101 protein-coding genes, 2 tRNA genes, 2 rRNA genes, 1 other RNA gene and 1 riboswitch (2 of these 107 cut by a window edge) are annotated in these 114,935 nt (G+C 58.7%); of the genes, 50 read left to right on the top strand and 56 right to left on the bottom strand.

Translation table 11 applies throughout. From position 1 onward, the window contains the following. The 3 genes from phnN to QSV77_RS13390 form a co-directional block, all read left to right on the top strand. Positions 1 to 78, top strand: partial view of a phosphonate metabolism protein/1,5-bisphosphokinase (PRPP-forming) PhnN gene (gene phnN, locus QSV77_RS13400; protein WP_161991290.1) — the end only. The gene continues 516 nt to the left of window position 1, outside the view; only the last 78 of its 594 coding nucleotides appear in the window; its start codon lies off the left edge, out of view; the stop codon is at positions 76 to 78. Between the two features lie 93 nt (positions 79 to 171). Continuing rightward, a complete protein-coding gene (locus QSV77_RS13395; protein ID WP_302733773.1) occupies positions 172 to 1,212 on the top strand; it encodes an AraC family transcriptional regulator in 1,041 nt (346 codons plus the stop codon). A 467-nt stretch (positions 1,213 to 1,679) separates the two neighbouring features. Continuing rightward, complete coding sequence (locus QSV77_RS13390; protein ID WP_302733772.1) at positions 1,680 to 1,925, top strand: LuxR C-terminal-related transcriptional regulator; 246 nt, start codon at positions 1,680 to 1,682, stop codon at positions 1,923 to 1,925. Positions 1,926 to 2,147: 222 nt separating this feature from the next. Here QSV77_RS13390 and QSV77_RS13385 read toward each other — a convergent pair whose 3' ends face one another. The 8 genes from QSV77_RS13385 to QSV77_RS13350 form a co-directional block, all read right to left on the bottom strand. Continuing rightward, positions 2,148 to 3,137 (bottom strand): Ldh family oxidoreductase, encoded by a 990-nt coding sequence (locus QSV77_RS13385; RefSeq protein WP_142840788.1) that lies wholly within the window; start codon positions 3,135 to 3,137, stop codon positions 2,148 to 2,150. A gap of 129 nt (positions 3,138 to 3,266) precedes the next feature. Then, on the bottom strand, positions 3,267 to 4,193 hold the full coding sequence (locus QSV77_RS13380; protein ID WP_142840787.1) for a TonB family protein: 927 nt from the start codon (positions 4,191 to 4,193) through the stop codon (positions 3,267 to 3,269). Then, a complete protein-coding gene (gene exbD / locus QSV77_RS13375; RefSeq protein ID WP_302733771.1) occupies positions 4,190 to 4,675 on the bottom strand; it encodes a TonB system transport protein ExbD in 486 nt (161 codons plus the stop codon). The genes QSV77_RS13380 and exbD overlap by 4 nt, the downstream gene beginning before the upstream one ends. A gap of 6 nt (positions 4,676 to 4,681) precedes the next feature. Further along, entirely contained in the window at positions 4,682 to 5,890 is a 1,209-nt protein-coding gene (gene exbB / locus QSV77_RS13370; protein WP_142840786.1) for a tonB-system energizer ExbB, read from the bottom strand. A gap of 192 nt (positions 5,891 to 6,082) precedes the next feature. After that, the gene (gene hutC, locus QSV77_RS13365) at positions 6,083 to 6,820 is read right to left on the bottom strand and encodes a histidine utilization repressor (protein ID WP_302733770.1); all 738 of its coding nucleotides are present in this window, start codon (positions 6,818 to 6,820) and stop codon (positions 6,083 to 6,085) included. A gap of 35 nt (positions 6,821 to 6,855) precedes the next feature. After that, positions 6,856 to 7,641, bottom strand: a complete 786-nt coding sequence (locus QSV77_RS13360) for an ABC transporter ATP-binding protein (protein WP_142840784.1) — start codon at positions 7,639 to 7,641, stop codon at positions 6,856 to 6,858. Further along, a complete protein-coding gene (locus tag QSV77_RS13355; RefSeq protein WP_302733769.1) occupies positions 7,641 to 8,414 on the bottom strand; it encodes an ABC transporter permease in 774 nt (257 codons plus the stop codon). Before QSV77_RS13355 ends, QSV77_RS13360 begins: the two co-directional genes overlap by 1 nt. A 143-nt stretch (positions 8,415 to 8,557) precedes the next feature. Continuing rightward, positions 8,558 to 9,499: an ABC transporter substrate-binding protein gene (locus QSV77_RS13350; RefSeq protein ID WP_302733768.1), complete on the bottom strand. Its 942-nt coding sequence runs from the start codon at positions 9,497 to 9,499 to the stop codon at positions 8,558 to 8,560. Between the two features lie 201 nt (positions 9,500 to 9,700). Here QSV77_RS13350 and QSV77_RS13345 point away from each other — a divergent pair, with 201 nt between their 5' ends. Continuing rightward, on the top strand, positions 9,701 to 10,411 hold the full coding sequence (locus QSV77_RS13345; protein ID WP_142840781.1) for a YoaK family protein: 711 nt from the start codon (positions 9,701 to 9,703) through the stop codon (positions 10,409 to 10,411). 12 nt (positions 10,412 to 10,423) lie between these two features. On the opposite strand, the gene QSV77_RS13340 is transcribed toward QSV77_RS13345, so the two are convergent. Then, positions 10,424 to 10,942, bottom strand: coding sequence for a hypothetical protein (locus tag QSV77_RS13340; protein ID WP_142840780.1), 519 nt, complete (start codon positions 10,940 to 10,942; stop codon positions 10,424 to 10,426). A 77-nt stretch (positions 10,943 to 11,019) separates the two neighbouring features. Between QSV77_RS13340 and QSV77_RS13335 the strand changes: the two genes are divergently transcribed. Then, positions 11,020 to 11,658, top strand: a complete 639-nt coding sequence (locus tag QSV77_RS13335) for a trimeric intracellular cation channel family protein (RefSeq protein ID WP_142840779.1) — start codon at positions 11,020 to 11,022, stop codon at positions 11,656 to 11,658. 70 nt (positions 11,659 to 11,728) lie between these two features. Here the strand turns inward: QSV77_RS13335 and irrA are convergent, their stop codons facing one another. After that, a complete protein-coding gene (gene irrA / locus QSV77_RS13330) occupies positions 11,729 to 12,148 on the bottom strand; it encodes an iron response transcriptional regulator IrrA (RefSeq protein WP_046799156.1) in 420 nt (139 codons plus the stop codon). 317 nt (positions 12,149 to 12,465) lie between these two features. Here irrA and fabA point away from each other — a divergent pair, with 317 nt between their 5' ends. From fabA to QSV77_RS13305, 5 genes are all read left to right on the top strand, one after another. Then, the gene (gene fabA, locus QSV77_RS13325) at positions 12,466 to 12,981 is read left to right on the top strand and encodes a 3-hydroxyacyl-[acyl-carrier-protein] dehydratase FabA (protein WP_035219583.1); all 516 of its coding nucleotides are present in this window, start codon (positions 12,466 to 12,468) and stop codon (positions 12,979 to 12,981) included. Between the two features lie 75 nt (positions 12,982 to 13,056). After that, positions 13,057 to 14,280, top strand: coding sequence for a beta-ketoacyl-ACP synthase I (fabB, locus tag QSV77_RS13320; protein ID WP_046799155.1), 1,224 nt, complete (start codon positions 13,057 to 13,059; stop codon positions 14,278 to 14,280). A 6-nt stretch (positions 14,281 to 14,286) separates the two neighbouring features. Then, entirely contained in the window at positions 14,287 to 15,093 is an 807-nt protein-coding gene (gene fabI, locus QSV77_RS13315; protein ID WP_142840777.1) for an enoyl-ACP reductase FabI, read from the top strand. 185 nt (positions 15,094 to 15,278) lie between these two features. Continuing rightward, positions 15,279 to 15,875, top strand: coding sequence for a TadE/TadG family type IV pilus assembly protein (locus QSV77_RS13310; protein ID WP_271360503.1), 597 nt, complete (start codon positions 15,279 to 15,281; stop codon positions 15,873 to 15,875). Continuing rightward, positions 15,872 to 16,465 carry a TadE/TadG family type IV pilus assembly protein gene (locus QSV77_RS13305; RefSeq protein WP_302733766.1) on the top strand — a complete coding sequence of 198 codons (594 nt, stop codon included), beginning with the start codon at positions 15,872 to 15,874 and terminating at the stop codon, positions 16,463 to 16,465. Before QSV77_RS13310 ends, QSV77_RS13305 begins: the two co-directional genes overlap by 4 nt. 41 nt (positions 16,466 to 16,506) lie before the next feature. On the opposite strand, the gene QSV77_RS13300 is transcribed toward QSV77_RS13305, so the two are convergent. The 3 genes from QSV77_RS13300 to QSV77_RS13290 form a co-directional block, all read right to left on the bottom strand. Continuing rightward, positions 16,507 to 18,273: a sulfite reductase subunit alpha gene (locus tag QSV77_RS13300; protein WP_302733765.1), complete on the bottom strand. Its 1,767-nt coding sequence runs from the start codon at positions 18,271 to 18,273 to the stop codon at positions 16,507 to 16,509. Continuing rightward, positions 18,270 to 23,774: a glutamate synthase-related protein gene (locus tag QSV77_RS13295; RefSeq protein ID WP_368045855.1), complete on the bottom strand. Its 5,505-nt coding sequence runs from the start codon at positions 23,772 to 23,774 to the stop codon at positions 18,270 to 18,272. Before QSV77_RS13295 ends, QSV77_RS13300 begins: the two co-directional genes overlap by 4 nt. A gap of 407 nt (positions 23,775 to 24,181) precedes the next feature. After that, positions 24,182 to 25,510: an MFS transporter gene (locus QSV77_RS13290; protein ID WP_302733764.1), complete on the bottom strand. Its 1,329-nt coding sequence runs from the start codon at positions 25,508 to 25,510 to the stop codon at positions 24,182 to 24,184. A gap of 305 nt (positions 25,511 to 25,815) precedes the next feature. Between QSV77_RS13290 and cyoA the strand changes: the two genes are divergently transcribed. From cyoA to QSV77_RS13245, 9 genes are all read left to right on the top strand, one after another. Further along, a complete protein-coding gene (gene cyoA, locus QSV77_RS13285; RefSeq protein WP_142840771.1) occupies positions 25,816 to 26,889 on the top strand; it encodes a ubiquinol oxidase subunit II in 1,074 nt (357 codons plus the stop codon). A 73-nt stretch (positions 26,890 to 26,962) separates the two neighbouring features. After that, a complete protein-coding gene (gene cyoB / locus QSV77_RS13280) occupies positions 26,963 to 28,966 on the top strand; it encodes a cytochrome o ubiquinol oxidase subunit I (RefSeq protein ID WP_142840770.1) in 2,004 nt (667 codons plus the stop codon). Between the two features lie 5 nt (positions 28,967 to 28,971). Beyond that, entirely contained in the window at positions 28,972 to 29,598 is a 627-nt protein-coding gene (gene cyoC / locus QSV77_RS13275; RefSeq protein ID WP_142840769.1) for a cytochrome o ubiquinol oxidase subunit III, read from the top strand. After that, the gene (gene cyoD / locus QSV77_RS13270) at positions 29,598 to 29,990 is read left to right on the top strand and encodes a cytochrome o ubiquinol oxidase subunit IV (RefSeq protein WP_035219607.1); all 393 of its coding nucleotides are present in this window, start codon (positions 29,598 to 29,600) and stop codon (positions 29,988 to 29,990) included. Before cyoC ends, cyoD begins: the two co-directional genes overlap by 1 nt. 176 nt (positions 29,991 to 30,166) lie before the next feature. Continuing rightward, positions 30,167 to 30,928 (top strand): SURF1 family protein, encoded by a 762-nt coding sequence (locus QSV77_RS13265; RefSeq protein WP_302733763.1) that lies wholly within the window; start codon positions 30,167 to 30,169, stop codon positions 30,926 to 30,928. A 113-nt stretch (positions 30,929 to 31,041) separates the two neighbouring features. After that, complete coding sequence (locus tag QSV77_RS13260; protein WP_302733762.1) at positions 31,042 to 32,262, top strand: phosphopentomutase; 1,221 nt, start codon at positions 31,042 to 31,044, stop codon at positions 32,260 to 32,262. After that, on the top strand, positions 32,259 to 33,248 hold the full coding sequence (locus tag QSV77_RS13255) for an adenosine deaminase (protein WP_302733761.1): 990 nt from the start codon (positions 32,259 to 32,261) through the stop codon (positions 33,246 to 33,248). The genes QSV77_RS13260 and QSV77_RS13255 overlap by 4 nt, the downstream gene beginning before the upstream one ends. A gap of 85 nt (positions 33,249 to 33,333) precedes the next feature. Then, complete coding sequence (upp, locus tag QSV77_RS13250) at positions 33,334 to 33,963, top strand: uracil phosphoribosyltransferase (RefSeq protein ID WP_004439188.1); 630 nt, start codon at positions 33,334 to 33,336, stop codon at positions 33,961 to 33,963. Positions 33,964 to 34,097: 134 nt separating this feature from the next. Next, positions 34,098 to 34,619 carry a TIGR02281 family clan AA aspartic protease gene (locus QSV77_RS13245; RefSeq protein WP_302733759.1) on the top strand — a complete coding sequence of 174 codons (522 nt, stop codon included), beginning with the start codon at positions 34,098 to 34,100 and terminating at the stop codon, positions 34,617 to 34,619. On the opposite strand, the gene deoA is transcribed toward QSV77_RS13245, so the two are convergent. From deoA to QSV77_RS13195, 10 genes are all read right to left on the bottom strand, one after another. Further along, positions 34,612 to 35,928, bottom strand: a complete 1,317-nt coding sequence (deoA, locus tag QSV77_RS13240; protein WP_302733758.1) for a thymidine phosphorylase — start codon at positions 35,926 to 35,928, stop codon at positions 34,612 to 34,614. The two genes, QSV77_RS13245 and deoA, sit on opposite strands and share 8 nt — an antisense overlap. Beyond that, entirely contained in the window at positions 35,925 to 36,698 is a 774-nt protein-coding gene (gene deoC, locus QSV77_RS13235) for a deoxyribose-phosphate aldolase (protein WP_302733757.1), read from the bottom strand. Before deoC ends, deoA begins: the two co-directional genes overlap by 4 nt. A 2-nt stretch (positions 36,699 to 36,700) precedes the next feature. Continuing rightward, a complete protein-coding gene (locus QSV77_RS13230) occupies positions 36,701 to 37,501 on the bottom strand; it encodes a purine-nucleoside phosphorylase (RefSeq protein WP_269700488.1) in 801 nt (266 codons plus the stop codon). Beyond that, positions 37,501 to 37,905 carry a cytidine deaminase gene (locus tag QSV77_RS13225; RefSeq protein WP_142840761.1) on the bottom strand — a complete coding sequence of 135 codons (405 nt, stop codon included), beginning with the start codon at positions 37,903 to 37,905 and terminating at the stop codon, positions 37,501 to 37,503. Before QSV77_RS13225 ends, QSV77_RS13230 begins: the two co-directional genes overlap by 1 nt. Before the next feature lie 4 nt (positions 37,906 to 37,909). Further along, a complete protein-coding gene (locus QSV77_RS13220; RefSeq protein ID WP_046799138.1) occupies positions 37,910 to 38,881 on the bottom strand; it encodes an ABC transporter permease in 972 nt (323 codons plus the stop codon). Positions 38,882 to 38,887: 6 nt separating this feature from the next. Next, positions 38,888 to 39,991, bottom strand: a complete 1,104-nt coding sequence (locus tag QSV77_RS13215; RefSeq protein ID WP_149898221.1) for an ABC transporter permease — start codon at positions 39,989 to 39,991, stop codon at positions 38,888 to 38,890. Positions 39,992 to 39,998: 7 nt separating this feature from the next. Beyond that, positions 39,999 to 41,504 carry an ABC transporter ATP-binding protein gene (locus tag QSV77_RS13210; protein ID WP_302733945.1) on the bottom strand — a complete coding sequence of 502 codons (1,506 nt, stop codon included), beginning with the start codon at positions 41,502 to 41,504 and terminating at the stop codon, positions 39,999 to 40,001. A gap of 82 nt (positions 41,505 to 41,586) precedes the next feature. Beyond that, positions 41,587 to 42,579, bottom strand: coding sequence for a BMP family protein (locus QSV77_RS13205; protein WP_142840759.1), 993 nt, complete (start codon positions 42,577 to 42,579; stop codon positions 41,587 to 41,589). 214 nt (positions 42,580 to 42,793) lie between these two features. Continuing rightward, positions 42,794 to 43,444 carry a peptide-methionine (S)-S-oxide reductase MsrA gene (gene msrA, locus QSV77_RS13200; RefSeq protein ID WP_046799424.1) on the bottom strand — a complete coding sequence of 217 codons (651 nt, stop codon included), beginning with the start codon at positions 43,442 to 43,444 and terminating at the stop codon, positions 42,794 to 42,796. Between the two features lie 76 nt (positions 43,445 to 43,520). After that, positions 43,521 to 43,838 carry a hypothetical protein gene (locus tag QSV77_RS13195; RefSeq protein ID WP_142841240.1) on the bottom strand — a complete coding sequence of 106 codons (318 nt, stop codon included), beginning with the start codon at positions 43,836 to 43,838 and terminating at the stop codon, positions 43,521 to 43,523. Positions 43,839 to 44,058: 220 nt separating this feature from the next. Here QSV77_RS13195 and QSV77_RS13190 point away from each other — a divergent pair. From QSV77_RS13190 to dnaJ, 5 genes are all read left to right on the top strand, one after another. Continuing rightward, positions 44,059 to 44,148, top strand: a tRNA-Ser gene (locus QSV77_RS13190). A gap of 234 nt (positions 44,149 to 44,382) precedes the next feature. After that, positions 44,383 to 45,024 carry a DUF2239 family protein gene (locus tag QSV77_RS13185; RefSeq protein WP_302733753.1) on the top strand — a complete coding sequence of 214 codons (642 nt, stop codon included), beginning with the start codon at positions 44,383 to 44,385 and terminating at the stop codon, positions 45,022 to 45,024. A gap of 76 nt (positions 45,025 to 45,100) precedes the next feature. After that, positions 45,101 to 46,018: an alpha/beta fold hydrolase gene (locus tag QSV77_RS13180; protein ID WP_302733752.1), complete on the top strand. Its 918-nt coding sequence runs from the start codon at positions 45,101 to 45,103 to the stop codon at positions 46,016 to 46,018. 321 nt (positions 46,019 to 46,339) lie between these two features. Further along, on the top strand, positions 46,340 to 48,241 hold the full coding sequence (gene dnaK / locus QSV77_RS13175; protein ID WP_142840755.1) for a molecular chaperone DnaK: 1,902 nt from the start codon (positions 46,340 to 46,342) through the stop codon (positions 48,239 to 48,241). A gap of 90 nt (positions 48,242 to 48,331) precedes the next feature. Next, positions 48,332 to 49,465, top strand: a complete 1,134-nt coding sequence (gene dnaJ, locus QSV77_RS13170) for a molecular chaperone DnaJ (protein ID WP_035219642.1) — start codon at positions 48,332 to 48,334, stop codon at positions 49,463 to 49,465. Between the two features lie 70 nt (positions 49,466 to 49,535). On the opposite strand, the gene QSV77_RS13165 is transcribed toward dnaJ, so the two are convergent. From QSV77_RS13165 to polA, 10 genes are all read right to left on the bottom strand, one after another. After that, entirely contained in the window at positions 49,536 to 50,087 is a 552-nt protein-coding gene (locus tag QSV77_RS13165; RefSeq protein WP_302733751.1) for a DUF924 family protein, read from the bottom strand. Between the two features lie 13 nt (positions 50,088 to 50,100). After that, entirely contained in the window at positions 50,101 to 50,313 is a 213-nt protein-coding gene (locus QSV77_RS13160) for a SlyX family protein (RefSeq protein ID WP_013635242.1), read from the bottom strand. Positions 50,314 to 50,461: 148 nt separating this feature from the next. Continuing rightward, the gene (locus QSV77_RS13155; protein WP_142840753.1) at positions 50,462 to 51,967 is read right to left on the bottom strand and encodes a tripartite tricarboxylate transporter permease; all 1,506 of its coding nucleotides are present in this window, start codon (positions 51,965 to 51,967) and stop codon (positions 50,462 to 50,464) included. Between the two features lie 9 nt (positions 51,968 to 51,976). Next, the gene (locus QSV77_RS13150; protein WP_046799131.1) at positions 51,977 to 52,438 is read right to left on the bottom strand and encodes a tripartite tricarboxylate transporter TctB family protein; all 462 of its coding nucleotides are present in this window, start codon (positions 52,436 to 52,438) and stop codon (positions 51,977 to 51,979) included. Positions 52,439 to 52,538: 100 nt separating this feature from the next. Further along, positions 52,539 to 53,522, bottom strand: coding sequence for a tripartite tricarboxylate transporter substrate-binding protein (locus tag QSV77_RS13145; RefSeq protein WP_142840752.1), 984 nt, complete (start codon positions 53,520 to 53,522; stop codon positions 52,539 to 52,541). Between the two features lie 197 nt (positions 53,523 to 53,719). Then, entirely contained in the window at positions 53,720 to 55,066 is a 1,347-nt protein-coding gene (locus QSV77_RS13140) for a sigma-54 dependent transcriptional regulator (protein ID WP_142840751.1), read from the bottom strand. Next, positions 55,063 to 56,889, bottom strand: a complete 1,827-nt coding sequence (locus tag QSV77_RS13135) for a sensor histidine kinase (protein WP_302733749.1) — start codon at positions 56,887 to 56,889, stop codon at positions 55,063 to 55,065. Before QSV77_RS13135 ends, QSV77_RS13140 begins: the two co-directional genes overlap by 4 nt. A 160-nt stretch (positions 56,890 to 57,049) precedes the next feature. Beyond that, positions 57,050 to 57,235: a 50S ribosomal protein L32 gene (gene rpmF, locus QSV77_RS13130; RefSeq protein ID WP_003507205.1), complete on the bottom strand. Its 186-nt coding sequence runs from the start codon at positions 57,233 to 57,235 to the stop codon at positions 57,050 to 57,052. Between the two features lie 192 nt (positions 57,236 to 57,427). Next, entirely contained in the window at positions 57,428 to 58,147 is a 720-nt protein-coding gene (locus QSV77_RS13125) for a DUF1868 domain-containing protein (protein WP_302733747.1), read from the bottom strand. A 77-nt stretch (positions 58,148 to 58,224) separates the two neighbouring features. Then, positions 58,225 to 61,224, bottom strand: coding sequence for a DNA polymerase I (gene polA, locus QSV77_RS13120; RefSeq protein ID WP_302733746.1), 3,000 nt, complete (start codon positions 61,222 to 61,224; stop codon positions 58,225 to 58,227). A gap of 414 nt (positions 61,225 to 61,638) precedes the next feature. On the opposite strand from polA, the gene QSV77_RS13115 reads away from it, so the two are divergent. Together QSV77_RS13115 and QSV77_RS13110 are read left to right on the top strand one after the other, a co-directional pair. Further along, the gene (locus QSV77_RS13115; protein WP_046799126.1) at positions 61,639 to 62,073 is read left to right on the top strand and encodes a MarR family winged helix-turn-helix transcriptional regulator; all 435 of its coding nucleotides are present in this window, start codon (positions 61,639 to 61,641) and stop codon (positions 62,071 to 62,073) included. A 241-nt stretch (positions 62,074 to 62,314) separates the two neighbouring features. After that, a complete protein-coding gene (locus tag QSV77_RS13110) occupies positions 62,315 to 63,706 on the top strand; it encodes a dipeptidase (RefSeq protein ID WP_269700569.1) in 1,392 nt (463 codons plus the stop codon). Positions 63,707 to 64,115: 409 nt separating this feature from the next. Here QSV77_RS13110 and QSV77_RS13105 read toward each other — a convergent pair whose 3' ends face one another. Beyond that, positions 64,116 to 64,325, bottom strand: coding sequence for a cold-shock protein (locus QSV77_RS13105; RefSeq protein ID WP_046799124.1), 210 nt, complete (start codon positions 64,323 to 64,325; stop codon positions 64,116 to 64,118). 478 nt (positions 64,326 to 64,803) lie between these two features. On the opposite strand from QSV77_RS13105, the gene QSV77_RS13100 reads away from it, so the two are divergent. From QSV77_RS13100 to QSV77_RS13090, 3 genes are all read left to right on the top strand, one after another. Beyond that, positions 64,804 to 65,262 (top strand): YbaK/EbsC family protein, encoded by a 459-nt coding sequence (locus QSV77_RS13100; protein WP_302733745.1) that lies wholly within the window; start codon positions 64,804 to 64,806, stop codon positions 65,260 to 65,262. A gap of 145 nt (positions 65,263 to 65,407) precedes the next feature. Next, positions 65,408 to 67,711, top strand: a complete 2,304-nt coding sequence (locus tag QSV77_RS13095; protein ID WP_142840744.1) for a transglycosylase domain-containing protein — start codon at positions 65,408 to 65,410, stop codon at positions 67,709 to 67,711. A 289-nt stretch (positions 67,712 to 68,000) separates the two neighbouring features. Further along, entirely contained in the window at positions 68,001 to 68,729 is a 729-nt protein-coding gene (locus QSV77_RS13090) for a sugar transferase (protein WP_269700575.1), read from the top strand. Positions 68,730 to 68,807: 78 nt separating this feature from the next. On the opposite strand, the gene QSV77_RS13085 is transcribed toward QSV77_RS13090, so the two are convergent. Beyond that, positions 68,808 to 69,383, bottom strand: coding sequence for a cytochrome c family protein (locus tag QSV77_RS13085; RefSeq protein WP_142840742.1), 576 nt, complete (start codon positions 69,381 to 69,383; stop codon positions 68,808 to 68,810). 150 nt (positions 69,384 to 69,533) lie between these two features. On the opposite strand from QSV77_RS13085, the gene QSV77_RS13080 reads away from it, so the two are divergent. Together QSV77_RS13080 and QSV77_RS13075 are read left to right on the top strand one after the other, a co-directional pair. After that, positions 69,534 to 70,289, top strand: a complete 756-nt coding sequence (locus tag QSV77_RS13080) for a 3-deoxy-manno-octulosonate cytidylyltransferase (RefSeq protein ID WP_142840741.1) — start codon at positions 69,534 to 69,536, stop codon at positions 70,287 to 70,289. Between the two features lie 11 nt (positions 70,290 to 70,300). Beyond that, positions 70,301 to 71,176, top strand: coding sequence for a prephenate dehydratase (locus QSV77_RS13075; protein WP_302733744.1), 876 nt, complete (start codon positions 70,301 to 70,303; stop codon positions 71,174 to 71,176). A gap of 17 nt (positions 71,177 to 71,193) precedes the next feature. On the opposite strand, the gene nudC is transcribed toward QSV77_RS13075, so the two are convergent. Next, positions 71,194 to 72,153, bottom strand: coding sequence for an NAD(+) diphosphatase (gene nudC / locus QSV77_RS13070; RefSeq protein WP_269700659.1), 960 nt, complete (start codon positions 72,151 to 72,153; stop codon positions 71,194 to 71,196). Positions 72,154 to 72,155: 2 nt separating this feature from the next. After that, positions 72,156 to 72,584 (bottom strand): HIT domain-containing protein, encoded by a 429-nt coding sequence (locus QSV77_RS13065; protein ID WP_175414535.1) that lies wholly within the window; start codon positions 72,582 to 72,584, stop codon positions 72,156 to 72,158. A 65-nt stretch (positions 72,585 to 72,649) separates the two neighbouring features. On the opposite strand from QSV77_RS13065, the gene ffs reads away from it, so the two are divergent. From ffs to QSV77_RS13050, 3 genes are all read left to right on the top strand, one after another. Beyond that, positions 72,650 to 72,746, top strand: an RNA gene (gene ffs / locus QSV77_RS13060) — signal recognition particle sRNA small type. 80 nt (positions 72,747 to 72,826) lie between these two features. After that, positions 72,827 to 74,701, top strand: coding sequence for a DNA polymerase III subunit gamma/tau (locus QSV77_RS13055; RefSeq protein ID WP_302733743.1), 1,875 nt, complete (start codon positions 72,827 to 72,829; stop codon positions 74,699 to 74,701). Positions 74,702 to 74,728: 27 nt separating this feature from the next. Further along, entirely contained in the window at positions 74,729 to 75,052 is a 324-nt protein-coding gene (locus QSV77_RS13050; protein ID WP_269700585.1) for a YbaB/EbfC family nucleoid-associated protein, read from the top strand. Positions 75,053 to 75,107: 55 nt separating this feature from the next. On the opposite strand, the gene QSV77_RS13045 is transcribed toward QSV77_RS13050, so the two are convergent. Next, complete coding sequence (locus tag QSV77_RS13045; protein ID WP_302733742.1) at positions 75,108 to 75,755, bottom strand: MOSC domain-containing protein; 648 nt, start codon at positions 75,753 to 75,755, stop codon at positions 75,108 to 75,110. Between the two features lie 37 nt (positions 75,756 to 75,792). Here QSV77_RS13045 and recR point away from each other — a divergent pair, with 37 nt between their 5' ends. Further along, entirely contained in the window at positions 75,793 to 76,398 is a 606-nt protein-coding gene (gene recR / locus QSV77_RS13040) for a recombination mediator RecR (RefSeq protein WP_137085629.1), read from the top strand. Between the two features lie 162 nt (positions 76,399 to 76,560). Then, positions 76,561 to 77,760: a lytic murein transglycosylase gene (locus QSV77_RS13035; protein ID WP_302733943.1), complete on the top strand. Its 1,200-nt coding sequence runs from the start codon at positions 76,561 to 76,563 to the stop codon at positions 77,758 to 77,760. 185 nt (positions 77,761 to 77,945) lie between these two features. Here the strand turns inward: QSV77_RS13035 and QSV77_RS13030 are convergent, their stop codons facing one another. Further along, positions 77,946 to 79,574, bottom strand: coding sequence for an MFS transporter (locus tag QSV77_RS13030; protein WP_142840735.1), 1,629 nt, complete (start codon positions 79,572 to 79,574; stop codon positions 77,946 to 77,948). Positions 79,575 to 79,861: 287 nt separating this feature from the next. Between QSV77_RS13030 and rimP the strand changes: the two genes are divergently transcribed. The 9 genes from rimP to QSV77_RS12985 all read left to right on the top strand — a co-directional run bounded on the left by rimP (position 79,862) and on the right by QSV77_RS12985 (position 91,235). Continuing rightward, the gene (gene rimP, locus QSV77_RS13025) at positions 79,862 to 80,458 is read left to right on the top strand and encodes a ribosome maturation factor RimP (protein ID WP_142840734.1); all 597 of its coding nucleotides are present in this window, start codon (positions 79,862 to 79,864) and stop codon (positions 80,456 to 80,458) included. A 62-nt stretch (positions 80,459 to 80,520) separates the two neighbouring features. Beyond that, positions 80,521 to 82,137 (top strand): transcription termination factor NusA, encoded by a 1,617-nt coding sequence (gene nusA, locus QSV77_RS13020; protein WP_142840733.1) that lies wholly within the window; start codon positions 80,521 to 80,523, stop codon positions 82,135 to 82,137. Beyond that, positions 82,134 to 82,835 carry an RNA-binding protein gene (locus QSV77_RS13015; protein ID WP_269700593.1) on the top strand — a complete coding sequence of 234 codons (702 nt, stop codon included), beginning with the start codon at positions 82,134 to 82,136 and terminating at the stop codon, positions 82,833 to 82,835. Before nusA ends, QSV77_RS13015 begins: the two co-directional genes overlap by 4 nt. A gap of 101 nt (positions 82,836 to 82,936) precedes the next feature. Next, positions 82,937 to 85,696 (top strand): translation initiation factor IF-2, encoded by a 2,760-nt coding sequence (infB, locus tag QSV77_RS13010; protein WP_269700595.1) that lies wholly within the window; start codon positions 82,937 to 82,939, stop codon positions 85,694 to 85,696. Between the two features lie 75 nt (positions 85,697 to 85,771). Continuing rightward, positions 85,772 to 86,188: a 30S ribosome-binding factor RbfA gene (gene rbfA, locus QSV77_RS13005; RefSeq protein WP_006309910.1), complete on the top strand. Its 417-nt coding sequence runs from the start codon at positions 85,772 to 85,774 to the stop codon at positions 86,186 to 86,188. Between the two features lie 3 nt (positions 86,189 to 86,191). Further along, positions 86,192 to 87,139, top strand: coding sequence for a tRNA pseudouridine(55) synthase TruB (truB, locus tag QSV77_RS13000; RefSeq protein ID WP_302733741.1), 948 nt, complete (start codon positions 86,192 to 86,194; stop codon positions 87,137 to 87,139). 217 nt (positions 87,140 to 87,356) lie between these two features. Further along, positions 87,357 to 87,626, top strand: coding sequence for a 30S ribosomal protein S15 (rpsO, locus tag QSV77_RS12995; protein WP_006309908.1), 270 nt, complete (start codon positions 87,357 to 87,359; stop codon positions 87,624 to 87,626). A gap of 269 nt (positions 87,627 to 87,895) precedes the next feature. Beyond that, a complete protein-coding gene (gene pnp, locus QSV77_RS12990) occupies positions 87,896 to 90,043 on the top strand; it encodes a polyribonucleotide nucleotidyltransferase (protein WP_142840729.1) in 2,148 nt (715 codons plus the stop codon). Between the two features lie 175 nt (positions 90,044 to 90,218). Then, on the top strand, positions 90,219 to 91,235 hold the full coding sequence (locus QSV77_RS12985; protein ID WP_302733740.1) for a class I SAM-dependent methyltransferase: 1,017 nt from the start codon (positions 90,219 to 90,221) through the stop codon (positions 91,233 to 91,235). 17 nt (positions 91,236 to 91,252) lie between these two features. On the opposite strand, the gene QSV77_RS12980 is transcribed toward QSV77_RS12985, so the two are convergent. Beyond that, a complete protein-coding gene (locus QSV77_RS12980) occupies positions 91,253 to 92,197 on the bottom strand; it encodes an AEC family transporter (RefSeq protein WP_302733738.1) in 945 nt (314 codons plus the stop codon). 487 nt (positions 92,198 to 92,684) lie between these two features. On the opposite strand from QSV77_RS12980, the gene QSV77_RS12975 reads away from it, so the two are divergent. Then, a complete protein-coding gene (locus QSV77_RS12975) occupies positions 92,685 to 93,677 on the top strand; it encodes an adenosine kinase (RefSeq protein WP_142840726.1) in 993 nt (330 codons plus the stop codon). Here QSV77_RS12975 and QSV77_RS12970 read toward each other — a convergent pair. Next, positions 93,670 to 94,203 (bottom strand): SH3 domain-containing protein, encoded by a 534-nt coding sequence (locus QSV77_RS12970; protein WP_193559512.1) that lies wholly within the window; start codon positions 94,201 to 94,203, stop codon positions 93,670 to 93,672. The two genes, QSV77_RS12975 and QSV77_RS12970, sit on opposite strands and share 8 nt — an antisense overlap. 181 nt (positions 94,204 to 94,384) lie before the next feature. Here QSV77_RS12970 and QSV77_RS12965 point away from each other — a divergent pair, with 181 nt between their 5' ends. Next, positions 94,385 to 95,389: a D-glycerate dehydrogenase gene (locus QSV77_RS12965; protein ID WP_142840724.1), complete on the top strand. Its 1,005-nt coding sequence runs from the start codon at positions 94,385 to 94,387 to the stop codon at positions 95,387 to 95,389. 188 nt (positions 95,390 to 95,577) lie between these two features. After that, on the top strand, positions 95,578 to 96,126 hold the full coding sequence (locus QSV77_RS12960) for a hypothetical protein (protein WP_302733737.1): 549 nt from the start codon (positions 95,578 to 95,580) through the stop codon (positions 96,124 to 96,126). Positions 96,127 to 96,168: 42 nt separating this feature from the next. Here the strand turns inward: QSV77_RS12960 and QSV77_RS12955 are convergent, their stop codons facing one another. From QSV77_RS12955 to recF, 3 genes are read right to left on the bottom strand one after another with little or no spacing between them, the layout of a single operon-like run. After that, positions 96,169 to 96,645, bottom strand: a complete 477-nt coding sequence (locus tag QSV77_RS12955) for a GNAT family N-acetyltransferase (RefSeq protein ID WP_302733736.1) — start codon at positions 96,643 to 96,645, stop codon at positions 96,169 to 96,171. After that, positions 96,642 to 97,409 (bottom strand): molybdopterin-synthase adenylyltransferase MoeB, encoded by a 768-nt coding sequence (locus QSV77_RS12950; protein WP_302733735.1) that lies wholly within the window; start codon positions 97,407 to 97,409, stop codon positions 96,642 to 96,644. The genes QSV77_RS12955 and QSV77_RS12950 overlap by 4 nt, the downstream gene beginning before the upstream one ends. Before the next feature lie 22 nt (positions 97,410 to 97,431). After that, positions 97,432 to 98,556 (bottom strand): DNA replication/repair protein RecF, encoded by a 1,125-nt coding sequence (gene recF, locus QSV77_RS12945; protein WP_271360469.1) that lies wholly within the window; start codon positions 98,554 to 98,556, stop codon positions 97,432 to 97,434. Positions 98,557 to 98,708: 152 nt separating this feature from the next. Here recF and QSV77_RS12940 point away from each other — a divergent pair, with 152 nt between their 5' ends. Next, entirely contained in the window at positions 98,709 to 99,812 is a 1,104-nt protein-coding gene (locus QSV77_RS12940; protein ID WP_302733734.1) for an alpha/beta hydrolase, read from the top strand. A 29-nt stretch (positions 99,813 to 99,841) separates the two neighbouring features. On the opposite strand, the gene nrdF is transcribed toward QSV77_RS12940, so the two are convergent. The 8 genes from nrdF to QSV77_RS12900 form a co-directional block, all read right to left on the bottom strand. Further along, positions 99,842 to 100,816 (bottom strand): class 1b ribonucleoside-diphosphate reductase subunit beta, encoded by a 975-nt coding sequence (gene nrdF / locus QSV77_RS12935; RefSeq protein WP_142840718.1) that lies wholly within the window; start codon positions 100,814 to 100,816, stop codon positions 99,842 to 99,844. Between the two features lie 16 nt (positions 100,817 to 100,832). After that, positions 100,833 to 102,995 carry a class 1b ribonucleoside-diphosphate reductase subunit alpha gene (nrdE, locus tag QSV77_RS12930; RefSeq protein ID WP_309586154.1) on the bottom strand — a complete coding sequence of 721 codons (2,163 nt, stop codon included), beginning with the start codon at positions 102,993 to 102,995 and terminating at the stop codon, positions 100,833 to 100,835. Positions 102,996 to 103,006: 11 nt separating this feature from the next. Next, complete coding sequence (nrdI, locus tag QSV77_RS12925; protein ID WP_142840716.1) at positions 103,007 to 103,405, bottom strand: class Ib ribonucleoside-diphosphate reductase assembly flavoprotein NrdI; 399 nt, start codon at positions 103,403 to 103,405, stop codon at positions 103,007 to 103,009. Between the two features lie 12 nt (positions 103,406 to 103,417). Continuing rightward, complete coding sequence (nrdH, locus tag QSV77_RS12920; RefSeq protein ID WP_142840715.1) at positions 103,418 to 103,639, bottom strand: glutaredoxin-like protein NrdH; 222 nt, start codon at positions 103,637 to 103,639, stop codon at positions 103,418 to 103,420. 313 nt (positions 103,640 to 103,952) lie between these two features. Continuing rightward, a riboswitch (cobalamin riboswitch) is annotated at positions 103,953 to 104,177 on the bottom strand. Positions 104,178 to 104,310: 133 nt separating this feature from the next. Next, entirely contained in the window at positions 104,311 to 104,940 is a 630-nt protein-coding gene (locus QSV77_RS12915) for a nucleoside triphosphate hydrolase (protein ID WP_142840714.1), read from the bottom strand. Continuing rightward, entirely contained in the window at positions 104,937 to 105,719 is a 783-nt protein-coding gene (locus QSV77_RS12910; RefSeq protein WP_142840713.1) for an ATP-binding cassette domain-containing protein, read from the bottom strand. Before QSV77_RS12910 ends, QSV77_RS12915 begins: the two co-directional genes overlap by 4 nt. Then, positions 105,719 to 106,801 (bottom strand): ABC transporter permease, encoded by a 1,083-nt coding sequence (locus tag QSV77_RS12905; RefSeq protein ID WP_142840712.1) that lies wholly within the window; start codon positions 106,799 to 106,801, stop codon positions 105,719 to 105,721. The genes QSV77_RS12910 and QSV77_RS12905 overlap by 1 nt, the downstream gene beginning before the upstream one ends. A gap of 226 nt (positions 106,802 to 107,027) precedes the next feature. Further along, on the bottom strand, positions 107,028 to 108,050 hold the full coding sequence (locus tag QSV77_RS12900; RefSeq protein ID WP_142840711.1) for a sugar ABC transporter substrate-binding protein: 1,023 nt from the start codon (positions 108,048 to 108,050) through the stop codon (positions 107,028 to 107,030). Between the two features lie 265 nt (positions 108,051 to 108,315). Between QSV77_RS12900 and QSV77_RS12895 the strand changes: the two genes are divergently transcribed. Continuing rightward, entirely contained in the window at positions 108,316 to 109,548 is a 1,233-nt protein-coding gene (locus QSV77_RS12895) for an ROK family transcriptional regulator (RefSeq protein WP_142840710.1), read from the top strand. Positions 109,549 to 109,606: 58 nt separating this feature from the next. On the opposite strand, the gene recQ is transcribed toward QSV77_RS12895, so the two are convergent. The 4 genes from recQ to QSV77_RS12875 all read right to left on the bottom strand — a co-directional run. After that, positions 109,607 to 111,415 (bottom strand): DNA helicase RecQ, encoded by a 1,809-nt coding sequence (gene recQ / locus QSV77_RS12890; RefSeq protein WP_302733732.1) that lies wholly within the window; start codon positions 111,413 to 111,415, stop codon positions 109,607 to 109,609. A gap of 193 nt (positions 111,416 to 111,608) precedes the next feature. Next, positions 111,609 to 111,685: transfer RNA gene (locus QSV77_RS12885), tRNA-Met, on the bottom strand. Positions 111,686 to 111,908: 223 nt separating this feature from the next. Beyond that, positions 111,909 to 112,023: ribosomal RNA gene (gene rrf / locus QSV77_RS12880) — 5S ribosomal RNA — on the bottom strand. Positions 112,024 to 112,275: 252 nt separating this feature from the next. After that, a 23S ribosomal RNA gene (locus QSV77_RS12875) occupies positions 112,276 to 114,935 on the bottom strand (it continues 139 nt past the right edge of the window).

The raw sequence follows: 114,935 nt of genomic DNA, 5'->3' as shown, positions 1-114,935 counted from the left end.
GTGGATAATAGCGGCGCGATCGAAGATGCGGGCAAGACCATCATGCAGGTATTGGAACAAAGCGCCGGCCGCGACTGATCTTGATATCTGAGGCCCGGACCGCTCGACAAAAGGTCACGCAAAGCTTACCATCAGGCGACAAATTCCAAACATGGTACGCCAAGGCGAGGGATGCCCGAAAAGAGGGTCAGTGACGAGATAACTGTGGTGGCTGGTCTGGCCGCCGGCGTTAGCAATTATGCGCAGTCGCGGGGGATCGATATCGTCCCCATCTGCAAGGCTCTTAATATTGATCCCGCCACTTTCGACAGTCTGACGGAGCGCATAAGTCTCGACAGATTATGCCGATTGCTCGAAACCTGCGCCCTGATTTCCGGTGACGACGCCTTCGGGCTGCAATGCGCCTCCGCTTTTCCGGCCGGCGCATCCGGTGCATTTGGTTACGGTTTGATCAGCGCGCCGACGGTGCGGGCTTTCCTGCGGTTTCTTCAGGATCACGTTTATTACGCGACCAACAATAGCAATTTCACCATGGTCGCGGATACCACACATGTAACGCTTTCCTGGTCCTTCGCACCTGTCATTGCCAAGCGTGATCAATATGTGGATCTTTCCCTCACAGTGCTGATCCAGCGTCTTCGCGATATTCTGGGCGATCGGATCAATCAGGTCGAAATCGGTCTAGAGCGACAGAAACCGAATAATATTCAGCTATTTAAAGAAAGAATGACCAAACGGATCAGCTTCTCACAGGCGATCCACACGATACGTATTCCTGTGTCGCTCCTCGACGTGGCCAATCCGAACGCAGATGAGCGGCTGTTCGAACTGATGAACCTGCAATGCCGGATGTTGCGACCGGAAACATCGGCGGATGCAACACATTTCATCGATCAGGTAAAGCGGTATATGCAGATGCGGCTGTCGGATGCGGAGCTTTCGCTTGGCGAAATCGCCCCCTACTTCAATCTTTCCGAACGGAGTTTTCAGCGGCGGCTTGCCGAACTTGGCACCAATCTCAACGAGATAAAAGACGCCATACGCAAAAATGCCGGCTTCAAGCTTCTGGTGGAAAGCGACCTTTCGGTTTCCGACATAAGCTATCGCTTGGGCTATTCGACGCCCGGCGCGTTTTCGCGCTCCGTTTCCCGCTGGTTTGGGGCAACCCCGACGGATATTCGCAAGAAACACGCGCATCATTCCACCGGATAATACAGATTTTTCGCACCAATATTTCGAAATTGCACATTAAAATTCAGAATTATGTCGGCTTTTCCGGCTCCTGTGCCGAAACATAACAATAAAAGCGCAAAACTTGGCGCGAGATGTTATTCTATCGGCGCAGTATATCGCCTATTAGAGCGCCGCGTGGCCTTTAGGGTTTGACGGAAAACATTCCAAAGCTTTGAATCTGCACATTGTTCTGATCCAGAACCGAGCCCGGTTTTGCGAATGTCAGTGTGGCAGCACTCCCTGTGCCCCGGAACAACGTCGATGCGGGGCCAGCTGGCTGCGAAAGCAGCCATTATTGCATATTCCTGGTGCCAGATGAAACCTATTGGCGAAATTGACGTTTCCCTTCGCGTGCAGACAGAACGTTCGTGGGCGGGCCTCGGGGAATGAAATTATTACCTGACCGCACCGCCGGGAAGGTCAATCTCTTTTGAGGCAGAAAGAACATGTCTTTAAAAACGCCGCATGAACATCGCCAGACGCGCGAGATCGCCCTGTCGGACCGGGAACGGCACTATCTGGGACTGGTGGCACGGGGTAAACACCCCTCCCACATCGCCCTTGTGACCGGTGGGACCGAGGCAGAGGTGAAGGACGCGCTGGAAGCTGTGCGTAACCGGCTGGGTGCCACCAATCTGCTGAATGCCGTCAGCATTGCCCTGCTGCGTGGCCTGATCGAGCAGGATATCTGAGGCTTTTTCGCTCCAGCGGCTTATGTGGACGCGTTCCCTTCCCGTAAGCCCAAACCGGATGAGCGGCTTTCTGCGTCAAAATCCCCTCATTTTGATGGCGGGATGGCGGACCAAAAGCGGGCCGGAAATGATTTCCGGTCCATATCGACGCAAATGCAAAGCGGCCATAAACGGTTTACCCGGCGGATCATCAGGTCCGCCGGGTTTTCATTTTACAACTGTTTAAAGCGACTGGATTTCAGCAAGGATATCGCTTTCGACGACGATGCCGCTTTCCAGCGCCTGCCGGCGAACGCCCTGGCTACGGCGGCCGGGCAAACGCACATTCTCCTGCTTTTCTATCTCACCGGCGATGAGCGCCAGTCGTTCAGTAAAGACTGCACCACCCGAGGATACGGGATCGATGACGATAATCGTGTGGCCGAGTGACGGTGGCGCGCCCTTGTCATCCAGAAGGGAAGAGGCTTCGAACGCGAAATTTCCTCCGGTCAGCGCGGCGGCCATGATTTCCACCATCAGCGCCAGTGCGGCACCTTTCGCCTCGCCGGCGGGCACCATGGTTCCCTCGATGGCTTCTTCAGGATCGGTGGTTGGCCGGCCGTTTCTGTCGAGCGCCCAGTCCCCCGGAATAGTTTCGCCCTTCTGACGGGCCGCCATGATCTTTCCGCGTGCTACCTTGGAAAGCGCCAGATCGATCACCAGAGGATCAACGTCGCCAACCGGGGTCGCGAATGCGATTGGATTGGTGCCATAAAGGGGTTTGTTGCCACCCCACGGGGCCATGGATGCCGGCGCATTGGCGAACATCAGCGCAACAAGACCCATCTCGGCAAAACGTTCGACAGTTAATGCCATGACGCCGGCGTGATGGGAGCGATGGATGGCGGCAAGCGCAATGCCCTGCTGCCGGGCCATTTCAGGCAACTGCTCCAGCGCGCAATCAATCGCCGGATAGGCATAACCGTGGTTGGCGTCGATCGACAGCACACCCGGCTTCACGCGCGTCGCCACCGGCCGCGCCTTGCCATCGACTTTTCCCACCCGCGCCTGGCGGACATAAACGGGGATACGGCGAAAACCGTGACCGCTCTGGCCTGCCGCTTCGGATGCGACGAGCGCCTTCGCCACTGAGCGGGCGTTCTGCGGCAGAACGCCGTTGCGCTCAAAGATAGAGGAGACGAGATCCTCCGCCTCTGCGATTGAGAATTTCATTCCGGAATGCCTCTGCTTGGTAAAGTCGACAAAGACCTACACCATCGAAAACATTCGCGAAATCTTATTCACGCGCAAACGGATGTGCGCGTGAGGAATAGTGGACATGCCCGTTAATTTAAACGGGTTCTAGCGGATGCTGATCGGCAGCGTGATCGTCTTGCTTGCTTCCGGAGGCGGAGCAGGCACGGGTGACGCGCTCTGGATCCAGGCCGCAATCTGCTGGTCGATTGAGGAATCGCCGGTGGACTGGACCACGCTGACCCCACTGATCGCGCCTGCGTCATTGACCCTGAACCGCACCGTTGCCGTCATTGCATCACTGCGAAGCGAACGTGGCTTGCGCCGCTGGATATGGGAACGAACCTTCGATCCCCACTTTGCCGGTGAGGCAGACGACGATGAGAAGAAACCGGCATTGTTGCGCGATGCCGCTGTCCTGTCGGACTGCTGTGCCTCGGCCTTGGCCGTTTCGCGCAATTCCGATGCCTGCTGCGGTTTGGGGCGCTGGCGCTCGACCTTCTTCTTTTCTTCCGGTTCTTTCTTCTCGACCTTCTTTTCAACGGGCGGCGGTGGCGGCCGAATGACAGGCAAGGGAACCTCGATATTTTCGAGTTCCGCCATCATCTGTTCCTGCACGGGGTCGATCTGCTCTACCGGCTCAGGAATTTCCTGTGGCTCGACAATCTCCTCAACCGGCGGTTCCGGCGGCTGCACAGGCTCCGGCGGCGGCGTTTCCGCAACCGGTTCCGGTGGCGGCGGCTCTTCCGGTGGAGGTTCCTCCATCGGCTGGCTGTTGTCGCTCTTTACCTCTTCGGCGTCCTCGACATCCTGCGCCGGTGTCGTTTCTTCAGTGTTGACGGCTTCCGGTATCGCCGCCATCTCGATCATGATCGCGGCTGGCGGTGGCCCGCCGGCATCGAGTTCTTCCGGTTCCTGCATCAGATAATAGGCAAAACCGGCATGAACGCTCAGCATGAGCAGCGCCGCGGCGGACCACAGCGTCACTTCCCCCAGACGGGAATGTCGGGACTGCGGGTAGCCGTTTTCAGTCATGGCGCCGATCCCGGCGCCGTCGGCGCGGCGGGTTGGGCGGCATTGGCGGGCGGCGATGCCGCACCGACATTTTCCAGACCCACCAGGGCGATCTTCAGGTAACCGGCATCCCTGAGCAGGTTCATAATTTCCATGAAGTGACCGTAGTCAACGGCCTTGTCGGCGCGCAGGAAAATGCGCGTATCCTTTTTGCCGCCCGTCTGCCTGTCAATCGAGGCCGCCAGTGCTTCCCGGGCAACGACATCATTGCCGAGGTTAAGCGAGAGATCGTCCTTGACCGTCAGATAAAGCGGTTCTTCCGGACGCTCCGCCGGCTTGGCGGTGGATGCGGGGAGATCGACATTCACATCCACCGTGGCCAACGGCGCAGCCACCATGAAGATGATGAGCAGAACCAGCATCACGTCGATAAAGGGCGTGACGTTGATCTCGTGGTTTTCGGAGAGATCGTCTCCACTATTTTCGCGAATACCGCCAGCCATGACCGATCACCGTCCAACCAGCGACACTGCGGGCTTGCTGGTGCTGCCCGGCGGAATGCGGCGGAAATCGAGATCGCGGCTCACGAGACGCTCCACGCCGGCGGCGGCATCCGCCAGCAGATGACGGTAACCGGTGATGGAGCGGGCAAAGACGTTGTAGATCACCACCGCCGGAATAGCGGCAACGAGGCCGATCGCGGTGGCGAGCAGCGCCTCGGCAATACCCGGCGCCACGACGGCAAGGTTGGTGGTCTGCGATTCCGAAATGCTGATGAAGGAATTCATGATGCCCCAGACCGTGCCGAACAGGCCGACGAAGGGAGCGGTGGAACCGATAGTCGCGAGAGCACCGGTTCCGCGCGACATGCGGCGACCCGCATGGGTCTCAATACGCGACAGCGCCGAGGAGACACGCTCCTTGATGCCACCGCCGTCCGTGTGTTCGACCACCGCATCGGAAAGCTGCATTTCATGGGTTGCCATGCGCAGCATGAGTGCCGCCGGTCCGCCCTTGTTTTCGACGGCATCAGTCGCTTCAGTCAGGGTTTTCGCCCGGCGAATGACCTTGAGTGTTGCACCGGCACGCACCCGCGCACCCGCGAGCTCGATAGACTTCGCCACCCAGACCGTCCAGGTGACGAGCGACGCGAAAGCAAGGCCGATCATCACGCCCTTCACGACCCAGTCCGCAGCCATGAACATGCCCCATGGCGACAGGTTATGCGGGATATCAGCACGATGTTCGGCACTTGTGGGTTCGGCGCTAGTAGGCTGGGCGCTGGTGGGCTCGGGATTGGCGGGCTCTACCGGAGTAGAGACTTCGTTCGGCGCAAGTGTTCCGTTCGCCTGAGGCGGCTGCTCGGTCTGCGTCGGCTGCGGCGCAGCACCTTCAGATGTGGACTGAGCGGGTGCAGGCTGGTTCGATGGCGGCTGGGCGGGTGTGGCAGCCGGCTGTTCCGGTGTGGTTGCGGAAGGCGGGGTGACAGGCTGGAGCGCCGGAGCGCTTGGCGTTGCGGGCGTTTCCACCGGCGGCTGGGCAGGCTGAACCGTTTCCGCCTGAGGTGCAGGTTGGGCCTGGGGCTCGGATGCTGTCTGAGCCAAAACCGCGCCGGCACTCAGCCCGGCCAGCAGGGTAACTGCCGCAGCAAGGGAAACGTGCCGTGTTTTGTTTGCCCTGTTGAAGGATGCGGAAGAAGTGGAGGTCTCAGCTGACATAATTTTTATCCCGGATTCCGTCGATGAACTCATCCGCAGATTGGCCGGTTTCTGAAAGCCGGGGTCATGAACGGATGCCGTCGTGAAAGCTTGACGTTCCGATAATAAACCTGAGTTCTTTTGACAACTATTATATTATTAAAAGACGACGCGTAAACTCTTCTTTACAAAAAAGTGACTGTCCGAGTGGCTTCAGGTGTTTTGCGAAGGCGAAAATTGCGCCACGAGGGCGTGCCGGTCGCCGGGATAGGTCACACGAACGCTCGTGACATAGTCCGTCCCGTGCCAGGTGCGGCGATCTATGACCAGACAGGCCGCACCGGATGCGATGCCCAGCGCCGCCGCATTCTTGCGATCGGCGGAGACGGCGCTGATGCGATGTTCGGCTGCACTCCAGGGCACCATCTTCAACAGCCAGGTGCCCGGACCGGTCTGCGAAAAATCCGCAACTTCCGCTTCCGGGACGGCAGTGACATTTATAATGCGTTCTTCAAGGCAAAAGGGAACGCCGCCGGCAAAATGCGTGCAGGTGAGCTCCAGCACCCGCGCGTCGGCGGCAAGCGCCATTGCCTCACTGTCTTTTTCACCCGCGGGGCGCAGACGTCGCTTATCGAGACGGTATCCGTAAACGAGGCCGAGCGCCTGAACCTCCCGCTCGATATCATGGATTTCCAGCACGGCCGATTGCGCATGGGGCTGGCGAACGAAGGTGCCGAGCCGCCGGCGTCTTTCAATCAGGCCGCGCTGTACCAATTCGCCCAACGCCTTGTTCACCGTCATGCGCGAGCAGGCGTATTGCCGTGTCATCTCGTGTTCGAAAGGAATACGGTATCCCGGCGGCCATTCGCCCGACATGATATGGCGCTCGACATCGTTGCGGATGCGCTCGTGCAGTGATTTCTCCTGAAGATCGGCACCTGTACTCCTCATCCCGATGCTTCTCTCCTCCCGGTTCGCTGGATCAACTAGCCATGGGCAGCGGCGGCAATCGCCTCGCTGCGAATTTCCTCCGTCAGCTTCGCGCGCAGCTGCGAGAATTCCGGGCTGGCCTTAACGGTGTAGTGACGCGGATGCGGCAGGTCGACCGGCGTGATCGACTTGATGCGCCCCGGCCTTGCCGACATTGTCACCACACGCGACGCCATGAAGACTGCCTCCTCGATGTCATGGGTGACAAAAATGACGGTCTTCTGCTCCCGCTCCCAGATGCCGAGCAGCAATTCCTGCATCAGCCCGCGCGTCTGGTTGTCGAGAGCGCCGAAAGGCTCATCAAGCAGCAGGATTTTCGGGCCGTTCGCCAAAGCACGGGCAATGGCGGTCCTCTGCTGCATGCCGCCGGACAGTTGTTTCGGCCAATGGTTTTCAAAACCGCGCAGGCCGACCTTGTCGATATAGCTATCGACGATCTCCCATTTTTCCTTCTCGGCCACACCACGTTCGCGCAGACCGAAGGCGACGTTTTCCCGGATCGTCAGCCAGGGAAACAACGTGTAGGACTGGAATACCATACCGCGATCCGCACCCGGTCCGGTCACCGCCCGGCCGGACAGCAGGACCTCGCCGGTCGTCGGACGGTCAAGCCCGGCGATGATGCGCAGCAGGGTCGATTTTCCGCAGCCCGACGGGCCTAGGATGGTAACAAAATCATTGCGCGGTATTTCCAGATTGGTCGGCTGCAAGGCCAGCGTCGGCTGCCCGCCCTGCACGCCCGGAAAGGTGCGGCTGACGCCCTTGATAATAAGTTCACTCATCAGGCAAGCCTCCAGGCGAAAAGCTTCCGGTTCAGCGATTTGAATGCGAAATCGGAAATGAGGCCGATAACACCGATGACGATGATGCCGAAGATGATCTGCCCGGTTGCCATCAGCGCCTGACTGTTGATGATCATATAACCGATGCCCGAGGAAGCACCGATGAGTTCGGCGACGATGACATAGGTCCAGGCCCAGCCAAGGACGAGGCGGAGGATTTCGGCAATATCGGGCGCATTGGCGGGAATGAGAACACGGCGGACCACGCCTCTGTCTTTTGCGCCGAGGGTATAGGCGGCCTCCACAAGGTCCCGTCGCGTGCCGGCAACCGCCACGGCCACCATCAGGATGATCTGGAAAACCGCGCCGATGAAGATAACCAGCAGTTTCTGCATCTCACCAATGCCGGCCCAGAGAATGAGCAGCGGCACGAAGGCGGATGCCGGAAGGTAGCGGGCGAAGGAGACGAAGGGCTCCAGCAACGCTTCGATGGGCTTATATGCCCCCATAGCGATGCCGAGCGGCCCGGCGACCACGGATGCCAGCACGAAACCGCCCACCACGCGCCAGATGGTCATGCCGATATCGCCGGCAAAGCCCTGATCAGTCAGCAGATAGATGCCGTCCTTCAGCATGGTGATGGGGTCCGCCAGAAAGGTCGGGGATACAAAGCCCCCAAGCGTGGCAAGGCCCCAGGCGGAGAAAAACAGCACGAAGAACAGAATGCCGAGGGCAATTCTCGTGCTGTTCCTGATGGGTTGAAGTGGTTGCATTCTGTCGCCTGTCTGGGAGAACCGGCGCGGCAGCTGCGCCGCGCCCTCAAAACGCTTTCCACACCATTCCCGGCGTGGAAGACGCTTTTCTGCATGTCATTGGCGACAACATTCCGGCAAGGGAATGTAGCCGCCTGTGCGCGTTACTTGATGAAGGACGTATCTGCGAGCGTCGAAAGATCGGGCTTCGACTTGATCACGCCGATTTCGAGAAGCAGATCGGCCGACTTTTCGGAAAAGGTCTTGAATTCGCCCTCGAAGAACTTCTGGTTGGCGGCCTTGTCCTGCCATTCCAGGAACTTTGCAGAAGCTGCAAAGGCCTCTCCCGCCTGCTTCACATCCGCGCCCATCGTCGCATAGGACTTCTCAGGGTCCGTCTTGATGAGGTCGAGCGCCTGGAAATAGCTGTCCGCCAGAGCCTTCGCCGCCTGCGGATTGTCCTTCAGGAAATCCGGCGTGCAGCCGAACGTATCCATGACGGCCGGATAATCGAGCGTCGTGGCGAGGATTTTCCCCTTGTCGGGCGCGGCGCGCACGGTGGAGAGATAAGGCTCATAGGTCATGGCCGCATCATTCTGGCCGGCGACGAATGCCTGCGCGGCCGGTCCCGGCTCAAGGTTGACGACCTTGACATCCTTCAGGGTCATGCCGTTTTCCTTGAGGATCCAGGCAAGGAAGAAATAGGGGGAGGTGCCCGGCGCGGAAGCGGCAATCGTCTTGCCCTTGAGATCAGCGACGTTTAAGACGTCGCCGCGCACCGCGATACCATCAGCCCCATGGGATTTGTCCATCTGGAAAATCTGCGTGGACTTCACGCCATTGGCGTTCCAGGCGATCCAAGTTTCCACCGTGGTGGCAGCACACTGGATATCACCCGACGCAAGGGCCAGATGCCGGCTGGCCTGCGGTATCTTCTTGATATCGACCTTCAGGCCGTTCTTTTCAAAAATGCCCGCCTGCTTGGCAAGTGTCAGCGGCGCAAATCCGGTCCAGCCGGACATGCCGATGGTGACCGATGTTTCAGCATAGGCGGAAGCGGATGAGAAAAGCGATGCAATTGTGGCGAGAACCCACGTTTTTTTCATGATCTGAACCCCTTTTGATTTATTTTTGTGCGACGTTTTTTATCGCTTTATTTGAGGCATCGTAGGCAGGGTTTTTAGATTTGTCTAGACAAAGTAGAGGCGCTTGCGCGCTGCCGGAAAGATTGCAAATCGGTCGCCTACCGTCCTACACATAGAGTGACAGGGACCTGCACAGGTCCGCCGTTTTTCCATCGGGCTGCCATGACCAGACAGAGACGTCGCAACATCATCAAGGCAAGGCGCACCGGAACCGGCATTGCGCTGGTTGCCGCCATTTCCTTCATCGCCGGCATGACGGATGCGGTGGGTCTTTACGTTTCCGGAGATTTCGTCTCCTTCATGACCGGCAACACGACGCGCGCCGCAGTCTCCATGGAGTCAGGCATATACTCCCACGCTGCCAAACTGCTTTTCGCCATCGTTGCTTTCGTGGCGGGCAATGCCGGCGGCATCGTGGTGGCGCATAAATTCGACCGGCGCATCTTCGCAGTTCTTATGGCGGTGGGCGGGCTGGTGGCGATTGCAGCGCTGCTGCGCGACGAGGCCTCCGGTCTCCTGCAATTTTATCTCGTCGTTTTTGCGATGGGCATGGTCAATGCCGCCGTGGAGCATATTGAGGGGCTGCCGATCGGCCTCACCTATGTGACCGGCGCTCTTTCCCGTTTCGGCCGCGGCATCGGTCGCTTTCTTCTCGGCGAACGCAGCCTCGACTGGGGCATCCAGATCGTGCCATGGCTTGGCATGCTCACCGGCGCAATCTGCGGTGCGGTGTTGGGCGCGACGCTGCATTCGGATGCGCTGTGGGTGGTTGCGGCTTCGGTTTTCGCCATAGCCTTCGCAACCCTCGTCATTCCGCGCTCGCTCCGCCAGCGATACAATCAGCGGGTCAAAATCCGGCGAATTGCGCCGTAACGGCTGCCGCCGTCACTTTCGCGAAATGGTGACGAATTTCGTGCCGCGCACCCGCACCGTCATCAGGCAGGGCTCCTTGTCGGTGCGTTCGCAATAACGCGGATGCATTTTCAGCACGAAGACCATGTTGCCGAAACGCTTGATGAAATCGTAGCCGTAAATCCGGGCTGTGGCGATCATCAGATAACCACCCTCTTTTACCTGGACGTAGAAATTATAGGGGCATCCCTCATCATCACAGGCGCGGCCTTTTTCGCCGTCGCAATCCAGAACACCGTGATTAACGACGGCATCCATCAGGCCGTCATTATTGATATCCAGCCGTGTAACGAAATCGTCACCAAACGCCGCCACCTTGCACTCGTTGCGAAAATGGTCCTTTTCATAAATCTCGGGATCGTTCACCAGTTGCTGCTGTGCCGCCAGCGCCACCGGAAACATCAGAAGAACCAGTGTCTGAAGAGCGACAACGATAGCGATTCGCACGGCATTTTCCTTTGCATCCGTTTCGGTTATGGATGTTGCGATCATCCGGGCGGCCAGCCTAGAGTTTAGTGCTTGCGCGACACTGACGTGTTCGCGGCCCATGTTTCGGGGGGAACCTTTTCATGACACTGCTGGGTTTTCTCGACTATGCCGGTGTCGCCATCTTTGCTGCAACCGGTGCTCTGGCTGCCTCACGCAAGCAACTGGACCTGATCGGCTTCCTGTTTTTCGCAGCCGCGACAGGGATCGGCGGCGGCACGGTGCGTGACCTCGTGCTGGGCAGGGCGCCAGTCTTCTGGGTGGTAAACCCGACCTATATTCTTGTCTGCGTATCGGTCGCGGTTTTGCTCTTCTTTACAGCACATCTTTTCGAATCCCGTTACCGGGTGCTGTTATGGCTTGATGCCCTTGGCCTCTCCGCTTATTGCGTGATGGGAGCAGCCAAGGGCCTCGCCGCAAGCGGCTCTGCAACCGTTGCCATTGTCACCGGTGTTCTGACGGCCACATTCGGCGGCGTGCTGCGCGATATTCTCGCCGGGGAACCTTCCGTCCTCCTGCGACCGGAAATCTACATTACCTGCGCGCTTTTGGGCTCTTCCACCTTCATCATCGTCTATTTCCTCGGCGCGCCGCTTTATGCGGCATCAGCCGTCGGCGTATTGACGGCTTTCGGCGTCCGCTCTGGAGCTCTGATCTTCGGATGGACTTTTCCGCCCTACAAGGCCAAGCCCGGCAGGCGCCCCGAAGATATAATGAAGTGAGCGATAAAGTCGCCTGAAACAGAAATGGCGCCCGTGGGCGCCATTTTCATTTTCGGTCTCTGCCGAAACCTCAGCCGCGCTTGCGACGAAGGCGGATGACCACATCCACATGGGCGATTTCCATGCCTTCGGGCGCTTCCGGCAGGTTGCCGATGTGGAGATTATTGACGGGAATATCGAGAACCTCGTTCTCGCCCTCGACGAAGAAATGGTGGTGATCCGATACGTTGGTATCGAAATAGGTGCGGGCACCTTCGACAGCCAGAACGCGGATCAGGCCAGCTTCGGTAAACTGATGCAGCGTGTTATAAACCGTGGCGAGAGAAACAGGCACGCCAGCGGTGACCGCCTCATCGTGCAGTTCCTCGACCGTCAGGTGGCGATCACCCTTTGCGAAAAGAAGATCGCCCAAAGCCACACGCTGACGCGTGGGGCGCAGCCCCGAGCGCCGCAGCCTCGTTCCGATATCCAAAGTGGCGTCAAATGCCATGCAATCCCATTCCAAGCACAGGGGTGAAATTCACCAATTGCATTAGCATATATCTTTTGCAGCGAATGCTTTCAATAGTTTCAGCGTCGCCGAGTGTCGCAAATGGCTGCAAACCGGCCATTCTTGCAAATTTCCTCTGGTTCCTTCCCGATGGTTCCTGTATGCGGACGGCACATTGAGGTAATGACTTCTGCAAAGAAGGTTCTGAAGACAAAGAATGGGGGCGAAACGGCCTTTGCCCTTGCAGCGCTTCATTTTGAACCTAACTTGCTCTAGTGAAGTCAATCAACACCAGTAACTGGGGAAGTGAAAGCGGTATGGCAACGAGGCAATCAAGTTACAATTACGAGGAGATCCTGTCCTGCGGTCGCGGCGAATTGTTCGGCCCGGGAAATGCCCAGCTCCCATTGCCCCCCATGCTGATGGTTCACCGCATCACCGAAATTTCCGAAACCGGCGGCGCGTTCGACAAGGGTTTCATCCGCGCCGAATACGATGTCAGCCCCGATGACTGGTATTTTCCCTGCCATTTCCAGGGCAACCCGATCATGCCGGGGTGCCTCGGCCTTGACGGCATGTGGCAGCTGACCGGTTTCTTCCTCGGCTGGCTGGGTGAAGAAGGCCGCGGCATGGCGCTTTCCACCGGCGAAGTCAAATTCAAGGGTATGGTTCGCCCGAACACCAAGCTCCTGCAATACGGTATCGATTTCAAGCGTGTGATGCGCGGCCGTCTGGTGCTTGGAACCGCCGACGGCTGGCTGAAGGCCGACGGAGAAACCATTTATCAGGCGACGGACCTTCGTGTAGGGCTGTCGAAAGAAAAGACCGCCTGAAGCAGACGGAATAAGTCTTGGCAAGGCCGGGCGGCGTCGGTCGTCCAGCCGAAATCTTAAGAAAAGGTCCCTTTCATGAGACGAGTTGTTGTCACCGGCCTCGGTATTGTTTCTTCCATCGGCGGTGATGCCGCTGAAGTCACCGCATCGTTGCGCGATGCCAAATCCGGCATTTCATTTTCGCCGGATTTTGCCGAACACGGTTTCAAGTGCCAGGTCTGGGGCAAGCCGTCTCTTGACCCGACCGATCTGGTCGACCGGCGCGCCATGCGCTTCCTGTCGCAGGGCGGCGCGTGGAACCATGTCGCCATGAAACAGGCGATCGCCGATTCCGGTCTCGAAGAGAGCGACATCAGCGGCAATGAACGCACCGGCATCATCATGGGTTCGGGCGGTCCGTCCACCCGCACCATTGTTGAAGCCGCCGATATTACGCTGAAGAACAACAGCCCGAAGCGCATCGGCCCCTTCGCCGTGCCAAAGGCCATGTCGTCCACCGCGTCCGCAACGCTCGCCACCTGGTTCAAGATCCACGGCGTCAACTATTCGATCTCGTCTGCCTGCTCCACCTCGGCGCATTGCATCGGCAACGCCGCCGAGATGATCCAGTGGGGCAAGCAGGATGTGATGTTTGCAGGCGGCCACGAAGACCTCGACTGGTCGATGTCCAACCTCTTCGATGCCATGGGCGCGATGTCGTCCAAATATAACGAAACGCCGTCTCTCGCTTCACGGGCCTATGACGTCAATCGCGACGGCTTCGTCATCGCTGGCGGCGCTGGCGTGCTGGTTCTCGAAGAACTGGAACATGCAAAGGCGCGCGGTGCCAAGATTTACGCCGAGATCGTCGGTTATGGCGCAACCTCCGATGGTTACGACATGGTGGCCCCGTCAGGCGAAGGCGCAATCCGCTGCATGCGGCAGGCGCTCGCCACCGTCAAGGGCGACATCGACTACATCAATACCCACGGCACCTCGACGCCGGTTGGCGACAGCAAGGAAATCGGTGCGATCCGCGAAGTCTTCGGCGACAGGATTCCGCATATCCAGTCGACAAAGTCCCTCACCGGCCATTCGCTGGGTGCAGCCGGCGTGCAGGAATCGATCTACGGTCTGCTGATGATGCAGGAACGCTTCATCGGCGAAAGCGCGCATATTTCCGAACTCGACCCGGAATTTGCGGGCGTTCCGATCGTTCGCAGCCGCATCGACAACGCCAAGATCGACACCATCCTTTCCAATTCCTTCGGCTTCGGCGGCACCAACGCCACGCTGGTCTTCCAGCGTCATAACGGATAATTGCCAATGAACGGCATCATGCAGGGTAAACGCGGCCTCATCATGGGCGTCGCGAACAATCACTCCATCGCCTGGGGTATTTCAAAGGCACTTGCGGCGCAGGGTGCGGAACTGGCCTTCACCTATCAGGGTGAAGCGCTTGGCAAACGCGTAAAACCGCTTGCCGCAGAACTCGGTTCTGACTTCATCGTGCCGTGCGATGTCGAGGATATTGCCTCTGTCGACGCACTTTTTGCGGCGATCCGCGAAAAATGGGGCTCGCTGGATTTTGTCGTGCACGCCATCGGGTTTTCCGACAAGAATGAGCTGAAGGGTCTTTACGCGAACACGACCCGCGACAATTTCAGCCGCACCATGGTCATTTCCTGCTTCTCATTCACGGAAATTGCCAAGCGCGCCGCCGAACTGATGACGAATGGTGGTTCGATGCTGACGCTGACCTATAATGGTTCGCAACGCGTCATCCCGAACTACAACGTCATGGGCGTCGCCAAGGCGGCACTTGAAGCGTCCGTGCGTTATCTCGCTGCAGATTATGGACCGCGCGATATTCGCGTCAACGCCATCTCTGCTGGTCCGGTCCGCACGCTGGCGGGTGCCGGCATTTCTGACGCCCGTGCTATTTACGCATGGAACCAGAAGAACGCGCCGCTGAGGCGTACGGCGGATATCGAGGATATTGGCGGATCGGCGCTCTACCTGCTGTCCAACCTGTCGCGCGGTGTAACCGGCGAGTGCCACTATGTGGATTGCGGTTACAATATCACCTCGACCCCTACACTCGAGGTTCTGTCAAAAGCGGACGCGGAATAATAACCCGTTTCTTCCCTTCGACAAAGCCCGGCAATATGCCGGGCTTTTTGCATTTGGAGCCTGTGTCATTTTCGTGAATCGCTAAAGTAGAAGCCGTTGGGGTAACTGAATTTAAACACCAGCTGGTTATGGTCTGCAACAAATTCATCGGTTGCGCTTGCCGCATATTCTAGAGATCGACACATATGCGACTGGCCAGACTGACGCCATTGCTACGAAAATTCGGGGTTTCGCGTGATGGCACAGCGGCCATTGAATTCGCGATACTCGCCATTCCCTATTTCCTCGTTGTTTTTGCGATCATTGAGACCTTCATCGCCATGATGGCGGAGCAGGTTGTCGTGAATGCCACGGAAACCATGGCGCGGCGTCTGCGCACCGGACAAATCAGCAGTTCGATTTCGAAAGAGGATTTTCGCAAGAACTTCTGCAACGAAGTCTCGGTGATGATCACCTGCTCTGCGGATGAGATAAAAACCGAACAGAAACTCTATATCGACCTTCGTTCCTTTCCGGCCTTCAAGGATATTCCGACCACGGTACCCCTGAAGGCTTACGGCGAATATTACGATCTCGATACGGCGCAATTCGGCTTCAAGCCGGGCGGACCGGAAACAATCAACATGCTGCGCGTCTATTATCGCTGGCGTGTCATCGCCGATATCATCCGTCCATATCTTACAAAAATACGTCCAGCTGACGGGTCTATGCCCTCGCATTTCCTTATTGTCGCGACCGACGCTTTCGTGAACGAGAAATATACAACAAGCGGGGGCTCATGATCGCAGGGCTGATAGCCGCCGTCGCGAACGGCAGACTTCGTTTTACAACACTCGCCACACGCTTCGTAAAGGATCGCCGCGGCGTGGGCGCTGTGGAATTCGCAATTCTCTTCCCGATATTGCTCGCCCTTTATGTGACATCCTTCGAGCTCACCATCGGTTACAATACCTATAAGCGGGCAAGCAGCGCTTCAGCGACGATCAACGACCTGATCTCCAAAACGGGGTCCGTCGACAAGGCCTATCTCAAAAACATGCAGAATGTTGCGGCGGCCGTCTTCGCGCCTTACAGCACCACCGGTTTGAAGCTGAAGATCAGTGGCATAGCGATCGACAAGCAGAAACAGGCGAAAATAACCTGGTCCTGGGATGAGAAAGACCAGAGACCATATGCGGTGGGATCGGCCGTCACGGTTCCAACCCGCCTGCTCATCGAAAACAGCTTTCTCATTCACGTCGAACTTTCCATTCCGCATGAATTGCTGATGTTCATGCCCGACATCGCTTCATCGGGCGCAAGATCGATCACCATCGGCCGTGATTATTTCTTCAAACAGCGCGATGCGGAGGTCACCTGCACCAATTGCTGAGCCAGAAGGCGCAGCAAAGGTGACCCCCGTACGATCCGTTTCTAATAGACGTCGCGCAGATAACGCTTTTCGCGCTTCAGCCGGTTCACATACTCGCTTGCCGCTTCCGCAGAAATGCCGGCTTCGTCGGCGACGATCTGATGCAGGGCGTCGTCGACATCCTTGGCCATGCGGGTCGCATCACCGCAGACGTAGAAATATCCGCCCTCTTCAAGCCATTGATAAAGCGCCTTGCCGTTCTGGCGCATGCGGGTCTGGACATAGATCTTCTCCGCCTGATCCCGCGAAAAGGCAAGATCGAGACGGGTCAGCACGCCATCACGGCTCATGTCGCCAAGCTCGTTTTCGTAGATGAAATCCGACTGGCGGTGCTGGTCACCAAAGAATAACCAGTTCTTACCAGCAGCACCCCTCGCCTGCCGCTCCTGCAGAAAGGCCCGGAAAGGCGCGATGCCGGTGCCCGGTCCGACCATGATGACAGGCGCGCCGTTATCCTGCGGTACGCGGAATGCCTTGTTGGGCGACACGAAAATCCCGGCATTCTGTTCGGCCTCAACCCGATCCGCCAGATAGGTGGAGCATACGCCGCCGCGCTCGCGGCCATCGGCACGATAACGCACGCTGGCGATCGTCAGATGCACGCTGTTTTCCGCAACCAGCGGGCTGGAGGAGATGGAATAAGCGCGATGCTGCAGCGGCTTCAGGAAGGTCACGAATTCGGCAAGATCGAATACGGGCTTTCCGCCGAGATTGAGCAGATCGAGAATATCCTTGCTCCAGAGAAAGGCGGCCAGCTGCTCCCTGTCCCCATTGGCAAGGATATGGCTCAACTCGTCATGTCCTGCGCGCTTGCCAATTTCAGCCACCAGCTCACGCGAAGGCGTCGATATCTCGAACATGTTCAGAAGCGCATCACCGATCGGTCGGTCGAGGCCGGTGACCTCGCCATCCGCACTCGCTCCAAAGCATTCGAGCAGAGCGGCGACCAGTTTCGGGTCGTTGAGGGGGACGACACCAAGGGCGTCCCCGGCCTCATATTCAAGGCCGCTTGCCCCAAGATCAAATTCGTAATGGCGAATCTCCTTGGACGAGGCCGGGCCGGAAAGAAGGCGATTGACGCTCACCCGTGACGAATAAGGGTTCTTGCGACCCCAGCCCTGTTTTGCCCGCGCGGGCGGCTCGGCGACCACAGGTGTGATCGCGGCGGCATTGTCACCACCGATGGCGAGGGCAAGCGGCAGCGTCTCGCCGATCCAGGCGGCAGCCGCATCCTCGAAATCGATATCGCAGTCGATACGCGTCTTCATGCGCCTGCCGCCGAGCTGTTCGAAACGCGTATCGATAAGCTTGCCCGCCTGGCAGAAGCCGTCATAACCGGTATCGCCGAGTGCAAGAACGGCGAAACTCATCTCATCCAGTCGTGGCGCGCCATCGGCGGCAAGCGACTCCCAGAACAGCTGGGCATTGTCAGGCATCTCGCCTTCACCGTAGGTCGAGGTGACAACGATGACACGCTTCATGGAGCCGAGACTGTCCATGGAAACGTCGTCCAGCGCCGTCACAACCGGCTGCATGCCCTGCGTGCGGGCAGCGGCGGCGATATCCATCGCCAATGCCTCGGCGTTGCCGGTCTGGGTGCCGACAAGGATGTTCAGCAGGCTGGCCGTCGCCTTGGGGGCAGCAGAGGCCACCGATGTCTCGAGGCCGATGGCGGTGCGGGAGTGCAGCCCGGCCAGAAAACCGGCGAGCCAAGCGCGCTGGTCGCCATTAAACGGCGCATCCTGTGGAATGTAAGGTATCTTCATCATGCTGCCCTGTTCTGGCTGGATGCGGTGGCAAGGTCCGGGATGGCGCGAGCGGCGAAAAGCTCCTCGAAGCCCGGCAGGCGGCCGATCTTCTCGATGTTTTTCCGGTTCTGCTGAATGATCCAGCCATAGGTGCCGGGGCTGTCCACCGACCAGATGTTCCGGCGCGCCAGCGCCTGCTTGTAATCGTCTAGCCGCTTGGCCGCGATCATCACCGCAAGCTGTTCGTCGCTATGGTCGGAAAGTGCTTCGCGGGCATATTTCAGCAGGCGCTGCATCAGCGCATAATCTTCCGTGAGGATGAGATTACGCACGGCTTTTTCTATTGTCGGGTCGGAAGGGCCAGATGCCATCGGCAAACGTTGCAGGGCGATGGCCTGCGCCATGCTCAACACGGTGTAGTTATTGAGAAGCGCATACATGTCTTCCGTATCCGTCTCGCCATAACCCGGCACTGTTCCGTTCAAGACAGCCTTACGGTCGCGATAAGCGAGCTTGAACTTACGTAGTTGATGGGCGGCAAGTGCCGAGGCTAGTTCCTCCAGCAGCTCCTTGCGGGGCTTGGCTTTGAGGATCTCATCGCTGTCCTGATAAAGCAGCAGGGCGCGCGGCATGCCATAGACGAAATTATGCTGCTCACTCTCCCAGTTTTCCAGAAGCCACGCCGCCTTGGCCGAGCCGGTCTCTGCGACATGCAGACTCAGAAGCTGATGGACTGCCTGATTGTGGATTGCTGCCTGTTCATCCTCACCGGTGATCGAGCCGAGCAGGATGGAATCATGGCTGACCTTCTTCGGCAGATCGCCATAGGGATCATACTGATAGACGAAGCCGCCGCTCATGCCGTTGCCAAAACCCTTGCCGAAACTGCCAAGGTTGAGAACAGCACCATTGGTCATATATTCGCAGGCGAAATCGCCAACGCCTTCGACCACGGCGGTGGCGCCAGAATTACGCACCGCAAAACGGTCGCCCGCCTGTCCTTCCACGAAGGTGCGGCCGCCGGTGGCGCCGAACAGCGCGAAATTACCGACCAGCACATTGCCGCCCGCCTCTTGCGAACCGCCGCCGGGGGAGCGCACGACGATGGTGCCGCCGCAGGCGCTTTTGCCGACACCGTCATTGCAGGTGCCGGTATGCACCATGACCATGCCGTCATTGCAGAAAGCGCCGAAGGACTGACCAGCCGAACCTGACGTATCGATGCGCACCGAACCCGCTTCCAGAAAACGGCGGCCACGGCCATCCCGCTTGACGGCCGGAAGCGCGTCCAGCTGCTCATCGGAAAGTTCGTGGTTCAACATGCGTTCGATATCGACGGCGAGCTGGCCGCCGACGCTCTTGTTGCAATTGTTGAGGAAACGATTGCCGCCAAGCTCGATGTTCTCGCGCTTGCTGTCGACCAGCGCCGAACGCACGAGATCGATGAAGGCATCGTCGAGTGCGAAGTCCTTTTCCATATAGACCGGGCTGTTGATCTTCACCTCGTCGACCACGGCAAGCATTGCCCGGAGGTCAAGCTGGCCGACGCTTGCCGGATGATCGAGGAGGTGAAGAAGGTCGGAACGACCACGGGCTTCCCGCAGCGAGGCAACTCCAAGCCCTGCCAAAATCTCGCGCGTTTCATGGGCGATGTTCATGAGATACTGCGCCAGCGCCCGCGGATCGCCGTTGAAGGCTTCCTGATTGGTGGTGAGACCGGCCGGGCACTTGATGTTGCAGTTCTTCGCCATGACGCATTTCAGCATCATCAGCGCCGTGGTGCCGAATTCGAAGCTGTCGCCGCCGAGAAGGGCTGATTTCACCACGTCGCTCGCCGTCTGGTGTGCGCCGGAACAACGCAGCAGCACCTTGGCGCGCAGACCGGTGGCGCATAGCGCCTGATGCACCTCGGCAATGCCGATTTCCGCCGCACGGCCGGTATATTTGAGGCTGGTAACGGCCGCAGCACCAGTGCCGCCGGTATTGCCGGCAACGTTGATGACATCCGCACCCGCCTTGGCGACGCCGACCGCAATCGTGCCGATGCCTTCCGACGATACGAGCTTGACGATGACACGCACACGCGCCGCCTTGGCGTCGTGGATAAGCTGCGCCAGGTCCTCGATCGAATAGGTATCATGATGCGGTGGCGGCGAGACCAGCTCGACGCCCGGCGTGCCACCGCGCGCCGCCGCGATCTCAACCGTCACCTTGGGAGATGGCAGCTGCCCGCCCTCGCCCGGCTTTGCGCCCTGGCCGATCTTGATCTCGATCTCTTCCAGCATTGGATCGGCAAGATAACCGGCCCAGACACCGAAGCGGCCGGAGGCGAACTGCTTGATGCGCGAGGCACGGATGGTGCCGTAACGGGAGATATGCTCGCCGCCCTCGCCCGAATTGGACATGCCGCCAACCATGTTGGTGCCGTGGGCCACCGCCTCATGCGCAGCAGCAACCAGCGCGCCGTGGCTCATGGCACCCGATGCGAGGGTCTTGGTGATCTCGCTTGCCTTTTGCACGGTCTCAAGCGGAATACTCTCCGGTGCGGTGCGGATAAGCGACAGATAGGCGGAGGCCTCACCCTTTGCCTGAACCATGAGTGCGCCACCTTCCAGCCAATGGCCGGCGATGTCGTCGCCGAAGCGGTCGAGCAGCGACTGGCCGAGTGCGGCGAGGCGGGCAAGTTCATGACCCTGTGAGCCGATCAGCTGTAGCCGGAACGCGCCGTCTCCTACCTCTTCGCAGCGCAATCCGCGCACCATGAAGCTGTTATTGCCCTGCCGGGAAAACCGCCCCATTTCCCGGCGGAATTCTTCGGCCGAACCGGCAAAGGTCACATCGGCCGGCAGTTCCAGAACATCACGCAGGGCGGCCGGGCGGCGCGCTCTTTCTTCAGCCATCATGCGGGCAAAGGAGCGGTAACCGGGCGTCACCTCGAATGCGTCGATGGCCTCCGGGGTCAGCCGGTCGAAGCTGTTGTGATAATAGGCAGCGTCGCTGAGACCGAAGGCATCTTCCAGCCGGTTAAGCGGCAGGAGGCGCAGCGCCTCCTCGTTTTCGGTTCCCTTGTCGAAACCGATCTTCTCCTCTGTCATATCAACGAAGCCGCGAACCGCCGTGGTGCCATAAGAATGGCCGGCGCCTTCAGCGCGCTCCTTGAAGAGACCGAGGAGCGGAATGTCGTTTTCACCCTTCACCGACAATGCTTTTCGATGCCAGTCGGCCACCGCCTGCGCGATAACGGCGAAGGTGACGCCGCCGACGGGGGTCTTCACATTGGGGAAATAACGCTTCAGGACGGGATCGCTGGTATCGAGGAAATTCGGCTCGAAGAACTCACCGCCAATGTAGCTTTCCGCCGTGCATAGGCCGACTTTGCCCATGGTCTTCATCAGCGACTTTTCAGCCGCCTTGGCGAAGCGCTTGAACGCCTTGTCGGCCTCGGCACCGAATTTCTCTTCCGCACGGAACTGCACGCCGAGCGGATAGACCGCGGAAGCACCGAAACCGAGGCCGGCTGCGATATGATGGGAGGACGAAAACTGCCCGCTTTCGACGATCAGGGAAACGCGCAGCCGCAGACCTTCCTCGATCAGCCGCTGATTGATGGCGGAAACGACCATGATCATCGGCAAGGCCGCGCGGCCCGCCGAGACATGCCGGTCGGTGATGACGGCAATCCCGCCCTGCTCGGCTGCGAAAGCCGCAACCTCATCGCAAAGGCCGTCGATCGCCTGCCGGAGGGCCGCTTCATTGGCGTCAGCAGCATCGAAGACTGGCGTATAGAGCATTTCGAAACGACGAACGGGTGTCTCGGGCTGCTCGCGAATGCGCAGCATATCAAGGTGGGTAAGGATCGGGGAGCGAACGACGATCTGGCGGGCCTTGGCCGCACCGCTGTTCGGCTTTGCGCCCAACGCCACCCGTAGCGTCATACCATCGGCCTCACGAATGCTGTCGAGCGGCGGATTGGTGACCTGCGCGAAACGCTGCGAGAAATATTTGGCCACCCCGCCTTCCTGATCGGAAAGCGCATTGATGGCATTTCCATAACCCATGGCCGAGATTTTTTCCGCACCGGAGGCCAGCATCGGGTCCATCAGGAACTTGAAGCTTTCCTGATTGTGCGAATAGGCGACATAACGCTGATGCCGTTCCAGATCACCATTGTAGCGAAGCGGCGAACCCTGCTTGTCGGCCGGCACCTCTGGCAGATCACCAAGCATCACGCGCGCTTCAGATAGCAGCGACGAATAGTCCCGCTGGGAGGCCAGAAGCTCCAGCGCCTCGACGGTTGAAAAGGCACGACGCTCGGCGTGGTCGTAATAAAGCATGCCGCCCGCTTCAATGCGGCCACGGCGGATGACACTTTCCGCCGGGAAGGCGATCTGCCCCGCCTCAGACATGACACAGAGATAGTCCTCCGTCTCGACGGTGCGCAGCGGGCGCAGGCCAAGGCGGTCGAGGCGTGCACCAATGATCGTGCCGTCGCCGAAGATCAGCGCGGCCGGGCCGTCGTTCTTTTCCTCATAGAGCGAGAAATATTCCAGCATCGCCTTCACGCCGGGCGAGAGCGTGTCGTCGTTTTCCCAGGCCGGCGGCATCATCGAGACCACGGCGGTGACGAGGTCGAGACCATCCTCCATCACCCGCGCCTGCAATGTCTGGTCCAGACGGCAGCTATCCGACTGGCCCTTGGGCCTGACGATGCTGGCATTCTTCGCCAGCGCCACGGCCGCTTCCGATAGCCGGTTTTTCTTGTCGGTGTTGAGTTCGCCATTATGCGCCATCAGGCGGAAGGGCTGCGCCATGGAGGGGTGCGGATCGGTATTGGTGGAGAAGCGCGTGTGGAAATACATCGTATGCACTTCATGGCGCGGATCTGTCAGATCGCAGAAATAGGGCATGACCTCCTGGGAGTTCAGACGCCCCTTGAGCACCTGCGTGCGCGCGCTGAGCGACAGCGGGTAAAAACCGGCAAGCTCCGGCACGGTGTAAGCGAGCGCTTCGATGGCCAGCAGCGCCTTGTGGATGCGCCAGTCGAACTCAGCAAGCGTCGCGCATTCCGCTGGTGCCGAAAAGACCCATTGGCGGATCGGTAACTGGTAGGGGATTGCGGCGGGACGGATGGCCGCATCATTCACCGGCACATCGCGCACCAGCAGAACCGAAAAGCCCTGCTCTTTCAGAGCGCTGCCGATGATACCGACGGCCTCACCGTGGAAAGCCTGATTCTGCGGCAGGAAAAAATTGCCGACACCGAACCGGCCGGCCTTGAGGGAACCTTGTCCCGTCAACTCACGAAAAAAGGAGAGCGACAGGTCCAGGGACACGCCCGCGCCATCACCAACACCTTCCGCCGACATGCCGCCGCGATGCGGCACGGCACAGAGCGCCTCATGGCCGCGCTTCAGCACATCATGCGTCTGCACGCCATCCTTGCGGGTGATGAAACCGACGCCACAGCTGCTTTTTTCAAAAGCCGCATCATAAAGGCCGAATTTTTGCTCCGTCACACTCAAGGCACTCTCCTCTCGTTGCGCATTTCGCGCGGCATCACCCTCTTTTCCCGAAACCCGGCGCGTCAGCCGGCACTCTGCGGGCGGAGCCGCAGGCGACCTGGCTGCTCCTCTTTTTTCTGCTATCGGCGTTTAATGGCGCGAACGGTCGTTTTGCGGCCGGCAAACGGCGTGGCGGCAATGGCCGCTTTTTCGCAAATAATGATCGTCGTCGTTCGCATCGCGTTCCCTGGTGGCCGGTATTTCCGGCAATGAGACACACTGAATTATGTCAGTATTGCTTACATAATATTTCATGATGGACCGAGTCAAGATTAAAATCGGCCTCGCGCAATAAAAAAACAAAAACGCCGCGAAATCCGACAGGATTCCGCGGCGCGATGGCTGCAGCGATTGTTAAATTGCCCAGATCAGTCCGAGGGCATTTCCAGCGTTCGGCTGAACCAGAGGGCAACCAGCGTACAGAGGGCGCCTGACATCAGGTAAATTCCGACGGCAAACAGTCCAAATTTGGACGAAAATCCGAGTGCGACGAGCGGTGCGAAACCGGCGCCGATCAACCAGGAAATATCCGAGGTCAGCGACGCGCCGGTATAGCGATATTCACGGCTGAAACGGGATGCGAGCGCGCCGCCCGCCTGGCCGAAAGACAGACCAAGCAGCGAGAAGCCGATCAGAACGAAGAGATAGCGGCCAATATCGCCTGAAGCGAGAAGGACCGGTGCAACAAGGCTGAATAGACCAATGAGCACAGCCGCAATGGCCAGAAGCTTCCGCCTGCCGATCCTGTCGGCCAGAATGCCGGACACCACGATCATGCCGCCGGCGATGATGGCGCTGACGAATTGCACGAACAGGAAGTCCGAGACGCGCTGGGTGGTATTGAGGGAAACCCAGCTCAGCGGGAATACCGTGACGAGGTGAAACAGTGCGAAGCTTGCCAGCGGCACGAAGGCACCCGTGACGACGACCGGGAACTGTGAGCGCAGCATCTTGAACATCGGACGCGGTTCCAGCTCATGCTGCTCCAGCATGGCCTGGAATTCCGGCGTGACGATCATGCGCAGGCGGGCAAAGAGCGCGAGAACATTGAGCGCCAGCGCCACGAAGAAGGGGAAACGCCAGCCCCAGGCGAGGAATTCCGCATTGGAAAGCTGCGTGACGAAAACGATGAAAAAGGCGCTTGCGAGACCGAAGCCCATGGCCGCACCGATCTGCGGCATCATGGCGTACCAGCCGCGCTGTTTCTGCGGTGCATTCATGGCAAGCAGCGAGACGAGACCATCCCAGGCACCGCCGAGACCGAGACCCTGGCCGATGCGGAACACTGCCAGAAGACAGGGAGCAAGCATGCCGGCTTCCGCATAGGACGGAAGGAAACTGATCGCCATCGTGGAGCCACAGAGCGTGAACAGTGCCGCCATCAGCTTGACGGCACGACCGAACTTGCGGTCGATCTGGAGGAAGATCAGCGAGCCGATCGGCCTTGCGATAAAGGCCAGAGAGAATACCGCGAACGAATAAAGCGTAGCCGTCAGCGGATCGACGAAAGAAAAGAAGACGTGCGGAAAAACGAGAGCGGAGGCGATGGCGTAGATGAAAAAGTCGAAAAACTCCGTCATTCTGGCAAGAATGACCGCAATCGTGATGCGATCCGGATCGACCTTGACCGGATCTGTTCCATGACCATTGGCTTCCGGCGCCTGCCCAAATGATGGAGCAGCATTGCTATAACTCATAATATCCCTCCTGCGTCATGGTCGAACCATTCCCTGTAACGCTCGGGCTCCTCTTCCGTTGCGTTACGATGCGACGGATTGTCACACGCACCCTCCGTAACGTCAATTGAAGTTTGATAAGAAAGGCTTGCCCCGCAAGCTCGCTATGCGATAATGCAGCCGCTCCGCCTTCAAACGCAGCTCTGCCCGCACATGGTGCATCGCGAAGGTTTCGCTGCACCGCGACAATATACCTCATTCTAAAAATGATGTTCGGCAATTATTCGCGGCATAATCCAAACTGTACGAGTTCAGAGAACGTGCGCATGATCAAAAAAATCCCATCCGCCCTTCTGGCTATTCCGGTACTGCTGCTGCTCAGCGGCTGTAACCTCGTGGTCATGAATCCCTCGGGCGACGTCGCCATCCAGCAGCGCGATCTCATCATCACGTCCACGGTTCTGATGCTGCTGATCATCGTCCCGGTCATCGTGCTGACGCTGTTTTTCGCGTGGAAATATCGCGAGTCGGCAAAAGCCGAGGATTACGACCCCGAATGGCACCACTCCACGCGCCTTGAAATGGTGATCTGGTCGGCCCCCGTCGCGATCATCCTCATGCTCGGCACCGTAACCTGGATTTCCACCCACCGTCTCGACCCCTACCGTCCGCTGGAGCGCATCGACGAAAACCGCCAGGTCACCGCCGATATCAAGCCGATCACGGTGGAAGTGGTGGCCATGGACTGGAAATGGCTGTTCTTCTACCCAGAACTCGGTATCGGCAGCGTCAACGAATTCGCCGCTCCGGTCGATGTTCCGATCAACTTCAAGATCACCGGCACGACCGCGATGAACTCCTTCTTCGTTCCCGCACTCGCCGGCCAGATCTACGCCATGGGCGGCATGCAGACCAAGCTGCACGCCGTCATCAACAAGGAAGGCGTTTATGACGGCTTCTCGGCCAACTTCTCCGGCCCCGGCTTCTCCCACATGCGCTTCAAGTTCCATGGTCTGAGCCAGCAGGGCTTCGATGAGTGGGTTGCCAAGGCGAAAGAAGGCGGCAAGGGCTTCGGCCGACAGGAATATCTGGAATTCGCCAAGCCTTCGGAGCGCGAGCCGGTGCAATATTTTGCCTCGGTCGATCCGGAACTTTACAGCGCCATCCTCAACCGCTGTGTCGAACCCAACAAGCTATGCATGCGCGACATGATGCATATCGACGCCAAGGGCGGCGGCGGCAAGGAAGGCATCGACATCACCAAGGCGCTGAACTCCGTCGTCTGCACACCGCTTGCGCCTTACGGCGTCGCCAGCGGTCCCCAATCCACTCCGGCTGCGATCAAAGGTCAGACTTTCGAGCCTGCAGCGCTGCCGGAAACCAAACAAGTCGCTGGCTGACGATACGTCCCGGCATTCTTCGGCGCGGCCTGGCTGCGCCGACCTTACGTCTTAGAATCGCAAGAGGCTGAAAATGATCGTCAATTCCGATCAAACGTCGTTCCTGTTCGGGAAGCTGACATGGGAGTCCATCCCGCTTCACGAGCCCATTCTTGTCGCCACCTTCGCGGCCGTGGCGCTGGGCGGCATCGCCGTCGTTGGCGCCCTCACCTATTTCCGGCTGTGGGGTTATCTCTGGAACGAATGGTTCACGAGCATCGATCACAAGAAGATCGGTATCATGTACATCATTCTGGCGCTGGTCATGCTGTTGCGCGGCTTTGCCGACGCCATCATGATGCGTGTCCAGCAGGCGATCGCCTCCGGCGGCTCGGAAGGTTATCTTCCGCCACACCATTACGACCAGATTTTCACGGCCCATGGCGTCATCATGATCTTCTTCATGGCCATGCCGATGATCACCGGTCTGATGAACTTCGTCGTGCCGCTGCAGATCGGCGCCCGCGACGTTTCGTTCCCCTTCCTCAACAACTTCTCCTTCTGGATGACCACGGCCGGCGCCGTCATCACCATGATCTCGCTGTTCGTGGGTGAATATGCGCAGACCGGCTGGCTCGCCTATCCGCCGCTTTCCGGCATCGATGGCAGTCCGGGCGTCGGGGTGGATTATTATATCTGGGGTCTGCAGATCGCCGGTGTGGGAACGACACTCTCAGGCATCAACCTGATCGTGACGATCATCAAGATGCGCGCGCCTGGCATGACCATGATGCGCCTGCCGATCTTCGTCTGGACATCGCTGTGTTCGAACATCCTGATCGTGGCTTCGTTCCCGATCCTGACCGGCACGCTCGCGCTTCTCACCCTCGACCGTTACGTTGGCACAAATTTCTTCACCAACGATCTCGGCGGCAACCCGATGATGTACGTCAACCTCATCTGGATCTGGGGCCATCCCGAAGTTTATATTCTGGTGCTGCCGGCATTCGGCGTCTTCTCGGAAATCGTTGCGACGTTCTCCCGCAAGCGTCTCTTCGGTTATGCCTCGATGGTTTATGCAACGGGTGTCATCACCATCCTTGCCTACATCGTTTGGCTGCACCACTTCTTCACCATGGGTTCCGGCGCGAGCGTCAACGCTTTCTTCGGCATCACCACGATGATTATCTCGATCCCGACGGGCGCGAAAATCTTCAACTGGCTCTTCACCATGTACAAGGGCCGCATCAATTTCGACGTTCCGATGCTCTGGACGATCGGATTCATGATCACCTTCGTCATCGGCGGCATGACCGGCGTTCTTCTTGCCGTTCCGCCAGCGGATTTCGTGCTGCACAACTCGCTGTTCCTGATCGCCCACTTCCACAACACCATCATCGGTGGCGTGGTGTTCGGTGTGCTTGCAGGTATCGTCTACTGGTTCCCGAAGGCCTTCGGTTACCGTCTCGATCCGTTCTGGGGCAAGCTGTCCTTCTGGTTCTGGTTCATAGGCTTCTACTTCGCCTTCATGCCGCTCTATATTCTCGGCCTGATGGGGATTACCCGCCGTATCAGCCAGTTCGAGGACAATTCGCTGCAGATCTGGTTCCTGATCGCCGCCTTCGGCGCCTTCCTGATCGCACTCGGCATCGCCTCCTTCGTCATCCAGCTCATTGTCAGCTACCTGAAGCGCGATCAGCTGCGCGACGTGACGGGCGACCCCTATAATGGCCGCACGCTGGAATGGTCGACGTCGTCGCCACCGCCCGCCTACAACTTCGCCTTCACGCCCGTCATTCATGACGTGGATGCCTGGGCGGACATGAAGAAGCGTGGCTACGACCGTCCGCAGGAAGGGTTCATCCCGATCCATATGCCGAAAAATACCGGCGCGGGCGTCATCATCAGCGCCATCAGCGTCGTCCTCGGCTTCGCCCTGGTGTGGCATATCTGGTGGCTTGCGGCTCTTTCGATGCTCGCCATCATCGCAGTCTCGATTGCCCACACCTTCAACTACAACCGCGAATACTACATTCCGGCTTCGGACGTTTCGACCGTCGAGGCTGAGCGTACAAAGCTGCTTGCGGAACAGGCGTAACGAATATGGCTCATGCACCTGCACAAAGCGCCGCCGGCGCTGAACCACCGGTCTTCTACCTGAAGGAAGACCACCACCCGGAGAACGGCACGTCGCTGGGCTTCTGGCTTTATCTGATGAGCGACTGCCTCATCTTCGCGACGCTGTTTGCCACCTATGCCGTTGTCGGCCGCAACTACGCGGCCGGCCCTTCGGGTGCGGACCTTTTTGACCTGAAGCTGGTCGCCATCAATACCGGCTTCCTGCTCTTCTCCTCCATCACCTATGGCTTTGCCATGCTGGAAATGGAAAAGAAGAAGGTGAAAACGACGCTGATATGGCTCGGTGTAACCGGCCTCTTCGGTCTCGCCTTCCTTGCGGTCGAAATCTACGAGTTCCATCACCTGATCGCGGAAGGCGCCGGCCCACAGCGTTCGGCCTTCCTTTCGGCCTTCTTCGCGCTGGTCGGCACGCACGGTCTGCACGTCACCTTCGGCGTCATCTGGCTCGTCACGCTGATGGTCCAGGTCGGCAAACACGGCCTCATCCCGGCAAACAAGCGTCGCCTGATGTGCCTGTCGATGTTCTGGCACTTCCTTGACGTCATCTGGATCGGCGTCTTCTCCTTCGTTTATCTCATGGGAGTTCTTTGATGAGTTCCGAAGCACACGCACATCACGACGCGCATGGCGACGACCATCACCATGATGGCGCAAGCCATGGCACGTTCAAAAGCTACATGATCGGCTTTGTCCTGTCGGTCATTCTGACGGCGATCCCCTTCTGGCTGGTCATGGGCGACGTTCTGGAAAACAAGACGCTGCTGGTCATCGCGATCATGGGTCTCGGCGTCATCCAGATCTTCGTGCACATGATCTACTTCCTGCACATGGACACCAAGTCCGAGGGCGGCTGGACCTTCATGGCGCTGATCTTCACCGTTGTGGTGCTGCTGATCACGCTCTCGGGTTCGCTCTGGGTCATGTACAACATGAACAAGAACATGATGCCGCTGCACATCGAAGATGTGAAAAACCTGCCCTGAGCAGCCATAAATCAACGGCCTGCCGGACCTCCGGCAGGCCGCTCCGCGCCAACACATAACCCCATGAATCCTGGCGCGATTTATGGGGTTATTTGCTGGAGGAAGCGCATGCGGGAGCCAAGTGCCCGCCGCAGCAGACGATCCTGCTGCCAGAGGCGCTTCGCAAGGACCATGAGATGAGCGAAATCGCACCCCAAAACCGGCGTATCCGCCCTGCGGCAATCGTCGTCCTGTTTTTGACCATTATCCTGACGGGCTGCCTGCTGGCGCTTGGAACATGGCAGGTCCAGCGCCTGTTCTGGAAGCTGGATTTGATTGAGCGTGTCGAGGCCCGCGCCCATGCCGCGCCTGTCGATGCGCCTGCCGCAGGTGAATGGCCGGCCCTCACCGATCCCGCTGATTATGAATATCGCCGTGTGAAACTGTCCGGTACCCTGCTCAACGACAAGGAGGTTCAGGTCTACACGGTCACGGATCTCGGCCCCGGCTACTGGGTCATGACACCGCTGCGGCGGGACGATGGCTCAAGCGTGATCGTCAATCGCGGCTTCGTACTCTCCGACAAACGCGATCCGTCTACCCGCCGCGAAGGGGAAGTGGCCGGAAACGTCGAGATCGTCGGGCTGATGCGCGCGCCGGAAACCGGCGGACTTTTCCTTCGAACCAACGATCCGGCCAATGGCCGCTGGTATTCCCGCAACATTCCCCAGATCACGCAGGCATCCGGCCTCTCCAACGTGGCGCCGTTTTACGTCGATGCGGATGCGACGTCCAATCCGGGTGGCCTGCCGGTTGGCGGCAAAACCATGCTCACCTTCCCCAACAGCCACCTCTCCTATGCCGTCACCTGGTATATTCTCGCGGCCATGGTGGTTGCGGCCGGCTGGTACGTGCTGCGCAACCTCAACACACCGAAATCGAAACAGGATGCTGATTGAACCGCTGGTTTTACCGGATGGTTCATAAAAGCGCTTCCTTCTTCACGTTTTGCTGATCTATAACGACAGTTCGGCCTGACATTGCCCGTCGGCGCATTTTGTTTCGGTGAGTTATGGCAAGAGCATTTCTTCTCGTTCTGGATTCCTTCGGTGTCGGCGGTGCACCTGACGCAGAGCACTATGGTGATCTTGGCGCGAATACCCTCGGCCACATCGCCGAGTTTTGTGCCGCAGGTGCTGCCGACAGGCCGGGGCTTCGATCCGGCCCGCTGAAGCTGCCGAACATGTGCTCGCTTGGCCTTCTGGAGATCGCGCGCCAGGCAAGTGGCGATATTCCCGCCGGCATGGAGCCGCCGGAACGTATTTTCGGCCTGCATGGCTCAGCCAGCGAAGTTTCAAAAGGCAAGGATACGCCATCCGGCCACTGGGAAATCGCCGGAACGCCTGTCACCTTCGACTGGGGTTATTTCCCGACGGAGGGCGACGCCTTTTCCCCGGAGCTGGTGGAGGCCATCTGCAAAGAGGCGGATATTCCCGGCATTCTTGGCAATTGCCATGCGTCCGGCACTGACATCATCGCGCAATTCGGCGAAGAACATATCAGGAGCGGCAAACCGATCTGCTACACCTCTTCCGATTCCGTGTTCCAGATCGCCGCGCATGAAAGCCATTTCGGGCTGGCCAGGCTGATCGCGCTCTGCGAGACGGTGCGCAAACTGCTTGATCCCTTGAATATCGGCCGCGTTATCGCCCGTCCTTTCATCGGCGAGACGGTCGCCACCTTCGAACGTACCGGCAACCGCCGCGACTTTTCCGTGCCGCCGCCCGAACCGACGCTTCTCGACCGGCTGGTGGAGGCGGAGCGCAAAGTGCACGCCGTCGGCAAGATCGGCGATATCTATGCCCATCAGGGTATCTCACGCGTCATCAAGGCAAATGGCAACGCAGCCCTGATGGATGCGACACTGCAGGCCATCGACGAGGCCGAAAATGGCGATCTCGTCTTTACCAATTTCGTCGATTTCGACATGCTTTATGGCCACCGTCGTGACGTTGCCGGTTATGCGGCTGCGCTTGAGGCTTTCGATGCGCGCATCCCGGAAATTCATCGCAAGATGAAGCCGGGAGACATCGCCATTCTTACCGCCGACCATGGTTGCGACCCCACCTGGCGTGGCACCGACCATACACGCGAACGGGTGCCAATCATGGCATTCGGGCCGGGCATCCGCTCTCGTGATGTCGGAATTCGTTCAAGCTACGCCGATATCGGCGAAAGCATCGCCCATCATCTTGGTATCGAGGCCGGTTCACACGGCAGGAGCTTCATTTGACATCGCATTTGCTGAAAGCAGAAATCCACTGCCACATCGAAGGTGCGGCACCGCCTGCCCTCGTCGCAAAACAGGCAGAGAAATACGGCATAGACACCAGCGGTTTCCTGCGTGACGGCCAATATGTCTGGTCGGATTTTGCCGAGTTCATCCAGTGCTACGATGCGGTGGCGCAGGTGTTCAAGACGGATGAGGACTATGCGGTTCTGACCGAAACCTATCTGACCGAACTGGCGCAGGCCAACACGATCTATAGCGAGCTGATCATTTCGCCCGACCATGGCGACCGTATCGGACTTGGCGCTGACGCTTATCTCGCCGGTATCGCCGAAGGCATCCGGATCGCGAAGGAAAAAACCGGCATCGAGACCCGTATCCTCGTTACCGGCGAACGGCATTTCGGCCCGGAACGGGTGATCGCGGCGGCCGAATATGCGGCACGTGCCCGGCATCCGCTGGTGACCGGTTTCAACATGGCCGGCGAGGAACGCATGGGCCGGGTTGCCGATTATGCGCGCGCCTTCGATATTGCCCGCGATGCGGGTCTCGGACTGACCATCCACGCCGGCGAGGTCTGCGGACCGGAAAGCGTTGCCGATGCACTCGATCTCATCAAACCAGCACGCATCGGCCATGGCGTGCGCGCCATCGAAGATGCCGGTCTCGTCTCCCGGCTTGTCGAGACGGGAACGGTTCTGGAAGTCTGCCCCGGATCGAATATCGCACTCAAAGTTTATCCGGATTTTGCCAGCCATCCGCTGAAGGCGTTGCGCGATGCCGGGGTGCGGGTCTGCATCAATTCCGACGATCCGCCATTCTTCTTCACCTCGCTTGCCCGGGAATATGAGCTGGCCGCCGGCGCGTTCGGCTTCAGCGACACCGAGATCAACGGCATGACCCGTACCGCATTGGAATACGCCTTCGTGGACGAGGCGACGCGCGAGCAGCTGCTTGCGAGACTGGATCGCGTCCGAGACGACGGTTGACGGGGTAAAACCGCGAAGAAGGCTTGCGAAAAGCCCGCTTTCGGTGAATGACAGGGGCACAAGATCAAAAAGGAAGGCCAGTTTCATGGACGGCGTCACAGTCATTGAACATCCGCTGGTGCGGCACAAACTCACCATCATGCGCAAGAAGGAAACTTCCACGGCCGGCTTCCGTCGCCTGCTGAGGGAAATTTCGACGCTGCTTTGCTATGAAGTGACGCGCGACCTTGAAATGACGATGGAAACCATCGACACGCCGCTCGAAACCATTCAGGCTCCGGTTCTGGAAGGTAAGAAACTGGTTTTCGCCTCCATCCTGCGCGCCGGCAACGGCCTTCTGGAAGGCATGCTCGAACTGGTGCCGTCGGCGCGCGTTGCCCATGTCGGCGTGTATCGTGACCATGATACGCTGGAGGCCGTCGAATATTATTTCAAGGCTCCCGAAAGCCTCGATGCCCGTCTGGTCATCGTTGTCGACCCGATGCTGGCAACCGGCAACTCCTCCATCGCCGCTGTCGAAAAGCTGAAAGAACGGGGTGCAAAGAACATCCGCTTCCTGTGTCTGCTGGCAGCACCGGAAGGCATCAAGAATTTCCGCGAGGCGCATCCCGATGTGCCGATCTATACCGCCGCAATCGACAGACATCTGAACGAGAAGGGTTATATCGTCCCCGGCCTCGGTGACGCTGGCGACCGTATGTACGGCACCAAATAACGCCGTTTATCTTCGCTTAACCGTTTGAGCCATTCGCCGCCCGATACGCGGCGAATGGCTTTTTCTTTTAAGATTTCAGCATGTTTTGCGCTTATCCTGTCCAGAAATAACCTTGGGCTTTGAGGAGCAACCACTTGCTGGCGCGCATGATTTTTCTGCTTATCGGTCTTTCGGTCAGCGCCACACAAATTCCGGCGTTGGTGGAGAAATTCCAGCAACGCCCTGAAACAGACGTCGAAAAGCCGGCGGCCGCACCCGAGGTCGCCAAGCCGCAAACGGCTTCGCTAGGTGGCATCAATCTGAAAGCAGATGCCCGCGGCCATTTCAACGCCACCTTCCGCATCAATGGCAAATCCTTCGACGGGCTTGTTGATACCGGCGCTTCGATGGTCGCGATCAACGAGACGATTGCGCGCCGGCTTGGTTACGGCGTCAACAGTCTAGATTACAAATATGCGATCTCGACAGCCAATGGCCAGACGATGGCGGCCTATGTGAAGCTCGACCGGGTGGAGATTGGTCCGATCCGCGTTCAGAATGTCGATGCCATGGTGCTGAAGGACAATGCGCTGAGCAACATGCTGATCGGCATGAGCTTTTTGAAACAACTGTCATCCTTCAAAGTCTCGGGCGGTGAAATGCGGCTGGTCAGGTGATCCGCTCGAGGATGGGATCAACGATTTCAGGTGCGTTGTCGGCGATCGCGTAACAGGCCGTTATCCTTTTGACGGCACGTTCCGCCTCATCCGTCGAAGCCGCATGGACAATGGCAATCGGCTCGCCCTTTTCCACCTTTACGCCAAGCGGCAGGATATCCGAAATACCGACCGCCGGATCGATGATGTCCGACGGCGTTCTCCTGCCCCCACCAAGTTCGACGACGACCATACCAAGATCACGCGTTTCGCAGGATGTTAGCCAGCCACTTCGCTCAGCCTGCACTGGAAGAACGACCGGCGCGGACGGCAGATAACGGGTCGGGTCTTCAACGAAATCCGAAGGTCCGCCCAGTGCTGAAACCATCCGCGCAAAGATTTCCATGGCCCGACCGGAAGACAGAGCGGCCGCGGCCAGCGCCTCGCCTTCCTCCAGCGTGGCAGCTTTTTGAGCCTGCACCAGCATTTCCGCGGCGAAGGACAAGACCACCTTCTCCAGACGGGTTCCAGCCTTGCGACCAGCCAGAAAATCCAGGCAATTGACGATTTCGACGGCATTGCCGGCTGCATCACCAAGTGGCTGGTTCATGTCGGTTATAAGCGCCGTCGTCGGAAGACCCGCACCATTCGCCACATCGACCAGCGCACGGGCCAGATTGCGGGCATCCTCCACGCTCTGCATGAAAGCACCGTTGCCGACCTTCACGTCGAGAACCAGCGTCTCAAGCCCGGCTGCAAGCTTCTTCGACAGGATGGAGGCGGTGATCAGCGGTACGGAATCAACCGTCGCGGTCACATCCCTGATAGCGTAAAGGCGTTTGTCGGCTGGGGCGAGATCGCCTGTCTGGCCGATGATGGCGCAGCCGACCGCCTTCACCGTTTGGCGGAACAAAGCCTCGTCCGGCATGACATTGTAACCCGGGATGGCTTCCAGCTTGTCAAGCGTGCCGCCGGTGTGGCCAAGGCCCCTGCCGGAAATCATCGGCACGGCGAGACCGCAGGCGGCAACGATGGGAGCGAGCATCAGGGAAACGTTGTCACCGACGCCACCGGTCGAGTGCTTATCTGCCACCGGCCTGCCAATATCGCTCCATGAGAGGACATCGCCACTATCGCGCATGGCGAGCGTCAGCGCCACCATCTCGTCGCGGTTCATGCCACGAAAAAACACCGCCATGGCAAAGGCGGCCGCCTGCCCTTCCGATATGCCATCTTTCGACAGCGCGCCGATGAAAGCGGCAATCTCCTGCGGCTCAAGAGACAGGCCATCGCGTTTGCGGCGGATGATTTCCTGCGGGATCAAGCTCAATACCCGCTGGCGGCCTTGGCCGGTTCGCCGCCGGCCAGCACGTTCAGCACATCGTCGAGAACGCCCGAAGCACCGAAGCGGAAAGTGGACGGCATGGCCCAGTTGGGTGCCATGATGGTTTCCGCCAGCCGCAGGTAAAGCGTCGCATCCTCCACCGTGCCGATGCCACCGGCAGGTTTGAAACCAACTTTCTGCCGGCTGTCGCGGATCGCCTGCAACATGATGTCTGCCGCCTCCAGCGTGGCATTGATGGCGACCTTGCCTGTGGAGGTCTTGATGAAGTCAGCGCCTTCGGCGATGGCGAGTTCGGAGGCGCGGCGGATCAGAGCCTTGTCCTTCAACTCGCCGGTTTCGAGAATGACCTTGAGCAGCACGGGTGCGACACAAGCCTTGCGCACGGCCGCTACCATTTCGCTAACCGCCGCTTCATCGCCTGCTATGAATTTACGATAGGGGATGACGAGGTCGATTTCATCGGCACCATCACGGATCGCTGCTTCCGTTTCCGCCACGACAGTCGCGACATCAAGATCACCCGAGGGAAAATTGACGACGGTGGCGATACGGATCGCGTGTTCTCTTCCGAATGCAGCGCGTGCCTGCGCCACGAAACGCGGCCAGATGCAGATGGCAGCAGTGTTGCCATAATCCGTATGCGCACGCTGGCACAAAGCGGCGATCTGCTGCGGCGTGCAGTCTTCCCTAAGATTGGTCAGGTCCAGCAAGGACAGAGTGAGGGCAGCCGCTTCGCGCGGACGCTGGAGTTCCATGGTCACGCTCCTCCTGAGATCATTTCCTTCAGAATGGCGGCAAGTCGTTTGCCGCCCACGGGAGCCATGTCCTTGGTTTCCTCATGGCTCAGTTCCGCGCCAGTCATGCCGGCGCCGTAATTGGTAATAACCGATGCGGCGGCAACGCGCATCCCGAAAAAGCGCGCGAGGATGACTTCCGGCACGGTGGACATGCCAACGGCATCCGCGCCGAGAAGCCGCGCCATGCGAATTTCCGCCGGCGTTTCGAAGCTTGGCCCGGAAAACCACATATAGACGCCGCCGAACAAAGGCACCGTCGCGCGGATCGCGGCGTTGCGCATTGCCAGCATCAGGTCCGGATCATAAGCCGTGGTCATGCCGACGAAGCGGCGGTCGCTTTCCTCGCCGATCAGCGGATTCATGCCGGAATAATTGATGTGATCGGTGATCTGCATGACGGAGCCGGGCGGCATATCCTGCCTCACCGAACCCGCCGAATTGGTGAGGATGAGCGATTGCACACCGAGACCGGCCAACGCCTCGATGACCGGGCGCATCGCCGCCGGATCGCCCTTTTCGTAGAAATGCACCCGACCGGACAGCATCATGACGGGCTCGCCGCCGAGATAACCGGCCACCAGCTCGCCCGCATGGCCGGAAACGCCACCGGCGGGAAACCCGGGAAGATCGGCATAGGGCACACGGATCGGGTCGCTGACTTCTTCCACCAGCGACCCCAGGCCAGAGCCGAGAACGATGGCGACGCGCGGCATCAGGCCGTTCAGGCGCTCCACCAGAATATCGATCAAGCCATCCGTCATCAGGGCAACTCGGTCTTGAAGACGGAGGGCAGAAGCTCTTCCATGGTCATGACCTTCTGGACGCCGGTTTCGTCGCAAAGATAGATCTTCGTCTGCGGTGTGGCGAATTCGGCAATCTTCTGGCGACAACCACCGCAGGGCGTGCAGAGCGGCAGCTTTTCGGCAAAGACAGCGACTTCGCTGATCTTCTTTGCCCCGCCCATGATCATGGCGCTGATGGCGGATGGTTCCGCGCACCAGCCCTGCGGGAAGGAGATGTTCTCGATATTGGCGCCCTTGTAGATTTTGCCGTCATCAGCACGGATCGCCGCGCCGACGGGAAACTTCGAATAGGGCGCATAAGCGAAGGCCATGGCCTCCACCGCCGCCTCGAACAGGGCATGGGATGTCGGGTCAGAAGACATGGGTTTAACGCTCCTTCGCATAGGCAACGCCACCGGCCTTGGGGGGCTTGGCAACGCCAATGAAACCGGCAAGCAGGATGCAGGTCAGGATATAGGGCATGGCCTGGAAAATCTGCACCGGCACCTCGCCGATGCCAGGCACGGATTTGCCCTGCATGAAATTGGCAAAGGCATCGAGAAAACCGAACAGCAGGCAGGCGAACATGACCGGCACCGGCTTCCATTTCGCGAAGATCAAGGCGGCAAGCGCGATATAACCCTTGCCGGCCGACATGTTGGCGATGAAGGCCGCCGATTGTGCTACGGCGAGATAGGCGCCCGAGAAACCGCAGAGGAAACCGGCGACGATAACCGCGCGGTAACGCATCCACGTCACCGAAATGCCCGCCGTATCGACAGCACCCGGATTTTCACCGACGGCGCGCAGGCGCAGGCCGAAACGGGTGCGATAAAGCACCCACCAGGAAAGTGGCACCGCCAGGAAGGCGAGATAGGTCAGGATATTGTTGCCGGAAATGACATTGGCATAGAGCGGGCCGATGAAGGGCACTTCGCGCATCGCATCCGCGCCGGGCAGGATGATTGGCGCAAAACGCCCCTCGCCGGGCAATTGCGGCGTGCGGCCACCTTGCCCAAACCATGCCTGGCCCAGAACTACCGTCAGGCCGGCGGCGATGAAGTTGAGCGCTACCCCTGAAACGATCTGGTTACCGCGATTGGTGATCACGGCAAAGCCATGGATCAGCGAGAACGCGATGGAGACGCCAATGCCGGCCAGAAGACCAGCCCACGGGTTTGCGGTAAGATAGGCGACACACGCGGAAGCAAAGGCCGCCGCCAGCATCTTGCCTTCAAGGCCGATATCGAACACGCCGGCGCGTTCGGAAAACAGCCCGGCCAGTGCGGTGAACAGAAGCGGGATGGTGAGACGGACGGTCGAGCCGAGAATGCTGACCAGCATATCGAAAAAATCCATGTCAGCTCACCCCTTTGCCAAACGCTGGTAGATGTGGACGATCGTCGGCCGGTACATATATTCCAGCGCGCCGGCGAACAGGATCACCAGACCCTGGATAACCACGATCATCTCGCGGGTAATGTTGGGCATCTCGAAGGAAAGGTCTGCGCCGCCCTGATAAAGAATACCAAACAGCAATGCCGAGAAAATGATGCCGAGCGGATGGCTTCGCCCCATCAGCGATACGGCGATGCCGACAAAGCCCGCACCGCCGACGAATTCCACCTGCAGGCGCGCTGAAGCGCCCATGACCGGGTTCAGCGCCATCATGCCCGCCAGACCGCCGGAAATGAGCATGGCGATGATGACGGTGCGTGCATAGGGAATGCCGGCATAAATGGCAGCGGAAGGGCTGACACCGAGCGTGCGCATCTCATAACCAAGCTTGGTGCGCCAGATCAGCACCCAGACGAGGAAACACATTACCAGAGCGATAAGGAAGGAGACGTTGAACGGCGCCGGCCCGAGCTTGAGGCCGAACCATGCCATCAGCCAGTCCAGCTTCGGCAATTGTCCACCGGGCAGGAAGGTGCGCGTTTCCGGCGCCATCTTGCCCGGTACGATCAGCACATTCACCAGCAGGTAAACCATCAAGGCCGCAGCGATGAAGTTGAACATGATGGTGGTGATGACGACGTGGCTGCCGCGTTTGGCCTGAAGCCAGGCCGGAATAAAGGCCCAGGCGGCACCAAAAACCGCAGCACCGATAACGGCGAAGGGCATCGTCACATACCATGGCACGTAACGGTCAAGTGCCAGCGCCACCAGCGCCGCACCCAGCCCGCCAATATAGGCCTGACCTTCGGAGCCGATGTTGAACAGGCCGGCATGAAAAGCCACGGCGACGGAGAGGCCGGTGAAGATGAAGCTCGTCGTATAAAACAGCGTGAAGCCGATGGCGTCGCCACGGCCGAGCGCGCCTTCAATCAGCAGGCGAAGTGCTGCCAGCGGATTTTCGCCGATGGACCAGACGACGAGCCCGGAAATCAGAAAGGCGGTGATGACGTTCAGCAATGGCAACAGGCCGTAGCTGATCCAGTTTGGTAGGGGTGCGGAAGCGGTGCTCATTCATGCCTCATGCGGCGATGCCGGCCATCATCAGGCCCAGCGTCTGTTCTTCGGCTTCCGCCGTTTTTTCTCCAACGACACGGCCGGCGAACATGACCATGATCCGGTCCGAAAGGGAGCGGATTTCATCGAGTTCGACCGAGACCAGCAAAATAGCCTTTCCGGCATCGCGCATTTCGATGATGCGGCGATGGATGAACTCGATGGCGCCGATATCCACGCCGCGTGTCGGCTGGCCGATGATTAGCATCTTCGGGTCGCGTTCGATTTCGCGGGCAACGACGATCTTCTGCTGATTGCCGCCGGAAAAATTGGCGGTCTTCAAATGCGGGTTCGGCGGGCGGATGTCATATTTCTCGATCTTTTCGACGGCATCCTTGCGGATGGCCTCGGGGTTCAGGAAAGGCCCCTTTCCGTAACGCTCGTCATGGTGATAACCGAGGATGGAGTTTTCATATTCCTCGAATTTCAGTACCAGCCCCATATGATGGCGGTCTTCCGGGATATGAGCCAGACCAAGTTTGCGCAGGATCGCCGGATCGGGACGATCCACCTTCTGGCCATTCACCCATATCTCGCCCGAAGAGGGCTTGCGTATGCCGGCGATGGCTTCCAGCAGTTCCGATTGACCATTGCCGGCGACCCCGGCGATGCCGACGATTTCACCGGCGCGGACATCCAGCGAGACATCGTCGACCATGGTGACGCCACGGCTGTCCTTGACGGTGAGATTACGGATGGAGAGAAGAACCTCGCCCGGCGTCGTCTCGCCCTTTTCCACCCGCAGCAGCACACGGCGGCCGACCATCAGTTCGGCCAGTTCCTCGACGCTGGTTTCGGAGGTCTTGCGGGTTGCCACCATTTCGCCGCGGCGCATGACGGAGACGGAGTCCGTGATCGCCATGATTTCGCGCAGCTTGTGGGTGATGAGGATGATGGTCTTGCCCTGCTCACGCAGAACACCGAGGATCTTGAAAAGGTGATCGGCCTCAGCCGGCGTCAGAACGCCGGTCGGCTCGTCGAGGATCAGGATTTCGGCACCACGATACATGGCTTTGAGGATTTCGACGCGCTGTTGCAGGCCAACAGGCAATTCTTCGATCACCGCATCCGGATCGACTTCCAGTCCGTAATCATCCTCGAGACGCTTCAGCTCCTTGCGCGCTCCGGCCCGGCCTTTGGCCAGCAATGCGCCGCCCTCCGCACCCAGCATGACGTTTTCCAGAACGGTGAAATTTTCCACCAGCATGAAATGCTGATGCACCATGCCGATACCGGCATTGATCGCGGCCTGACTGTCACGGATCGCAACAGGTGCGCCGTTTACCCTGACTTCACCGGCATCTGCCTGGTAAAAACCATAGAGGATCGACATCAAAGTCGATTTTCCGGCGCCATTTTCCCCGATGATGCCGTGGATCGTGCCCTTGGCAACGGTCAGATTGATATTCTTGTTGGCGTGAACGGCACCGAATTTCTTGTCGATGCCCACGAGCTCGATTGCAGGATCCATACTCAAACCTAACCTCTCCGAAGGCTGGATATGAAAAGGGCGCAAGATGAAAATTCATCATGCGCCCCAGTTACATATCATATCATTTCGGGCAGGAGTTGTCCGCCATATAGTCATGGACCTTGACGGTACCGGCAATGATGTCGGCCTTCGCCTTGTCCACGGCGGCAATCATCTCAGGCGTGATCAGGGCCTTGTTGTTGTCATCAAGCGCATAGGCCACGCCGTCTTCCTTGACGCCGAGCGCCACGATGCCGGGGGTGAACTTGTCATCCTTGGCATCCTTATAGGCGTTATAAACGGCCAGATCGACGCGCTTGACCATGGAGGTCAGGACGGAACCCGGATGCAGGTGGTTCTGGTTGGAATCGACGCCGATCGAGAACTTCTTGTTGTCGGCGGCGGTCTGCAGCACACCGATACCGGTCGCACCGGCTGCCGCATAGATTACGTCCGCACCCTGGTCGATCTGGTTCTTGGTGAGTTCGCCGCCGCGCACCGGATCGTTCCAGGCAGCACCCGTGGTGCCGGTCATGTTCTGGAAGACTTCGATCTTGTCATTGGCCGCCTTGGCGCCCTGGGCATAGCCACAGGCAAACTTACGGATCAGCGGAATATCCATGCCGCCGATGAAGCCGACCTTGCCGGTCTTGGAAGCCATGCCCGCCAGAAGACCGACGAGGTAGGAACCTTCATGCTCCTTGTAGACGACGGAGCGGACATTCGGCAGTTCGACAACGGAATCGACAATCACGAATTTGGTGTCGGGGAATTCGGCTGCAACCTTTTCCATGGCCGAAGTCCAGGCGAAGGACACGGCGATGACGGGGTTGAAGCCCTTGCTGGCGAAGTTGCGGATGGCCTGTTCGCCCTGCGTGTCGCTGGTCGGCTCAAAGTCACGGTACTCGATACCCGTTTCCGCCTTGAACTTTTCAGCGCCGGCCGCAGCGGCTTCGTTGAACGACTTGTCGAACTTACCGCCCGTGCCATAGACCAGCGCCGGCTTGACATCCGCAGCGAGCGCGGAAGCCGACATTGCGGCAAGCGCAAAAAGCGTCAGAAGGGATTTTTTCATTGTGCAGCCCTGTTGTTGCAATTGATATTATAAGGGTCCTCCCGCAATCCCGTTTGCCGGGAATGTCTGCGGAACCGCCAACCGTTATACCGGCTGTGCTTGCCTCATATCCTTGCATGGCTCAATGAAAAATTCATCCGGTTTTTTTGACCCGGTGGAAAAACTTTTATCTGGCGCTTTTTTGGTCTTTCCACCGTGGCGACCTGCAAAAAATCTAGTCGATATTGCAGCTTACGCCGGTTCCCCGCAAGCCGCAGTAGCCACCCGGGTTCTTGGCAAGATATTGCTGATGATAGTCCTCAGCGTAATAAAAGGTTTCAAGCGGGCCGATTTCGGTGGTGATCGCCCGTCCATGGCCTGCCGCCTCCAGAGCCTGCTGAAAAGTATCGCGCGCCTTTTGCGCCTGCTGCAGCTGGCCTTCGGTCGTGGCATATATGGTCGAACGATAGGTCGTACCCACATCGTTGCCCTGCCGCATACCCTGGGTCGGATCATGCTCCTCGAAGAATATCCTGAGCAGGCCCGACAACGAGATCACAGCCGGATCATAGACGACCTTCACCACTTCTGCATGGCCCGTCTGACCGGTCGTCGTTTCCTGATAGGTCGGATTCTCAGTAAAGCCGCCGGCATAACCAACCGCCGTCACCCAAACGCCCGGCGTCTGCCAGAACAATCGTTCCGCGCCCCAGAAACAACCCATGCCGAGGTAGATGATTTCCAAACCGTCTGGATAAGGCCCCTTCAACGGCCGACCATTGACGAAATGGTTCTCCGGCACCACAAGCGCCTCTTCACGGCCCGGCAAGGCAGTCTCTTCGGTCGGCATCGTCGTCTTTTTTGAAAGCGTATCGAACAGGAACATCGGGACCTCCGTGCGGCCAATATTGCCGCTTCTCATGGTTCACAACTGCGGGCGCAAGGTCATTCAGGCTGAAAAATCAGACTGGCAGGCGCCTCATCGCCTTGTGCTTCCTGTAACCGGCCATCCAGCAAAGCAGGGATAGGGCGAGGAAAAAAGCAAATGCGGGCAGCGCCGACAGCGCGTTTTCAATGAAGCGCCACGCTTCAGGGTGAATATAGTGACCCACGGCGGCTTCCACCATGGTGCGCGAGGCAGGAAGAAGATAATTCCAGACGGAAAGGATGCCGGTAATATTGACCGAGGACGTGGAAACCGAGCGGATCGAATCAAGCACACCCAGAAAAACCGCTGCCAGAAGGAGAAGAAAGCTCAAAAAACGCAAAAAAGCTTTCATCGGGACACCTCGGTTATGGTCCATCTCTTCAACGGACATGCTTTGATACATATAGCGCATCGATAAAGGCGGTAAAACCCGTTTGCAACCGCATCGAAATGCAGGAAATTGCCGACATTTCAAAAAACTGTCAGATTCGTGTTGATCCCTGCGAATTCATCGGTATATATCGCGCCGTTCCAGTGATTTGCATTCTTCAAAACATGCAGATTTGAAAAAAGGACAGGTGGCCGAGTGGTTTAAGGCGCACGCCTGGAACGCGTGTGTGCGTGAAAGCGTACCGTGGGTTCGAATCCCACCCTGTCCGCCATTTTTCCCAAACAGTCAGATAAGCCCACGACTTAGCGTCTATTGCCGCTTTCTCCTTCGATACGCCTTTTCTTCCCCGCATACCGTATGGATTTGCAGACTACAGAGTTACCGCGCACAACAACGCTCGCGTGACGGACCAATCCTGGCATCATATTTCCTTTTTACCCGGGTGCAATTGACGAAATTGTTTTACCCGGGTATTAATTTCGACATTCTTTGTGGCGAGTGTGACATGTCGAATCCCCCCAGCAGGCCATACACAGCCTTTTCCAGCGACAGATTACTGCTCAGCGGTCTCCTGGCCGAAGTGGCCATCGCGATCCGCCGATTGGGCGAGACGGACAAAACGATCCTCGTATTCGACGATGCCACAGGTCGTGTCGTCGATCTCGATCTGCGTGGCACCGATACGGAAATCGTTGAACGGCTATCCCACCCGCCAAAGGCAACAGCGGGAAGCGATCGACCGGAGACCGATACAATCTCAGGCCCGACGGTTTCGGAGGAAGGACAGAATCCGAAGAGCCGCGGACGACCGAAACTGGGGGTCGTCGCCCGCGAAGTGACCCTGCTGCCGCGACAGTGGGAGTGGCTTGCCGCCCAGCCCGGCGGCGCTTCAGCGGCATTAAGGCGTCTGGTGGACGAGGCCAGAAAGGCTGGGCATCCGCATCAGGAAAAGCGGGCGGCACAGGAGGCCGCGTATCAGTTCATGCAAGCGATCGCGGGAAACCTCCCCGGCTACGAGGAAGCGATACGAGCACTTTTTGCAGACGACCGCCCCGCGCTGGAAGAACGGACCACATCATGGCCCGCAGATATCAGGGCCTATGCCCTGCGCCTCGCATTCAGGTCGCACGACCGGCGGCATTCGTGACGCGCCGGGAAACAGAACCCCACGAGCAGAGCAGAGCCCATGCCCTGTCTCCAATGATTTCCGCTGGAGGGCAGCCGTGAATATTGCAAGATCCAATGGCATCGAACTCGCCTGGGACAGTTTCGGTGACGTAACCGATGAAGCGATCCTGCTGATTTCGGGTCTGGGGACGCAGATGATTCGCTGGACGATACCTTTTTGCGAGCATCTGGCCGCAGCGGGTTATCGCGTAATCCGCTTCGACAATCGCGATACCGGTTGCTCCACCCACTTCAGCAGTTCGCCCCCACCGGATTTCGGCGCACTTGCATCCGCATTGATGGCAGGACGTCGGCCCCAGGTGCCCTATACACTTGGCGATATGGCAGTCGACGCCGTCAGCCTCCTCGACACACTCGGTATCGCAAAGGCGCATGTCGTTGGACGCTCGATGGGAGGAATGATCGCACAGGTCCTTGCGAGTGATCATCCAGACCGCGTCCTTTCCTTAACGTCGATCATGTCCAGCACCGGTAATCCCGCCCTGCCGCAGGCGGCACCCGATGTCATGGCAATGATGATGACGCCCGCGCCTGACCCCGCCATCGATCAGCAGGGGTTTCTGGCTGCGCGCCTCGCTTTCGCCCGCCGGATTGCCGGTATCGGGTATCCGTTCAACGAAGATGCCCATCGTACCGTCCTGCTGGAAGAGGTGCGTCGCAACCATGATCCCGATGGCGTGGCGCGGCAGATCGCAGGCATGGCGGTGGCAGGAGACCGACGCTCGCGTCTGGCGACGATTACAGCACCGACGCTCGTCATTCACGGAACCGACGATCCATTGATCCCGTCAGCCTGCGGTCAGGATACGGCGCTTTCGATTCCAAATGCGATTTATCTGCCGATCGAAGGGATGGGGCACGACCTTCCAGGCGAACTCGAGCAGACGGTTATCAAGGCCATTTGCAGCATGACCAAAAGGAAAAACTTCGCGGGAGCACCACACCCCACGTAACCCGCCATGGCCCCTGCCATGCGCAATAGCGGCCAAAATCGAACTTCGCCCGTCTCCGTCCGCCAGTACACCTGACGGTGGGACAGCATAGCGTCAAAGTCGCGTTTTCCCGTTTCCGCAAGCGTTGATGGCTATGCTTCCGCACAGACTGAGGTTTCCTGCGCTTTTTGCTGCGCTTACCCCTCTCTTGCGCCTTGCAGCAGGAAAAATCGCTCCTTATATACGCCGCAGAACTGCAGCGAATGTTGCAAATCCAAGTCAAGGAGTTGCCACAAGAATGCCTCACGGGGTTCCGGCAGCTCGCTTCAAGGAGAGAAGAGCATGGCAAAAGTAATCGGTATCGACCTTGGCACGACCAATTCCTGCGTCGCAGTGATGGACGGCAAGGACACGAAAGTAATTGAAAACGCGGAAGGTGCACGCACCACGCCGTCCATGGTGGCATTTTCCGACGATGGCGAACGCCTTGTCGGCCAGCCGGCCAAGCGCCAGGCCGTCACCAACCCGACCAACACCCTGTTTGCGGTCAAGCGCCTCATCGGCCGTCGTTATGAAGACCCGACCGTTGAAAAGGACAAGCACCTCGTCCCCTTCGAGATCGTCAATGGCGACAATGGTGACGCCTGGGTGAAGGCGCAGGACAAGAACTATTCCCCTTCGCAGATTTCCGCGATGATCCTTCAGAAGATGAAGGAAACGGCTGAATCCTATCTCGGCGAAAAGGTCGAGAAGGCCGTCATCACCGTTCCGGCCTACTTCAACGACGCGCAGCGCCAGGCAACCAAGGATGCCGGCCGCATCGCCGGTCTTGATGTTCTGCGTATCATCAACGAGCCGACTGCAGCTGCACTCGCTTACGGCCTCGACAAGAAGGACGGCAAGACGATCGCCGTTTATGACCTTGGCGGCGGTACCTTCGATATTTCCGTTCTGGAAATCGGCGACGGCGTCTTCGAAGTGAAGTCGACCAACGGCGATACCTTCCTCGGTGGTGAAGACTTCGACATGCGTCTGGTCGAATATCTGGCCGGCGAATTCAAGAAGGATCAGGGCATCGACCTGAAGAACGACAAGCTCGCTCTGCAGCGCCTCAAGGAAGCTGCCGAAAAGGCAAAGATCGAACTTTCGTCTTCGCAGCAGACCGAAATCAACCTGCCCTTCATCACGGCTGACGCTTCCGGTCCGAAGCATCTGACGCTGAAGCTCACCCGCGCCAAGTTCGAAAGCCTGGTTGACGATCTGGTGCAGCGCACCGTCGCACCTTGCAAGGCGGCGCTGAAGGATGCCGGCGTTACCGCTGCCGAGATCGACGAAGTCGTTCTCGTTGGTGGCATGAGCCGCATGCCGAAGGTTCAGGAAGTCGTCAAGCAGCTGTTCGGCAAGGAGCCGCACAAGGGCGTGAACCCGGATGAAGTGGTTGCCATGGGCGCCGCCATTCAGGCCGGCGTTCTGCAGGGTGACGTCAAGGATGTTCTGCTGCTCGACGTGACCCCGCTGTCGCTCGGCATCGAAACGCTGGGTGGCGTCTTCACCCGTCTGATCGATCGCAACACGACGATCCCGACGAAGAAGAGCCAGACCTTCTCGACCGCCGAAGACAACCAGTCGGCCGTGACCATCCGCGTTTCGCAGGGCGAGCGTGAAATGGCGCAGGACAACAAGCTGCTCGGCCAGTTCGACCTCGTTGGTCTGCCGCCGTCGCCGCGTGGCGTTCCGCAGATCGAAGTTACCTTCGATATCGACGCCAACGGCATCGTGCAGGTATCCGCCAAGGACAAGGGCACCGGCAAGGAACAGCAGATCCGCATCCAGGCCTCCGGTGGTCTGTCCGATGCCGACATCGAAAAGATGGTCAAGGACGCCGAGGCCAATGCCGAAGCCGACAAGAAGCGTCGTGCGGGTGTCGAAGCCAAGAACCAGGCAGAAAGCCTTATTCACTCCACCGAAAAGTCGGTGAAGGAATATGGCGACAAGGTTTCCGAGACCGACCGCAAGGCGATCGAAGATGCCATTGCCAGCCTGAAGACGGCGGTTGAAGCTTCCGAGCCTGACGCCGACGACATTCAGGCGAAGACCCAGACCCTCATGGAAGTTTCCATGAAGCTCGGTCAGGCCATCTATGAAGCACAGCAGGCCGAGGCCGGCGATGCTTCTGAAGGCGGCAAGGATGACGTCGTCGATGCCGACTATGAAGAAATCAAGGATGACAAGAAGTCCGCATAATCGCGTGACTTCCCTACTCCTCACACCATATGCAAGACATCCGGCTGCCGACGTGCAGCCGGAAATCCATTTGCGGGGCTTGTTAACTTAATGGCGAAAGCAGACTTTTACGAAACACTCGGCGTCAGCAAGACCGCGGACGAAAAAGAGCTGAAAAGCGCCTTCCGCAAACTCGCGATGAAATACCATCCGGACAAGAACCCGGATAACGCCGAATCCGAGCAGAAATTCAAGGAAATCAACGAAGCATACGAAACGCTGAAGGACCCGCAGAAGCGCGCGGCCTATGACCGTTTCGGCCACGCCGCGTTTGAAAATGGCGGCATGGGTGGTGGTGGCATGGGCGGTGGCGGTTTCGCCAATGGCGGCTTCTCCGACATCTTCGAAGACATTTTCGGTGAGATGATGGGTGGTGGTCGTGCGCGCCGCTCTTCCGGCGGGCGCGAGCGCGGGGCCGATCTTCGCTACAATATGGAAATCACGCTGGAGGAAGCCTTCGCCGGAAAGACGGCGCAGATCAGGGTTCCGACCTCGATTACCTGCGACGTCTGTTCCGGCTCTGGCGCCAAACCCGGCACGCAGCCCAAGACCTGCGCCACCTGTCAGGGTTCCGGACGCGTGCGCGCGGCACAGGGCTTCTTCTCGGTGGAGCGCACCTGCCCGACCTGCCATGGTCGCGGCCAGACGATTTCCGATCCGTGCGGCAAGTGCCACGGTCAGGGTCGTGTAACGGAAGAGCGTTCGCTCTCGGTCAACATTCCCTCGGGCATCGAGGACGGCACGCGCATTCGTCTACAGGGCGAAGGCGAAGCCGGCATGCGTGGCGGCCCGGCGGGTGATCTTTATATCTTCCTGTCCGTGCGACCGCATGAGTTCTTCCAGCGCGACGGTGCCGACCTTTATTGCACCGTGCCGATTTCGATGACGACGGCAGCGCTTGGCGGCACCTTCGATGTCACGACGCTCGACGGCACCAAATCGCGCGTCACGGTTCCGGAAGGCACCCAACCGGGCAAGCAGTTCCGTCTGAAGGGCAAGGGCATGCCGGTGCTGCGTTCGGCGCAGACCGGTGATCTCTACATCCAGATTCAGATCGAGACGCCGCAGAAGCTCAGCAAGCGTCAGCGCGAGCTGTTGCAGGAATTCGAACAGCTCTCCTCCAAGGAGAACAATCCGGAATCGACCGGCTTCTTTGCCCGGATGAAAGAATTCTTCGACGGCTGATTGTCGACGGCTACGTTCATTAATAATAACGCCGCCATCCTTCGGGACTGGCGGCGTTTTCATTTCTGGCTCAGCCGGAAAAGCCACCTTCATCAAGATATTGCCGTTCCTCCGGCGTCGTTTCCCGCAGCAATATGTCGTTGCGATGCGGAAAGCGACCGAAACGCTCGACGATATCGCGATGTTCTTCGGCATGGTGCAGATAAAGCCCGCCAAGCGGCTGGTTCAAGTCACAGGCGCGCTGCTGGGCCGCAATATCCTCGGCATGGGAAAAGGGCAGATAGAAGAAAACGCGCAGATCCTCGCTCACTGCCTGATCGTGACCACGGCGTATGGCCTCATCGGCAAACAGACGTGCCAGCGGATCGGTGGCGTACATATGGGCGGTGCCACGAAAGCAGTTGCGCGGGAACTGGTCGAGAAGAAGCATCAGGGCAAGACTGCTTTCCGCACCGGCCAGCCAGCCATCCAGTTCACGCCGTGCAGCAGCGAAATGGGCATCGCGGAAGCGGTCGTGAAAGTGATTGTCGAAGGCGGCATCCTTGTCGAACCATTTGTCCGGCCCGGCCTTTTTCCAGAAATTGGTGATTTCGGCGGCAAGTGCGGCTGTGTCGTCTTTCATCGGGTGCTCCCTGTCAGTAATGCGGTGGCCGGGTGATGGCTGGCGCGTCCAGCGATTGCTCCTCAAGGCTCAGGAACCGTTCCGTCAAGCGGTCGAGCTTGGCGCGGGTCTGCTCCACCACCTTCCACTGTTCCGTCAGCTGGTCGGACAGTTCCTCGATGGTCTTTGCCTGATGCGCGATCGTTTCCTCGAGCGCAATGATCCGTTTTTCGGTTTCCGACGTCATATCGACCTCTCTTTCCCGCCCTTCCTTGGGCTTAAAAGCGCGGGAGTCAACCATATGTCGCTTTCGTGAAGCGAATTCGTCACAACCGATCCAGACACAAAAAAGCCGGCGATGCTTCCATCGCCGGCGTCTCAGGGTTTGATATTGCTCAGTCTTCTTCCACGAAAACCTCTTCGCGTTTCTTCTTCACGCTGGGCAGGAAGACGATGATCAGGACGGCCAGAGCGATGAAAAGCAGGGTGGCGCTGATCGGGCGGGTGACGAAGGTCGTCGGATCGCCACGCGACAGGATCATGGCGCGACGCAGGTTTTCCTCCAGCAGCGGCCCGAGCACGAAGCCCAAAAGCAGTGGGGCGGGCTCGCAGCGCAGTTTTACCAGCACGTAACCGATGAAACCGAAGAAGGCGACGGCATAGAGATCGAAGACGTTGGAATTGACGCTGTAGACCCCGATGGCGCAGAAGGCCATGATGATGGGGAACAGCACGTAATAAGGTACCGTCAGGAGCTTCACCCACAGCCCGATCAGCGGCAGGTTGAGGATGACGAGCATCAGGTTGCCGATCCACATGGAGGCGATGATGCCCCAGAACAGCGCTGGCTGTTCGGTTGCAACGTTCGGACCCGGCACGATGCCCTGAATGATCATCGCACCAATCATCAACGCCATGACCGGGTTGGCTGGAATGCCAAGCGTCAGCAGCGGGATGAAGGAAGTCTGCGCGCCGGCATTATTGGCCGATTCCGGACCGGCAACACCGGCAACCGCGCCATGCCCGAATTCTTCCGGGTTCTTGGAGACGCGTTTTTCCACCGTATAGGAGGCAAAGGCCGCAAGAATTGCCCCGCCGCCCGGCAGGATGCCGAGAGCCGAGCCGATAACCGTGCCGCGCAGCACCGGGCCGATCATGGCCTTGAAATCTTCCTTCGACGGCATCAGGCTACTGACCTTGGCGATCAGCACCGACCGGGTGCGTTCATTCTCGAGATTGCGCAGGATTTCCGCAATACCGAAGACGCCCACGGCGACTGCAACGAAGTTCAGGCCATCGGCATATTCGCGGATGCCGAGGGTGAAGCGCGGCGTACCGCTATAGATATCCGTACCAACCAGACCAAGCAACAGACCGAGCACGACCATGGCCAGCGCCTTGACGATGGAGCCATGGGCAAGTGCGATGGACGAGACAAGGCCGACGACCATCAGCGAGAAATATTCAGCGGCACCGAATTCCAGCGCGATGGCCGTCAGAGGCGGAGCGAAGATTGCCACGAGGAAGGTGGAAACCGTACCCGCGAAAAACGAGCCGATGGCGGCGATTGCAAGTGCAGCACCCGCCTTGCCCTTGCGTGCCATCTGGTAACCATCAATGGCGGTCACGGCGGAGGAAGACTCCCCCGGCATATTGATGAGAATGGCCGTGGTTGAACCGCCATATTGCGCGCCGTAATAAATGCCGGCGAGCATGATCAGTGAGGAGACGGGCTCAAGCTGAAAGGTGATTGGCAGCAGCATGGCGATGGTCGCCGTTGCGCCGATGCCCGGCAACACGCCGATGAGGGTGCCGAGCAATACGCCGATCAGGCAGAAAAACAGGTTTGCCAGCGACGAAGCGGTGACGAAACCGAGAGCGAGATTATTGAGCAAATCCATCGGGGCGCCTCAAAATTTAAGCCAGGGGCCGAAGCGCTGGAATGGCAGGCCGAGACCATAATTGAACACAGCAACGGAGAAGACCGTGATGGCGGCGGAAATAACGACGGCCATCAGCGGGCTCATCTTGTGCGAGGCGAAGGCTGCGATAAGCGCGCTGAAAAACAGTGCTGGCACGAAACCCAATCCGCGAACCGTGAAGCCGAAAAAGATCGGCGCGGGCAGGATGAAAAAAATCCCCCGCCAGGCGATGGCGCCGATGACATCACCCTGCACGCGGGTGGCGCGGAAGAATATGACGCTGCCGAGCAGGATCAGCACGATTGCCAGAACAAGCGGGAAATAACCCGGCCCCATGCGGAAGGCGGTTCCGATTTCCAGCCCGAAGGATTGCAAGGCGAAAAAAGCGCCAAAACCGATGAATATGGCCCCGCAGGCTGCTTCGGCAGGGTCAATGAAAAACGACTTCATGAAAGTTGCCCCTCCACTGCGGCCGGCAATACACCGTTCCGCGCGTTAAAAATGACGGCAGAAAACCGGCGGCGAGACGCCGCCGGTCACTTCCTGATCATCAATCGGCATATTGGCCGGCGGACTCGATAACCGGCTTCCAACGAGCGATTTCGCTTTCAAGCTTGGCCTTGAGTGCCGCAGGCGTCGCATCGCTTTCAGGGGAAGGCGTGGTGCCGAGCTCGGCAAAACGAGCAGCGACATTCTTGTCCTTCAGCGCGACCTGCAGCGACTTGGAGAGCTTTTCGTTGATTTCGGCAGGCGTGCCCTTGGGCGTATAGATGCCGTGCCAGATACCGACTTCGAGTTTCGGCAAGCCTTCTTCAGCGACCGTCGGCACATCCGGAAGCACGTCGAGCCGCTTGGCCGTGGTTACGGCATAGGCCTTCACGGTTCCGCCCTGGATCTGCTTGGTGGTGTTGGTGGTCTGGTCGCACATGATATCGACCTGGCCGCCGAGCAGGTCGGTCATGGCCGGGCCTGTGCCCTTGTAGGGAACGGTGACCAGCGGCGTCTCAATGGCGCTCATGAACAACATGCCGCACAGATGCGATGCGGCGCCGATGCCGGCATTGGCGACGGTGACCTTGTCCTTGTTCGCCTTGGCGTAGTCGATCAGACCCTTGAGGTCCTTCGTCTCGAGGTTCTTGCGCGACAGAATGGTCATCGGCACTTCGGTGACCAGACCGACATATTCGAAAGCGTTTGTCGTGTCATAGGCAAGCTTGCGATAGAGCGTGGCGCTGGTTGCCATGCCGATATGGTGCAAGAGAACCGTGTAACCGTCCGGATCAGCCGAAGCCACACGGCCAGCGCCGAGCGTGCCGCCCGCGCCGCCGACATTTTCGACGATGATCTGCTGGCCAAGATCCTTCGACATGGATTCGGCAACAAGGCGCGCTACCGTATCCGTCGGGCCACCGGCAGCAAAAGGCACGACCATGGTGATGTTACGCTCGGGATAATTCTGAGCGGATGCGGACAGCGCAAAAAGGGAAACGGCAGCGGCGGCAGCAAGGCCGGTGACTGTCTTCAGTATTTTCATCGATTCCTCCCGGATGAAAATTTTCGCCACTTCAGCCGCGCATACTCCTCTATGGCGGCCGGGGTGAGCTATTTGCGATCCGGGATTGTCGTTCAGCAACGGCGGTCTTGCCAAGAGATGCGCTTTTATCGTCGTCACAAACAGCAATGGGTGGATTTCTACCCATAGGGGTTCATCCGTGGGTGGAAATCCACCCATCACACCTCTGTCATATGACGGTGTAGCTCGTATTTCTGCATTTTTTCGTAAAGCGTTTTGCGGGAAATGCCGAGGCTCTCATAGACGGATTTCAGATTGCCGCCATGGACGGCAATCGCGCGTGCAATCAGGCTTTTTTCATAAGCTGCAACCCTTGTGGCAAGCCCTTCCCTACCATCGTCCTGAAACGACGGCGAGGCTTCGGAAGCATCACTTTCCAGACCAAGGACGAAGCGGTCCGCCGCATTGCGCAATTCACGGACGTTGCCAGGCCACTCGCGAAGGGAAACGACTGAAAGCAGTTGTTGCGGCACGTCCACATCCTCCCGCCCGTAACGGGCGGCAGCCTCCCGCACCAGATGCAGGAAGAGCAGCGGTATGTCGGCACTGCGTTGCGACAAAGAGGGCACGAGGATTGTCGCGACATTCAGGCGATAAAGAAGATCGGCGCGGAACCGGCCCGCGGCGACTTCCTGTTCCAGATCGACCTTGCTGGTGGCAATGAAACGGACGTCGAGTTCGACGATTTCATTGGAGCCGAGGCGGGTAATCACCCGCTCCTGCAAGACACGCAGGAACCGGCCCTGCAATTCGAACGGCATGGAGCCGATTTCATCCAGCAGGATGGTGCCGCCACGGGCGTGCTCGAACTTGCCGTAACGCGGGCGCAGCGCACCCGGAAAAGCGCCGGCCTCATGGCCGAAGAGTTCGCTTTCGATCAGCGTCTGCGGGAGGGCAGCGCAATTGATCGCGACGAAGGGCCGGTTGGCTCTGGCGCTGATATCATGCAGCGCCCGCGCCACCACCTCCTTGCCCGCACCGGTATCGCCGACGATCAGCGTATCGGCGTCCGTCGCGCCGATGGCACGGATGCGATACCGCAGATCGACCATGACCTGGGTTCGGCCCGGCAAACGTGTTTCGAGATCGTCATGTTTGCCGGCCACCGCCTTCAGGCGGCGGTTTTCCAGCACCAGCGCCCGCCGGTCATTGGCTCTCTTGATGATGCCGGCGAGATATTGCGGCGTGAACGGCTTTTCGATGAAGTCATAGGCGCCATTGCGCATGGCATTGACCGCCAGCTGCACATCGCCGTGTCCGGTCATGAGGATGACAGGTATTTCCGGGTCAAGCTCCCGCACCTTCTGTAAAAGCGTCATGCCATCCATGCCCGGCATGCGGATATCGCTGACCACGACGCCGTCGAAGCTGTAACCGATGAGTTCGAGCGCATGTTCGGCGCTCGCCAGCATGGTGACGGCGAAACCGGAAAGCTCCAGCGCCTGTGCGGTGGAGAAACGCAGCTCCTCCTCGTCATCGATCAACAGAACCCGCGACATGGTCATTCGGCGGCCACCTCCATACGATAGACGGCGGCCGGTAATTCGATCTCGAACTCTGCGCCGCCATCGGCATGGTTTCGCACACGCAACTGGCCGCCGAAATCCTTGATGATGTTGTAGGAGATGGAGAGGCCAAGGCCGAGACCGCGTCCTACACCCTTGGTGGTGAAGAAGGGATCGAAGATGCGTTCAGAAATCGCCGGCGGCACGCCGGGGCCGCGATCGCGAATGAAAATCGACACTGTCTGGTCATGCTGCACAGCCTGCAGGGAAATGCGGCGATCCTCGCACCCTTCCACGGCATCGGCAGCATTGGAAATGATGTTGACGAGCACCTGCTGCAGCCGCACTGAGCCGGCCTTCACCGCAAGCGGCACCGGGCCAAGATCAACATCCAGCACCGCATTGGCAGCCTTCAATCGCGCACCGACGATTTCCAGTGTATCGCGAAGCACGGCCTCCAGACCGACCGCCGCCATTTTTTCGTTGGGCTTGCGGGCGAAATTCCTCAAGTGTTTGCTGATGGACGCCATACGATCGATGAGGCCCGAAATGCGTCTGAGGTTTTCCGTCACGTCGTCCAGACGCCCGCGCTCCACCAGGAGAGAGGCGTTTTCCGCATAGTTCTTGGCGGCAGCAAGCGGCTGGTTAAACTCGTGCGACAGAGCCGCCGACATCTGACCGAGTGCGGCAAGCTTACCCGCCTGTACCAGATCATTCTGCATCTTGCGCAATTGCTTCTCGGTCTGACGGCGTTCGGCGATCTCGTGCTTGATCTCCTGGTTGACCCGGGCGAGATCGGCGGTGCGTTCCTCTACCCGGCGCTCCAGCTCCGCCTGCGCCTCGGCCTGATGCGTCAGGCGCTCACGCAGACGCCGCCGCCTCTGCAGGATCGCGGCAATGAGGGCGGCGGCAAGGCACAGGCACAGGATGATGGCGATCATCGCCGTCTTGACCTGTGTTCTGACTGAACCCGTATCCATCAGCACGCTGACGGTCCAGCCGGCATCCGGCATCGGCTGGGAAAGGACCATATATTCCCTCTCCCCGTCATTCTGGGTAATCGTCATCAGTTGATGGGAGCCGAAATTGCCGTTTTTCAGCGGCAGCTCCTTCAGCGTAGCATTTGCGTATCGACGGGAGGCCTCCGTGCGCGCCAACCTTTCGGGTGTCAGCGGCATCAAGCCGGAATAGAGCCATTGCGGCGTTCCGGTCATGAAAATGATGCCTTCCGGATCGGAGACGAGAATACGGTTTTCGCCATCACCGAAGGAGGCCTCTATGCCTTCGATATCGACCTTGAAGACGATGACGCCCTTGATCTCCTCATTAAAGAGAATGGGAGCGGAAAAATAATAACCGCGCTTGAAGGAGGTCGTGCCAAGCGCGAAGAATCGTGACTGGAAGCCCTTGGCAGCATCCTGAAAATAGGGGCGATAGCTGAAATTCTCGCCAACGAAGCTGGTCGGTCCATCATAATTGCTGGCCGCGACGGTCTCGCCGTCCAGCGTGATGATGTAGATATCGGAGGATTCCAGCAGGGTGTTGATGGATTTGAGATAGACATTGGCACGCTGGCGCAGCGCCTCATCTTTCGGATGCGCGACCAGTTCCTCAATGTCGTCGTGGTCGGCAATCAGGGCCGGCAGTGGCTCGTAACGGCTCAAAAGCCCGCCGAGGGCCGAGACGGCCAGCCGCAGAGTAGTGCGGCCCTGATCGGAGACTTCTCCGAAATAGCTTTCCGCAATGATGCCGCCACCCCTTGTCACGGCGCCATAACCCAGGCCGAGGCTGAGAAATATCAGCAAAATCCAGCGATATTTCACCGAAGCTCCTCTCCCACATCAGGCTCCCGCTAACTCCCACAGGGAGTGTAAGAGGTGTTATCTTATTTTCCAAGTGACCCACCTTTGACTGACGCCACCTTCAGAAAACAAAAAACCGGCCACGAGGGCCGGTTTTTTGCAAATAAGATTTCAGAAAAGCTTATGCGCTTTCCTTCGGCGTCAGAACTTGACGGCCACGATACATACCGGTCTTCAGATCGATATGGTGCGGGCGGCGCAGTTCGCCGGAGTTCTTGTCTTCAACGTAGGTTGCAGACTTGAGACCGTCAGCCGAGCGGCGCATGCCGCGCTTGGACGGGCTTGTTTTTCTTTTTGGTACAGCCATTTTTGTTACTCCACTTTAGCGGCGAAACAACGGAACCGGCCAGAACCAAAGGCCGAATGTCGGGTGTCTCGATATCGGAAATTTGGCGCGCTTATACATGCCCAAACGGGCTTTGACCAGCCCTGACGCGCATTTTTTCCGATTCAGCGGAATTGGTGCAACGGGCCGCCGTCAGGCGTAGCAAATCATGCCTCACCTCTTATCAAAAACGACAAGCTCCTTGAAGTGGTTCATATCCTTGAATTCACAGAAAGCCGGTGGACGCATCTCGATGACCGGCGCTGCCGCGCGCAGTTCTTCCAATTCTTCATCGAGCATTACCTGCCAGCGCGACAGGCATTCCGGATCGAACCAGCGCGTGATGTAAGACAGCGTAATATGGAACTCATAACTTTCATGGTTGGGATGCCGGTAACCGAAAGCTTCGGCAAACGCATCGCGCCACAACGCAACGATCCGGTCGTCTTGCGCGGTCACACCCTGCATCACCAGTCCTGTGGGCTTGAGACCAGTCACCTGCATCCTGAAAACCGGAAGGGTTGGAAAGGCCGAAAGACGGTCGCGATAATAGTCCGTCATTGTGTCAATCGGCGTATCGAGCGGCATGTTCTCCGGCCAATAGGGCAGAGCGCGCCGGAATTCGATGATGCCCTGAAACACCGTCATATGCAGGCTGGAAACCGGCGTGAAGGCAAGCTGCGATGCCTCGGGCATATCCAGGAAGCGCTGGCGCGTCCTGATGATCGCGCTTTCGCCCTGCGATCCTTCGACGAGATGGCAAACCACCGTGTTGCCCGGCTCGGGCAGAAATTCGCCGTCCAAATTATAACGGCTGCCAAGATGGCGCGGTGGCATATCGTGGCTGTTGGCGGAGAAATATTCCAGATCTTTCGAGACGAGCGGGGCGTGCATCGGGGAACTCCTTGTGAGAGGCTTCCCCTAGTCTGCGCACGCAACAAACCAATGACATTGGCCGATCAGATGGCCGGTCAATGCGCCTCGTCCCAATTCTCCGCAGCACGCGCATCCACCTGCAACGGCACCTTCATGGAAATGGCCGGCATGGCCGCGTTTTCCATCACGGAGACGACGACGGGCAGGGTTTTTTCGATTTCCGCTTCTTCGACTTCGAAGATGAGTTCGTCATGCACCTGCAAAAGCATGCGGGCAGAGAGCTTCTCCGATTCCAGCGCCGGCTCGATACGGACCATCGCACGGCGGATGATATCAGCGGCAGAACCCTGGATCGGGGCATTTATGGCCGCCCGTTCGTTGAAGGCTTTCACCGAAGGATTGGAAGAGCGGATTTCCGGATAATGCGCCCGGCGGCCGAAAATCGTTTCGACATAGCCGTTTTCGCGGGCGAAAGCCTTGGTCGCTTCCATGTAATCGCGAATGCCGGGAAACCGCTCGAAATATTTCTTGATATATTCGCCCGCCTCCGAGCGGGCGATGCTCAGCTGGTTGGCGAGACCGAAAGCCGAAATACCGTAGATGATGCCGAAATTGATGGCCTTGGCGCGGCGGCGCACTTCCGACGGCATGCCTTCCACTGGCACGCCAAACATTTCCGATGCGGTCATTGCATGGATGTCGATGCCGTTTTCAAAGGCGTTGCGTAGTTGCGGAATATCGGCGACGTGAGCCAGCACACGCAGCTCGATCTGGCTATAGTCAGCGGACAGAAGCTTGTGACCGGGCGTGGAGATGAAGGCCGTGCGAATCTTGCGACCTTCCGCCGTGCGCACCGGTATGTTCTGAAGGTTCGGTTCCGAGGACGACAGACGCCCCGTGGTGGTGGAAGCGAGCGCGTATGAGGTATGCACCCGTTTCGTCTCGGGATGGATATATCCCGGCAGCGCATCCGTATAGGTCGATTTCAGCTTGGTCAGCTGCCGCCAGTCAACGATCTTGCGTGGCAGCTCTGCACCTTCCGCCGCCAGATCTTCCAGAACCTGCGCCGATGTCGACCATTGGCCGGTCTTGGTCTTGGAGCCGCCGGGCAAACCCATCTTGCCGAACAGAATATCGCCGAGCTGTTTTGGCGATCCGACGTTGAAACGCTCGCCCGCCAGCTCATAGATTTCCTCTTCGAAGGCGGCAGCCTTCTGCGCCAGTTCACCGGAAAGGCGCGACAGGATCTGCCGGTCAACGGTGATGCCGCGTTCCTCCATATGCGCCAGAACCGGCACCAGAGGGCGCTCCAGTCGCTCGTAAACACTGGTCAGGCGCTCGGCGGCGAGCCGGGGTTTCAGGGCCATCCAGAGGCGCAGGGTGACATCCGCGTCTTCCCCGGCGTAAGCCGTCGCCTTGTCGATGTCGACGAAATCGAAGGTGACGCTCGACTTGCCCGATCCCGCTACATCCTTGTAAGCGATCGGCGTGTGGCCGAGCCAGCGTTCGGACAGCGAATCCATGCCATGCGTGGCCTTGCCGGCCTCGAGAACATAAGAAATCAGCATGGTATCGTCGAAGCTCTGCATGACGACGCCATGGCGTTTCATCAGCAGATAATCATATTTGAGGTTCTGGGCGATTTTCAAAACCGCCGGGTCCTCAAGCAGGCTTTTCAAACGCGCCAGCGCCTCGGCAAATGGCACCTGCCCTTCGGCAAGCTTGATACCATCGCTGAAAAGATCGCCGCCGGAGCCGGTCTTGTGCGTCAAGGGAACATAAGCAGCGCGGATATCGGTGCCCGAGGCGTCCTTGCCATTGTCGGCGATGGCCAGCGAAAAACCGACAAGTTCCGCCTGCATCGGATCAAGCGACGTCGTTTCCGTGTCGAAGGCGACGACGCCGGTCTCACGGGCTGCAGCAATCCAGCGGTCCAGTTCTGCAAGGTCTCTGATCGTCGTATAAGCGGTCGTATCGATCTTGGCGGCTGAAAAAAGCGCTTGGCGCGCGGCGGCGAGATCGGCCGGCGAGTTGCCTTCCCCGGTCAGCTTTCTCGCCGAAGCAGAGGGCGAAGCCGAGGCGGCAGTTGCGCCGGCGGCCACGTCACTAATGGCAACTGCCGAAGCAGGCGCATCAAGATCGGGACCATGGGCATCCGCCCCCCACTGCACCGGCACATTGGCGGGGTCGATGGCAGAGGCGTCGCTGTCGGTCGCTTCGGCAACGCGGCGGGTCAGCGTCGTGAATTCCATCGCCTTCAGGAAAGCGATGAGTTTCGGGCCGTTCTGCGGTTCAAGCACCAGCGCCTCAAGAGACTGCTCCAACGGCACATCGGTTCTAAGCGCCACGAGCTGTCTGGAAAGACGGGCAAGATCAGCGTTGGCGATGATGTTTTCCCGGCGCTTCTGCTGCTTGATTTCGCCCGCCCGCGCCAGCAGCGTATCGAGATCGCCATATTCCTCCAGCAATTGCGCCGCAGTCTTCGGCCCGATGCCAGGGATGCCCGGGACATTATCGGTGGAATCGCCGGTCATCGCCTGCAGGTCGATCATCTTTTCCGGGCCAACGCCCCATTTTTCGATGACGTCAGGGATGCCGATCTGCTTGTCCTTCATGGCATCGTACATATGCACATTGGCCGTGACGAGCTGCATCAGATCCTTGTCGGAAGAGATGATCGTGACATCGGCGCCAATCGCCTCCGCCTGGCGGGCATAGGTGGCGATGATGTCATCCGCCTCGAAGCCTTCGGTCTCGATGCAGGGAAGGTTGAAGGCGCGTGTCGCCTCGCGGATCAGGCCGAATTGCGGAACCAGATCTTCCGGCGGCGCGGAACGATTGGCCTTGTAGAGATCATAAAGTTCATTGCGGAATGTTTTCGACGAATAGTCGAAAATAACGGCGAAGTGTGTTGGCGTCACGCCGACATCGGTGTTGCGCGCATCCTTCAAGAGCTTCCACAACATGTTGCAGAAGCCAGAGACGGCGTTGACCGGCAGCCCGTCCGACTTGCGGTTCAGCGGCGGAATGGCATGGAAGGCCCGGAAAATGAAACCGGAGCCGTCAACGAGGAAGAGATGATCGCCTTTTTTCATGGCGATATGGATAGCGCGGGGCCGTTTTGGCGTCCACCGAAACTTCGCACAACACACCGCAAAGCACTGGAAACGAGACCGCCCGAAAAGCGCTGAGAATTCACCCGAACGTTACCGATTTGTAATCAGCTCCTCCCTTGAAAAGCCGTATTTGGAGACACATTTCATAAGGGACGGCGCCTGATCACGCCGTAGTCTGATAGCTGGCTCGTCCCCCGCCGCGTCAGACCGGACAAAGGCCTTTCCCCCTCTCCGGGCCTTTGTCCTCCAATATGACCGCCATGGCCGATCCCTCCCGGCCATGGCGGTTTTATTTTGTGCCGGATTCCGGGCTGGCGCAAACATATCATACGATATATATCGCGCTATCTAATTGCCGGAATGTGCCGGCGGAAATGCTCTACGGACGGAAGAATGGGATTTTCCCGGGACGAATCGGCAATTTATCTCGCCACGAAAATGGCGCGGGAATTTACCATGGCGCTGCAAAAAAGAGCCGCTGCCCTTGGTTTTTCCCCCGGGCAATTCCCCATCCTCATCGAGCTATGGCATGAGGAAGGCCTGACGCAGCGGCAATTGCTCGATAGAATCGACGTCGAGCAGGCAACGCTTGCCAATACGCTCTCACGTATGGAGCGCGACGGGCTGATCATCCGCAAATCCCATCCCAGCGACCGCCGCGCCCAGATCATCGAGCTGACCCAGCGCGGCAGGGATCTGGAGGCGAATGCCATTGCAGCCTCCGAGGCCACCGAAGAGACGCTGCTTAAGGATTTCCGTCGTTTCGAAAGACAGCTTCTGCTGGAATATATGCGCCGGGCGATCGAAAGCGCAAAAAAAGCGAAATAGCATTCGCAACTTGAAACCGCTGCTCATCTGCTCTGAGACCCGTCATCGCTGAGGGTCCGGGGTTTTGTTTATGCGTAATTTCGGATGTAAAACCGCTTCGCAGTTTTCCTGAACTGCTCTATCGTTCCGGCGGCTGCACGTTTGGCGATTCACGACACGTCAGCCCCTTGTTCCCACGCGATGCGCGATGCCCGGATGCCTCGTCCATCGCCGGGTCACGACAGACATGACAGGATCAGCGATGACAGACGTTTCCCCCATTCTTTCCACCGCCGACGACAATCTTACATCCAGCCTCGAGCGGCTGTTCGAACTGGTGCGCATTCCGTCGATTTCCACGGACCCCGCCTATAAGGCGGAATGCCGCAAGGCGGCGGAATGGCTGGTCAGAACGCTTTCCTCACTGGGCTTTGAGGCTTCCGTTCGCGATACGGCCGGTCATCCGATGGTGGTGGCGCATCACGATGCAGCCACCAAGGACGCACCACATGTGCTTTTTTACGGGCATTACGATGTGCAGCCGGTCGATCCGCTCAATCTCTGGGAAAATGATCCATTCGAGCCGGCGATCAAGGATATCGGCGCTGGCCGTCAGGTGATTACCGGCCGTGGAACGGCTGACGACAAGGGCCAGCTGATGACCTTCGTGGAAGCCTGCCGGGCTTACAAAGCCGTCAATGGCGGCCTGCCGGTGCGTGTCACCATCCTCTTTGAAGGCGAAGAGGAATCCGGCTCCCCCTCGCTGAAGCCGTTCCTCGAAGCCAATGCAGATGAGCTGAAGGCCGATTATGCACTGGTCTGCGATACAAGCATGTGGGATCGCGATACGCCCGCCATTGCCGCCGCCCTTCGCGGCCTCGTCGGTGAAGAAATCGTCATCACCGCGGCTGACCGTGATCTGCATTCCGGCCTGTTCGGCGGTGCGGCGGCAAATCCGATCCACATTCTCACCGATATTTTGGCCGGTCTGCATGACGAAACCGGCCGTGTCACACTTTCCGGCTTCTATGACGGCGTGGAGGAAACGCCTGCCAACATCAAGGCCTCCTGGGAAACGCTGGGGCGCACGGCGGAAGCCTTCCTCGGTGAAGTCGGCCTGTCGGTTCCCTCGGGCGAAAAAGGCCGCACCGTGCTGGAGCAGACCTGGGCGCGGCCGACGGCGGAAGTCAACGGCATTATCGGCGGCTATACCGGCGACGGCTTCAAAACCGTGATCGCCGCAAAAGCTTCCGCCAAGGTGTCTTTCCGTCTGGTTGGCGAACAGAACCCCGCAGCCATTCGCGAGAGCTTCCGGGCTTACGTGCGATCGAAAATCCCGGCGGATTGCTCGGTGGAGTTTCATGAGCATGGCGCATCGCCAGCCATCCAGCTTTCCTACGATTCACCGGTGCTGACCAAGGCCAAAAACGCCCTTTCGGACGAGTGGCCAAATCCCGCCGTCGTCATCGGCATGGGCGGCTCGATCCCCATCGTCGGTGATTTCCAGAAGATGCTGGGCATGGATTCGCTGCTTGTCGGCTTCGGCCTCACCGACGACCGCATTCATTCGCCCAATGAAAAATACGACCTGCAGTCCTTCCACAAGGGCATCCGCTCCTGGGTCCGCATTCTCGACGCGCTGGCGGCAAAATAACCAAGAAAAGAGGAAGCGTCGGCTACCCGGCTCCTCCTTTTCCTGCTTTTGGCGCTCAAAAACAAAAAGGCCGGGCAAGCCCGACCTTTCCATCCGTTTTTCGTCAATGCCAGTACATCCGTGGTCAAAGCGTTCAACGGTCTGATGCTTCAGAGCGCGTCGATCATGTCGACGCTGCTTTCACCGTCAGGATCAGCTGTTTCGGTTAATCTTTGGTTAACGCGATCACAGCGGCATTATCAAAATGCCCGCCCGACAGTTTTCATCCGAAACACTGTTGAACCCTATATTGGTATGCGATCCGTTCTTTTCAAGGCCAGCCGGTTCAGGACCGTCCTCCAAAAGAAAAAGGCCGGAAAAATCCGGCCTTTCCATTCATGTCAATGACCCGTGGGGGCCAAAGCGCTTATCAGGAAACGACGAGTTCGCCTGCGGACATCTTGCCCGAGCGGCGATCCTGCATCAGCTCGTAGGAGAGCTTCTGACCGTCGTTGAGGGCGGTCAGACCAGCGCGCTCAACAGCGGAGATGTGCACGAATACGTCCTGCGAACCGTCGTCAGGCTGAATGAAGCCGTAGCCCTTGGTTGCGTTGAACCACTTTACTGTACCAGTCGCCATAACGATTTCCTTCCGTTGGCAAATTGTATTTGCACTGCGCGCAGTGCGGTCTTGGGTCGAATTTGAAGGAAAGATCGTCGTGTGCACCCGAAAAGGCGCCGAAGCTCTGGTCGTCAAACAAATATCGATGGGCGAACACCTAGGTTGGCAGGGGCTAAAAGTCAAGTTTCTTTGAAAAACGGTGTGATCTTTGTGAAGCGCGGCCAAACCGAAGCCGCTGAAAACAGGGCTTTAAATAGCAAAAACCCGGCGCGGGAGGAGGTGCGCCGGGTTCTTGAAACTGACTGACAATTGGGAGGAGGAGTATTGTCAGTCCAATCGGGCGACGCTGGGAGGAGGAGTGCGTCGCTTCGATGGTTTGAACATACAGGATATCAGCTCAAAAAACAGACACTTCATCGCAGCGCAGCATTGCACAAAATGCATAGCTATCTCCTGGTGTCTTGAAGCTCGCTCGCTTACCGCCTAATAAATACGCATGACTATCGAATCCGTGAGAGCCTTCTTCACCGAGAAATTGCCGGAAGTGACCGTTATCGAAACGGAAGCCAGTTCGGCGACCGTCGCACTGGCTGCCGAAGCGCATGGCGTCGAGCCGGACCAGATTGCCAAAACAATCTGCCTGAAGGCCGACGATACCATTCTTCTCGTCGTCACCGCCGGGACGAAGCGGCTGGACAACCGGAAATTCCGTGATCATTTCGGCGCCAAGCCGCGCATGCTGGGGCCGGAAGACGTGGTTGCGGTGACCAGCCATCCCATCGGCGGCGTGTGCCCTTTCGGGCTGCCCTCACCTCTGCCGGTGTTCTGCGATATATCGCTGAAAAACTATGACGAGGTAGTGCCGGCAGCCGGCGCCACCAATGCGGCGGTGCGGATTTCGCCCGGTGCCATGGCTGAATTGACGGGAGCGGAATGGGTCGACGTCTGCCAATGACGGCGATTTGATCCCGTCTGGGCTTAACCCCGCCTTAAATTGCCGCATTTAAACTCTTCATCCTGGATTAAGGATCGCGCTGGCATAGAAGCCTGAAGGTCATATGGATGCGCGGTCTCGTGAATTAAGGAGCAATTTCGGCTGGATGGCAGGCAAGGGCAAATCACGCGATCGGGTAGAACCTTCCTTCGGGGATTTCCACGAGTCCGGCGATGACCTGCGCCTCGACGCCAGCGAACGCATCAGCGGAACCGCAAAACAGCCCGCCAGAAAACCGAAGGCCACCACCGGTCGCGCCAAATCGCAGAAAAAAGAAAAGCGCTCACGCAATTCTTCCGGCCGCGGTGCGACGGGCATCGTCCGCTCCCTCTTTTACTGGTGCATCGTACTCGGCATCTGGGGCGGTATCGGCGTTGCCGGACTTGTCCTTTATTATGGCGCACGCATGCCAAGCGCCAGCAGCTGGTCCATTCCCGAACGCCCGCCGAATGTGAAGATCGTTTCGGTCAATGGCAGCGTGCTTGCCAATCGCGGCACGACAGGCGGCGAGGCGCTCGCGCTGGAAGACATGTCGCCTTATATTCCCCAGGCCGTCATGGCGATCGAGGATCGGCGGTTTTATTCGCATTTCGGTATCGATCCGCTGGGTCTCGGCCGTGCAATCGTGACGAATGTGCTGACGGGGCGAACAGTGCAAGGCGGCTCGACGCTGACGCAGCAGCTGGCGAAAAACCTGTTCCTCTCTCCCGACCGGACGCTGGAGCGCAAGGTTCAGGAAGTGCTTTTGTCGTTCTGGCTGGAGCATGAATTTACCAAGGACCAGATTCTCGCGATGTATCTCAATCGCGTCTATTTCGGGTCCAATGCCTATGGCGTCGAGGCGGCTTCCCGGCGCTACTTCAACAAATCCGCGCGCGACGTCAATCTGGGCGAAGCGGCAATGCTTGCCGGGCTTCTGAAGGCCCCGTCGCGCCTTTCACCCGCACGTGATCCGCAGGCAGCGGAAGAGCGGGCGCAGGTCGTGCTGCAATCCATGCGCGATGTCGGCTTCATCACGGACGATGAAATCAAGACTGCCATGTCGCAGCCGCCAACCAAGGCGAAACGTTTCTGGTCCGGCGCCGAACATTACGCCGCCGATATGGTTCTGGAGGAAGTGCGCAGCCTGGTTGGCGAGGTCAAGCAGGACATCGTCGTCGATACGACCATCGACCCCAATCTTGAACGCGACGCCGAAAAGGCGCTGACCCATATATTGCAGGGTGATGGCAAGAAGCAGGGCGCTTCGCAGGCGGCGCTGGTCTCCATCGATGGCACGGGCGCGATCCGGGCCGTCGTCGGCGGGGCTGATTATGCCGAAAGCCAGTTCAACCGTGCCGCCAAGGCGAAACGCCAACCCGGTTCGGCCTTCAAACCCTTTGTTTATGTGGCCGCGCTCGAATCGGGGCTTACCCCTTACACCATTCGCAACGACGCACCGGTCCGCATCGGCAACTGGACCCCGGAAAATTACGAGAAGAAATTCCGTGGCGAAGTGACACTCGCCACAGCACTCGCCAATTCGCTGAACACGATAGCCGCACAGCTGGTGATGGAAGTTGGCCCTGACCGGGTGACGCAGGTGGCGCATCGCATGGGCATCGAATCGGAGCTGCAGAACAATGCCTCCATCGCACTCGGTACCTCGGAAGTGTCACTGATGGAGCTGACCGCTTCCTACGCACCTTTCATGAATGGCGGCTATAAGGCGACGCCGCATATCGTCAAGCGTATCACCGATGCCGATGGCAAGGTGCTTTACGAAAACAAATACGACAATCCGCCGCGTGTACTGAGCGAGGAAATCGCCGCGACCATGAACAGTATGCTGTCGCGCGTCATTACCGAAGGCACAGGCAAGGCCGCACGCCTGCAAGGCTGGCAGGCAGCGGGAAAATCCGGCACCACCCAATCCTTTCGCGACGCACTTTTTGTCGGCTACACAAGCAATCTGACCACGGGCGTCTGGTTCGGCAATGACGACGGCACCTCGATGAAAAAGGTTACCGGTGGCGGTCTTCCGGCAAGAGCCTGGAAGGATTTCATGACCGCCGCCCATTCCGGGCTTTCGCCTTCGCCACTCTTCGGCCTTGGCGCAGGTGCCGTGCCGCCGCTTGGGGAAATGCAGCAACCGGCGCCCGAAAACGCGCCCTCTTCCATCGGCGACATCATTTCCAATGCGCTGGGCGGCGGAACAACGGACCCCCGCGCCTATCCCGATGCACCCGCTTCGCCGAACCCGAATCAGCCGGGCATGGCCATGCCGCCGGCGAACATCCCTTCCCGCGACATCGAACCCGGCTATCAGGCCGGCAATGGACCTGTGCCGCCAGCGGATATAGGCGGTCAATCCCCTGCGACATCCGGACCGAAACAGACGACCCTGCTCGACATTCTGATGGGAAATTGACCCCGCATCGGGTATGAGCCGGCCGGTTTAATGACCGATAGTAGGTTCGGCAGCCATAGGCTCACTTTCCGCAAAGTCCCCGGTTTTCCAGAGGCTTGGTGCTTCAAATCCGCATCCATGAGCGGAGACGCCCTAAAGCCGCAACATATGCGTGCACCAACATTAACCCTAGATTGCCTTTTGCGCCGAGGCGGCTACATTTCGGGTGACTTTTTACGGTAAATGAATTATTAATTGTTCATATAAATTAATTTTCTTGTTTCAAAATAACTTTTCAGGGTTCCATATTATGCTGGGTACTAAAGGCTCATCGCATGCCGTTTTTTACGGTGCTCCCTATCCTGCGGCCGCCAGTTTCGAAACGGCGGAAATGCAGACTTCCTTTTTAGAAAAAAACCCATCTGCGTTGCAGCGCGGCCAGTTCGCGCTCAAAAGAACAATCGACATTGCAGGGGCGTCCATCGCCCTTGTCGCGCTGGCGCCCGTATTGCTGACGGTTGCGGCGCTGGTGAAATTGGACAGCAAGGGGCCAGTCCTGTTCTCGCAAATCCGCTGGGGCATGAACGGGCGAAAAATCCGCGTCTATAAATTTCGCTCAATGCGGACCGAACTGGGCGACGCCACCGGCGTGGCACAAACGGTGAAGAACGACCCGCGCATAACCCGCATCGGCGCCGTTCTCCGCCGCACCAACATCGATGAATTGCCACAGCTTATCAATGTGCTGAAAGGCGACATGTCGCTAGTGGGCCCGCGCTGCCATGCCATCGGCATGCTGGCGGCCGGCCGGCCTTATGAAGAGCTGGTTCCTCATTATCATATGCGGCACCAGATGCGGCCAGGCATTACAGGCCTTGCACAGATGCGCGGGCTGCGCGGCCCTACGGATCGTAGTGACAAGGCGCGGGCACGGATTGTTTCCGATCTCTATTACGTCGACAATTTTTCGGTCTGGCTGGACATCAGGATCATGGTCGGAACCGTGATTTCCGAATTGCGTGGCGGCAAGGGCTTCTGATCGTTTAAGAGCTGCCATGCCACAGAATGAAAAAGCCCGGCATCGCTGCCGGGCTTTTTTGTATGAATCAGATTTGCGTCAGTTCGTCGGCGCGGGAGCAGCTGCCGGATCCGGCAGCGGTGCCGGGTTTGCCGACAGCGTACGCAGATAAGCGATCAGATCGGCTCTTTCGGTTTCTTTCTTCACACCCGCAAAACCCATGGCCGTTCCGGGAACGTGTTTCTTGGGAGCTTCGAGAAAGAAGCTGAGATGATCGTAATCCCAATGCACGGAACCGCCCTTGGAGAAATCCTTCATGCCTGCGGAATAGCTGAAACCTTCGTGGCTGGCGATCGGCCGGTTGACGATATCGAAGAGATTGGGGCCGACCTTGTTTGCACCACCACTCTCTCCGGTATGACAGCTCGTACACTTCTTGAAGACCGTTTCGCCCTTGGCAGCGTCGGCGTTCGCAAGCAATTGCGCGATTGGCGTCGCTGCGGCAGCCGTTTCTCCGCCGGCTGCTTCACCGCCGCTTTCTGCGGCAGCAATGGCGTAACCTTCCTTCTCGGGCGTAGGCGCATGAAAAATGCCCTCAGAAGCAATTGACACCGACATCAGGACAAAAACCGTACCCAGCAACGCCCCAACGCCCATATTTACATAAGAATTCATCTATATGCGCTCCCTCGCATCCGCTCCATATAACCGGGCATCTTGAAATTACTCGAAAGCTATGGCTTTTGCACAGCCTGCGCAACTTGAATAATGGTCCCCACTCCGTGACGTTTTGACACTTTTCGGACGGGATTTGAAGGGTGTCGGATGAAGAATCGGGATTTCGAGAAAGCTGTCGTCCTCATACCGGCGCGGATGGCATCCACACGCCTGCCGGGCAAACCGCTTGCGGATATTGGCGGCAAGCCGATGATCGTTCAGGTGGCGTTGCGTGCACGAGAAGCGGGTGCCGAACGAATCGTCGTTGCTGTCGATGACGAACAGGTTTTTTCGGCGGTTCAAAATGCCGGTTTCGACGTGATGATGACCCGGGACGACCACCAGTCCGGTTCGGATCGCATCTTCGAAGCGCTGCAAAAGGCCGATCCTCACGGCAACGCCGAATACGTCATAAACGTGCAGGGCGATCTGCCGACCATCGAGGCGGAGACGATCCGCGCCTCTCTGCGCCCGCTCGAGAACCCCGCCGTCGACATTGCCACGCTGACAGTGGAAATCACTGACGAAGACGAAAAAACCAATCCGAACGTCGTGAAAGTCGTGGGCAGCCCGCTCTCCGAAACTCGGCTGCGCGCCCTTTATTTTACGCGTGCGACCGCGCCTTCTGGCGACGGCCCGCTTTATCACCATATCGGGCTTTACACCTATCGCCGCGCCGCACTTGAGACATTCGTGAGCCTTCCGCCCTCGCCGCTGGAGAAGCGCGAGCGGCTGGAACAGTTGCGGGCGCTGGAAGCGGGCATGCGCATTGATGCGGAAATCGTCCGCTCCGTGCCGCTCGGCGTCGACACGCCGCACGACCTCGAAAAAGCCCGCAGCATTCTTGCAAGCAGAACTCTCTAACGGATAATGTCATGACCTTGAGCACAAATCGCATTGCCTTTCAGGGCGAATTCGGCGCGAATTCCGACATGGCCTGCCGCGACATGTTCCCGGATATGGAGCCTCTGCCGTGTCCGACGTTCGAGGACGCCTTCAACGCTATTGAAAATGGCGAAGCCGATCTCGGCATGATCCCGATCGAAAATACGCTGGCCGGCCGTGTCGCCGATATTCACCATCTGCTGCCGGAATCGCGCCTGCATATCATCGGTGAATATTTCATGCCGATCCGCTTCCAGCTGATGGTCATGCCGGGTGTAAAAAAAGACGAGATTCGCACCGTCCACAGCCACATTCATGCGCTGGGCCAGTGCCGCAAGATCATCCGCTCCAACGGCTGGAAACCGGTTATCGCCGGCGACACCGCGGGTGCGGCCAAGCAGGTTTCGGAAAAGGGTGACCGCAGCATGGCAGCGCTCGCACCACGCCTTGCGGCTGATCTCTATGGTCTCGATATTCTGGCCGAAAATGTCGAGGATTCGGAAAACAACGTCACCCGTTTCGTCGTGCTGTCGCGTGATGAAAACTGGGCCAAACGCCAGTCTGACGACAGATCTACCGACGAAATCATCGTCACCACCTTTGTTTTCAACGTCCGCAACATTCCGGCCGCGCTCTACAAGGCCATGGGCGGCTTTGCGACGAACGGCATCAACATGACGAAGCTGGAGAGCTATCAGCTCGGTGGAAAATTCGTCGCGACGCAGTTCTATGCCGATATCGAAGGCCATCCGGATGACGAGCCGGTACGGCATGCGCTGGACGAGTTGCGCTTCTTCTCAGAAAAAGTCCGTATTCTCGGCGTCTACAAGGGCCATGCAATGCGCGGCAAGCTCAACCAGAGCTGAGCCTGCCGCAACGCGGTTCATTTCGTCCATTCCACCCAGTCGCGCATCAGCCGGTGCGCGATGGCGCCGCCCGGAGGGGCGGAAAAGCCTTCGCCCGTCGCTGTCTCCAGCATCGCGGCCACCTCGGTGCGCGTAAACCACCGGCAATCCTCCAGTTCGATCTCGTCACGGGCGATATCGAAAGACAGCGCTTCGGCATAACAGCCGATCATAAGCGTATGCGGCATCGGCCACGGCTGGGAGGCGTGATAGCGCACGCGGCCGATGTCGACACCGGATTCCTCATGCGTTTCGCGGCGGACGGCCTGCTCGATGGTTTCACCCGGTTCAACGAAGCCGGCGAGGCAGGAATACATGCCCGGCGCAAAATGGGCGCCACGACCAAGCAGGCAAAGATCACGCTCGATATCGATCGTCATCATGATGACGACAGGATCGGTTCGCGGAAAAATAGTGTGGTTGCAGGCGGCGCAGATGCGCTTGTAGCCACCGATTCGCAGCTCCATGCTGCCGCCGCACTTGCCACAAAAGCGATTGTCACCATTCCAGTGCGTGAGACTGACAGCCTGAGCAACTTCACTGAGCAATTCCTCATCGAGCAGATGATCGCGGTAAAGCGTACGGGCGTCGGCGAGCTTGTAATGGCTCGCCAGACGGTCTTCGGCGACGGCAACCGGCACGGCTATTCTCGGCTCACCGGTCTCACGGTATCCAAGCAGCACGGCATTGTCGAAATCCGGCTGCAACTCGGCCAGTTCATAGGCGGAGAACAGCGGATCGATGACCTGATCATCGTGCTTCAGGACAAGCCGGTTACCGGAGAAAGCAAAAATATGGGTGCCATCGATTTTCAGCGCATCGGCAACGCACTCTTCCGTCCGCTTCTCGGCGAAACGGTCGAGGGCATTTTTTGAAAAGGCTGTCAGCAGGCTTGCTTCGGGATGGGGGGCGTTGGTTTCGAAAATCGTCATTGACATCATCAGAGCGCGCCGGAGATTTTTTTCATCAAAGTTTCCTTTTCACCCGCCGCATAAGGCACCGGCGTTCCGTGCCCCCAGATGGGGCCGGGCCAGCAGGTGTCGCCTTCGTTGCGGGCGATAATATGAACATGAAGCTGCCGGACGATATTGCCCAGCGCACCGACATTGATCTTGATGGCCCCTGTGACTTCTTTCAGCGCAGCGGCGACGAGATTGGTCTCAAATGTCAACATGGCCTGATCGAGCGGGGTGAGATCGAACAATTCGCTGACACCGTCTCGCTGCGGCACCAGCACCAGCCAGGGCCAGCGGCTGTCATTCTGCAAACGCAATTCGCATAGCCCCAAACGCGTCACAAGCACGCTATCGCGTGCCAGCCTGTCGTCCAGCCGGAATGTCTCCAAGGTGTCCTCCATGTTTGTTTTCATTGTGATAGCAGTTTTTTGAAGGCTTGGCTTGCATTTGCTGTCGATATTGCCGATATGTGGCCCCGGGAGGTTGGTGGTGGACGAGCCACTCGCCAACCGGGTCAGGTCCGGAAGGAAGCAGCCCTAACGAGCCCGGCACGGGTCGCCGTGCCAGCCTCCCACCTTTTTTAAAAGACGTGCTCAGCTTTCGCCGGGCCAGTTCAGCGCCCCAAGACAAACTGGCAAAACAAACTGGCGAGGCAATGAGCGACACCGTACCCACCACCACAAGCGAATCCCAGGTCGGGACTGGTTATCGGGTACTGGCGCGCAAATATCGCCCGAAGGATTTTTCCGATCTGATGGTCGGCCAGGAGCCGATGGTCCGCACGCTGACCAATGCGTTCGAGACCGGCCGCATCGCACAGGCCTATATGCTGACCGGCGTCCGCGGCGTGGGCAAGACCACCACAGCCCGCATTCTCGCCCGCGCGCTGAATTACAAGACCGACACCATCGACAAGCCGACCATCGATCTGCGTATCCCCGGCGAACATTGCCAGGCGATCATGGAAGGCCGACATGTCGACGTGATCGAGATGGACGCGGCCTCCCATACCGGCATTGACGATATCCGCGAGATCATCGAGCAGGTGCGTTACCGCCCGGTCTCGGCGCGCTACAAGGTCTATATCATCGACGAAGTGCACATGCTGTCGACGCAGGCCTTCAACGGTCTTCTAAAGACTCTTGAAGAGCCGCCGGAGCATGTGAAATTCATCTTCGCGACCACCGAAATTCGCAAGGTTCCGATCACCGTTCTGTCGCGCTGCCAACGCTTCGACCTGCGCCGCATCAGCGCTGCCGATCTCGTCGGCCTTTTCACCGCCATCGCCGGCAAGGAAGGTTTTGAGGCTGAGCCGCAGGCACTGTCGATGATCGCCCGTGCAGCCGAGGGTTCGGCACGTGACGGCCTTTCCCTGCTCGATCAGGCAATTGCCCATGGCGGCGGCCGCGTGGAGGCCGAAGCCGTGCGCGGTATGCTGGGCCTCGCCGACCGGGCGCGCATCGTCGATCTTTTCAAGCATGTCGTCAAAGGCGATGTCGCGGCAGCCCTTTCGGAATTCAACGGCCAATATGAGGCGGGCGCGAACCCCGTCGTGGTGTTGAACGACCTTGCCGATTTCACCCACCTTGTCACCCGCATGAAATATGTGCCTGACGCGGCAGACGATCCTTCTCTTTCCGAGATCGAACGTGTGCGTGGCGCGGAATTTGCCGAAACCATCGCGGTAACCGCGCTGTCGCGCATCTGGCAGATGCTGCTGAAGGGCATTCCGGAAACGGAAAATGCTTCGCGGCCTGCGGGTGCTGCCGAAATGGTGCTGATCCGGCTTTCGCATGCCGCCAATCTGCCTGCGCCCGAAGATGCGGCGCGGCGGCTGCTTGAGCTTTCCAACGGTGATGGCGGCTATGCCAACGGCGCGCCTTCGGGCGGCGGCAATGGTGGCGGGGCGCGGGCCTATTCGTCAACGCAAACCGTGGCTGCGGCAAGACCCGTCGATCTTCCCGCCCAGCGCCCTGCAACACCACAGACGTCTGCGATGTTGCGCGCCGTTCCCGATAGCCGCCCGCACGACATGCAGATCGCCGCACCGAAGAGCGAAGAACGGCCGGAGCCGAAGGTTCCGGTCAATTCGATGCAGGATATTGCCGATCTCTGCCAGAAAAATCGCGATCCCGTCATGCGGGCGAAGGTGCGCAACTTTGTGCGGCTGGTCCGGCTGGAACCAGGCCGGCTCGATATGCGCCTTGGCGATGGTGCCCCCGGCTCCCTGCCCGGCGAGCTTGGCGTGAGGCTGAAGGAGTGGACCGGTATCCACTGGATCGTCAGCCTCAGCAAGGAAGAGGGCCAGCCGACCCTGGTGGAGGCCGAGGGCAACGCCCGCGACGCCCGCCTTGTCGATGCGAGGCAGGATCCCGACGTCGTGGCCATTCTCCAGCAATTCCCCGGCGCAAAGATCACCGACGTGCGCATCAGGGCGGTCGAACAGGACGAGGCGGACGAGATCGCTCCTCCATCGGTTGCCGAATCGAGCGAAGGCGACATCCTTCCCGGCGACGACATCGAGTTTTAATATACAACAAAAACAGGAGTTTGGCACATGCGTGACATCATGGGCATGATGGGCAAGGTCAAGGAAATGCAGTCCAAGATGGAAAAGGTGCAGGAAGAAATCGCCGCCCTTGAAGTCGAAGGCAGGGCCGGCGGCGGTCTGGTGACCGTCGTTCTCAACGGCAAGGGCGAAATGCGCAGCCTGAAAATCGATCCTTCGCTGTTGAAGGAAGAAGAGGTGGAAATTCTCGAGGACCTGATCGTGGCGGCCCATAAGGACGCCAAGGGAAAGGGCGAAGCACAGGCGCAGGAAAAGATGGCTGGCCTGACCGCCGGTCTGCCGCTGCCACCAGGCATGAAGTTGCCGTTCTGATATCATATCGACTGACAGGATGGCGAAACGTTGTTGAGCATTTGCCGTCCTCGTCTCAAGGCAGAGTTTGGGCCTCCAGCATCGCGCGGAACCGGCTGGCAAGCGGCGTTTCCAGATAGGCCATGCGCTCGGCTGCATTCAGCTGCATGGGACGAAAGCTCTGGAGAATAGTTGGTATCGGCAGTTTCGTTCCCTGATAGGGTTCGAAGGCGATATCCTCGCCGGCGGCAAGCATCCCGCCTTTCAGCACCCGGCAATAAAAACCCGGCTGGCCCGCCTGCTTGAAGCGCGGGGCGAAATCGGGATCGCCGATCCGGGCCGAGAGCGTAGCGCAGGGAATGCGGGCAGCGGTTACCTCCAGCACGACTTCGCTGGCTGAGAACCTGTCGCCGACATTGAGTTTCGCGCTGTCGACACCCTCCAGGACGAGGTTTTCGCCGAAAAATCCGGGCTCGACCACAAAGCCCAATATCCGGGACCAGAAGTCGAGATCAATGGAGCCCATGACGTAAATCGCCTGATCCGGCCCGCCATGATGTTTGCGATTGCACACGGCATCGCTAACAATGCCCTCGGCATCCACCATGACCGGGCCTTGAACGGGATGTTTGAAGATGCCCGTCTTCATCGTCTTTCCCGGCAGTTTTTTGGCCTCGCCCCGGCACACCGCCTGTATTTTCATGAACTGCCCTTCGTGCTTCATGATTCCCGTTTCCCGATTTATGCAGTAGAAAGCGCTCATGGCAAAACGAGTCACCGGTCCTGAAATCGAAAAACTGATCCAGCTTCTGGCAAAAGTGCCGGGGCTTGGCCCCCGCTCGGCGCGGCGGGCGGCGCTGCACCTCATCAAAAAGAAGGAGCAGCTTCTCGGGCCGCTGGGCCACGCCATGGGCGAGGCCTATGACAAGGTGAAAATCTGCTCCTGCTGCGGCAATGTCGATACCATCGACCCCTGCACCGTTTGCGCCGACGACCGGCGCGACCAGTCGGTCATCATCGTTGTCGAGGATGTTTCGGATTTGTGGGCGCTGGAGCGGGCCGGCGCCATGAACACCGCCTATCATGTGCTGGGCGGCACGCTGTCGCCGCTCGACGGTGTGGGGCCGGAAGATCTGAACATCAAGGGGCTGATCGACCGTGTCAGCGTCGGTGGCATTCGCGAGCTTATCATCGCCGTCAATGCGACAGTGGAGGGGCAGGCAACCGCCCACTATATCACCGACCGCCTCTCCGATCTCGGCATAAAGATCACCCGGCTTGCGCATGGCGTGCCGGTGGGCGGCGAGCTGGATTATCTCGACGAAGGCACATTGACGGCGGCGCTTCGGGCCCGCACGACGATCTGACACCTTCCTTCACTCCCCGCGACCCAAAGAGGAGACCGAATGCGAAACCGATTTAATTGTTTGTCCTGGCGCATTTCCGGACGGAAAACCGAGCTCCACTTTTCCTGGAAAAGCTTCAAGGCACTGGCTGCCATTCTTTCCGTTTTTTCAGCGACGACGGCGATGGCGCAATCTCTACCAACCGGTGCAGCTGCCGCCCGATACGACGCCGAATTCAATACGTGGCTGAAAAAGGAAGTCTGGCCGGAAGCACGCAAGGCGGGCATTTCGCAAAAAACGCTCGATGCTGCGCTGAGTGGTCTTTCCATCAATTGGAAGCTGCCTGATCTCGTCATTCCCGGCCAAAAGCCGCCGAAGGAGCAGAGCCAGAGCCAGGCCGAATTTTCTTCACCGGGCGCCTATTTCTCCGAGAAGCGATTGCAGGGGCTTGCCGGCACCGGTCGGTCGCTTGCGGCAACTCATGCCGCCACCCTTCGTCGCATCGAAGCGAAATATGGCGTGCCCGGCGATATCATCGTCGCGATCTGGGGTCGCGAATCCGGTTTCGGCCGTGCGAAACTGCCGCATTCGGTGGTCGATGTGCTGGCCACGAAGGCCTATATGTCCACCCGCAAGGAGATGTTCCGCACCGAGCTGATCGACGCACTGAAGATCGTCGAAAGCGGCGATGTTGCAGCTTCACGCATGATGGGCTCCTGGGCCGGGGCGCTCGGTCAGCCGCAATTCATGCCGTCGAGCTACCTCAAATATGCGGTGGATTTCGATGGCGACGGCCGGCGGGATATCTGGAACTCCGTACCGGACGCGTTGGCATCCATAGCGAACTATCTTTCTCAGCGCGGCTGGCAACGCAATCGCGACTGGGGCTTCGAAGCCTCGATCCCGGCCAATGTCTCCTGCGCGCAGGAAGGCCCTGACCTTGCACGGCCGGTGGCCGACTGGGCGAAGATGGGCATCACCCGCATTTCCGGAAAAGCCTTTCCGGCCAATGACCTTAGCGCCGATGGCATGATGCTGGTGCCGGCCGGGCGGCATGGGCCGGAATTCGTGGTGACGCCGAATTTCTACGTCATCAAGGAATACAACAATTCCGATCTCTACGCCCTGTTCATCGGCAATCTCGCCGACCGCATCGCCCATGGGGCGGGGCCATTCAAGGCGGAATGGGGCAATGTCGGATCGATGCTGCGCTCGGATGTTCTGGCCATGCAGAAGGCACTGGTTGCCAATGGTTACGACGTCGGCAAGGCTGACGGTTTGGCCGGCTTCAAGACGCGCCGTTCACTTGGCGACTGGCAGGCCAAGAACGGGCTTTCACCGACGTGCTTTCCCGATGCAAGCCTGAAGGCCAAGCTGAAATAGCACGTTACCGGCGACGTCGGAAAACCTCTCTATCGTCATGCTCGGTCTTGTCCCGAGCATCTGTAACCGATTGATTTAGCGATACCTGGTTGGATCCTCGGGACAAGCCCGAGGATGATGTCGAGGGTTATGGCAAGGGCCATCAATAGCCTTTTACCTGGCCCGTTTCTGCCTCTCCTAGCCTATCAGTGCTGGTCGGTATGCGGCTTGTGGAAGATATCGTCGGTCGGCGGAATGGTTTGCCGCTCGATCATCCGGTGCACGCGCGGCCGTGTCTTGCCGCGATGAAGCTCCAGCAACCGGTCCCAGGCCTCCGCATCCGCCTGGGTGCGGCGGTGGTTATGGCGGACATATTCCACCCATGTCGGCACATGGTAGCTCTCGGTCCAGATGTCAGGATTTTCGAGATCGCGCATCAGGTTCCAGTTGCGTGCGCCATCCCGGATGCGGATGCGGCGGCGTTCGGCCATCAGCGGCAGGAATTCGCCGAGATCCTCATCATGGATTTCATAATCGATGAGAATGGCGATCGGGCCGCTGCGCGGCTTGATATCAAGCCTCAACGGCGGCTCGACAAAGCGGTTGAGCGGATCGAGATTGAGCGAGGCGAAGGCCGGCATGGCAAGCTTGAGGCCAACGACGACGCCGAGCAGCATCAGCACGCAGGAACAGAGAAGCGAATAGGAAATGCCATAGTCTTCGGCCAGTTCGCCCCACAGCCAGCTGCCGACCGCGATGCCGCCGAAGGTCAGTGTCTGGTAAAGCGACAGCGCCCGGCCCACCACCCAGCGCGGGGTGGAAAGCTGGACGATGGTATTGAACAGGGAAAGCGCCAATACCCAGCAGGCGCCGGCGACGGTCAGAACCAGCGAGGTGATGATCGCGCTCGTGCTGATTGCCGTTATGCCGGAACTGAAAGCGAAACCTAAAAAGGCGACACGCACGATCCATTCGCTGGACATGACTTCCCGCAGCCGGGCACTGATGAGCGCGCCACCAATGGCGCCAACGCCGAACGCACCCAGCATGACGCCATAGGTCAACGGACCGCCCTCAACCAGATCGCGGGCAACGATCGGCATCAAAGCCAGGATGGCACTGGCGGAGAGGCCGAAGAGAAAGCCGCGCACCAGCACCTTGCCGATATTGGGCGACATCGCCACATAGCGCATTCCGGCCGATATGGCGGCAAGAAGCTGCTCGCGCGGCAAGGTCGAGGCGTGTTTGGGCGGCTGCCAGCGAAACAGGGCGTAAAGCAGGGTGAAGTAGCTGAGCGCATTGACGAAAAACGCGGCAGCGGCACCGGCGGCAGCGACGATGATACCGCCGATGGCGGGGCCGACGCTGCGGGTGATGTTGAAACCAACGCTGTTCAGCGTTACGGCGGCGGGCAAATCTTCGCGCGGCACCATTTCACCGACGGAGGCCTGCCAGGACGGATTGTTGAGCGCCGTGCCGCAGCCGATCATGAAGGTGAAGAACAGCAGCAGCCAGGGCGTGAGCCAGCCGGACCAGGCAAAAACCGTCAGCAGCACGGAGGCCGTCAGCATCAGGAGCTGCGCCGAGATCATAATGCGGCGACGGTCAAAACTGTCGGCCAGCGCGCCGGAAATCAGCGAAAACATCATGATCGGCAGCGAGGTGGAAGCCTGCACCAGCGCGATCATGTTTTCAGAACTCGAAAGCGAGGTCATCATCCATGCGGCGCCCACCGCCTGGATCAGTCCGCCGAAATTCGAGGCAAGGCTGGCGACCCAGATTCGTCTGTAAGTCAAATGCCTTAAAGGCGCGAGTGGCGATTTACGGTCAGGCACGCTCTGTCCACTTGATGCAACTGCGATTTGTTAAACGGCAACTATAGACAGTGCCCAGAATGATGCCACCCCTTCCGACACGGTGAAGGTGAAAATGTGGCTGCGGACGCCATTGAAGCAGGAGCGCCCGCGAAAACCTTGCAATCCCGCCCCGATGGGTCTATATGACCCCTGAAATTCTTGATCGCTTGATGAAGAGTGGGGCCGCAAGGCTCCGCTCTTTTTCGTTAGGCGAACCGGAAACCACGGGCCAGGAGCCCGGTGAAAATCAGAGACCGGAAGGCCAGATGGCAGACACCGCACAAGAATCGCGACTGATAACTGAAACGGGCATCGACCAGCGCATTGCCGAGATCATCGAGCCTGTTTTGGCGGGTATGGGATATCTTCTGGTGCGCGTGCGGCTCTCCAACCAGAACGGCATGACGCTGCAGGTGATGGCCGAGCGCGAAGACGGCACCATGACCGTCGAGGACTGCGAAGCGATCTCCATGGCCATTTCACCGGTTCTTGATGTGGAAGATCCGGTCGATAAAGCGTATCATCTCGAAGTTTCCTCGCCCGGCATTGACCGGCCGATGGTTCGCAAATCGGATTTCACCCGCTGGCAGGGTCATCTGGTGAAGGTCGAAACCTCCATTCTGGTCGAAAACCGCAAGCGGTTTCGCGGCAAGATCGTCGAGGTGGATGCGGACGGCTTCAAGCTGGAACGCGACCAGATCGCCTATGGCGAGGAGCCGACAGTCATCGTTCCGTTCAGCGCGCTTTCCGATGCGAAGCTTATTCTGACGGACGACCTTATTCGTGATGCGTTGCGGGCAGACAAGGCGGCAAAGGCCGCCGCCGCAAACCAGAACGACGAAAACGAAACAGACGAAGACTAATTCCAACGTAAAGCCCGAAAACGGGCGATCCCCGCAATTATGCGACTTACGGAGATAGAAAAATGGCAGTGAGTGCTAACCGGCTTGAGCTTCTGCAGATCGCCGATGCTGTGGCGCGCGAAAAGGTCATCGACCGCGAAATCGTGCTTGCCGCAATGGCCGACGCTATCCAGAAAGCCGCCCGCTCGCGCTATGGTTCGGAAACCAACATTCGCGCCGACATCAACTCCAAGACCGGCGAAATCCGCCTGCAGCGTCTTCTGGAAGTTGTCGAGGCCGCTGAGGACTATTCGACCCAGATCCCGCTTGAGCTGGCCCGCGACCGCAACCCGGACGCCAAGCTCGGCGATTTCATCGCCGATCCGCTGCCGCCGATGGATTTCGGCCGTATCGCCGCCCAGTCGGCCAAGCAGGTCATCGTTCAGAAGGTTCGTGAAGCCGAGCGTGACCGTCAGTATGATGAATTCAAGGACCGTATCGGCGAAATCGTCAACGGCACCGTCAAGCGCGTCGAATATGGCAATGTCATCGTCGACCTCGGCCGTGGCGAAGGCATCATCCGTCGCGACGAGATGATCCCGCGGGAAAACATGCGTTACGGCGACCGCGTGCGCGCCTACGTCTACGACGTTCGCCGCGAACAGCGCGGCCCGCAGATTTTCCTGTCGCGTACCCATCCGCAGTTCATGGTGAAGCTCTTCACCATGGAAGTTCCGGAAATTTACGACGGCATCATCCAGATCAAGTCGGTCGCCCGTGACCCCGGTTCGCGCGCCAAGATCGCCGTTATCTCGAATGATAGCTCGATCGACCCGGTCGGCGCCTGTGTGGGTATGCGCGGCTCTCGCGTTCAGGCCGTTGTCGGCGAATTGCAGGGCGAGAAGATCGACATCATTCCGTGGAGCCAGGAGCCGGCGTCCTTCATCGTCAACGCCCTGCAGCCGGCGGAAGTCGCCAAGGTCGTTCTGGATGAAGAGTCCGAGCGCATCGAAGTGGTCGTTCCCGACGAGCAGCTGTCGCTCGCCATCGGCCGTCGTGGCCAGAACGTGCGTCTGGCATCGCAGCTCACCGGCTGGGATATCGACATCATGACCGAGCAGGAAGAGTCCGAGCGTCGCCAGAAGGAATTCAACGAGCGCACGGCACTGTTCATGGACGCCCTCGACGTCGATGAGATGGTCGGCCAGGTTCTGGCTTCCGAAGGCTTCGCACAGGTCGAAGAACTCGCTTATGTCGATCTCGGTGAAATTTCCTCGATCGAGGGTTTCGATGAAGACACCGCCGATGAAATCCAGACCCGCGCCCGCGAATATCTGGAACGTCTGGAAGCCGAGATGGACGCCAAGCGCAAGGAACTCGGCGTTGCCGACGAGCTGCGCCAGATCGACGGCCTGACCTCACAGATGATGGTTGCGCTGGGTGAAGACGGTATCAAGACCATCGAAGACTTTGCCGGCTGCGCCGCGGACGATCTGGTCGGCTGGAGCGAACGCAAGGACGGCGAGACCAAGAAGTTCGAAGGCATCTTCTCCAAGCTCGACGTTTCGCGCGTCGAGGCCGAGAACATGGTGGTGCAGGCCCGTCTTCTGGCTGGCTGGATCACGGCCGAAGATCTCGCTTCCGAAGAAGAAGCCAATGCTGAAGCTGCCGAGGAGGCGGATACCGCCGAGCAGGAATGACATCGCAGGCGCATGAGCCGGACGAGCTGCCCGAGACCGATGAGGACGGGCGGCTTGCAGGCAACGTCAATGGACGTATGTGCATTGTGACACGGCAGAGCGGATCGCCCGATGAGTTGATCCGCTTCGTCGCAGGCCCGGACGGCAGCGTCGTGCCGGATCTGAAACGCCAATTGCCGGGGCGCGGCTGCTGGGTAACACCCGAGCGCGCCCTGATCGAGAAAGCCATTGCGAAGAAGATCTTCGCACGGGCACTCAAACGCGACGTCAAGGCCGGACCGGAGCTTCTTGCTCTTCTCGACCGGCTGATGGCGCAGCAGCTTGCCGGAATGATGAACATGGCGCGCAAGGCGGGCCAGTTCATCAGCGGCGCAACGAAGGTCGATGCCGCCGTCCGGTCCGGGAACGCGATTGCCGTGTTCCACGCGACCGATGCTGCGGCGGACGGCGTGAGAAAACTGGACCAGGCCCGCAGGGCCTGGGCGTTCGGCAGCGATGCCGACAATGAAATTCCGTCCTTCCGGCTCTTCAGTAGCGCCGAAATGGACGAGTTGATGGGCCAGAATGCTTTTATCCATGCTTGCGCGCTTGCGGGGCAGGCGGGTGAGGGTGTAGTGAAGCGCGCAACGATGCTTGAACAGTACCGCCTTGGCGGTCGATCTCAGGCGGAACGCGACGCTGCCCGGACAGAACAATGACGCGGTTAACCGACATGAACGGTCGCCGCGTTCCGATGCAGCAATTGAACGACGAGACCTGATGGACGTCATCCGGTTCTCGTCCGAAGGAACGGGAACGAATGACCGACAACAACGACGACAAGACACTTAACGCGCCGGCCAAGAAGACTCTCACCCTCAAGCCGGGCGGGATGAATCAGGGCACCGTGCGGCAGGATATGGGTCGAGGTCGCACAAATGCGGTTGTCGTGGAAACACGCAAGCGCCGCCCCCTACGTCCCGAAGACGAGAAGCCGGTTCAGCCGATCGCGGCAGCAGCACCTGCACCGAAGCCCGCAGCACCGGCCCCTGCCCCCGTGGCAGCGCGTCCGCAGGCCCCCCAGCCGCGCATTCATCAGCCAGGCGGCCAGCAGCAGCGTCCGGGTTCTTCCCAGTCGCAGCAGCGTCCCGGCTCGTCCGCACCCCAGCAGCGCCAGCCTGATCGCCCGCGCGGCAACGTTCTGCACGATCTTTCCGCCGGCGAGATGGAAGCCCGTCGCCGTGCGCTGATGGAAGCGCAGGCTCGCGACGTGGTGGAAGCCAAGCAGCGTGCCGAAGACGAAGCCCGCCGCAAGGTCGAGGAAGAACAGCGCATCGCAGCCGAAAAGGTCGAGGCTGCCAACCGCGCTGCCGAAGAGGCCGCGGCTGCCAAGGCAGCGGCAAGCCAGCCTGCCGCTGAAGTGAGATCCGAACCGGCCAGCGAAAAGCCGGCTGCAGCCTTTGCACCGGCCCCCCGCACTGACGCACGTCCTCAGTCCGCCGCCGCTGCCCCCCGTTCCGCTCCTGCAACGCCCGACGCGGCCGCTCCGCGCGGACGTCGTACCGGTGGCGACGAGGAGGATGATCGTGGTGCCGCGCGTCGTGGCAGCAGCCTTCCGGCTCGCGGCAAGGTCACGGCTCCGGTTCCGGCCAAGCCCGCCGCCCGTCTGAAGACGGAAGAAGAACGCCGTCGCGGCAAGCTTACTGTTACCTCGTCCAATCTGGATGAAGACGGAACGCCGCGTGGTCGCTCCATGGCATCCATGCGCCGCCGGCAGGAGAAATTCCGCCGCAGCCAGATGCAGGAAACCCGCGAAAAGGTTATGCGCGAAGTGATCCTGCCGGAAACCATCACCATTCAGGAACTGTCACAGCGCATGTCCGAGCGGGCCGTTGACGTCATCAAGTTCCTGATGAAGGAAGGCCAGATGATGAAGCCGGGCGACGTCATCGACGCCGATCTGGCCGAACTGATCGCCGTCGAATTCGGCCACACCGTCAAGCGCGTTTCTGAATCCGACGTGGAAGAAGGCATCTTCAACCAGGCTGACGACGAAGGCGAAATGGTTTCCCGTCCGCCGGTCGTGACCATCATGGGTCACGTCGACCACGGCAAGACCTCGCTGCTCGACGCCATCCGTCAGGCAAACGTGGTTGCTGGCGAAGCCGGTGGCATCACCCAGCATATCGGCGCCTACCAGGTTGAGAAGAACGGTCAGAAGATCACCTTCATCGACACCCCCGGCCACGCCGCCTTCACGGCGATGCGTGCCCGTGGTGCGCAGGCGACCGACATTGCCGTTCTGGTTGTTGCCGCAGACGACAGCGTCATGCCGCAGACGATCGAATCCATCAATCACGCCAAGGCGGCCGGTGTTCCGATCGTCGTTGCGATCAACAAGATCGACAAGCACGAGGCAAACCCTGACAAGGTTCGCCAGCAGCTGCTGCAGCACGAAGTTTTCGTGGAATCGATGGGTGGTGAAGTTCTTGACGTCGAAGTGTCGGCCAAGAACAAGCTCAACCTCGACAAGCTGCTCGAAGCAATCCTGCTTCAGGCGGAAATCCTCGATCTCAAGGCAGATCCAAGCCGCACCGCAGAAGGCACGGTCATCGAAGCCGAGCTAGACCGTGGACGCGGCGCCGTCGCCACCGTTCTCGTGCAGAAGGGTACGCTGAGACCCGGCCAGATCATCGTTGCCGGTGACCAGTGGGGCCGTGTGCGCGCGCTCGTCAACGACAAGGGCGAACACGTCAAGGAAGCCGGTCCGGCCATGCCGGTCGAAATCCTTGGCCTTTCCGGCACACCGTCGGCCGGTGACCGTTTTGCGGTTGTCGAAAACGAAAGCCGCGCCCGCGAGATTTCCGAATACCGCCAGCGTCTGGCACGCGACAAGGCTGTCGCCCGCCAGACCGGTCAGCGCGGCTCGCTGGAACAGATGATGAGCCAGCTTCAGACTTCGGGACTGAAGGAATTCCCGCTGGTCATCAAGGCGGACGTGCAGGGTTCGGTCGAAGCCATTATCGCTTCGCTCGACAAGCTCGGCACAGACGAAGTCCGCGCTCGTGTCGTTCACTCTGGTGCTGGTGCCATCACGGAATCGGATATCTCGCTTGCCGAGGCATCGAACGCCGCGATCATCGGCTTCAACGTTCGCGCCAACGCACAGGCACGTACGGCGTCCGAACGCGCCGGTATCGAAATCCGCTACTACAACATCATCTACGATCTGGTGGATGACGTTAAGGCGGCGATGTCGGGTCTGCTTTCGCCGGAACGTCGCGAGACCTTCCTCGGCAATGCCGAAATTCTCGAGGTGTTCAACATCACCAAGGTCGGCAAGGTCGCGGGTTGCCGCGTCGTCGAGGGCAAGGTGGAACGTGGTGCGGGTGTCCGTCTGGTGCGCGACAACGTCGTCATCCACGAAGGCAAGCTCAAGACCCTCAAGCGCTTCAAGGACGAAGTCAACGAAGTGCCGGTTGGTCAGGAGTGCGGTATGGCATTCGAAAACTACGAAGACATCCGCGCCGGCGACACCATCGAGTGCTTCCGCGTCGAACACATCACGAGAACGCTCTAAGCGTTCTCGCCGCAAAACAGGATTTTTCTGTCGGGCGCCGGCTTACCGGCGCTCGCTCCGTTTGAGGCATTACCCATGGCAAAAGCAACATCATCGGCCCCTTCGCAACGCATGCTGCGTGTTGGCGAACAGGTGCGCGCCGCCCTTACCCAAATTCTCCAGCGCGGCGAAGTCCGCGACGACCTGATCGAAGGCACCGTCATTTCCATCTCGGAAGTGCGCATGTCGCCCGATCTCAAGATCGCGACAGCTTACGTGACGCCGCTTGGCGTTGCGGATCACACCGACATCATCAGCGCGCTGAACCGCCACGCGAAATTCATGCGCGGCCGTCTCGGTCCGCAGCTGCGGCAGATGAAATACATGCCGGAACTGCGTTTCCGCGACGATACGAGTTTCGACAATTACCAGAAGATCGACGCACTCCTGCGGTCACCGGAGGTGCAGCGCGATCTTGGACCTTCAAACGAAAAAGACGACGAACAGAACTGAAGCATGTCCAAACCACGCAAACAGCAGCACCGCAAACCCAAGGGCCGCCCGATTTCCGGCTGGCTGATCCTCGACAAGCCGCTCGATTTCGGCTCCACCGAAGCCGTTTCCAAGATCAAGTGGCTGTTCAATGCCCAGAAGGCAGGCCATGCCGGAACGCTCGATCCGCTGGCTTCCGGCATGTTGCCGATCGCCCTCGGCGATGCCACCAAGACCGTGCCTTACGTCATGGACGGCCGGAAAATCTACGAATTTACCGTCACCTGGGGTGAGCAGCGCGCAACCGACGATCTGGAAGGCGAGGTCGTCAATTCCTCCGACCAGCGCCCGGACGAACAGGCGATCCGCGATCTTCTGCCCAATTATACCGGTGTGATCCTGCAGACACCGCCGCAATTTTCCGCGATCAAGATTGCCGGCGAGCGCGCCTATGATCTGGCGCGCGACGGCGAGACGGTGGAAATCCCGGCACGCGAGGTGGAAATCCACCGCCTGACGCTGCTTGCCTGCCCCGACGCCGATACCGCGCATTTCGAAGTGGAATGCGGCAAGGGCACCTATGTACGGGCGCTGGCACGTGACATGGGTCGCGATCTCGGCTGTTTCGGCCATATTTCGGAACTGCGCCGCACAATGGTCGCCCCGTTTGGCGAAGACATGATGGTGCCGCTCGAAACACTGACGGCGCTGGAAGCCATAGAAGACCGCGACGAGCGGGTCGAGGCGCTGGACGCCTTTCTGATCGACACGGCGCAGGCGCTTTCCTCGCTTCCGCATCTCATCATCAACGACGACCAGGCGCATCGGCTGAAGATGGGCAACCCCATCCTGCTGCGCGGGCGTGACGCGCCGGCCAATCATCCGGAAGCCTATGCCACCGCGCAGGGCAAGCTGGTCGCGATCGGCGAAATCGGTGAGGGAGAGTTTCGGCCAAAGCGGGTTTTTGGCTGAAATAGACTGTCTTCATGTATTTCCGGACGGAAAACCGCATCCGTTTTTCTCGGAAATGCTCCGCGAGGCCCAGTCAATCACCTCTTTCAATTGTACCCGGAATAGTTTATAGGCAGCGCCAGCTTGGGCTTTGCCTATGCTGCTGAATGGCCAGAGCTGGACGACATCCCGGCTCTAGGCGTCCCCGTTTTTCCTTAAAACAAGAAAGGATCGTACGATGTCGATTACTGCAGAGCGCAAAGCCGCCCTCATCACGGAATATGCCACCAAGGCAGGTGACACCGGTTCTCCGGAAGTTCAGGTCGCAATCCTGACCGAGCGGATCAACAACCTCACCGGTCACTTCAAGGACCACAAGAAGGACAACCACTCCCGTCGTGGCCTTCTGACGCTGGTTTCGAGCCGTCGTTCGCTTCTCGACTATCTGAAGAAGAAGGACGAAGCCCGTTACACCAAGCTGATCGGTGCTCTCGGCATTCGCCGCTAAAACTTGTGCCCGGCGGGTTTCACAACGATACCCGCCGGTTTTTATATTGGGTCTTCTGAAGGCCGCATGAATTTCCGGGCGTTTGCCGCAGCTGTGGCCCCCGGACGACAAGGGTGACCCGGATGGGCCGGTGTCGCCTTTTCAACCGCAGACCTGTCATGGGGCAGGATTGCCGGATGCTTGCACCTTAAAAGCCTCCCGCTGTCTTGCCCGTGATTGCGTCGTTCTTCGCCCCCCATAAGGCGGACAAGTACAAACAAGGACAAGATATGTTCAATAAACACTCCGTGGAAATCGAATGGGCAGGCCGCCCGCTGAAGCTCGAGACCGGCAAGGTTGCCCGTCAGGCTGACGGCGCCGTCATCGCAACCTACGGCGAGACGATGGTTCTCGCGACCGTGGTTTCCGCAAAGTCTCCGAAGCCCGGCCAGGACTTCTTCCCGCTGACCGTCAACTACCAGGAAAAGACCTATGCAGCCGGCAAGATCCCCGGCGGTTATTTCAAGCGCGAAGGCCGTCCGAGCGAAAACGAAACCCTCGTTTCGCGTCTGATCGACCGCCCGATCCGCCCGCTTTTCCCTGAAGGTTACAAGAACGACACGCAGGTTGTCGTGACCGTCATTCAGCACGATCTGGAAAACAACCCCGACATTCTGTCGATGGTCGCCACTTCGGCAGCGCTGACCCTTTCCGGCATCCCGTTCATGGGTCCGATCGGCGGCGCGCGCGTTGGCTACATCAACGGCGAATATGTTCTGAACCCGCATCTGGACGAGATGGAAGAATCCACGCTTGATCTGGTTGTTGCCGGCACCTCCGACGCCGTTCTGATGGTTGAATCGGAAGCCAAGGAACTCAACGAAGAGATCATGCTCGGCGCCGTCATGTTCGGCCACAAGGGCTTCCAGCCGGTTATCGACGCGATCATCAAGCTCGCCGAAGTTGCCGCCAAGGAACCCCGCGAATTCGAACCGGAAGATTTCTCCGCGCTCGAAAACGAAATGCTGGCTCTGGCCGAAACCGAACTGCGCACCGCCTACAAGATCACCGAAAAGGCTGCCCGCTACGCTGCCGTCGATGCCGTGAAGGCGAAGGTCAAGGCCCACTTCCTGCCGGAAGAAGGCGAAGCCAAGTACAGCCCGGAAGAAATCGGCGCCGTCTTCAAGCACCTGCAGGCGAAGATCGTTCGCTGGAACGTTCTCGACACCAAGAGCCGCATCGACGGCCGCGACCTGTCGACCGTTCGTCCGATCATTTCGGAAGTCGGCCTGCTGCCGCGCACGCACGGTTCGGCGCTGTTCACCCGCGGTGAAACCCAGGCGATCGTTGTTGCGACGCTCGGCACCGGCGAAGACGAACAGTATGTCGACTCGCTCACCGGCATGTACAAGGAACGCTTCCTGCTGCATTACAACTTCCCGCCCTACTCGGTCGGTGAAACAGGCCGCATGGGCTCCCCGGGCCGTCGCGAAATCGGTCACGGCAAGCTCGCATGGCGCGCGATCCGTCCGATGCTGCCGACTGCGGAACAGTTCCCCTACACGCTGCGCGTCGTTTCCGAAATCACCGAGTCCAACGGCTCTTCGTCGATGGCAACGGTTTGCGGCACCTCGCTTGCACTGATGGATGCCGGTGTTCCGCTGGCAAAGCCGGTTGCCGGTATCGCCATGGGCCTTATCCTTGAAGGCGAGCGCTTTGCGGTTCTCTCCGACATCCTCGGCGACGAAGACCACCTCGGCGACATGGACTTCAAGGTTGCGGGTACGGCCGACGGCATCACCTCGCTGCAGATGGACATCAAGATCGCCGGTATCACCGAAGAGATCATGAAAATCGCTCTGGAGCAGGCACAGGGTGGCCGCAAGCACATTCTCGGCGAAATGGCCAACGCCATCACCGAGAGCCGCAGCCAGCTCGGCGAATTCGCACCGCGCATCGAAGTCATGAACATTCCGGTCGACAAGATCCGTGAAGTCATCGGCTCCGGCGGCAAGGTCATTCGCGAAATCGTTGAAAAGACCGGCGCCAAGATCAACATCGAAGACGACGGCACCGTCAAGATCGCTTCTTCTTCCGGCAAGGAAATCGAAGCGGCCCGCAAGTGGATCCACTCGATCGTTGCTGAACCGGAAGTCGGCGCCATCTACGAAGGCACGGTCGTAAAGACCGCTGACTTCGGCGCTTTCGTCAACTTCTTCGGCGCCCGCGACGGCCTCGTCCACATCTCGCAGCTCGCTTCCGAGCGTGTGGCCAAGACCTCCGACGTCGTCAAGGAAGGCGACAAGGTCTGGGTCAAGCTGATGGGCTTCGACGAGCGTGGCAAGGTTCGCCTGTCCATGAAGGTTGTCGACCAGGCAACCGGCCAGGAAGTTGCTGCCGACAAGAAGAAGGAAGACGGCGAAGCCGCTGCCGAATAAGGTCGCGCCGCCAGACCCTATCGAGGCGCGGGTTCTGCCCGCGCCTTTTTTCTATCCCGCTTAGATCCTTTGGCTTTCCTTCTCACCGCCAGAGCGATCTAACTCTTTGATTTAACGCATTGTCCAGATGTAAAAGCAGTCCCGCTTTTCCTGGAAATGCCCTAAGGACGCTCCCATGAGCCGCGACGCTATTAAAACCCTTTTCCACCCCTTTGCCGCAGAAATGCTCGATATGCCGAAAGAGGGCGAACGCGTTCTGTTTCTGGGAGCGGAGGCTGGCCCGCGGCTGGATGGTTTTGACGCGGAGATCATTGCCGTTCAGCATCTTCGGCCACTTTACCGGGCTCTGCAGGCGCAGGGCGCGCAGGTCACCCCGGACATTTCGGGCGAGGATTACGATGCGGCGCTGTTGCTGTGCGGCAAACATCGTGGCGAAAACGAAAACCGCGTCGCGGAAGCACTGTCCCGCGTGAAAGCCGGCGGCCTGATCGTCGCGGCGGGATCAAAGGAAGACGGCATCGTGACGCTGCGCAAGACGCTGGCAAAGCTTGGCATCGAGGCCGACTCGACGCCGAAATACCATGGTGTCGCGCTTTGGTTCAAACGTCCGGACGATGTTTCCTCGGCTCTCTCGAAGCTTGCCCAGAAGCCCGTGACGGTTGAAGGCCGCTTCACCGCCCTGCCCGGCATGTTCTCACATGACCGCGTCGATGACGGCTCGGAGCTTCTCGCATCGCGCCTGCCGACCGATTTTGACGGCAACGCCGCTGATTTTGGCGCGGGCTGGGGTTACCTCTCGGTGATGCTGGCGGAAAAATCGCCGCGCACGGCCCGTATCGACCTGTTTGAGGCGGACTGGAATGCGCTTGAATTTGCGAAGACCAATCTTCTTGAAAACAATCCGCGACTGACGGCACGTTTCTTCTGGCAGGATCTGGCGAACGAACCGCCCAAGGAAAAATACGATCTCATCATCATGAACCCGCCTTTCCACGCGGCGGGACAGGCGGCGGAGCCCGCTCTCGGTCAGGCTTTCATCAAGACGGCAGCCGGCGCGCTTCGCAGCGGGGGCAAGCTGCTGATGGTTGCCAATCGCGGCATGCCCTATGAGCCGGTGCTGGCAGCGGAGTTCCGCACCAGCGCCGAGGTGTGCCGTAACGCCCGCTTCAAGATCCTCAGCGCCCAGAAATAATCAATTCAGCAGGGCAGTCAGCTCAGAAGCCAAGCCCACAGCGACACGGAAAGAACGCCGGTCGCCGTGGAAATGCTGATGGTGGAGGCCGCGACGCTGTGGCCGATGCCAAAGCGATTGGCGATCAGCCAGGCGTTCACCCCCGTCGGCACCGACGAGGTGAGCACAAGGGCCGCCGTCCATTCCCGGCTAAGGCCGAGAGCGTGGCCCATAGCCCACACGCAGGCGGGCAAGAGCAGCAGTTTGAACACCGTCATGGTAACGGCTATGCCAAGATTGCCGCGAATGGTGTATTTCGTCAGCGCCATGCCGAGCGAGATGAGCGCTGCTGGCCCTGCCATTGAAGCAATCTGATCGACCACGGTTTTGAGGATGGGTGTGAGCGTCACACCGGAAACATTGGTTGAAAGGCCAATCACCAGGCCAATCACCAGCGGATTGGTAACGAGGTTGCGACCGACCTGTTTGAAGACCGCGGCCATGCCTCGCTTTTCACCCCCGACGGCCTTGTGCGTGGCGTTCTCCATCAGGATCGTGCCGGCAATCATCATGACCGGCAGGTGGATGGCCAGCAGAATGGAAAGCGCCACCAGCCCCTCATCGCCAACGGACCGGCCGACGAGCGGCAGGCCGATGAAGATATTGTTGGCGAAGGCCGAGGATATCCCGGCAATGACGGCGATACGCACATCCTGCTTGAAGACGTAACGGGTGACGATATGTCCGATTGTCCAGGTCACGGCCACGCCGGCGAAATAGGTAATCCAGAGCCGGAAGGGCGACGCACCGTGGAAGTTCGCTTCCGCAAGCGTGCGAAAGATCAGTGTCGGTACGGCGATCTTGAACACGAAATCGCTGAGAATCTCGCCGGCATCGGCACGGAACAGACCGGCCTTGACTGTAAGCCAGCCAATCAGGATGAGAATGAAAATCGGAGCGACGTTAGCGGCAACGGCAGACATGGAGGGAAAGCTTTCGCGGCTTTGCGGGAGATACTCCGCTTTAGAGCGTTTTCCGCCGGAATGGAATCGCGAAAACGCTGAGCGTCTTTGTTTTCGCCCGATTGCGGATCACATGCCGCGGGAGCCAGACCGGTCAAGCGCCATCACCGGGAATGGACTTCGCTGCCCATAACCCCGCATTCCGCGGCGTCAGCGCAAAGAAAAAGCGGGGTTTCCCCCGCCTTTTATGTCCGTTATACGCCGCCAGTACATCCGTGGCGGAGATAACGGTTGAGCCAGAAGACCATCATGTCTTCCATTCCGGTACGCATTCACACACCTTTTGCTCTGGAAGGAGCAATAGCTTAACCACATTACAGGCAGATGACGCGTTTCTTCCCCTCCAGGGGAGAACCGCATATTTTCCCTTTGGGCTTTTCTTGCCGCCAGAAATGTTTAAGACCGTTTGAAAATACGCACACGCCTCGTGCGAACTGGATAGGGCCCCATGACGAAATTCGACGTACTGACTGTCGGCAATGCCATCGTCGACATCATCTCTCGCTGCGATGACCGCTTCCTTAACGACAATGCCATTACCAAAGGTGCGATGAACCTCATCGATGCGGAACGCGCCGAGCTGCTTTATTCGCTGATGGGGCCGGCTCTCGAAGCCTCCGGCGGCAGCGCGGGTAACACGGCGGCCGGTGTGGCGAATTTCGGCGGCAAGGCCGCCTATTTCGGCAAGGTCGCCGAAGACCAGCTCGGAGAAATCTTCCAGCACGATATCCGTGCGCAGGGCGTCTATTTCGAAACGAAGCCGGAAGGCACGTTTCCGCCCACCGCCCGTTCGATGATCTTCGTGACCGAAGATGGCGAGCGTTCGATGAACACCTATCTCGGCGCTTGTGTCGATCTCGGGCCGGAGGACGTGGAAGAAGACGTCGTGGCGCAGACCAAGGTCACCTATTTCGAAGGTTACCTTTGGGATCCGCCGCGCGCCAAGGACGCCATTCGCGAATGCGCCCGCATTTCGCATGAAAACGGCCGCGAAGTTTCCATGACGCTGTCCGACAGTTTCTGCGTCGGCCGTTACCGCGAGGAATTTCTCGACCTGATGCGCTCCGGCACGGTGGACATTGTTTTCGCCAACAAGCAGGAAGCGCTTTCGCTTTACGAGACGGATGATTTCGAGCTGGCGCTGACGAAAATTGCCGCCGACTGCAAGATCGCGGCGGTGACGATGAGCGAAGAAGGTGCCGTTATCCTGCGTGGTACGGAACGGGTGAAGGTAGAAGCCTATCCCGTGCATGACGTGGTCGACACGACGGGTGCAGGCGATCTTTTCGCCGCCGGCTTCCTGTTCGGTTATACGCAGGACCGGTCGCTCGAAGATTGCGGCAAGCTCGGCTGCCTTGCGGCCGCGGCCGTCATTCAGCAGGTGGGCCCGCGCCCGATGTCATCGCTCAAGGCGCTTGGCGCAAAGCACGGCCTTATTTAAAGGCCTCTCCGGGATAAGCACCCCAGATTTCGCCCTGCGATACCCAGCCCGAGGCCTGACCGGCCTCGGCGCGGCACCAGTCGCCGTTGCATTCACCGATCCTGAAGACGACGCCCGGCTCCAGCCTGGCGATGACCGAAGCACCCGACTGCGCTTCGCGGCGCATGTTTACGTAAACTTCCTTGCCCTTGCCACGCATCCATGGGGCTGCGACGGCCGTGCGCTCACCGGACAGTAGCGCCTGGTTGACCCAGCCTTCCGTGCCATCGGCATCGCGGATGCGCCGCCAGTTTTCATATTCCTGGATGATTTCGACAGGCATTCCCGATTTCAGATACATCCACGACACGGCATAATCCGTGCTGGGGCCAATGCGCATATTAACACGCTTGGACTTCAGGCTGACGAAACGCGGCAGGGGCAGACCACTTGCGCCCTTGGCGGCACCCTGCGCCATGGCTTCGGTGGCCGCGCCGAGGAGGCCCAGAGACAATGCAATGCAAACGATAGAAACCACACTGCGCATGCCCATTTCCGTTTCCCGCCTTCTGCAAACCGGATGATATTTTAAGGAGGCTCGGTTCCACATGCCTCGAGCCTCGGCGAGTTTTGTTTGTCTTCGCCGGCGGGTCTGGTAGAAACGCCCTGATTGAAAGAAATTATCGCTCTTTCTGGTTAATGACTTCTGAACAAGGCAGCGGCAAACGATGACCCACAAGAAGAGACCGACAGTCTATATCACCCGCAAATTGCCTGACGTCGTCGAGACCAGAATGCGCGAACTCTTCGATGCTGAACTGAACATCGATGATACGCCGCGCAGCGAGGCAGAGCTTGTCGCCGCCATGCAGCGGGTGGATGTGCTGGTCCCGACGGTTACCGACCGCATCACTGCGGCCATGATCGAGAAGGCCGGACCACAGCTGAAGCTGATCGCCAGCTTTTCCAACGGCATAGACCACGTCGACGTTGATGCCGCGGCCAGGCAAGGCATTACCGTTACCAATACGCCGAATGTGCTGACCGAAGACAGCGCCGATATCACCATGGCGCTGGTGCTGGCCGTGCCGCGCCGCATGATCGAAGGCACGCGCGTGCTTGCCAATGGTTCGGACGAATGGTTGGGCTGGTCGCCGACCTGGATGCTGGGGCGGCGCATTTCCGGAAAACGCATCGGCATTGTCGGCATGGGTCGCATCGGAACCGCAGTTGCGCGGCGCGCCAAGGCCTTCGGCCTTTCCATTCATTATCACAACCGCAAACGCGTTAACCCGGCGACTGAGACGGAGCTTGAGGCGACCTATTGGGACAGCCTCGACCAGATGCTGGCGCGCGTGGATATTGTCTCCGTCAATTGCCCCTCCACACCTGCTACCTACCACCTGATCTCGGCGCGGCGGCTGGCGCTGATGCAGCCGACCAGCTACATCGTCAACACGGCGCGCGGCGATATCATCGATGAAGCGGCGATGATCCAGTGCCTGCGCGAAGGAAAAATCGCCGGCGCCGGTCTCGATGTCTATGAGAATGAGCCTGCGGTGAACCCCAAGCTCATCAAGCTCGCCAAGGAAGGCAAGGTTGTCCTGCTTCCCCATATGGGCTCGGCGACGATCGAAGGGCGCATCGAAATGGGTGACAAGGTCATCATCAACATCCGTACGCTGTTCGATGGACACCGTCCGCCGAACCGGGTGCTTCCGGGGCGTAGCTAAATCAGCTAAAGAAATCCTCGTCTGATTATCGCGTGGAGGGAAGGTCAATGGGAATCCCGGCGAAGTTTTTGCTGCTCATCTCCGCCTTGCTTGTTCTGGGCAGCAGCCCCGTCCAAGCCGCTTCACTCTCGCCCGAAGAGACAGCGGAACTTTATTATCGTGCCTGGCTGAATTTTGACCGCAGCAGCATGGCTCGACTGGATAAAGAATGGGGTTCTGCGGATGGCGGTCCGCGTTACGTCGATATGGAACTGGTTGCCGATCCGGTCGCCTGGCAGCTTAAATATAAGAGTTCCAACGCGCCAAACGGGACCACAAGCGAACAGCAGACCGAGTTTGCAAAGTTGTGGGTGGCAAGCAAGAAGCGCGCGCGCTGCCAGGCCGAACCAGCACGCATCGGAGCGCAATTGCCCACGGGTGTCTTCCTGGCGCGGATCAAGATGAACTGCGTCGTTCCGGATGCCGAACCTGCCTTCAAAAAGCTGAAGGCGGGCGCAAAGCCGGATGACCTCGGTGACGGTGGCCGCATGCCGTCTGCAGACCTTATGAAACAGATGGCGGAAGCCGCGATGGCAGCACCGGTGACCCATAAGGTCACGACGGAAATTCAACTCGTCAGCGGAGCGGACAAGCGCGTCTGGCGGGTCGGATCGGGCGACGTTCAGCCCGAAACGGGCATCGACCAAGTGTCCGCTGTCTTTATCGCGCAAATGCTGCAATCCGGCCTGCTGCGATAGGCCTTTTCGCAATACCGGTTTTGCTGCAACGATTGAAAGGCCTCAGCCGAGGAATTTCGTCATTTCAATCGAGGTTGTGCGATCATAACCGGCATGGGCATTTTCAGCGGTCCTGACGAAACCCCAGGCGGCGAATTTGGCGTGATTGGCACCAAGCTCGATGCGCGTTTCCAAGCGTAGCGCCGGAAGCGCCAATTCGCCAGCCAGTGTTTCAGCTCTTTCAAGCAACATCCTGCCGATGCCCTTACCCTGCGCTTTCGGGGAAACACAAAGCTTGCCGACATAAAGGCAGGCCGGCGGCTCCGGCCGGCAAAACAGGCAGCCCAGCAGCTCATCGCCGTCAAGCGCCACGAAAGCGATCTCTGCATTCGCCTTCTCGGCAAGGCTTTCCAGCGTCAGGCGATGGGCCGACGACGGCGGATCGATGACGCCATCCATATAGGCGAAGGACGCCATGATGAGCGCCAGCAATTCCTGCCAGCGATCGAATTTTTCGCCGACCCTTGCGATCTCGATCATGGTTTCTTTCCCGCTGGCCGGCGCTTGTAACGCACGGTTTCGAAACGGGCCGACAGGGCATCATAGAGAAGCAGGCGGCCGATCAGGGGCTCACCGGCACCTGTTATCAGCTTGATCGCCTCCATGGCCATGATGGTGCCGATCACCCCCGTCAGCGCGCCGACGATACCGGTTTCGGCGCAATTGGGAATGAGGCCCTGCGGCGGCGGCTCCGGAAACAGATCACGGTAGCCCGGCAGAAGAGCGCCGTCGGCGTTGGTTTCATAGGGTTTCAATACGGTAACCGAGCCATCGAAACGGCCGACGGCGCCGGTGACCAACGGCCTCTTCGCCGCTTCCGCTGCATCGGCAGCGGCATAACGCGTATCGAAATTATCCGAACCATCGATCAGCAGATCGAAGGAGGGCAGATGGTCATGCGCCCAGACCTGCGAAAAGCGCTCCTCATAAACCAGCGCGCGGACATGTGGATTGAGACGGGCGATGGCTTTGCGGGCGCTTTGCGTTTTCAGCTCGCCGATCGTGCCGCTATCGTGAATCACCTGTCGCTGGAGGTTGGACAGGGAAACGACATCGTCGTCAATCATGCCGAGCGTGCCGACACCGGCGGCGGCAAGATAATGAAGGACGGGCGCGCCGAGACCGCCCGCGCCAATGACCAGCACGCGCGCCGCCTTCAGCCGTTGCTGGCCGGCACCGCCGATTTCCGGCAGCAGGATGTGGCGCTTGTAGCGTTCGATCTCTTCCGGGCTCAGCAGGTCCATCTCGCCCTCCATCTCTCTATCGTCATCCCGTGACGCTCCCGTGGGAAACATTGAAGAACTGCGCCCGCTCGCCAAGGGCGGAGAACATGGCCGCATCCGTTCCGGTCATGAAACTCTGGCCGCCGAGCGCATGGATGAGATCAAACAGGGCGGCACGTCTGCCCTCATCCAGATGCGCAGCAATTTCGTCCAGGAGCAGAATGGGCGCATGTCCCGTCATATTGGCGGTCAGCTGCGCATGTGCAAGCACCAGCCCGACCAGCAATGCCTTCTGCTCTCCGGTTGAACAGCGTTCCGCTTCCATGTTCTTTTCCGCATGGCGTACGAAAAGATCAACCCGGTGCGGGCCATCCAGCGTGCGGCCTGCCGCCGCGTCCCGATACCGGCCCTCCCGCAGCATCAGACCATATTCGTCTTCCAGATCGACAGCCGGCCGATGAAGCCCGCCGTCCATGAAGCCGGAGAGCGCAAGCGCCGCCGACGGGAAAGCAGCGTTGCCGGCCCGTCCCTCAATCAGGGCCTTCAACAGGCCGAGCATTTCATAACGGGCAACCGCCATGGAAATGCCGAGTTCGGCCATCTGTTTTTCGATGCCGTCCAGCCAGACCGGATCAAAACGGCCTTCCGACAGGAGGCGATTGCGGCCGCGCATTGCCTTTTCAAAATCGCTTGCCCGCCTGCCATGGGCGGGATCGAGCGACAGCACCAACCGGTCGAGAAAACGTCGACGGTCTGATGACGAGCCGGTAAAAAGGCCGTCCATGGCGGGCGTCAGCCACAGCACGCGCAGATGATCGGTCAGTTCGTCGACGGATTTTACCGATGTGCCGTTCAGCCGCAGGCGACGCGACACCACTTCGCCATCACCTTCAATCCCGGTGCCGATGGCAACTTCGCCATCCATGCCTTCGACATCAGCGAAGATCGAGAACCCGGCGTCCGCGCCGACGCGGGTAACATCGGACAGGGTGGCCCGGCGGAGGCCCCTGCCGGGTGAAAGAAACGAGACGGCCTCCAGCAGATTGGTCTTGCCTGAGCCATTATCACCGGTCAGCACAACATGGCGATCATCAAGTGTGAGCGACGCCGCCGCATAGTTGCGGAAGTCCGTGAGTTTCAGCCGTAAAAGCGACACCTTGTTCGTCATCTGTACGGCCTAAAACGAACATGGCCGGATGGCAAGAAGGGGAATGCCCATCCGCATGAAAGACCGCCACAGCAAGGCAATTCATTCTCCAGTAGTAACTTTTCGGACGGCCGGTTATTTATGAGCCGTTCCTTATCATCGGTAGCCCATTCATGCGCCTGATCTTTACGCTGTTTCTCACCCTCGGTCTTCTTTCATCCTGTGCAGGCCGGCCGGGGGCGGACGTGCTGCAGGCCATAAACACCAAGGCCCATGGCACGAAAATCGTGACGGCCTATGTGGTGAGCACACGGGAGAAAAACACCGACGCGAAAAAGGGGTTTGGCACGGAGCGGGCAATGGAGCCGAATTATGCAAGCTTCGACATTTCTATTCCTCCTACTCATAAAAGTGGAAAAATCGAGTGGGCCAGCGGCAAGCCGGATCCGAACAAGGATTTTGTCGTTACCCGCGCCGATATGCTGACGAAGCCGAGCTTCAATGCCGATCTTGGCGACGTCGCCCGGTCCGGCAAGCAGATCGCGCTTTTTGTCCATGGTTATAATTACAGCTATCAGGAAGCCCTGTTCCGCGCGGCGCAAATGGCTGCCGATGCCAAGATGGATGGCGTGCCGCTGGTGTTCTCCTGGCCATCGCAGGCCAATGTCACCGGTTACGTGGCCGACAAGGAATCGGCGACCTTCTCGCGTGATGCGCTGGCAGGTGTGCTGATCGACCTTACCCGGCAGACACCGCGAAAAAGCGTTGTCGTGTTTGGCCACAGCATGGGTGGCTGGCTGGTCATGGAGGCGCTGCGCCAATTGCGCTTGCAGGGCAGGAACGACGTGCTCGCCAAGCTGCAGGTGGTGCTGGCAGCACCTGACATCGATGCCGATGTGTTTCGCAAACAGATCGAGGTGGTGGGCCGGCTCAACCCGCCGCTCACCGTTCTCGTTTCCAAGGACGACCGCGCCCTTAAGGCATCCTCCATTTTGGGCGCGGATGTCACCCGCATCGGCGCACTTGACGTGACCGACCCACAGGTACAGGAAGCCGCCCTGAAGGAGGGTGTGCAGTTCATCGACATTTCCAAACTTGAGGCTTCCGACCCGCTCAACCATGACCGCTATGCCGCACTGGCCTCGATGGTACCGCAGCTGGAATCCAGCAGACGCGGAGGCGACATCAACAGTGCGGGTGCCTTCGTTTTCGATGCGATCGGCGCGACCGTCTCCAGCCCCTTCCGCCTTGCAAGCCAGGTGGTGAACCCGCAGTAGTTTCTGCGGGTTCTTACCGGTCCCTGGTCTCAGAAATCCCAGTCTTCATCTTCGGTGGCAACGGCTTTGCCGATGACATAGGACGAGCCGGAACCGGAGAAGAAGTCGTGGTTTTCATCGGCATTGGGTGAGAGTGCCGAGAGGATCGCCGGGTTGACGCGGCAGGCCTCGGCCGGAAACAGCGCTTCGTAACCCAGATTCATCAAGGCCTTGTTGGCATTGTAATGCAGGAACTGCTTGACGTCCTCGGTCAGACCAACGCCGTCATAGAGGTCTTCGGTATATTTTGCCTCGTTGTCATAAAGCTCGAGCAAGAGATCGAAGGCGAAGTCCTTGATTTCCTGTCTCTTTGCCTCGCCCAGACGATCCACCGCCCGCTGGAATTTGTAGCCGATGTAATAACCATGCACGGCCTCGTCGCGGATGATCAGACGGATCAAATCCGCCGTGTTGGTGAGCTTGGCGCGGCTTGACCAGAACATCGGTAGGTAGAAGCCGGAATAGAACAGGAAGCTTTCCAGAAACACGCTGGCGATCTTCTTCTTCAGCGGGTCACCGCTGTCATATTCCCGCATGATCAGCGCTGATTTGCGCTGCAGGAACTCGTTTTCCTCAGACCAGCGATAGGCGTCGTCAACGTCAGGCGTGAGGCACAGCGTCGAGAAGATCGACGAATAGGAACGGGCGTGCACGGCCTCCATGAAGGAGATGTTGGAAAGCACCGCCTCCTCATGCGGCGTTGCCGAATCCGCCATCAGCCGCACGGCGCCGACACCGTTCTGGATGGTGTCGAGCAAAGTCAGCCCAGTGAAGACGCGGATCGTCAGCTTCTGTTCTTCGGGCTTCAGCGTTCCCCAGGAGGGAATGTCGTTGGAAAGCGGCACTTTTTCCGGCAGCCAGAAATTCGAGGTCAGGCGGTTCCAGACTTCGAGGTCCTTGTCGTCCTCGATGCGGTTCCAGTTGACCGCGCGGATGCGGGACGCGGTTTTTACGGCGATGTTCATTCTCTTGTCCCTCAAATCAGAGCGTGCAGGAAACGCAGCCCTGAACCTGCGTGCCTTCCAGCGCCATCTGGCGCAAACGGATGTAATAGATGGTCTTGATCCCCTTCTTCCAGGCGTAGATCTGCGCGCGGTTGATATCGCGCGTCGTCGCCGTATCGCGGAAGAACAGCGTCAACGACAGGCCCTGATCGACATGCTGGGTAGCCGCCGCATAGGTGTCGATGATCTTTTCAGGGCCGATCTCATAGGCGTCCTGATAATATTCGAGATTGTCGTTAGAAAGATAGGAAGCCGGGTAATAAACGCGGCCGATCTTGCCCTCTTTACGGATTTCGATCTTCGAGACGATCGGATGAATGGAAGAGGTGGAGTGGTTGATATAGGAGATCGAACCGGTTGGCGGTACGGCCTGAAGATTCTGGTTATAGAGACCCGATGCCATCACGTCCTGCTTCAACGCCGTCCAGTCTTCCTGCGTTGGAATGGCAATGCCGGCTTTTTCGAAGAGCTCACGGACCTTTTCCGTCGCGGGCAACCATTCCCGGTCGGTATATTTGTCGAAATAGTCGCCCGAGGCATATTTGGAGTTCTCAAAGCCCTTGAAGCTCTGGCCCCGTTCCACGGCCAGCCGATTGCTGGCGCGGATGGCGTGATAGGTCACGGTGTAGAAATAGATATTGGTGAAATCGACGCCTTCTTCGGAACCATAAAAGATGCGTTCGCGCGCCAGATAACCGTGCAGGTTCATCTGGCCAAGCCCGATGGCGTGGCTCGCATCATTGCCCTTTTCCACCGAAGGAACGGAGGAAATATGGCTCATGTCCGATACCGCCGTCAGCGCCCGGATGGAGGTCTCGATCGTCTTGCCGAAATCAGTCGAATCCATTGCCGAGGCGATGTTCAGCGAGCCGAGATTGCAGGAGATATCCTTGCCCATATGGCTATAGGAAAGATCGGCATTAAATTCGCTTGCCTCGCTGACCTGCAGGATTTCCGAGCAAAGATTGCTCATGCTGATACGGCCGGCGACTGGATTGGCGCGGTTCACCGTATCCTCGAACATGATGTAGGGATAACCGCTCTCGAACTGGATTTCGGCGATCACCTGGAAGAATTCGCGCGCCTTGATCTTCTTCTTGCGGATGCGGCTATCCGCGACCATCTCCTGATATTTTTCGCTGACAGAAATCTCGGTCAACGGCACGCCATAAACCCGCTCCACGTCATAGGGCGAGAACAGGTACATATCCTCGTTGTTGCGGGCGAGTTCAAAGGTGATGTCAGGGATTACCACGCCGAGCGACAAGGTCTTGATGCGGATTTTTTCGTCGGCATTTTCGCGCTTGGTATCGAGGAAACGCATGATGTCAGGGTGGTGGGCATGCAGATAGACTGCGCCCGCGCCCTGACGCGCGCCAAGCTGGTTGGCATAGGAAAAGCTGTCTTCCAGCAGCTTCATGACAGGAATGACGCCGGACGACTGGTTTTCGATGTGCTTGATCGGTGCGCCGAATTCGCGAATATTGGTCAGGGACAGCGCCACGCCGCCGCCGCGCTTTGAAAGCTGCAGCGCCGAATTGATGGAGCGGCCGATGCTTTCCATATTGTCTTCCACGCGCAGCAGAAAACATGACACCAGCTCACCGCGGCTCTTCTTGCCAGCGTTCAGGAACGTCGGGGTCGCCGGCTGGAAGCGGCCGGAAATGATCTCGTCCATCAGGTCGCGGGCAAGCTGTTCGTCACCGCGCGCGAGAGCCAGCGCCACCATGCAGACGCGATCCTCGTAACGCTCGAGATAACGTTTTCCGTCGAATGTTTTCAGCGTGTAGGAGGTGTAATATTTGAAGGCCCCGAGGAAAGTCGGAAAGCGGAACTTCCGGGCATAGGCTTCGTCATAGAGATCGCGGACGAAATTGAAGGAATACTGATCCAGTACCTCCTGTTCGTAATATCCCTCCGTTACCAGATAATCGAGTTTTTCCCTGAGGTTATGGAAAAATACCGTGTTCTGGTTGACGTGTTGGAGGAAATATTGCCGGGCGGCAAGGCGATCCTTGTCGAGCTGGATCTTTCCGTTCTCGTCATAGAGGTTCAGCATCGCGTTCAGCGCGTGGTAGTCCAGTCCCGTATCAACCGGTTTCTGGCTTGCAGCTACCGGCTGTTTGGCGTCCTTGCGCAGCGCGCCTGAGGTCAGCGTGTCCAAAATCGTTCCAATCCATGTTTGACGTTGGCGACATCTTCTTCCGTGCCGAGAAGCTCGAAGCGATAGAGAAACGGCACGGCACATTTGCGCGAGACGATATCTCCGGCGGATGCGAAAGCTGCGCCAAAATTCGTGTTTCCCGCCGCGATGACGCCGCGAATGAGATTTCGGTTGGAGGGCTCGTTCAAGAACCGGATGACCGGCTTTGGCACGGCCCCTTTCGTGCCGCCGCCCCCATAGGTGGGGGTGACGAGCACATAGGGCTCAGACACATGAGGCACATCCTCCTCGGCGCCGAGCGGCAGGCGCAACAATCGCCGCCCCAGTTTCAGAAGGAAACGATGCGTGTTTTCAGAGCGGCTGGAATAATAAACGATCAGCCCCATCACGCTGCCGCCTTAGCTGATCGCGCCGATCATATCCGGCCGGAAACCCGCCCAATGGCGTTCGCCGGCGACGACCACGGGAACCTGCATGTAACCGAGGCCACGAACGTGATCGAGCGCATCCGCATCTTCGGAAATATCGACGATCTCATAGCTAACGCCGATGCGGTCGAGTGCGCGATAGGTGGCAGTGCATTGGACGCAGGCGGGCTTGCTGTAAACGGTGACGGTCATAATTTCCTCTTTCGAAGCCGTTCTTGGACACGGCTCAACATTGCCGATTGCAATCGCAATCGGGTGGCGATGGATCTGTCATTCAGGTGGGGCGCACGGCGTAGAGGGTTTGTCACATTTCCGGACGGAAACCGTTTGTCCCGGTTATCCTGAAAACGCTTCTGGCCGCGTAAAATCACTCTCTACGCCGACGAGCGCAGGAACTTAAAAAAATGCACTGGCATGACTTCACCCCGAAGCTTGTTCTGGAAGGGGTCAGAAAAGGGCGAACGCAATTCATTTGCGCCATACCTTCCTTCCGGACACCCCGCCCGTGGACGTTTTCGCTCAAGGCAGGTCTCCTGACTTACGGGTCACAACATCTATCCCGGCCTTCCCGGAGCTTTTGGCTCCAGTGACCCAAATCGGAACGATGCTCGCCGCTTACAGTTGCGGGGGCAGTTTCGGCATTGTTCCGCCATGATGGCGTTGCTCACCGAATTCCCGTCTTAGCTCCCGACGCTTGCGAATCGGGAGAACCTTGAACACCACATATAGTATATGAGGAAATTTTCTCGTCAATAAATAGACACACAAAAGCCCCACCCTGTGGATGAAAAAGATTCAACACATGGTCAACAAAGGCTTAACGGCAAATGCGCCTTGCCGCTCAGTGACGAGAAAGCGTTAACCTATTCCCAGATATCGATGTGAATATCGGCAGGGCGGGCGTTCTCGATCACCCTTTTACCGTTGGGAAGATCGTTTTCAAAAAGTTTGGCGTGGATCGCAGCTGCATCGAGGCCGTAGCCCTGCCATCTGCTCCGCAACCTCTCTTCAAGCACGTTGACCGACGGCCCAACGAAAATAGTAAGGTCGAAGCTCTCGGAAAGCGCCGTCCATGGGGCCTCATTCAGCAGCAGATAATTGCCTTCAGCCAGAATGAAGCGTGTCTCCGGCGCGATGGCGCGGGCGGACGCAATGGCGATTTCGCGGGAGCGGTCGAAAACCGGGACAAGCACCTCCTGCCCGCCCCTGCGGACGGCAGAGACGATATCGAGGAAGCCACGCACATCAAAGGTTTCGGGCGCGCCCTTGCGCGGCAGCAGCCCACGCTCTTCAAGGATGCCATTGTCCATATGGAAGCCATCCATGGGCAGCACGGCGGCCGTTTCGCCTCGCGCCAGCAAAGCATCACAAAGCGCGTCCGCCAGCGTGGATTTGCCGGCCCCAGGGGGACCGGCAATGGCAATGATAAAACGGGATTTGCCCTCTGCCCGCCGAAGAACGTCTTCAGCGATCGTCTCAAGCTTCAGCGTCATGCGGCAAGCGTTTCCTTCGGCGCTTCCTTGGCGCCGGTCATGAAGGCGACGGCGTCGGACATGGAATAGTCCTTTGGATTGATGACGCACAGGCGCTTGCCCAGCCGGTGAATGTGGATGCGGTCCGCCACCTCGAACACATGCGGCATGTTATGCGAGATCAGAACGATCGGCAGACCGCGCGAACGCACGTCAAGAATGAGTTCAAGAACACGCCGGCTTTCCTTCACGCCAAGTGCTGCCGTCGGTTCGTCGAGGATGACGACCTTGGAGCCGAAAGCCGCCGCGCGTGCTACCGCCACACCCTGCCTCTGGCCGCCAGAAAGGGTTTCCACCGCCTGATTGATGTTCTGGATCGTCATCAGACCCAGTTCCGAGAGTTTCTCGCGGGCGAATTTTTCCATGGCCGGACGATCCAGCGCCCGGAACACGCTGCCCTGAATGCCGGGTTTGCGGATTTCCCGGCCGAGGAACATATTGTCGGCTATGGAAAGTGCCGGCGAGAGCGCGAGGTTCTGATAGACGGTTTCGATACCCGCCTTGCGCGCCTCGATCGGCGAGCGGAACTGCACAGGCTGGCCTTCAAGCCTGATCTCTCCCTCATCCGGTGTCACCGCACCGGAAATCGCCTTGATGAGCGAGGATTTGCCGGCGCCATTGTCGCCGATCACCGCCAGGATTTCTCCGGGATAGAGATCGAAATCGGCATGATCGAGGGCGGTCACGCGGCCATAACGTTTGACGAGATTGCGTGCTGTGAGAATAGGTTCTTTTGCCATCAGCCTGCTACCTTTCTGATCCACTGGTCGATTGCGACAGCCATGATGATGAGGACGCCGATCAACAGATAGGTCCATTGCGGGTCGGTTCCGATGAGCCTGAGGCCGAGCGAAAAGACACCGACGATCAGGGCGCCGAAAATCATGCCCATGATCGAGCCGCGCCCGCCGAACAGCGACAGGCCGCCGATAACCACAGCCGTGATGGATTCGATATTGGCAAATTGGCCGGCGGTCGGTGAAACCGAGCCGATGCGGCCGATGAGAGCCCAACCGGCGAAGGCACAGATGAGGCCGGACAGGGTGTAAACGGTCGTCAGCATGCGCTTGACGTTGACGCCGGCCAGTTCGGCAGCATCCGGATCGTCACCCACGGCATAAAGATGGCGGCCCCAGGCGGTGCGGTTGAGCACATACCAGAGCAGAGCAACGAGCAGAACCATGGCGATGACGCCGTAGGTAAAGACCGCACTTCCCAGACGGATGTTATTTCCGAAGAACTGCAGAATGGGCGCCTGCTGAGCGATGTCCTGTGCGCGGATCGTTTCATTTGCGGAATAGAGGAAATTCGTCGCCAGTACGATCTGCCACATGCCGAGCGTGACGATGAAGGGCGGCAGGCGCATGCGCGAGACCAGAATGCCGTTGATGAAGCCGCAGAATGCGCCGACAGCAAGACCACAGAGAATGGAGAGTTCCGCCGGCAGGCCGTAACGGAAGGTAAACTGCCCCATGATGACGGAGGAGAGTACCATGATGGCGCCCACCGACAGATCGATACCCGCCGTCAGAATGACCAGCGACTGCGCTGCGCCGACGATGCCGACGATGGCCACCTGCTGCAGGATAAGGGTCAGCGTGAATGCCGAGAAAAACTTGCCGCCAAGGGTCATGCCGAAGACAGTCAACGACAGCACCAGTACGATCAGCGGCACGGCCGCCGGGCTGGAATGCAGAAAGTACTGGAATTTTTCCAGAACACTCTTGTCGTGCGTGTCGAAAGCGGCGACCTGCGTCGAACTTCCCGAAAGCACATTTTCAAATTCATTATGCGGCTGAGCCCGCACCGGCTGATCGCTCATGGATTTTCCTCCCGATCGCTCTATCGCATCCGCCCTTGAAGCAAGGGTCTATTCCTCAATAAAATGACGCGTAGATTCAAAGTGTTGTGAAGCGGGCCAATCTCGTGTCTGCGGGACGCGCGGCGCGCTCGTTTGTTCCTTTGTCCGATCCCCCGGATCGTGGCTGAAATTATTCTGGTCCAAGGGCGGGGGCAAGAATGCCCCCGCGGGTTTCAATGGCGAGGCATCAGCCCCAGCACTTGTTGAGACCTTCCTTCGTGTCGATCGAGTCGAGGCCCTTGACTGGCTTGTCGGTCACCAGCGTCACGCCAGTGTCGACGAAGCTCTTGCCTTCGGTCGGCTTCGGCTTTTCACCCGTATCGGCGAACTTCTTTACGGCTTCCACGCCAAGAGCCGCCATCAGCAGCGGATATTGCTGCGAGGTCGCGCCGATTACGCCTTCCGCGACGTTCTTGACGCCAGGGCAACCGCCATCGACGGAAACAATCAGAACGTCCTTCTCACGACCAACCGCTTTCAGCGCCTCGTAAGCGCCGGCAGCCGCAGGTTCATTGATGGTGTGAACGACGTTGATGGTCGGATCCTTCTGCAGCAGGTTTTCCATGGCCGAGCGGCCACCTTCTTCGTTACCATTGGTAACGTCATGGCCAACGATGCGCGGATCGGTTTCATCACCGATCTTGTTGATGTCTTTCACGTCGATGCCAAAGCCCTTCATGAAGCCCTGGTTACGCAGCACATCCACCGTTGGCTGGGAGGGGGTGAGGTTAAGGAAGGCGATTTTTGCGTCCTTGGCCTTGTCGCCAAGGGTGCCGGCGGCCCATTTGCCGATCAGCTCACCTGCCAGAAGATTGTCGGTGGCAAAGGTGGAATCGGCGGCATCGACAGGCTCCAGAGGCGTGTCGAGAGCGATCACCAGAAGGCCGGCATCACGCGCCTTCTGCACGGCCGGAACAATGCCCTTGGTGTCCGATGCGGTGATCAGGATACCCTTGGCGCCATCGGCGATGCAGGTCTCGATGGCTGCAACCTGGCTTTCGGAATCGCCGTCGATCTTGCCGGCATAGGATTTCAGCGTCACGCCAAGTTCTTTGGCCTTGGCGGTCGCGCCTTCCTTCATCTTTACGAAGAAGGGATTGGTGTCGGTTTTGGTAATGAGGCACACCGATGTGTCTGCCGCGGACGCGACGGAAGCGAAAGAAACGCCAAGCGCAAGCGCGCCCAGAAGAGCGGAAACAGTGGTCTTCATGAGATCCTCCCAATGGATATTTGAGCACCGTGACGGTTACCCGACGATCTCGTCTCCTCCGAGAACAACGACCGTTGGCCCAGATGGAACCACCAAAGGAAACGCCTGTCAATTAATAAATCCGATTGAATTATTAATTCGGTATGGCATTCTAATATGCGGCAGGGAGGAATATCGCCACCGTTGTTTACGTTGCGATAGCAAGATTGCCATAAAGCCTGCAGGTATCGGTCGTGACGGATATAGCGGGCGGGAGGATGACATTATGAGACGATCTGTCGAGACGGCGCCGCCTGCGCCGCCCACCATTATGGATATCAGCGGCGGTGCCAACCAGATCGGGGTGCGCGCTTATAATGAGCGGCTGGTGCTGTCGCTCGTTCGCCGCCATGGCGGATTGTCGAAAGCCGAAATATCCAGGCTTTGCGGCCTTTCGGCGCAAACCGTATCGGTCATCATGCGCTCGCTGGAGAAAGACGGCCTTCTCATTCGTGGTGAAAGACTGCGCGGAAAAGTCGGGCAACCATCGACACCCATGCGTCTCAATCCCGACGCCGTCTTTTCGTTTGGCGTGAAGATCGGCCGGCGCAGTGTCGATCTCGTGCTGATGGATTTTGTCGGCCGGATCAAACTCAAGCTGCGCAAGACTTACCCTTACCCCCTGCCGGAATGGATATTGCCGTTCGTGATCGAAGGGATCACGGAGATCGAATCGAAATTGTCCCCGGCGGAACGGCAAAAAATCACCGGAGTTGGTATCGCCGCCCCATTCGAGCTGTGGAACTGGGCCCAGGAAGTGGGCGCGCCGCAGGCCGAAATGGAACGGTGGCGGGATGTTGATATCCGCTCCGAAATTGCCGAAGGCGTCAACTACCCGGTCTTTCTGCAGAATGACGCGACCAGTGCCTGCGGTGCAGAACTGGTTTTTGGCGCCGGCCAGAACTACCCGGATTTTCTCTATATCTTCATCGGCTCCTTCATCGGTGGCGGCGTCGTTTTGAATTCGGCGCTGTTCTCCGGAAAAACGGGCACCGCCGGCGCAATCGGGCCCCTGCCGGTGCAGGGGCAGGATGGCAATACGGTTCAGCTTCTGAAAATCGCGTCGATCTTCGTTCTGGAGAACATGCTGCGCGAAAAGGGTATCGATCCACGTCCCCTTTGGTTCTCACCCGACGAATGGATCGATTTCGGCGAACCGCTGGAAAGCTGGATCAACAAGACGGCCGCCGCGCTGGCGCAGGCCGTCATCGCCGCCGCCTCCATCATCGACTTTTCCAGTGTCATCATCGATGGCGGTTTTCCCGATTGGGTCAGAGCGAGGATCGTCTCTGCCACCCGGCTTGCTCTCAAACACCACGATCTTCAGGGCGTCACGCTGCCGGAGATCATCGAGGGCGCGGTCGGCAGCCAGGCCCGGGCGATCGGGGGAGCAAGCCTGCCCCTGTTCTCTCGTTATCTCATCGATCAGAACGTTCTCTTTAAGGACACGACAGGCTGAGTCTTTACCCTCTGCCTGACTATCCCCAAAGCTGCTCTTGGCCGAATTAATCTGCCAGTCACTCGCCAGCGGCGTGCTGCATGATCGCCTCCAGAAAGGCGGGGCCATAGCGCTCCAGCTTGGTGTCTCCGACGCCGGGGATTTGCGCCATCTCCCTCGCCGAGGCCGGTTTCGCAGCAGCGAGTTCGATCAAGGTCTTGTCGTGAAAAATCACATAAGGCGGGACGTTCTGCGCGCGGGCAATTTCCATGCGCTTCGCGCGCAACACCTCGAAGAGACCACGATCCGCCTCCGGCAAAGCTGTCGATGCGGCATTACGCGGCGTCTGCTGTCGGGTCGAGCGGGGCGCAGACGGTATTCTCAGCATCAGGGATGGCTTTTCGCGCAGGAACCGCCTCCCGTCTTCGGAAATCGACAATCCGCCATGTCCGGACAGATCCACCTCGATCAGGCGAAGCGCAACCAGTTGCCGTAAAATCGCGCGCCAGGTGCGATTGTCATGCTCTTTGCCGATCCCGTAAGTGGTGATCTGGTCGTGTCCGAAACGAGAAATCCGCTCGTCCTCAACGCCCAGCAAGACGCGGATGACATAGGCCTGGCCGAAACGTTCCCCGGTGCGGTAAATGCAGGAGAGCAGCTTTTGCGCGGCTATCGCGCCGTCAAACAGATCCGGCGGCTCGGCGCAGGTATCACAATTACCACAGGGCTCGCATCGATCGCCAAAATAGGAGAGCAATATCTGCCGGCGGCAGCCCGCCGTTTCCGCAAGACCGAGCAGGGAATCAAGCTTCTGGCGCTCCATATGTTTGCGCTGGTCCGCGGCGTCCGATTCTTCAATGAAGCGGTTCCGCAAAGCGATGTCTTCATAACCGTAGAGCATAAGCACGTCTGAGGGCAGACCATCACGACCGGCGCGGCCGGTCTCCTGATAATAGGCCTCGATGCTGCCGGGCAGATCGATATGAACAACGAAACGCACATCCGGCTTGTCGATGCCCATGCCGAAAGCAACGGTCGCGACAATAATCACCGCCTCACCATGTTGAAAACGGGTCTGGTTCTCTTCGCGGGCGGCCTTGTCCATGCCGGCGTGATAGGGCAGCGCATCTCGCCCCTCTTCCCGCAACCACGCCGCCGTCTCATCCACCTTGCGTTTCGACAGGCAATAAACGATGCCGCTTTCATTCTCCCGGCCATTGAGAAAACGTTTCAGCTGGGCGCGCGGATTGTCCTTTTCCATGATCGCATAGCGGATGTTAGGACGGTCGAAGCCGGCGATGAAAGCATCTTTGTCATCGATGCCCAGATGGCCGAGAATCTCGGCGCGGGTGGGCTCGTCCGCGGTCGCCGTCAGCGCCATGCGCGGCGTGTCGGGAAAACGCTCGATCAATGTGTCGAGCTGACGGTAAGGCGGGCGGAAATCATGCCCCCATTGCGACAGGCAATGCGCCTCATCGACCGCGATCAACGACAGGTCAATGGATTGAAGCGCGTCGAGAACATCGGGTTTGAGCAGGGTTTCCGGCGCGGCATAAAGAATATCGACCTTGCCGGCCCGCATGTCGCGCCAGAGTGTCCGTCGCTGCTCCGCAGAGAGATCGGAGTTAAGGGCCTCAGCCCGCACCCCGGCCTGACGAAGTGCCGCAACCTGGTCTACCATCAATGCGATCAGTGGTGAAACGATAAGCCCCATGCCGCTGCGGGCAAGCGCCGGGATCTGGTAACAAAGCGACTTTCCTCCACCCGTGGGCATGAGTACGAATGCATTGTTTCCTGCCATGACATGCTGGATGATCTCGCCCTGGCGTCCACGGAACGTATCATAGCCGTAGATGGTCTTGAGTATCTGCAAAGGTTCGGCGGTCACGGCGTCTTTCTTCTGCGTTGGATGATTTGCGCATCATGGCCAAATCCGGATTTATGGCAATCTCGAACGGCTGGATCGGCACAGAAAGAGATGCAGATTACGACCCAGAAGATGCATAGGTTTGAGTGCTTGGAACGCAAAAGCCCTCCGCGGCGGGAGGGTATTTTATTGTATTGTCGTCTTTGAGGGGATTTGGTTGCGGGGGCAGGATTTGAACCTGCGGCCTTCAGGTTATGAGCCTGACGAGCTACCGGGCTGCTCCACCCCGCGTTACCAGCGCAAGTTCGCAGAACTTGTCGCGAGAGCGTAACCGCATGGCGGTTATGCTTGGTGCCGGAGCAAATTGCCGAAGGCGATTTGTCTCCTTTAAGGGACGCACGAGGCGTCTTTTTTTTATTCTGGTCTTAAACGACGAAAGGCCGCTTGAGCGGCCCTTTTTTTATCGGCTGGGCCGAAGAATGTGAATGAGAAGATTAGATGTTGCGTTTTGCAGACCTGGCAGCGACCTACTCTCCCGCGTCTTGAGACGGAGTACCATTGGCGCTGGGGCGTTTCACGGCCGTGTTCGGAATGGGAACGGGTGCAGCCGCCCCGCGATAACCACCAGGTCGGCAAAACGCAACATGCTCCATGTTTTCACATGGAAACTGCTGTTTCGAGAAGCTGGAGAGCTCAAGGCCCTATTTAATTTAACACGTCTTTCCGTGACCGATCCGTATTCCACCTTTGCTCGAGGTTGAGCATGGCAGCCATACAGACCAGAGGTCGTCGCGCCCTGTGGCGCGGCTCCGTCCGGAGCCCTTCGGGCGTCAGGACAGAACAGATCATCGAACTGCGTTCGATGAGCATGAACAATGGGAACGAAGAAGTCGATCGAGCTATTAGTAACGGTAAGCTTCACATGTTGCCATGCTTCCACACCCGTCCTATCAACGTGGTCGTCTTCCACGGCTCTGATAGGGAACACTCGTTTTCAGGTTGGTTTCCCGCTTAGATGCCTTCAGCGGTTATCCATTCCGTATATAGCTACTCTGCTATGCCCTTGGCAGGACAACAGATCCACCAGAGATACGTCCATCCCGGTCCTCTCGTACTAGGGACAGATCCTGTCAATATTCCTACACCCACGGCAGATAGGGACCGAACTGTCTCACGACGTTCTGAACCCAACTCACGTACCGCTTTAAATGGCGAACAGCCATACCCTTGGGACCTGCTCCAGCCCCAGGATGCGATGAGTCGACATCGAGGTGCCAAACAACCCCGTCGATATGGACTCTTGGGGGTCATCAGCCTGTTATCCCCGGCGTACCTTTTATCCGTTGAGCGATGGCCCTTCCACACGGGACCACCGGATCACTATGACCGACTTTCGTCTCTGCTCGACTTGTCAGTCTCGCAGTCAGGCGGGCTTATGCCATTGCACTCGACGACCGATTTCCGACCGGTCTGAGCCCACCATCGCGCGCCTCCGTTACTCTTTCGGAGGCGACCGCCCCAGTCAAACTACCCACCATACACTGTCCCGGATCCGGATAACGGACCGCGGTTAGACATCCACGAAGATAAGGGTGGTATTTCAAGGATGGCTCCACAAGAACTGGCGTCCCTGCTTCAAAGCCTACCACCTATCCTACACATGCCTTGGCGAATGCCAGTGTAAAGCTATAGTAAAGGTGCACGGGGTCTTTCCGTCTGACCGCAGGAACCCCGCATCTTCACGGGGAATTCAATTTCACTGAGTCTATGTTGGAGACAGCGGGGAAGTCGTTACGCCATTCGTGCAGGTCGGAACTTACCCGACAAGGAATTTCGCTACCTTAGGACCGTTATAGTTACGGCCGCCGTTTACTGGGGCTTCAGTTCAGAGCTTGCACCCCTCCCTTTAACCTTCCAGCACCGGGCAGGCGTCAGACCCTATACGTCGTATTGCTACTTCGCAGAGCCCTGTGTTTTTGATAAACAGTCGCTACCCCCTGGTCTGTGCCACCCCATCATAGTTGCCTAAAATGGGGTCACGCTTCTTCCGAAGTTACGCGTGCAATTTGCCGAGTTCCTTCAACATAGTTCTCTCAAGCGCCTTGGTATACTCTACCTGACCACCTGTGTCGGTTTCGGGTACGGTCTATACGGTGGAGCTATTTCCTGGAACCTCTTCGCCGCACATTCAATCCAATAAGAATGTACAACACACGAGATCCGTCACTACCACCAGGCCCACGAATATTAACGTGGTTCCCATCGACTACGCGTGTCCGCCTCGTCTTAGGGGCCGGCTAACCCTGCTCAGATTAACTTTAAGCAGGAACCCTTGGTCTTTCGGCGAGGGAGTCTCTCACTCCCTTTATCGTTACTCATGTCAACATTCGCACTTCCGATATCTCCAGCAGCCCTCACGGGTCCGCCTTCACAGACTTACGGAACGCTCCGCTACCACATGCCTTACGGCATATCCTCAGCTTCGGTGCATGGCTTTAGCCCCGTTACATTTTCGGCGCAAAGACCCTTATTTAGACCAGTGAGCTGTTACGCTTTCTTTAAATGATGGCTGCTTCTAAGCCAACATCCTGGTTGTTTTGGGATCCTCACATCCTTTCCCACTTAGCCATGACTTGGGGACCTTAGCTGGAGGTCAGGGTTGTTGCCCTTTTCACGACGGACGTTAGCACCCGCCGTGTGTCTGCCGACTAGTACTCCTCGGTATTCGGAGTTTGGTTAGGATCAGTAAGACGGTGAGTCCCCATAGCCCATCCAGTGCTCTACCCCCGAGGGTATTCGGTCGACGCTCTACCTAAATAGATTTCGCGGAGAACCAGCTATTTCCGAGTTTGATTGGCCTTTCACCCCTAGCCACAAGTCATCCCAATCTATTGCAACAGATACGGGTTCGGCCCTCCAGTTGGTGTTACCCAACCTTCAGCCTGCTCATGGCTAGATCACTCGGTTTCGGGTCTAATGCAACTAACTCAATCGCCCTATTCAGACTCGCTTTCGCTGCGCCTACACCTACCGGCTTAAGCTTGCTAGTTACACTAAGTCGTTGACCCATTATACAAAAGGTACGCCGTCACCCTTGCGGGCTCCGACTGTTTGTAGGCATCCGGTTTCAGGTTCTATTTCACTCCCCTCGTCGGGGTGCTTTTCACCTTTCCCTCACGGTACTTGTTCGCTATCGGTCATGCACGAGTACTTAGGCTTGGAGAGTGGTCTCCCCATGTTCAGACAGGATTTCACGTGTCCCGCCCTACTCAAGGACAATGACTGTTCTACGCGTAAGGGGCTATCACCCTCTATGGCCGACCTTTCCAGATCGTTCCGCTTTATTCATCATTGCCACTGGCCTGGTCCGCGTTCGCTCGCCACTACTTGCGGAGTCTCGGTTGATGTCCTTTCCTGCAGGTACTTAGATGTTTCAGTTCCCTGCGTTCGCTTCTTACCCCTATGTATTCGAAAGTAAGATACCTTATCACAATGCTTGGAAACCCAGGCCGTTCGTTAAAACAGACTGGATTTTCCAAGC

Origin of the sequence: Agrobacterium sp. V1 (genome assembly GCF_030518355.1) — a bacterium.
Classification (GTDB): domain Bacteria; phylum Pseudomonadota; class Alphaproteobacteria; order Rhizobiales; family Rhizobiaceae; genus Agrobacterium; species Agrobacterium cucumeris.
Note: the sequence above shows the minus strand (reverse complement) of the source record. Positions and strands in the feature narration are given on the sequence as shown.

What these genes read in the sequence shown, in the direction of transcription:
- rpsO (WP_006309908.1), top strand. Translation starts at nt 87,357, where the DNA reads ATGTCGATTACTGCAGAGCGCAAAGCCGCCCTCATCACGGAATATGCC.
- QSV77_RS13215 (WP_149898221.1), bottom strand. Translation starts at nt 39,991, where the DNA reads ATGAGCACCGCTTCCGCACCCCTACCAAACTGGATCAGCTACGGCCTG.
- QSV77_RS12910 (WP_142840713.1), bottom strand. Translation starts at nt 105,719, where the DNA reads ATGGCAAAAGAACCTATTCTCACAGCACGCAATCTCGTCAAACGTTAT.
- nudC (WP_269700659.1), bottom strand. Translation starts at nt 72,153, where the DNA reads ATGTCAATGACGATTTTCGAAACCAACGCCCCCCATCCCGAAGCAAGC.
- deoC (WP_302733757.1), bottom strand. Translation starts at nt 36,698, where the DNA reads ATGGAACTCCAGCGTCCGCGCGAAGCGGCTGCCCTCACTCTGTCCTTG.
- QSV77_RS13340 (WP_142840780.1), bottom strand. Translation starts at nt 10,942, where the DNA reads ATGATCGCAACATCCATAACCGAAACGGATGCAAAGGAAAATGCCGTG.
- QSV77_RS13380 (WP_142840787.1), bottom strand. Translation starts at nt 4,193, where the DNA reads ATGACTGAAAACGGCTACCCGCAGTCCCGACATTCCCGTCTGGGGGAA.
- msrA (WP_046799424.1), bottom strand. Translation starts at nt 43,444, where the DNA reads ATGTTCCTGTTCGATACGCTTTCAAAAAAGACGACGATGCCGACCGAA.
- QSV77_RS13345 (WP_142840781.1), top strand. Translation starts at nt 9,701, where the DNA reads ATGACCAGACAGAGACGTCGCAACATCATCAAGGCAAGGCGCACCGGA.
- QSV77_RS13225 (WP_142840761.1), bottom strand. Translation starts at nt 37,905, where the DNA reads ATGTCTTCTGACCCGACATCCCATGCCCTGTTCGAGGCGGCGGTGGAG.
- QSV77_RS13090 (WP_269700575.1), top strand. Translation starts at nt 68,001, where the DNA reads ATGCTGGGTACTAAAGGCTCATCGCATGCCGTTTTTTACGGTGCTCCC.
- QSV77_RS13100 (WP_302733745.1), top strand. Translation starts at nt 64,804, where the DNA reads ATGACTATCGAATCCGTGAGAGCCTTCTTCACCGAGAAATTGCCGGAA.
- QSV77_RS13260 (WP_302733762.1), top strand. Translation starts at nt 31,042, where the DNA reads ATGGCAAGAGCATTTCTTCTCGTTCTGGATTCCTTCGGTGTCGGCGGT.
- recF (WP_271360469.1), bottom strand. Translation starts at nt 98,556, where the DNA reads ATGACGAACAAGGTGTCGCTTTTACGGCTGAAACTCACGGACTTCCGC.
- nrdF (WP_142840718.1), bottom strand. Translation starts at nt 100,816, where the DNA reads ATGAACATCGCCGTAAAAACCGCGTCCCGCATCCGCGCGGTCAACTGG.
- QSV77_RS13305 (WP_302733766.1), top strand. Translation starts at nt 15,872, where the DNA reads ATGATCGCAGGGCTGATAGCCGCCGTCGCGAACGGCAGACTTCGTTTT.
- QSV77_RS13360 (WP_142840784.1), bottom strand. Translation starts at nt 7,641, where the DNA reads ATGAGTGAACTTATTATCAAGGGCGTCAGCCGCACCTTTCCGGGCGTG.
- cyoD (WP_035219607.1), top strand. Translation starts at nt 29,598, where the DNA reads ATGAGTTCCGAAGCACACGCACATCACGACGCGCATGGCGACGACCAT.
- QSV77_RS13300 (WP_302733765.1), bottom strand. Translation starts at nt 18,273, where the DNA reads ATGATGAAGATACCTTACATTCCACAGGATGCGCCGTTTAATGGCGAC.
- QSV77_RS12900 (WP_142840711.1), bottom strand. Translation starts at nt 108,050, where the DNA reads ATGAAGACCACTGTTTCCGCTCTTCTGGGCGCGCTTGCGCTTGGCGTT.
- QSV77_RS12955 (WP_302733736.1), bottom strand. Translation starts at nt 96,645, where the DNA reads ATGATCGAGATCGCAAGGGTCGGCGAAAAATTCGATCGCTGGCAGGAA.
- QSV77_RS13290 (WP_302733764.1), bottom strand. Translation starts at nt 25,510, where the DNA reads ATGAGTTATAGCAATGCTGCTCCATCATTTGGGCAGGCGCCGGAAGCC.
- nrdH (WP_142840715.1), bottom strand. Translation starts at nt 103,639, where the DNA reads ATGACCGTCACCGTTTACAGCAAGCCCGCCTGCGTCCAATGCACTGCC.
- QSV77_RS13385 (WP_142840788.1), bottom strand. Translation starts at nt 3,137, where the DNA reads ATGAAATTCTCAATCGCAGAGGCGGAGGATCTCGTCTCCTCTATCTTT.
- QSV77_RS13355 (WP_302733769.1), bottom strand. Translation starts at nt 8,414, where the DNA reads ATGCAACCACTTCAACCCATCAGGAACAGCACGAGAATTGCCCTCGGC.
- QSV77_RS12985 (WP_302733740.1), top strand. Translation starts at nt 90,219, where the DNA reads ATGAGCCGCGACGCTATTAAAACCCTTTTCCACCCCTTTGCCGCAGAA.
- exbD (WP_302733771.1), bottom strand. Translation starts at nt 4,675, where the DNA reads ATGGCTGGCGGTATTCGCGAAAATAGTGGAGACGATCTCTCCGAAAAC.
- dnaK (WP_142840755.1), top strand. Translation starts at nt 46,340, where the DNA reads ATGGCAAAAGTAATCGGTATCGACCTTGGCACGACCAATTCCTGCGTC.
- exbB (WP_142840786.1), bottom strand. Translation starts at nt 5,890, where the DNA reads ATGTCAGCTGAGACCTCCACTTCTTCCGCATCCTTCAACAGGGCAAAC.
- fabB (WP_046799155.1), top strand. Translation starts at nt 13,057, where the DNA reads ATGAGACGAGTTGTTGTCACCGGCCTCGGTATTGTTTCTTCCATCGGC.
- QSV77_RS12905 (WP_142840712.1), bottom strand. Translation starts at nt 106,801, where the DNA reads ATGAGCGATCAGCCGGTGCGGGCTCAGCCGCATAATGAATTTGAAAAT.
- cyoB (WP_142840770.1), top strand. Translation starts at nt 26,963, where the DNA reads ATGATCGTCAATTCCGATCAAACGTCGTTCCTGTTCGGGAAGCTGACA.
- nrdI (WP_142840716.1), bottom strand. Translation starts at nt 103,405, where the DNA reads ATGGGGCTGATCGTTTATTATTCCAGCCGCTCTGAAAACACGCATCGT.
- QSV77_RS12975 (WP_142840726.1), top strand. Translation starts at nt 92,685, where the DNA reads ATGACGAAATTCGACGTACTGACTGTCGGCAATGCCATCGTCGACATC.
- infB (WP_269700595.1), top strand. Translation starts at nt 82,937, where the DNA reads ATGACCGACAACAACGACGACAAGACACTTAACGCGCCGGCCAAGAAG.
- QSV77_RS13195 (WP_142841240.1), bottom strand. Translation starts at nt 43,838, where the DNA reads ATGAAAGCTTTTTTGCGTTTTTTGAGCTTTCTTCTCCTTCTGGCAGCG.
- QSV77_RS13390 (WP_302733772.1), top strand. Translation starts at nt 1,680, where the DNA reads ATGTCTTTAAAAACGCCGCATGAACATCGCCAGACGCGCGAGATCGCC.
- QSV77_RS13015 (WP_269700593.1), top strand. Translation starts at nt 82,134, where the DNA reads ATGACATCGCAGGCGCATGAGCCGGACGAGCTGCCCGAGACCGATGAG.
- QSV77_RS13125 (WP_302733747.1), bottom strand. Translation starts at nt 58,147, where the DNA reads ATGCACGCCCCGCTCGTCTCGAAAGATCTGGAATATTTCTCCGCCAAC.
- recR (WP_137085629.1), top strand. Translation starts at nt 75,793, where the DNA reads ATGGCAAAACGAGTCACCGGTCCTGAAATCGAAAAACTGATCCAGCTT.
- cyoA (WP_142840771.1), top strand. Translation starts at nt 25,816, where the DNA reads ATGATCAAAAAAATCCCATCCGCCCTTCTGGCTATTCCGGTACTGCTG.
- QSV77_RS13205 (WP_142840759.1), bottom strand. Translation starts at nt 42,579, where the DNA reads ATGAAAAAATCCCTTCTGACGCTTTTTGCGCTTGCCGCAATGTCGGCT.
- QSV77_RS13160 (WP_013635242.1), bottom strand. Translation starts at nt 50,313, where the DNA reads ATGACGTCGGAAACCGAAAAACGGATCATTGCGCTCGAGGAAACGATC.
- QSV77_RS13220 (WP_046799138.1), bottom strand. Translation starts at nt 38,881, where the DNA reads ATGGATTTTTTCGATATGCTGGTCAGCATTCTCGGCTCGACCGTCCGT.
- QSV77_RS13055 (WP_302733743.1), top strand. Translation starts at nt 72,827, where the DNA reads ATGAGCGACACCGTACCCACCACCACAAGCGAATCCCAGGTCGGGACT.
- QSV77_RS13310 (WP_271360503.1), top strand. Translation starts at nt 15,279, where the DNA reads ATGCGACTGGCCAGACTGACGCCATTGCTACGAAAATTCGGGGTTTCG.
- QSV77_RS12950 (WP_302733735.1), bottom strand. Translation starts at nt 97,409, where the DNA reads ATGGACCTGCTGAGCCCGGAAGAGATCGAACGCTACAAGCGCCACATC.
- dnaJ (WP_035219642.1), top strand. Translation starts at nt 48,332, where the DNA reads ATGGCGAAAGCAGACTTTTACGAAACACTCGGCGTCAGCAAGACCGCG.
- fabI (WP_142840777.1), top strand. Translation starts at nt 14,287, where the DNA reads ATGAACGGCATCATGCAGGGTAAACGCGGCCTCATCATGGGCGTCGCG.
- QSV77_RS13350 (WP_302733768.1), bottom strand. Translation starts at nt 9,499, where the DNA reads ATGAAAAAAACGTGGGTTCTCGCCACAATTGCATCGCTTTTCTCATCC.
- QSV77_RS13210 (WP_302733945.1), bottom strand. Translation starts at nt 41,504, where the DNA reads ATGGATCCTGCAATCGAGCTCGTGGGCATCGACAAGAAATTCGGTGCC.
- QSV77_RS13035 (WP_302733943.1), top strand. Translation starts at nt 76,561, where the DNA reads ATGGCGCAATCTCTACCAACCGGTGCAGCTGCCGCCCGATACGACGCC.
- rbfA (WP_006309910.1), top strand. Translation starts at nt 85,772, where the DNA reads ATGGCAAAAGCAACATCATCGGCCCCTTCGCAACGCATGCTGCGTGTT.
- polA (WP_302733746.1), bottom strand. Translation starts at nt 61,224, where the DNA reads ATGAAAAAAGGCGATCATCTCTTCCTCGTTGACGGCTCCGGTTTCATT.
- QSV77_RS12940 (WP_302733734.1), top strand. Translation starts at nt 98,709, where the DNA reads ATGCGCCTGATCTTTACGCTGTTTCTCACCCTCGGTCTTCTTTCATCC.
- QSV77_RS12915 (WP_142840714.1), bottom strand. Translation starts at nt 104,940, where the DNA reads ATGACGCTGAAGCTTGAGACGATCGCTGAAGACGTTCTTCGGCGGGCA.
- QSV77_RS13045 (WP_302733742.1), bottom strand. Translation starts at nt 75,755, where the DNA reads ATGAAGCACGAAGGGCAGTTCATGAAAATACAGGCGGTGTGCCGGGGC.
- QSV77_RS12980 (WP_302733738.1), bottom strand. Translation starts at nt 92,197, where the DNA reads ATGTCTGCCGTTGCCGCTAACGTCGCTCCGATTTTCATTCTCATCCTG.
- QSV77_RS13395 (WP_302733773.1), top strand. Translation starts at nt 172, where the DNA reads ATGCCCGAAAAGAGGGTCAGTGACGAGATAACTGTGGTGGCTGGTCTG.
- QSV77_RS13165 (WP_302733751.1), bottom strand. Translation starts at nt 50,087, where the DNA reads ATGAAAGACGACACAGCCGCACTTGCCGCCGAAATCACCAATTTCTGG.
- QSV77_RS13185 (WP_302733753.1), top strand. Translation starts at nt 44,383, where the DNA reads ATGTCGAATCCCCCCAGCAGGCCATACACAGCCTTTTCCAGCGACAGA.
- QSV77_RS13065 (WP_175414535.1), bottom strand. Translation starts at nt 72,584, where the DNA reads ATGAAAACAAACATGGAGGACACCTTGGAGACATTCCGGCTGGACGAC.
- QSV77_RS13095 (WP_142840744.1), top strand. Translation starts at nt 65,408, where the DNA reads ATGGCAGGCAAGGGCAAATCACGCGATCGGGTAGAACCTTCCTTCGGG.
- QSV77_RS13080 (WP_142840741.1), top strand. Translation starts at nt 69,534, where the DNA reads ATGAAGAATCGGGATTTCGAGAAAGCTGTCGTCCTCATACCGGCGCGG.
- QSV77_RS12965 (WP_142840724.1), top strand. Translation starts at nt 94,385, where the DNA reads ATGACCCACAAGAAGAGACCGACAGTCTATATCACCCGCAAATTGCCT.
- QSV77_RS13105 (WP_046799124.1), bottom strand. Translation starts at nt 64,325, where the DNA reads ATGGCGACTGGTACAGTAAAGTGGTTCAACGCAACCAAGGGCTACGGC.
- fabA (WP_035219583.1), top strand. Translation starts at nt 12,466, where the DNA reads ATGGCAACGAGGCAATCAAGTTACAATTACGAGGAGATCCTGTCCTGC.
- QSV77_RS13150 (WP_046799131.1), bottom strand. Translation starts at nt 52,438, where the DNA reads ATGAAGTCGTTTTTCATTGACCCTGCCGAAGCAGCCTGCGGGGCCATA.
- upp (WP_004439188.1), top strand. Translation starts at nt 33,334, where the DNA reads ATGGACGGCGTCACAGTCATTGAACATCCGCTGGTGCGGCACAAACTC.
- QSV77_RS13265 (WP_302733763.1), top strand. Translation starts at nt 30,167, where the DNA reads ATGAGCGAAATCGCACCCCAAAACCGGCGTATCCGCCCTGCGGCAATC.
- QSV77_RS13050 (WP_269700585.1), top strand. Translation starts at nt 74,729, where the DNA reads ATGCGTGACATCATGGGCATGATGGGCAAGGTCAAGGAAATGCAGTCC.
- QSV77_RS12970 (WP_193559512.1), bottom strand. Translation starts at nt 94,203, where the DNA reads ATGCGCAGTGTGGTTTCTATCGTTTGCATTGCATTGTCTCTGGGCCTC.
- truB (WP_302733741.1), top strand. Translation starts at nt 86,192, where the DNA reads ATGTCCAAACCACGCAAACAGCAGCACCGCAAACCCAAGGGCCGCCCG.
- rpmF (WP_003507205.1), bottom strand. Translation starts at nt 57,235, where the DNA reads ATGGCTGTACCAAAAAGAAAAACAAGCCCGTCCAAGCGCGGCATGCGC.
- QSV77_RS13145 (WP_142840752.1), bottom strand. Translation starts at nt 53,522, where the DNA reads ATGAAAATACTGAAGACAGTCACCGGCCTTGCTGCCGCCGCTGCCGTT.
- pnp (WP_142840729.1), top strand. Translation starts at nt 87,896, where the DNA reads ATGTTCAATAAACACTCCGTGGAAATCGAATGGGCAGGCCGCCCGCTG.
- QSV77_RS12960 (WP_302733737.1), top strand. Translation starts at nt 95,578, where the DNA reads ATGGCTCGACTGGATAAAGAATGGGGTTCTGCGGATGGCGGTCCGCGT.
- QSV77_RS13085 (WP_142840742.1), bottom strand. Translation starts at nt 69,383, where the DNA reads ATGAATTCTTATGTAAATATGGGCGTTGGGGCGTTGCTGGGTACGGTT.
- QSV77_RS13155 (WP_142840753.1), bottom strand. Translation starts at nt 51,967, where the DNA reads ATGGATTTGCTCAATAATCTCGCTCTCGGTTTCGTCACCGCTTCGTCG.
- nusA (WP_142840733.1), top strand. Translation starts at nt 80,521, where the DNA reads ATGGCAGTGAGTGCTAACCGGCTTGAGCTTCTGCAGATCGCCGATGCT.
- QSV77_RS12895 (WP_142840710.1), top strand. Translation starts at nt 108,316, where the DNA reads ATGAGACGATCTGTCGAGACGGCGCCGCCTGCGCCGCCCACCATTATG.
- QSV77_RS13115 (WP_046799126.1), top strand. Translation starts at nt 61,639, where the DNA reads ATGGGATTTTCCCGGGACGAATCGGCAATTTATCTCGCCACGAAAATG.
- QSV77_RS13230 (WP_269700488.1), bottom strand. Translation starts at nt 37,501, where the DNA reads ATGACGGATGGCTTGATCGATATTCTGGTGGAGCGCCTGAACGGCCTG.
- QSV77_RS13140 (WP_142840751.1), bottom strand. Translation starts at nt 55,066, where the DNA reads ATGACCATGTCGCGGGTTCTGTTGATCGATGACGAGGAGGAGCTGCGT.
- cyoC (WP_142840769.1), top strand. Translation starts at nt 28,972, where the DNA reads ATGGCTCATGCACCTGCACAAAGCGCCGCCGGCGCTGAACCACCGGTC.
- QSV77_RS13110 (WP_269700569.1), top strand. Translation starts at nt 62,315, where the DNA reads ATGACAGACGTTTCCCCCATTCTTTCCACCGCCGACGACAATCTTACA.
- irrA (WP_046799156.1), bottom strand. Translation starts at nt 12,148, where the DNA reads ATGGCATTTGACGCCACTTTGGATATCGGAACGAGGCTGCGGCGCTCG.
- rimP (WP_142840734.1), top strand. Translation starts at nt 79,862, where the DNA reads ATGGCAGACACCGCACAAGAATCGCGACTGATAACTGAAACGGGCATC.
- hutC (WP_302733770.1), bottom strand. Translation starts at nt 6,820, where the DNA reads ATGAGGAGTACAGGTGCCGATCTTCAGGAGAAATCACTGCACGAGCGC.
- QSV77_RS13335 (WP_142840779.1), top strand. Translation starts at nt 11,020, where the DNA reads ATGACACTGCTGGGTTTTCTCGACTATGCCGGTGTCGCCATCTTTGCT.
- QSV77_RS13075 (WP_302733744.1), top strand. Translation starts at nt 70,301, where the DNA reads ATGACCTTGAGCACAAATCGCATTGCCTTTCAGGGCGAATTCGGCGCG.